This is a genomic window from Enterococcus xiangfangensis, assembly GCF_005405365.1.
Classification (GTDB): Bacteria; Bacillota; Bacilli; order Lactobacillales; family Enterococcaceae; genus Enterococcus_A; species Enterococcus_A xiangfangensis.
Window position 1 is genome coordinate 115,344 of sequence record NZ_BJDX01000001.1, and the last position, 115,343, is coordinate 230,686.

The following is a 115,343-nucleotide window of genomic DNA, read 5'->3' on the forward strand; positions in this document are numbered from 1 at the left end:
GCGGACCAATGATCGACATATCGCCCTTCAAAACATTGATCAACTGCGGCAATTCATCAAAACGGACAGCCCGAATGAATTTTCCGACTGGTGTTACACGCGTATCATTGCTTTTTGCTAAGACTGGACCTGACTTTGATTCCGCCGCAGCGCTCATTGAACGGAATTTATAAATTGGAAATTCTTTTTGATCTTGCGTGATTCGAATCTGTTTGTAGATGATCGGACCTGGTGAGGTCACTTTCACTAGAATCGCTGTGATCAGCATAAATGGTGAGGCGATCACTAATAAGATCAATGAAACGATGATATCAAACAACCGCTTGAACATCGCGTTTTCTGAAGGAATTCTAAAGCCAGAAGATTCAATGACACTTTCATCTTCAAAATTCATGATATTTGGGTTGATTGTTACTAAGTTTTCAAAAGTTGTATTCAAAAACAGTTTCTTTTCTTTTTTAGTAACTAGCTGATAGATTTTTATCTTCTCTTTTTCAGCAATTTCTGACGCTAAATATACAATATCTACATCATCGATAATTTCCAATAAATTATCATAAAAATGATCAAGTACCACAAATTGTACTTTGTGCTTATTGTTCTTTTGTGAATTGAAGTTTTGAATTGCTGGTGCAACATTTTTTTCAAAACCAAGAATCGTTACTCGCTTGTCAGCACCAAATTTCATATACGCTTGGTAAATAATCGTACGATAACCGATTAATAAAATTGTTCCGATTAGAAAAGAAAGCAAAATAACCATTCTAGGAAAAGCAAACCAGCGTCCGGCAAACGTGATAATCATAATCCCCAATGCCATCAAAAATTGTCCAATGACAGTCACAAAGACAATATCACTGACAATTCGATTATAAAAAACATAGGTACTCAATAAAACATTCAACACAACAAAAAACAATGAAATAAATAATGCGGAACTTTCAAATGTCTCAAAGTTTCTTGTTGGAATAGCTCCGCCAAATTTCAGCCAAAAACTAAAGTAGATGGAAAAATTATAAACAATCACGTCCATCAAAATAATAAACACTCGACGCGCGGCACCCCATTCGCCGTTTTTATTCATACAAACACTCCTAATCCACAAAATAATCCATTACACATCTTACCATACCCCCTAAAAAAAATGTAGCGTTCCTAAGAAATGTATTAAAAACTAAAAAAACAAAAGGCAATCAAATCAACTGATTTGATTGCCTTTTGTTCACAAATGAAGCTAGATTTTAGTATCTAAGCTATAAACAAAATTTAAAGAATATAAATACCTCTCCTTATTTATAAAAGAGCAGTTAGATTCTTGATTCTAAATCCTGTTTCCAATTAGATACTCATCAAACCCTCTCCATATTATCCTAATCAATAAAAAAGAGTGGATTTCTCCACTCCAAAAATCTTAGTTTCTAATATCATTTTATTTCCCTAATCGCACTGAAAAATCTCCTCCAACCCTAGTCAAATTGGGATTATAATAGGGATCGTTTTCAATGTATTCTGCCCATGTTTCTTCCATGTGCTTAGTCTCTTTTTCGAATCGGGCTTGTTTTTCGGGTGTATTTTCGTAGCCACGTGATTGAGATTCAAAGTGGTATAATTCTACACCATGCAGCCAGACATTATTGTGTCCTTTTTTATACTCCTTCAAACATAAATCGACATCGTTAAAAGCGACAGTCAATTCTTCATTGAAGCCGCCGACTTCTGCAAAGTCTTTGGCACGAATCATTAGGCAAGCAGCAGTTACTGCTAAATAATCGACATTTATTTCCAGTTTTCCAAAGTAACCAAAATCCCCTCGTGGGAACGTGTGGTGTCCATGTCCAGCTGCTCCGCCCATTCCTAAGATGACACCTGCATGTTGAATCGTATTGTTAGGATAATATAATTTTGCTCCGACACACCCAATTCGTTCAAACTGAGCAAAAGAAACCATTTTTGTCATCCATTCGGGTGTGATGACTTCGGTGTCATTGTTTAAAAACAATAAATATTTACCTTTAGCGGCTTTTGCAGCTAAGTTATTGATACGCGAGTAGTTAAAGGGAATATCGATTGACTCTACCACGAAACGTTCCCCTAATTGGTTTTGATAATCCTGATAAAGTTTTTTCATTTCTGGTTGATTGCTGCCGTTATCTGCCATAATGATTTCATAATTTGGATACGTTGTTTTTTCAATAATTGAATCCAGACAGCGCTTCACATCATCATAGCCATTACGAGTAGGAATGATCACACTGACCAACTCTTCTGAAAGTACTTGATAATCCACATCATACAAACCATTTCCCGCAGCATGATTGACTGCAGCTTTAATTCCGCGACGTTCAATGGCTGCTTGGACGGCTTTTAGGCCAGCGTCAAATGCATAACTTTTTGTTGATTGATCAGCTGCTGTTGAGCTTGGCAAAATTCGCCAATAATATAAGACTTGCGGAATATGTGCGATCCGTTCTGCTGTAGTTTGTTCAGTAAAACGTAAAACCAAGTCATAATCTTGTGACCCTTCGTATCCTACTCGGAAGCCGCCGATTTTTTCCATGATAGAACGACGATAAACACCTAAGTGAGAAATATAATTCGTTCCTAATAATAAATCTGGCGACCAATCCGGTTTGAAAGCTGGATCAAATCTTTTTCCTACCATATCAATCTTATCTTCATCGCTATAAATCAAATCCAATTCGGAATTTTGATTCAACCTTTTTACTACTTCATACAAAGCAATTGGTGCTAGTTCATCATCATTATCCAGTAAAGCGGTGAATTCGCCGGTAGCAATCTCCAGTGCTGAATTAGTTGCTCTAGAAATATGGCCGTTTTCGGAACGAAAAACAAGCTTGATGCGTGAATCTTTCGCTGCATATTTTTCTAATAACGGTCTGACTGATGCGTCGGTAGAATGATCATCTGCCATACATAATTCCCAGTTTGGATAGAATTGATTTTGAACTGACTCGATGCATTTTGCTAACCATTTTTCCTCAACATTATAAACCGGCATTAAAATTGAAATAACCGGCTGATAATTGAACTCAGCGATTTCTGCTTTGATCGCATCAATGTCCCAATTTTCATTTTCAGCAATCCACTGTTGGTAGCTTTCATCCGATTGTTTCGTTTGTTCCAACTTGATTCGTCGTAATGTACTTTTTAACCCGTTTCGTTTCAGATAGCCTAACCCTTTGCGCGCTTTTCCGTAGATTTTTTGGATCTGCAAAGCTTGTTTAGGTTCCTTCACGATAGTTTCATTTGGGATAAATGATTGACTTTGGCTATTTTCGTCAAAGTTAAATGCAACTTTGATTGCTTCAGTGGGATCTGCCACTTTGATTGTTAAGTGAAAGCCCATTTGCAAAATTGCACTTGTTTTATGCGCAGCAGCAACATCGGAACGCGGATACTGTTCCGTTTTATCACTAACTACATTCTCTGGAAAAATTTCAATTGTCGGAACTTTCTTTGAAGTTAAATCAAGTGCCCAACCTGTGATTTCCAACTGTTTAGTTTCAGGATGATAACTGCATTGGTCAATGCAAACTTGTTCATTTTTTGCCAACAGATTAACCTCCTATGCTGAATTGATTTGGATTGATCAATGGATCATTCAATTCTTGAGAATATTTATTCGCTAAAGCATCATATGCTTCTTTTTTTATGCTGAAATGATTTTCACCAGGATAGCGAACTTCAACATAAGGATCAAAAACCAATTTCTTATTTTCTTTTGCTAAGCGAATCGAAAAGTCGATCCCTTTAATTGCAGGTGGCAACTCCAAATCAAAGCCCCCGAGTGCTGCGAAGTCGTCTTTGCTGATGATCAGCACATCTTCTGTCGTAGTATAAATTTCTCGCGGCAATGTTGGACGGAAATAAGTCCCAATCGTTTTATTGGATAATCCTTGTTGCTCGTATACGACGCGTTCGTTTTCAGAATCAAGAATCACTCCACAATTTAAAATAGCGTCATCTTTACTGATTACTTTACCAGTAACTGCACTGACATTTGGCAGACGAACAAAGTTCAACGCCTCGTTCAACCAATTGTCGGTTGTTGGCGTCAATTCCTCTGATAAGAAGACTAGAAACTCGCCAGTTGCTTCTTTTGCTAATCCATTTTCAGTTGTATCAGCAATTACTTTGATACGTTCATCTTTTACTTTTGTCGTATTCGTTAAAATTTCAAAATTTTGCCAATCAGTCGCTAACAATGTTTTTATTTGTGCTTCACTTGGCTTGCCGCTTAGAACGATTGAAACTTTCGGTACAGTATCATGTTTGAAATCGATCTTATACGCACCGTAGTTTTTAGTCATAGTAACGACACCCTTAAGCTCACGTCGCTCAAGTGCTGCCTGTAACGCATTTTGACCAGCTACATAAGCATACTCTTTACTCTGAGGATCCATCGCTACTGAAGTTTCAATCGTACGCCAATGATACAAAATATTAGAAATATGATGAATTTCTTTGGCCGCTTCCGTTGCACGTAAAACAAAATCATAGTCTTGACTACCATTAAATTCTGTCCGTAATCCACCAATCGTTTCTACGATGGCCCGTTTCACTACGACAAAATGGGTGATGTAGTTATGGCCTAACAACAGTGTTTCATTCCAGTTCGGCTTGAAGAATGGATCAAATCGTTTCCCGCTCATCGATAATTTATCTTCATCAGTATAGATGAATTCACGATCTTGATTTTCATTCAGTGCATTGACCACCGCCAGTAAAGCAGTATCAGCCAAAATATCATCGTTATCTAAAAAGCCGATATATTCTCCAGTCGCAACTGCGATCGCTGAATTAGTTGCTTCTGAAATATGTCCATTTTTTTCGCGAAGAACGAGCTTCACCCGTTCATCTTCAGCCGCCAATTCTTGGAGCAAAGGCTTGATATGAGCTTTTGGTGATGCATCGTCGGCTAAACAAAGTTCCCAATTCGGATAAATTTGATCTGTCAACGACTTCACACAAGCGCGTAGCCATTTCTCATCAACATTATATACAGGGACAACTAAAGAAATTTTCGGTTTAAATGTCAATTGGTCCATTGATTCAAGCAACTCTGCTCTAGCTGGCTCTTCTACTTTTGTCATCCACTCTTCATAATTAGCACTTTGCTGTTTTGAACGTTGATAATTTTTCAGAGCACCAGAAAAACCGTTGCGTTTGATTGAACCTAGTAAATGACGGATTTTTCTTGTCACAGGGGTATTCACCGTTTTCGCATGTTTTGCCACAACTGGATAGACCTGATCATGATCATCTACAACAAATAATTTGAGATCTTCAAGCACTTGCAGATTCTTTGCCGTTAAAATAAAACCGTATTTCTCGATCGAATCGATTTCGAAAACTTCATTTACATCAGGGCGATAAATTGAATTGACTTGCAAACTGTTCATTGACTCTGCTAATAAATAATCTAGCGGCAAATGATTGGCTTCTGAAAAACCCCAACCTTTAATGATCACTTCATTTTCAGCTTCATTATTTTCAATGGACTCAATCGTTAATTTGATGCCATTGGTTTCACTTGCTTCTACATAAGGAATATCTTTTAATTGGTAATCATAGCGATCCAAGTAATTTAGTTTCACTGCAAGCAACCGATTTTTTGCCTTTTCATTGACCACATCTTGCATAACTTTGACTTCAGAAGGAATGAATTCTTCCTCATTCAAAATATTGACGTTTACTGTGTAGTCTTTTCCTGCGATCAATGCCCCATCAATGATCACATAAGGTTCTTCTGTAATTTTAGGAAATAAAAACAGATCTTCTTGATACCAAGAGGCATTTGTTTCTTCAATCCTCAATAACTTATTATCAACAACAACTGATAATTCAATCGTTGCTGGAACTTTGCCAATAACGATCCGTAATTTTTCAGCATTTATTGGAGCATGATGTGCCGTGGTTTTATTTTCATTTGTTTGATTATTAAAAATATACGGTTCTACCTCAAATTTTCCATCAATTAAATAAGCTAATTGCACTTGTTTATTATAATTTGAATTGATTGGTTCTACCCGTTCAGGTTGTGCTACTGGCTCTTTACGCAATGCATAAAAATATTGATAAACTTCCCCGAATGGGCGGTTTTTGAAATCGTAACGCACCATTTGTGGCAGCTCATCATAGCTTGCTGACAATTCGTTTTGCCCTACTTGTGAATAAGTAAAATCTTCACGTCGGATAGATAGTCCAATTCGATCAAATAATTCTTCAAAGCCATGCTGTGTATAAAAACTGTTATGCGTCTGATCTAACAGACCATATTGTTTCCAATCTAATTTATTGTTGAACAAATCGATCATGACTGAATTATGTGCCAAGTTGGGGAAAGTCAATAATATCTCGCCGTTTGGTGCCAAGAATTTACTTGCTTCTTGCAAGGCTTTTTCAGAATCAGTTAAATGTTCTAACACGTCTGCAAAAATAATAAAATCAAAAGTCTTATCAGCAAAATGATCGTTCCATTTATATTCTTCAATATTTCCTAAAAAGCCGTCCTGGGCAAAGCCCATGACGTGCTCAAATAAGATTGGATCAAACTCAACGATCGATACTTCACATTTTTTTTCGTTGATCAAGTATTGGGTCATTCGACCATTACCCGGACCAAATTCTAAAACGGACGAACCTTCAGTGATTTGACTAATGATTTTTCCTACACTCGTGTGTTCTTCAAGCGACAAATCAAAATCATACTTCATAATTAAATCGTATCCTTCCATTTATGATCCAAAACGACGATGCCTTCGCCGACATATTTTCCAGAAATGAACATAGTCACATATCTTGTTTTATAAACTAGCGGCACCGTTGCATTTTCTTCAAAGAGGGCCACGTCAAAGTAATATTCGCCGCCTAAAAGTGCCATCTTTTCATATTCTAAATAGAAGATGTTTTCCCCTTTTTCCCAAGGAATGGATTCTTCATCCAACAATGTGTTTAGACCACAGACGTAATTATTATCAACCGTTCGAATCGCTACGCCTAAAACTGGTTTCTTGATCGAATCATCTTTTACATTATAAGTCACTTTCACCACGACTTTGCTGTCTTGTTCGACTAATTCCAATGGTTGTAAATCACCATCCAATAATTCTGCCGATTTCACTTCAACAATGTCATAGGCCGAAAATTCTTCAGAAGTCGAACTATCACGATCGACTGTTTTTAAAGATTTTTTCTTCAAGAAGTTTTCGTATGTTTCTGTGATTTCCATTGTTTCGCCTTCTGCTTCAACCACACCATTTTTCAACCAATAAACGCGGTCACAAAAGCGGCGAACCGCGTTCACGTCATGAGAAACGAACAGGATCGTTTTACCAGCGTTTCGCAATTCCGTGAATTTTTCCATACATTTCAATTGGAATTCCAAATCTCCAACCGCTAACGCTTCATCTACGATCAAAATATCCGGATCGACATTGATTGCTACAGCAAAGGCTAATCGAACAAACATCCCGCTTGAATAGGTTTTTACTGGCTGGTATAAATGATCGCCAATATCAGCGAAGTTGATGATATCATCAACCTTTTCTTGCATTTCTTCTCGAGAAAAACCTAATACCATTCCGTTAAGAAAAATATTTTCATAGCCGCTGTATTCTGGGTTAAAGCCAGAACCAAGTTCCAATAGCGCTGCGATATTCCCTTCGATCTTGACTTCGCCTTCAGAAGGCGTCAGCACACCTGTGATGATCTTTAAAATAGTAGATTTACCTGAACCGTTTTCTCCGATAAATCCGATCATCTCACCTTTTTTCACTTGGACGTTTACATCGTTCAAAGCGTAAAAAACTTCATGATACGTTTTTCTCGTTGGACTCAATGCTTCCTTCAAACGATCAGAAGGCTTCTTATACATATCATATTTCTTTGTTAAATGGTTGATTTCGATTACTGTTTCAGTCATTTAGTTTATCTCCTTATAAAACATCAGAAAAATGTGGTTTCAAGCGTTTTAAGACAATACTGCCGACCACTAATAAAATCAAAGTTATGATCCAAAAATAGATCGATAATAGCGGTTTTTCCCAAAACCATTGCTCGCCAAAGAATGCGTCACGGTACCCTTGGACGACATAAAACATTGGATTAAATTTTAAAATAAATTGAATCGTAGGATGTGCCGCAAATTGGTTAATACTCCATAAGACAGGCGTTCCCCACATCAATGCTTGCATGATGACACCGATAAATTGATTGATGTCTGGAAAAAATGGTTGGATTGAAGATGTGATCCAAGTTAACCCTGTCAAAAACATCATCATTGCGAAAAGATAATAGAATAGCTGCAGCAGGTGCAGACTAGGAACCGAGTGATTAAAAATCGCTACGATCAAAGCGATCACAATGAAAAAGATGTGCATGAACAGCCCGGAAAATAATTTAACAGACGGTAAGATCCGGATATTAAACACAACTTTTTTAACTAAGTAACTGTATTCACGAAATACGTTCGTGGCAGATCCTAATACTTCTGAAAAATACATCCATGGCACCAAACCGGTCAACAAGAAAACAATGAATGGATACTTTCCATCAGTCATCGCTGCTTTAAATCCAACTCCGAAAACAAACCAGTAAGTTACGACCATCACTAATGGATTAGCAAAAGCCCAGAAAATACCTAACGCCGAGCCAGCATAACGAGCCTTGAAATCATTCACAGAAAATTGTTTTACTAAGGTACGATTTTGAAAAATTTCTTTAAAAAAACTAAACAAGTCTTTGAGCATTTTTTTTCCTCTCATCTAACACTTTATTTATTATTTCTATAGTTGATTAACGCTACTATTCTACAGAAAGATATATGTAAAAGCAAGGCTATTAAGAAAAGCTTCGTTAAATCAATCAGGAGTCGTCCACTCTTTTTTGATAAAATTTTTTTGTGTTCTAAATATTGTTTATTAAAAACCTTATATTCCCGAATACCGCTTTTTCTTGAGAATTTAGCAATATTCAACCACGTTGAAAAACGCACTTAAAATGACCCTCTACATCATTTTAAGTGCGTTTTATTATCTTATTTAGCCTTAAGGTAAAATCAAATTTTGTTCAAATACGGAACGAAAGACCACTTCAGGAAACCGTGAATAAATATAAAAGTTACAATAGTATCCTACAAAGATCAAACATGCTATCGCAAATAAAAGCTTTACCCACCAACTCGTCTTAGAACCCAACGCATTAGCAAAAAGAATGTAATTCGACAATAGACAGGCTCTAATCAGTCGATCAAAACTTACTGAGATTGATATCAAGGGAATCGCCAGCATCAACAGTGCATTTACTTTTATTATTAACGTTGCATGGTCGTAATAATAGTTGTTGATTTTTTCCAAATGCCGCTTATTAGCAAATGACCGGTCATTAGGATTTTTAAGACTGTGACGAATCATTAACCAGCCAACTAAGGCTAATAAAGACAGTAAAATCAAATAAATCGTGTAGCCTCTGACCTCTGTGGGAGCTGTCATCAGCTTAGTATTATAGTAACGTTCAATTTTGTATTCGATAAACGGCAGCAAACGACCTGCAAGTCGTAGTATGCTGCTGAGATTCACAGCAGTAAATAAAGCAATAAATGTTGTCGCTAGATATAGAATCAGCGGCGGTACTAAGTAAGCAATTACTACTAAGTAGAAAAAAAGTGCAGAATAGTGGAACATCACACCACCCGTAACAAAAATCAAATATTTTACGATACTTAATAAACTGCGATCTTTTGCTAAAACAACTAATCCGGCAGTAATAAATGCCGCCGCTACAAAACTTCTGACTTGCGCAGCATCCATTGTAAAGGGAAAGATTAAATAGAAGATCAGTGTCCAACCTGGATTAAGAGATGCTCGTAAAACGGCGTATAGAATCAACAATAAAGCTGCACCGATGATAATCGCAAAAAACGCTTGGAAAGATAATCCCATTGCTTTTGCCACAAGTTGAAGCTGAGTGTATCCCCACTCTTCTTTTGCGGCAATAGGATCGCTGTAAAATTTCTGATACTGTCCTCTATCCGCAATCAAAGTATTAAAAGTCATAGCTATCCAGAAAAGCGCGACTAATCCGGCGCAGATTATTCTATTTTTTCTAAAAATCGCCGTCAAACTTCCAATACCTAAAAAAAGTAAGTAACTCATGTACACACCCAATTTCTTTCTAAAGTTATAGATAAAAATCAAAAATCATTTTGCTATTATTTAATTAATATATTCGTAATCATTCGGTGCTTGTTGAGGGATCTCTTGATAATCATCTGTCCCACCAATAGGATCCTCTGCGACCTCTGCTTGTGTATCATCCGAAGTAAAGCTCAATCGATAAATCGACCACTTGTCATCATCCGGACCATAGAGTTGCTCAAATTGCGCATAGTTTAATGCATTGTAATCTTCTAGTGGTCGGTTACTGATTACATACTGGACACCCAATTTTTTACAATCGGTAAAATTAATATTGACGGTAAAGTTATCTGGTCGATCTAGATGGAACTTCGTCTTATCGGCAGTAATAAACGCCCGTGTATGAGCATACCGATTATAGATCTTTTCATTCTTGCGTTTAGGATCAATCTTATGCCACAATTTCATGTCTGGATAAAAGCGTACAGAGTTGATCGTTTTTACGCCTAATGCCGGAGGAAAATTATAAAGATCTCCTTCAGACAACCACACAGCATTTGGATCTTCATTTTTAATCTTGATGATCTCTTCAGCTAATACTTTCTTGTCAATCGCTCCTGTACCATGAACGACTGGATTGACAAAAATACCAGATGCTAAGACGACCACACTCATTGCAATCAAAAATGTTTTTTTCAACTTGAATAACAAACTAAAGAGAATCAACGCAAAGACTACTAACGTTGTAATCATTTCAAGTTTATTGAAATATAGCCCCATTACAGAAGTCGTTAAAGAATGTGTTGCCAAAACAATGACTAATCCTAAGAAAACTAATTTTAGCCAACCAGGAATCTTTGCATATTGCCAAATAAAATTGATCATCCACAGTGATAATAAAACCGTGCCAAAACCTAAAGTTACTAATCCTCGTGTACTTGTTACGTACGTCAACATCAATGCTTTCGCAAATCCATGACTATAGCCAAAGAAAGTCCAGCCAAAAATGAAACAACAGAATAAACCTAAGATTATACCGAGATATTTTTCTTCTTTGCCTCGTTTAGAAAAGAAAATGAATGGTGACAAAAGAATTGTTAATGGAAAGAAATTGAAATAAGAAGCGATTTCTCCATTATTTGTCCCATGAAAATCAAAATCATTAAACGGAATCTTCCAATTGGTTAAAAATAGAAAATAGTCAGAAGGTGGACGCCCACCGCCACTAGCTTCGCGTTTCCCTGGATATATCGTGTTAAGCGTTGCGTCAATAGCCTCTTTTGAAGTACTGTAAAAATGAGATAGGACAACCCCGATGATCCCCAGTCCACCAATAATGATCGGCAAATCCCAGATATCTAATACCAGCTCTTTCCGGAAGTGAATCAGTATCCCAAACAGCCAGAAAAGTATCAAGTATACTAAAGGAACTTGATGAGCTGGATATAAAACTAAGACAAAGCCGATTCCATTGATAACGATTAATGCCATCATCGCCAACCTCAATCGGACCTTCTCATGCTGCGCAATGAAATGATAAATTCCTACCATGATTGCTAGTGTAAAAAAGATTAAATCTCCCACATGCTGCATGAACCACCATTGGATTGCTGGCGAAAAAGTGATCCAGAAAGATCCGAGCAATGATAAATATTTATTCCGTTTCGTCAAAATCATGACTAATTCAAAACTTAATAAGAGCATTCCGATAATTTTAAAACCCCAATAAAAAGACAAGCCTCGTTCTTTTCCTAAAAAGAGAAAGCCCCAATTGAATGGTTTCCCAATCAATGTTAAATCTTTCACTGGTGAATTGTAGGCAATGATCATGTTCTGACCTTCTTTACCATACTGCTTATTCACAACTGGATAATCACTTTCAGCTTGTGAAAAATAAAAAGGTGTCTGGACCATCCATTCATCCGAGCGCACTTCTCGATTCTCGCCAAAAATTACATCAGATGTCTTGTCATCGCTACGCTCTGAAACAATTTTATCCCAAGAGCCGATTGAACTTCCATTCAAATTCAGTGCAACGATAATGAACAGAAAAACTATACCAATGATGTAACGAAAACGAATAATCTGATCAATGATCCAAATAAAAGGATTCGTTCTTTCATAGGATTCTTCACTGATTCGCTTTTGTGTTCTTGTCTCCATTGTCTCCCCCTGCGATTAAAAATTTAAATGTGATTTTTCCGTAATTAAAGTTTCCAGTTAAAATTTGTTTACAGCCGCGCAAAAATAATTGTCGCTGATATTGCGAAAGCAGTTGTGTATTATAAAACGAATAATAGCGCCTTTCAGCAGATAAAATGGCTTGATAGCGAGAGAAATTCATTTGCTCCGCATAATTTAAAACTGATAATTGATGATGTAATTTTTGCGATAAAATGCTGATTTGTTTCTTTTTAATGAAAATCTCCCAACTCAACCAATGGTCCAAGTAGTCTAACGGAAAATCTAAGTTATAGCCGCCGATTTCTTGCAGGAAACTTACCCGTAGTGCTGTCGCTGAGTTGATCACCATAATATCTTGCGAATATGTTTGATTGCCTTGAGGCAACGTGCTATGTAATGGTCGCAAAGTATCGCTGCGGACCGGTGAAATCTGTTGTTTCTGATCTTTTATCACAGGAGCAATCGCTGCAGTTGCTTCTGCAGATTCTAAAGAAGTTTTTATTAGTTCTTGTAAATATTCTTTTGTAAGGATCGTATCTTGATCGAGTGTTACCAGCCAGTCAGTTTCATCACTGCATTGGCTCAAAGCGTAATTATAGGCTTGTGCCAAACCGACATTTGACGGGCTATGATGATAATTGAAGCGTCTGTCTAATCCTTCGGGTTCATTAACTTGCTTGCTGTTATCGAAAATCAAGATTTTTTTTATTTCAGGAAAAGTCTCAGAGGCAAGCAGCTTGTTCAAACTGGTGATCGTCGACGATTCTAAATAAGTCATCTGATATAAAACCACTACTAGTTCAAACAAACTTCTTACCTCCAAATCTTTTGATTTATTGTTTTGCTTCTAATTCAAGAAAGCTAGCTAGGGCTTCTTGCCACGTTGGGATCTCAAAACCAAGTACTTTTGCTTTGCTTAAATCCATCACTGAATATTGCGGACGAGTTGCTTTTTGCGGATACTCTGCTGAAGTTACTGGTGCTACTTCCACTGCGGTATCTTTCAAGATTTCTTTTGCAAACTCATACCATGAACAGCTGTTTTCATTTGATAAATGATACACGCCAAATGGTGCTTTTTCTGCAATCACAAATGTCATGAATTCAGCTAAAGTCCGGGTCCAAGTTGGACGGCCGAATTGATCGTTTACGACAGTCAAATGGTCATGGGTCTCAGCTAATTTTTGCATTGTATAAATGAAGTTGTGGCCGTAAATACCAAATACCCAAGAAGTACGGATAATATAATAATCGTCCATGATCTCTTGTACCGCTTTTTCACCTAACAATTTTGTTCGGCCATATTCATTCAATGGATTAGTTGCCGCGTCCACTTTATACATGCCGTCTTTGTTATTGCCGTCAAAAACATAATCTGTACTGATATAAACTAATGTTGAGCCGGCAGCTTTAGCCGCTTCGGCTACATTGCGCGTACCATCAACATTGATTTTTTCATCTAGTTCTTTGCCTTCATCTTCTGCTTTATCGACAGCCGTATACGCTGCGCAATGATAAATGATTTCTGGCTTCATTTCAGTGATGAATTTATAAGTACCTTCTTTATCTGTAATATCCAATTGGTCTGCATCGGTTGAGACATACTCGATATTTTTTTCATCCAACAAATGACGCAGTTCTGTTCCTAATTGTCCATGTCCACCTGTGATTAAGATCATTTACCTCTACTCCTTTTATTAAACTATTTTTCTGTAAAGTTGGTCTGCTATTTTTATCTAAACTTCAAAAAAATCAGCAAAAGAAAAACCGATAAAAAAGGCAGGATCTCCCTGCCTATTTCAATTTGTATTATTGGCCGTTTTTCGCGTAATTACTTTCAACCGCTTCTTTTTCAGCACTCCACCAATCTTCATGCTCTGTATACCAATCAATGGTATCTTTCATTCCCGCACGGAAATTAGTAAATTCTGGCGTCCAACCTAACTCTTCACGTAATTTAGTCGAATCGATCGCATAACGTAGATCATGACCCGCACGGTCTTTCACGTGATCGTAGGCATCTTTTGATTGACCCATTTCTTCTAAAATAATTTCCATTACAGTTTTATTGTCTTCTTCGCCATCAGCACCGATCAAATATGTCTCGCCGATTTTTCCTTTAGTCAAAATCAACCAAACAGCTGAAGAATGATCATTAGTATGGATCCAGTCGCGAACATTTTTTCCGTCACCATATAATTTTGGACGGATTCCTTTTAAAATATTCGTAATTTGGCGCGGAATAAATTTCTCGATATGTTGGTATGGGCCGTAGTTGTTTGAACAATTTGAAATCGTTGCTTGCAAACCAAATGAACGAACCCATGCTTTGACTAACAGATCTGAGCCGGCTTTGCTTGATGAATAGGGGCTTGAAGGGTTATAAGGTGTTTCTGCCGTGAATTTCTCGCCTTCACCTTCGCCATGACCAGGTAGATCTTCTCTTAAGGGAAGATCGCCGTAGACTTCATCAGTAGAAACGTGATGATACCGGACATTGTGTTTGCGACAAGCTTCAATCAATGTATAAGTTCCAATGATATTCGTTTGGATAAACGGAAATGGATCTTTTAATGAATTGTCATTGTGCGATTCTGCAGCATAATGAACCACCGCGTCCGTTTTTTGGACCAAACGATCCACTAAATCAGCGTCAGCGATATCGCCCACAACTAATTCTACTCGATCAGCAGGTAGACCTGCTAGATTTTCTCGATTGCCTGCGTAAGTTAATTTATCCAAGACCGTCACGTGGACTTCTGGATGATTATTTACAACATAATGAACAAAGTTAGAGCCGATAAAACCCGCTCCACCGGTTACGATAATATTTTTCATCAATAATTTACTCCTATTTTGTATTAAGTAATCATTTTTCTAAAATCAAAAAATGAATTTGCTGCTCGCCAGTTGCTAGGCTGATCTAGAATGGGGCTAGCGTTCTAGATTTCACCGTAAACGAAAGGATTTTCTGCTTCAAATTCCTTCAAAGTTGGTTGTTTGGCATCTTTTTCTGATGTGATCGCCTTTTCGATTGCGATCGGCCAATCGATTGCTAACTCTGGATCGGCAAATGAAATACCACCATCCGCTTCTGCATCATAGTAGTTATCGCATTTGTACATGAAATTGACATTTGGCGTCAGTGTTACAAAACCATGTGCAAAACCGCGAGGAACCAATAATTGACGGTGATTGTGTTCTGAAAGAATATAGCCTTCCCATTTCCCATAAGTTGGACTGCCTTTACGGATATCTACGATTACATCAAGCACTGCACCAGTCACTACACGAATCAATTTAGTTTGTGCAGATTTGCCTTTTTGAAAATGCAAGCCTCGTAAAACGCCTGGTTGTGTCGATAATGAATGATTGTCTTGAATAAAGTCAAAATCAATTCCAGCCGCTTTGAAGTCCTCCACTGAATAACTTTCAGTAAAAAATCCGCGATGATCGCCGAAGACAGCTGGTTCGATAATTTTGACGTCGGTTAAATTAGTTTCTGTTACTTTGATTTTTCCCATGATTATTCCTCTTCTGCTAAACGTAATAAGTATTGACCGTATTGGTTTTTCTTCAATGGTTGTGCTAATTCTACTAATTGTTCTTTCGTGATATAACCCATCCGATAAGAAATTTCTTCTAAGCAAGCCACTTTTAAATTTTGACGTTTTTCAATCGTCGAAATAAAGGTCGATGCTTCTAATAACGATTCGTGCGTGCCTGTATCTAACCAAGCAAAACCACGGCTCATTACTTCAACGGATAGTTTATTCCGTTTCAAGTATTCCTTATTGACGTCGGTAATTTCTAATTCTCCGCGTTCTGACGGCTGAATATTTTTTGCGATCTCAACAACATCGTTATCATAGAAATACAACCCAGTCACTGCATAATGTGATTTTGGTTTTTCTGGTTTTTCTTCGATTGAAACAGCTTGCATGCCGCCATCAAATTCTACGACACCAAACCGTTCTGGATCATTTACGTGATAACCGAAAACCGTCGCGCCTTCAGTTTTCTTTGCTGCTCGTTGCAACATACGAGAAAGACCATCGCCATAATAAATATTGTCACCTAAAACTAGGCAGACGCTGTCGTCGCCGATAAATTCTTCGCCGATAATAAATGCTTGTGCCAAGCCATCCGGACTTTCTTGTACCGCATACTCAATATGGATCCCTAATTCACGACCATCGCCTAAAAGATTTTCAAAACGCGGTGTGTCTTGCGGCGTTGAAATGATCAAAATCTCATTGATCCCAGCCAACATCAATGTGGACATTGGATAGTAGATCATCGGTTTATCATAAACCGGCATTAATTGTTTTGATGTTGCTTTAGTTAACGGGTACAAACGCGTACCGCTGCCTCCTGCTAAAATGATTCCTTTCATGCGTACACTTCCTATTCTTAATGGGTTCATTTCTCTTACCGATCCGACTTTCTGCCAGATGAACAATTTTTTTGCATTTGCGGATCAACTTTAAAAACCGTTTGGTAAGAGATTCTTTTTTTCCTCATCGCCAACTGATTGCTGACTTTGACTGATAAAAGCAAAATCATGATTCTTTCAATACATACGATAACATTATACCTGATGTTAGGTGTTAGAAAAATCGTTTTATTACTTTTTTTTAACTTCCTTTATTCTTTCTCTGACTAAGCGCAACGCATTCCAGCGCCATTTGAATTGCTGGATCCGCGAAGCGGTAGTTTTGATTTCTGACGCATTCAATCCATGCCTGCGATAATAAACTAACGGATCGGGAATAAAAACGACGCCATGATAATAATCAGCCAGCAAGCCAATCCACATATCGTGCATTGGAACAGTCGGTGGAATCGGCAAAATAATTGCTTTGAATTCTGAACGAAATGCCATCCCAGCACCGATATAACTGCTTTTAACAAGGTTGTGCCAAAATCCCGCACGGGTGCGGCGCATCGCTTGATAAGACGGCGCTAAAACTTTAAACTCATTGTCCACGATAACCAAATCAGACACAACGACTTGTGTTTGCGGATTTTCAAAATACGGCAGCATTTTTTCTACTTTATCCGGCTGCCAAACATCATCTTGATCACTTAAGAAAATAATCGAGTGCGTACTTTGCTGAATGGCATTGGTAAAATTTGCGATTACGCCTCTTCCCTTATTTTGAAAAAGTTTGATTCGCGGCTCTTTGGCTTTTAATTCTAATAAAAATTCCCACGTTCCATCGGTTGAATGGTCGTCGGAAATAATCAGCTCGTCATATTCTGAAAGTTGTGGGAATATGCTGTTCAATTGTTCTTCAATAAAGTGACGGCCGTTGTATGTTGCCATACAAACGGAAATTCTCGTCTTGGACCGCTTATCCATTCCCTACCTCCATCATCAAAAAAATTGCCAGCCCCACTTATGAAAATATTTTCCCATGGACTGTAAAAAAACAAAAAATAGTTTGCGGCTTTTGACCGCTCCGCGTTCGTACAAGTGCACTACTGAAAATTGCGGACTATACATCACCTGATATCCCGCTTGTTCTACTTTGCGACAGAGATCGTTGTCTTCAAAATACATAAAGTAGCGCTCATCAAAGCCTGCGATCTCATTAAACTTCGCCAAATCAACTACCATAAAACTGCCTGAGATCATTCGGACATAGCTGTCTCGATCATCTGGCAAGTCACGACATTCAAACTTCGCCAAACGTTTATCAAAAAGCTTTTTGACAGACTTAAACGGAACAAAACGCAAAATATAATCAAAAACATTTAAATGATCACGCATCAAGTATTGAGTCGTTCCATCTTCATTTAAAATCATGGGCGCTAATAAAGCACAATTCGATTGTTCAGCGAGGTGCTCAACCATTTTTTCCAGTTGATTTTCTGAAAGAATAATATCTGGATTAAAAATGATTCCATAGCCAGATGTGTTTAACAAATTGACATTATGACCAAAACCGAACCCTTTATTTTCATCATGAAAATTGATCGAGACAAAGGGATATGCAAGATAGCTACTCAATCGTTTGCGATAGCCCGCTTCTGAAGCATTATCAAAAATCTTGATTTGAATCGTCTGGTTTTCACCCAACGTTTCGATCAATGCATCCAGACTCGAAAAAATCTTGTCACTGTTGTGGGTCACGATGCTGACCGTCACATTTCTATTATTGCTATTCATAACGGACGATAACACTCATTTCTTGAAATATTTATGCAGCACTTGCAAACGATAATCTTTGTTGCCAAAGAAACGAAAACTTTTTGTAATAAAACTATATTTCTCGCTGATCAAACCGATCAGTTCCAAAAGGAAAGTCAGCGCAAAAAGCATCGCAACAATTAAAACAATCGTTCCTGCACGACTCGTATAATTTAACAATAACGCAGTAAAAGAAAACAATACGGCAATCGCATAGATCGTTAAAACGGCTCCGCGATGAGTAAAGCCCAGATTCAACAACCGATGATGCAAATGCTGTTTGTCTGCTGCTGAAACCGACATATTTTTAGCTTTCCGCCGCACGATTGCGAAAAATGTATCTGTTACCGGGACACCTAAGATGATCAACGGTGTGATCAAAGAAATAAAGGTCACATTTTTCAACCCTTGTAATGATAATACTGCAATCATGAATCCTAAAAACAATGCACCAGTATCGCCTAAATAGATCTTGGCGGGATGAAAATTATAAGGGAAAAATCCCATGATACTCGCAACCAAACAAAAGATAGCCAACGAGATATAGACTGTTGAGGCATGCAAAAAGAAATACCCGATAACACCAATCGTTGTCAATCCAATGATCGATACTCCTGAAGCAAGTCCATCCAATCCATCGATCAAGTTCAATGCATTGGTGATTCCATAGATCCAAAACAATGTCGCTGGTAAACTCAACCATTCAAGATTGATTCGACCAAGCAAAGGCGCGGTAAAGAAATTAAAACGGATTCCCGCAAAATAATAAATGACCAATGCAGCCAATAAAATGCCAATACTTTTTTGTCTAGGTGTAAGTTCATATTTGTCATCAAGCAAGCCAGTGATCACAATGATCAGACCGCCTAACAAAATTTTGCTGATATAATCAAAAGGAATCACTTCACGGAATAAAACCAATGAAGAAATAGCAAACGTTATAAAAATCGGCAAACCACCCGCACTAGGCATGGGTACTTGATTCATTCGACGTGCATTAGGATTATCTACCAGCCCAGTCTGGACCGAAATTATTTTAAAAATTGGAGTTAATATCAATGCAATCAAGAATGTTAGAAAATACCTGACGATCAGCCCGAAGGATACTAACATGTTGCCACCTGCCCTTTTTTTCTAAAATTATTATATAGGATTCAACATTCTTTACAAGGTTCTCTTAAAAACTTACAACAAAACATGAGATTATTTTTTCTTAATAAAATGATCCTTTAATTTATTGAACCATTTGTTTACTCGATTGGAGCCTTCTTTGACTTCTTGACCTGTCAGGTACTCTTCGATCGTCACATTCAGTATTCCACCTAAAATGATGATAGTCGCCGCAAAATTTAGCCAAAACATCAAAACGATAAAACTTCCAATGATTTGATAGCCGGAAACCCGTTGAGCAAACGTCTGAGCATAGAGACTAAAGACTTGCGCTAAGACGATCCAGCCAATCGTTGCAAAAATCGTTCCCGGCAAGGCAAATTTCGGATGTACTCGTGCATTCGGGATCACGATATACAAACCCCCTAAAATTACTAACAGACCAACTAATGTTACTGGCCAACGTAAAGTTAAAAACGTATCGATAATATCTGGAGAAAAATGCAACAATTTCTGCAAGGCATCTAAAATTACTTGTCCTGCACTAAAAAATAGAGCAACCGCTATGATCGCCATCATAAAAATGCCCACAATCCCGACGGATACAATTCGACTGATGACAAAATTCCCACGCTTTTCAACACCATAAGCTCGATTCAATGCCGTTTGCAACGCATTGATCCCACGACTAGAAGACCACAACGCCGCTAAAACAGAAAGCGACAACATACCGCCTGACGTGTCTTCTAACAATCCGGTGATCGCCGGTTTCAAAAAGCTGAAAACATTCGGCGGGATCGCTTCGCTTAAATAAGGCAAGACGACTTCCGGCGTAATATTAAAGTATGGCAACAAATTCCCCACAATAATCAGCAGCGGAAAAAAAGACAGCAACAAATAATAGGCGACTACCACTGAGCGGTCGCCTATTTCTGTTTCTGTTAGATGTTTTCGGATCGTTTGGATAAAACCCATTAATTTCTGATTGTTTTTAATTTTATCTATTGGTCCCATAAAAACCTCGTCATCCTAATAAGTTCCTTCTTCACCTTGTGAAGTTAAAATTTTGGGTCCTTCTTTTGTAATGGCCAATGTATGCTCGTATTGTGCACACCATCCGCCGTCACGCGTATAAGCTGTCCAACCGTTTGGATCCATTTTCATCTGCCAAGCACCAGTATTGATCATTGGTTCGATCGTAATGACCATGCCTTCTCTTAAACGCAACCCTTTGCCAGCCACACCATAATGCGGAATCGCTGGTTCTTCATGGATCGTAGGCCCAATGCCGTGCCCGACAAAATCTCTAACAACAGAGAAGCCTTCTCCTTCAGCATACGTTTGGATGGCATGACCAATATCGCCGATTCGATTGCCAACTTGAGCTTGTTCGATTCCTAAATACATTGCCTTTTTAGTTACTTCCATTAGGCGTTTGATTTCAGGTTCAACTTCGCCGACTGCATAAGACCAGCAAGAATCAGACATTGCGCCTTTGTATTCAACACACATATCAACTTTGATCAAATCACCATTTTTCAACGGTTTTTTTCTTGGGAAACCGTGACAGATCTCATCGTTGATACTGCAGCAAGTTGCGTATTCATAACCTTCAAACCCGATTTGAGCGGCTGTTCCGCCATGACTTTCAATAAAGTTTCTAACAAATTTTTCAATATCCATACTAGTGATTCCCGGTTTGATGAAATCTCGTAAATGACGATGGACATCAGCCAATAATTCGCCTGATTCATTCATCATTTCAATTTCGCGGGGTGATTTTAAAGTAATCATGTTCTCGTCTCCTAGTTCCTTTTATAATTTCTGCAAGTATTTGTCAACGGTTAAAAAACTAGACAAATATCCTTTTTCATCTTGTTTATTTTAACATAACACTATAAAGCGAACAAATGGTTAACGAGCCGTGATTTCCTTTTGATTTTTATTTTGATATAATGACCATAAATTTAGCTTAAAACTAAGGATGTCTATTCAACTTTTAGCAGTCCGATAAGAAGAAAATTTGGTTGAATTGTCGGCGTGAACGCTTTAATTGAATAATAGACGACATTCGGAATGAACTAATTTTTCCTTGGAAAATTAATTCATTCAAACGAATAAGGAGGAATTTTTTTTGACATTAGCAAAAATTGTTTATGCCAGCATGACTGGAAATACCGAAGAAATCGCCGACATTGTCGCAGAAGCCTTCGAAAATTTAGATCTTGAAGTCGAAATCGACGAATGTACACAAGTCGATGCAGAAGATTTTGAAGCGGCCGATATTTGTGTTGTCGCTACTTATACTTACGGTGAAGGCGACTTGCCTGATGAGATCATGGATTTTTATGATGACTTGCAAGAATTAGATTTAAGCGGAAAAATTTTTGGCGTATGCGGCTCAGGTGATAGCTTCTACGATGAATATTGCAAATCCGTCGATGATTTTGATGCCGCATTTATAAAAACTGGAGCGACTCGCGGAGCTGATAGTGTAAAAGTTGAAATGTCTGCAGAAGAAGAAGATATCGAAAACTTAGAAGCGTTCGCCAAAAAAATCGCAGAAGCAGCTTCATAGTTCAAAGAGAGTCTAACAAAAGCAGACAGAATAAGAAGAAATTTTCTAAAATTGATTCTTAAACTTTTATAGAATTTTGACTTTTTTTGCGGAAGTTGCTAAACAAGGGGTGTGACAAGGCTTTAGTCGCACCTTTTTTGTTATTCTGATATTCATAATCGAAAAATATCTTATGTTTCATTTGAGCACCTTTTCTTTTGAGAAAACCTAAGAAATGCTAAGATAGAACTATTGAAACGGAGGGATAGAGATGGTTTTACCAAATTTTGAAACACTCTTACAAAAATATGCCCATTTGATCGCTAAAGTGGGCGGAAATGTCCAAAAAAATGATACCGTTGTGGTTTATGCCAGCGTTGAGCAAGCAGCTTTAGCACGGTTAGTTACTAAAGAAGCCTATCAATTAGGAGCCGCTGAAGTTATCGTTCAGTGGAACGATGATACGATCCAACGAGAATTTTTAAGCCATGCTTCTGACGAGCGAATCACGACTGTTCCTGCCTACAAAATTGATGAAGCAAATACGTTTGCTAAAAATCGGGTCACTCGCATCAGTATCGTCTCACAAGATCCGGATGCATTAGCAGGCGTCGATACTAAACGCGTGGCTTCTTTCCAAGCGGCGCGCGGAAAAGCCCTGCAAGCAGTCATGGAAGCAACTCAGTCTAATAAATTACGCTGGACGGTTGTAGCCGCAGCTAGTCCTGCTTGGGCTCAAAAAGTTTTTCCAAATACTTCCAGCGAAAAACAAGTGGACCAACTTTGGGATGAAATCTTCAAAACGACGCGAATCTATCACGATGATCCCGTCCAAGCTTGGGCAGAACATGATGCTGCAATGCGAAACCAAGCAGAACGTTTAAACAAAGAACAATTTTCTGCTCTTCATTACACTGCACCTGGCACAGATATCGTGATTGGTCTACCAGATAATCATATTTGGGAAGGTGCTGGAAGCTTCGCTGCAGACGGCAACGAATTTATGGCAAACATGCCGACAGAAGAAGTCTTCACCGCACCAGATCGTAATCGTGTCGATGGCTATATCACTAGCACAAAACCCTTGAGCTATGCGGGAACGACACTGACTGAAATGAAATTTACTTTTAAACATGGGCAAGTAGTAGAATTTTCTGCTAAAAATGGAACAGATGTGCTGGCTTCATTATTGGATATCGACGAAGGTGCCAAACATTTAGGCGAAGTTGCGCTAGTTCCTGATCCTTCACCTATTTCTCAATCAGGAATTACTTTCTTCAACACTTTATTTGATGAAAATGCATCAAATCATTTAGCACTTGGCGCCGCTTACCCCTTCAGTGTTGAAGGCGGAACTGAAATGACAAAAGCCGAACTTGCTACTGCTGGATTAAATAGCAGTCAGACTCACGTCGATTTTATGGTCGGATCTGATCAAATGTCTATCGATGGCATTCGCAAAGACGGATCAAAAGTTCCAATCTTTAGAAATGGTGATTGGGCTTAACAAAAAACCACTTAGGAAAATCTTCTAAGTGGTTTTTGTATTTCTGACAAACGATTTTATTTCTTATTTCAACGATCTAAAACCGTCCATACAAACTTAAGCAATTTAATTTTTTTGACACAAATTTGGCACAAACAAAAAAGAAACCTTTTAAAATACAGGTTTCTAGCATCAAATAAATGTTCCCGACTGGAATCGAACCAGCGACCTATCGCTTAGGAGGCGATCGCTCTATCCTACTGAGCTACGAGAACATGACCTTATCATTGTAGCGATTTTCACTTATTTTAGCAAGATGACTTGATCAAATTTACTCAAGTCATTCGCTAAAACTAAGCGCTAATCGGATAGCGGCTAAAGAAAGGAAAAGACTCATTTGCGTCTTTTCCCTTTCTTATTTTTATTTTTTTTCTTCGGTTCGCTTTGTTTGACCGGTTCTTCTGTTAGCAATTCCCCGCCAAATAGATAGATTGGTGCAAGTGTCAATTCAAGCTTTTTCGCGATTTTTGTTAAGTCGGCTTTTTCTTGCGGCGTCACAAACGTGATCACAACACCGGTATTTCCCATCCGGCCAACTCGACCTGCGCGATGCAGATAGCTTTCTTCGCTTAACGGCACGTCAGCATTGATCACAAAAGGCAATGCCTCAATATCCAAGCCGCGACTTGCCAAGTCTGTCGTCAGTAATCCCAAAACTTGATGTTTTTTGAATTGTTCGATCGCCGCTTTACGTGACATCTTCGCTTGATCTGATGCGAGACTTGCAACTGGTAAATGATGGAAAAGTAATTTTTCTTCTGCACTCCCCATGTCGTTTAGCTGATTGAAAAAGACCATTCCCCAAAATACTGGCAGATTCAGTAAACGGCGTAGTTGGTCAACTTTTTTACGTTCGCTAACTTCCAAATAAAAATGTTGGACATCGCCTTGGCTATCGTCTTCTTTTGAAACATCAACGATCAATAAATCCGTTTCAAATTGATTCAGCTCAGCCAAAACAACATCTGCTGTTGCGGAAAAATATAAGCGTTGCGTATGATTATCAGCCGCCTTCAATATTTTTTGGACCAGCTGCAAACTTTGGCCTTGAACCAACTGATCTACTTCATCAAAAACGATGGTTTTGATGTTGGGTGCTTTGATTTTTTTTGCTGTGATCAATTCAAAGACACGGCCAGGCGTTCCGATCAATACTTCTGGTTTTTTCTTTAATGCTTCTTGTTGACGTTTAACATTTGCGCCGCCAATTAGCGGTTGAGCTTTCATTCCTGAGCCTGCTAACCACTTGCGAGCCACTTCAACGACTTGCATCGCTAATTCTTGAGAAGAAGTTAAAATCAGCAGCTGGCTAGGTTTGCCTAATTCCAGCTGGTTGAACAATGGCAACAAATATGCCAATGTCTTGCCGCTGCCAGTCGGTGCGATTCCGACTAAATTTTTTCTTTCAGTGATTGGCGCAAATACTTCTGCTTGGATCAATGCAGGCTTTTGAAAACCTGCGTCTTCCCAATTTTTTTGTAAAAAGGGAACAAATTCCTGATTATTCATGGTTTCCTCTATTTCTCGTCAGCATCGAAAACGATACCCGCGCTTTTTCTCATATCATAAATCACTTGGTTCACGTTACGGGACAATTCAACCCATTCTTCATAATCAGTACCTAACTTATGATTGGTCGGATTCAAGATGACTTTAGCAAAATTTTCTGCCTCTTCCACCATTGGATTTTCCAATTGATGGACGTTCAATTTTTTGATTTGCTGATGATTGCGGTCGTGGAACTCTGCTTCATCAATCGAATTGATCGCATTCATCACTAACGTTCCATCTGTTAAATAAATCTCAGCTGGTTGGAAGCTGTCACTGATTTTACCCGTTCGAATCGTCACATCAAAATGATCGTAACGTAAGATCCCTGTCCCGCTGCCATCAACTCCAGTTGCAATCTTTTGAGCATAATACACACTTTCCTTTGGTATGCCAAACCAGGCTAATGCTGCATAAACTGGATAAATACCTAAATCAACTAACGCGCCGCCTGAAAAATGAAGCGAAAACACATTTGGTTCTTGACCAGCTAAAACTTGATCGTAGCGGGAAGAATATTTCATGAAGCTAAAATCAGCCCCAAGGATATGATTCTTCAATGGCAGAAAATCTGCGACTGTTTTAAATGCTTGCTCATGGATATTTCGAGCCGCTTCAAAAAAGAAAACTTTTTTCTGATTGGCTAATTCAATGATTTCAGCCATTTCGTTTGGTGTTGAAAATGCTGGCTTTTCAACGATGACATTTTTTCCAGCTAAAATTCCTTGTTTTGCTTGTTCAAAATGTAAACTATTCGGTGAAGCGATATACACGGTATTCAGATGTTCGATATTAAAAAATGTATCAAGATCGGTCGCGTACTCCACATCGCCATATTTTTCACCAAATTTTTGGGCCGTCTCTAAGCGCCGTGAATAAACTGCTGCTAGTTGATATTTCCCTGTCTCATGCGCTGCTTGAACAAATTGATCGGTAATCCAATTTGTTCCGATGATACCTAACTGAATCATGCTTATTCCACCTTTCACTGATTTGGATCAATAAATTTTTGTTTCAAATCAAAGGGCACCGCCGCTTTGATTGAAATTGTTTCCTGGTCTACTTCACAATTATACGCTAAAACTTGGACGCCGTCTGCCACAGCCAACTTTATTGCGTCATAAAGTGCCGGCTGCATTTTGCGATGAATGGTTGCGACGTTGATAATTGGAAATTGAACGACAAACAAAACATAGCAGTGATAGCCCCTCTTTTGCGCTAAACGCAATTCTTCTACATGCTTCAATCCCCTCAATGTCGGTGCATCAGGAAAAGCCCCAATCCTGTGATTTTCCAAGGTCATTCCTTTAACTTCAACGAACCCTTTTTCTTGCTGGTCTGTCTCAAAATAAATATCAAATTTTGAATGTTCAAAGGTATACTCACGTTTCAAATAAGTGACGTTCCCGCTCAATCCAGGTAAGTCGATTGTCCCATTCAAAATACCTTCAGCAGCTAATGGATTAGGTATTTGCGAATCAAGATTGACCCACATCTCGCCTTTTTTTACTGCAACAAGATCGTAAGCCGTTTTTCGTTTTAGGGATGGTTGATAATTGACTGCCACCAACGTATTTGCTAGCAACAATTCTTTACTGCGTCCGGTATTTTTCACATGGGTCACGACTACTTCCCCTGTCTCTACTAAACGACAATGAGCAATGAAACGATTGGTTCTTTCAATAAAAATAGCCAGTTGAATGGCAGAATAGTTCATTTTCTATCAGAATCCTTTTAAAAAGTTAAATAGTCCTTAAGTTGGATGGTAAGATTACAGACTTTATTATATAGTATAACAAAGTAAGTAAAAAAGCCTAATCGTTCATTTTTTTGCTAGTTTGGCAATAAAATTGTTTGGTTCAACTTGTTGGTTTAATTCGCTGAAATTGAGAAAGGAGTTTTTTGATGAGATTGAAATGGCCTGTTTTCCTCAGTGCGACATCGCTTGGTGTAGCCGCGGTGGGTGCAAAATTTGCCCGAAAACGTGAAGCAAAGGACTTGAATAATAATTATGTCGGTTCTTGGACATTTACTCATCCTAAAGACCACAAAACTCATACTATTACGATTTATCCAGATCTTGCGATTGTTTTAGATGGTGCTGCCATCATCTATCAGCTGATCGAGTTGAGCGAACAAAAATTAGCGATTCAAGATCAATACGGTTATCATCTATTGATCCAAACAAAAAATGGCACCCCGGCCACACTTTATGATGAATTAGAAGATGCATCATTTCCAATCCACCTGCTGAAAAATTAGTAAGCGGTGTCTATTTTTCCATTCAAAAGATTGACTCGTGCAAAAGCTGATGACACCATCTTGTCTTGTTCGATATCCAACCTAAAATTCAAGAAATCGCTGAACTCTTTTAATTGAGATCTCAGCGATTTTTTTAACAAATTTTGTATTTATTTTAGCACGTTGCGTTTCTCATTCATTTTTAATATATTTTTTTCATCAAAAAACAATGACAATCCTTTTTGAAATTTTTTCTTACTTCCCATGTTATTACTGAATGGATATTTTTAAAGAAAAAAGCTAATCAAATGGAAAAAAAAAGATTTATTTGGTAAACTTAATCTGATATGCTTCGTTATGAAAGGATGAACATCAATGACGCCAAATCGCGAAGATTACTTAAAATTAATATTAGAATTAGGTGGCGATAAAGAAAAAGTTAGCAATAAAAAGATTGTTGCTGGTTTATCCATTTCCGGAGCTTCTGTCAGCGAGATGATCAATAAGCTGGTAAAAGAAGAACTTGTTGAACACTCTCCTTACCAAGGCGTTCAATTGACGCCGACCGGTTTAGAAAAAGCCAGTACACTCGTTCGCAAGCATCGCTTATGGGAAGTTTTTTTAGTCGATCATCTTGGCTACTCATGGAATGAAGTCCATGATGAAGCAGAAGTATTAGAACATGTGACCTCTTCCCAGCTAGAACAAAAATTAGATAATTACTTAGACCATCCCGCCTTTTGTCCCCATGGTGGAATGATTCCACAACAAGATCAAACGGTCCACGAAAAAGAACGTCAAACGCTGGTAAATTATCCTGAAGGAACGAACATTCGAATTGCTCGTGTCTTAGATGAAAAAGATTTATTGGATTACTTGATGGAGCTTGGCATAAAGATCCATGAGGACTATACGATCACAAATATCGCGGCTTATGAAGGACCCATCACTTTAAAAAATGAGCAAAAAGAAGTTTCAATCAGCTACAAAGCAGCCTCAACGATTTTTGTCGACGCATTGTAAGGCATCCTCTGCTTTAATGCTGATGTAAAAATAAATTTCCAGTTTGGAAAAAATTCTATTCATTAGTTTGGAAAAAAGATTTTTAGTTAGAAAGTAAAGAATGCATTTTTGAAAATAATTATATAAATTAGGAGTGAACTATATGGAACAAGCTGCATTATTCACCATTTTTGGTGGTACTGGCGACTTAGCACAACGCAAACTTTATCCTTCGTTGTTTCGCCTATATAAAAAAGGAAATCTCGCCGATCATTTTGCGGTGATTGGTACCGCTAGACGCCCTTGGAGTGATGAACATTATCGAGAAATCGTTCGCGAGACAATCAAAGATTTAGCTCCAACTGACAAAGAGGCCCAAGAATTTTCTGAGCATTTTTATTATTTGTCACACAACGTCAACGATACAGCTCATTATGATCAACTGAAAGATTTAGCGGATCAATTAGATGAAAAATATGAACTGCAAGGGAATCGGATATACTACTTGGCCATGGCACCGCAATTTTTCGGTACGATCGTCAACCATCTGAAATCACAAGCGATTTTGACGACGACTGGTTACAACCGTTTGGTGATTGAAAAACCATTCGGCTTTGATTACGATTCAGCAAACGAATTGAACAATCAAATTCGAAATGTCTTTCCAGAACAAGATATTTTCCGAATCGATCACTACTTAGGCAAAGAGATGATCCAAAATATCTCGGTCATCCGGTTTGCGAATAATATTTTTGAGTCGCTTTGGAACAATCGCTACATCGAAAATGTTCAAATCACATTTTCAGAAGCATTAGGTGTAGAAGACCGCGGCGGTTATTATGAACACAGCGGTGCGCTAAAAGATATGGTACAAAATCATATCTTGCAAGTGGTTGCTTTGCTAGCCATGGAAGTCCCTACTTCTTTTTCTAACAAATCGATCCGTGAAGAAAAAGTCAAAGTTTTACAAGCTATCCGTCGTTACGATTCTGAAGAGGTTTTGCAAAATTTTGTACGCGGTCAATATGGCAAAGGAATGATCGATGGCAAAGAATACATTGCCTACCCTGACGAACCAAATGTCGCTGAAAATTCTTTGATGGAAACATTTGTCGCCGGAAAATTTTTGATCGATAATTTCCGCTGGTCTGGCGTACCTTTTTATGTTCGGACTGGAAAACGAATGACTGAAAAAGGGACCCGAATCAATGTCGTCTTTAAACAAGTTCCTATCAATGTCTTTAACTTTGAGCAAGAAGAAGCAGAAGGCGAAGAACTGCCGCAAAACATTTTAACGATCTATATTCAACCAACAGAAGGCTTCTCACTGACTTTAAATGGCAAAAAAATCGGCCAAGGTTTCAATACAGAGCCAGTAAAATTAGACTTTCGTCAAAGCGCTGAAGTGACTGAAAACAGTCCTGAAGCGTATGAAAAATTATTGCTAGATGCTTTGCACGGTGACGGCACCAACTTCTCTCATTGGGATGAAGTAGCAAATTCGTGGGAAATCGTCGATCGGATCCGTAATACTTGGGATCAGACCACACCTGGCTTCCCAAATTATGCAGCTGGAACAATGGGACCGCAATGCGCCTTCGATCTTTTGGCTAAAAATGGTCATGAATGGGCTTGGCAGCCAGATCAATGGTATCGCGAACGCGGTAAATTAAAATAAATACGATTAAGAGGATGTGACAGGAATTTTGTCACATCCTCTTTCATAAAAAAAGTCATGCCGAGAATTCTCAGCATGACTTTTTTTATTATTCCAATCCTTCAGCGACAGCTTCTGGATAGTTTTCTTCCACGATTTGCGCACATGACGCACATAGATGTGGTAATTTTTCATCTTCACCGACTGTCGTCCGAACTTGGCGGCAGCGATCACAAACTTCACCCTCAGCTTTTTCAACTAAGATCGCTACATCATCAAATACTAACGCATTTTCTGGTGCAGCTTCTTTTGAAATACTGAACGAATCTGGTGAAACGATCAATAATTGAGCCAAATCTGCATCTAGTGCAGTTAATAAAGCTGCAACTTGTTCATTCGGATAGATCGTTACTTTTGCTTCTAACGATTTTCCAATCACTTTTTCCTTACGAGCTTCTTCCAAAGCTTTCAAGACTTCATCACGGAATTCCATAAAGGCTTTCCAAGTATCTAACAATTCACCTTGATTAGGAAACTCTTCATAGCCAGGTAATTCTGCTAATTGAACATATTCTTCTTCTTCTTTCAAATATGTCCAAATTTCTTCAGTTGTATGTGGAATGATCGGTGTCAATAGTTTCGTCAATGCAACGGCTGCTTGATAGAAAACAGTTTGCATGCAACGACGTTCATAGCTGTCTTCAGCTTGAATATATACAACATCCTTTGCAAAGTCCAAATAGAATGAAGATAGATCCACTGTTAAGAAGTTGACAACTGTTTTGTAGATTTGCGTGAAGTTGTATTTATCATAGCCGTCTTCACGAATCGTTTTGATCACTTCATTCAAGCGTACTAACATGTATTTATCGACTGAACGCAATTCATCGTAAGCTACTGCATGTTTTTCTGGTTCAAAGTCCGTTGTATTTGCTAATAAAAAGCGCATCGTGTTACGGATCTTCCGATAAACTTCAGAAACTTGATTCAAAATATCCATCGATACTCGAACATCTGCTTCGTAATCCACGCTGCTGACCCATAAACGTAAAATATCTGCACCCATTTGTTTGATTACTTTTTCAGGAGCGATCGTGTTGCCTAGCGATTTACTCATCTTGCGGCCTTCGCCATCTAATGTGAACCCTTGAGAAAGAACCGCTTTATACGGAGCAACGCCATTGATTGCTACACTTGTTGTGATACTTGAGTTAAACCACCCGCGATATTGGTCAGAACCTTCTAAATACATATCCGCTGGGAACGTTAGATTTTCTCTCTGACGTAAAACAGCTTCGTGAGAAGAACCTGAATCAAACCAAACATCCATGATATCTGTTTCTTTTGTAAATTCGCCATTTGGTGAACTTGGATGAGTGAAACCAGCTGGTAATAAATCTTTGGCTTCTCGTTCAAACCAAATATTTGAACCATGCTCAGCAAATAATTGAGCAACATGTTCCGTTGTTTCTTTTGTAATGATCGCTGAACCATCTTCACCATAGAAAATCGGCAGCGGCACGCCCCACGCACGTTGACGAGAGATTACCCAGTCGCCGCGGTCACGGATCATATTGTATAAACGAGTTTTCCCCCATGGAATGATCCAATCAACTTTTTCGATTTCGTCCAAGATATCTTGACGGAATTTATCAATTGAGGCAAACCATTGCGGCGTTGCTCGGAAAATAACCGGTTTTTTCGTCCGCCAATCATGCGGATAACTATGGGTGAAGAACGTTAATTTCAACAAAGCGCCCTTTTCTTCCAAAAGTTTTGTGACCATTGGGTTGACTTTGTCATAAAAGACGCCTTCAAACCCTGGTGCTTCATCAGTCATCACACCACGATCATCTACTGGTGAAATGATATCGTTGCGATATTTCTTCCATGCAAAATAGTCGTCTTCCCCATGACCAGGTGATGTATGTACCAAACCAGTACCTGCATCTAATGTTACATGGTCGCCTAAGATAACTAGCGATTCACGATCATAAAATGGGTGTTGGGCAGTCATGTATTCAAGTTCTTTACCCGCAACTTCTTTGATTACTTTTGGCTCGTTCCATTCTAATTCTTCAGCAACTGTGGCTAATAAATCTTTTGCAACGACATATTTTTTGCCAGCGACTTCCACAACGACGTAAGTGTATGCAGGATTGACCGAGATTCCTTGGTTTGCTGGCAATGTCCATGGTGTTGTTGTCCAGATGACAAATGAAGTATCTGTGTCTAAAATTTCTTTTCCGTCTTTTACTTTGAAAGCGACAAAAATCGATGGTGATTTCACATCTTTATATTCGATTTCAGCTTCTGCTAACGAGGACTCACTTGATGGTGACCAGTAGATTGGTTTAAGTCCTTTATAAATATAGCCTTTTTCTGCCATCTTACCAAAAACACGAATTTCAGCTGCTTCATAATCGGGTGTCAAAGTGATATACGGATTGTTCCATTCGCCGGCGACGCCCAATCGTTTGAAATCTTCTCGTTGTTTATCTACTTGTGACAACGCATACTCTTCACACTTTTGACGGTATTCAGACATTGTCATTTCTTTGCGTTTGATGCCTTTATTTGTAAGAACTTGTTCGATTGGCAGGCCGTGTGTATCCCAACCAGGTACGTAAGGCGCACGATAGCCAGACATTGATTTTGAACGAACGATGATATCTTTACTGATTTTATTTAATGAATGTCCGATATGGATATTCCCATTAGCATATGGGGGCCCATCATGTAAAACAAAGGTTGGTTTACCTTCATTTAATTTTTGACGTTTTTCGTAAACATTATTTTCTTCCCAGTCTTTTTCCCATTGACCTTCGCGATTTGGCAAATTGCCGCGCATTGGGAAACCGGTTTTCCCTAATTGAAGTGTTTCTTTTGTCTTCACTATCGATCGTCTCCTCTTGCTGTTTTACTTTTCATTTTAGTAAAAATAATTTTGTTTGGAACAGTGAATGATTTATTCAACAAATTGGCTGCTCCATTTCTAGCCGCAGTTTGCTGCTGCACTTATGATCTCACTTACCATTACACAGTTAGTGAAAAAATAAGGCAAAAAAAACAAGCGCATCCGCAAAGGGACGAGCTTGTCGTGGTACCACCCAAAATTTGAAACCTAAGTTTCCTCTAATCATCGTTAACGCAATGACGCGTCGACTGCTACTAGTGTTCACAATCGAATAATCTAGAGGATCTTTCTAATTAGAGGGTCTGCCGAACTTTCACTGTCATCGGCTCGCTCAAAGAATCTAATTAGCTTTTCTGTTCTAGAATCTAATCTTCGTCTGATTTGATCAATTCAGGAATGTCAATCGTCAATCCCATATCTTCTTGCGGTTCAGCATCAACAATTGGTTCATTTGAGTCTACTGCAACCTCTGCCCCATTGTCAAGTTCATTAGCTAAAACTTCTCGTAAAACTTCATGACCATTGCCAACATATGCTGACATTGGTTTTAAAATTTCTTCCCAATCTCCGCTGCGAGCTTGATCTAATTGCGTTTCTAACAACAACAATAATTGTTGATGGAACGTCCGAGTTTTTTTCTTCAAATCATTCGTTTCAGCTGCTAATTGACGCGCTTTAGCAGTTGCATCGGTTAAGATTTCTTTCGCTTTGTCTTCAGCCGTTGTCGTCAATAAGTTAGCTTTTTGAACAGCGTTAGAGATCAATTCATCTGCACGGTTTTGTGCAGAGCTGACAATGACTTCAGATTCTTTGCTTGCTGAAGATTTCACTTTGTCAGCAGTATCTTGAGCTACTACGATTGACTGGTTCAAGGCCTCTTTCAGTTCATTGAAGTATTCCAATTTTTCTTCTGAGTGTTTTAAGGCTTTTTCTAATTCACGATTTTTTGCGATACTATCTTCATAGTCGCGAACGATCATATCTAAAAAATCATCGACTTCATCTTGATTATAACCACGCATTTTGGTGGAGAAATTTTTATTTTGAATATCTAATGGAGTTAATGCCATTTCTGTTCACCTCATAAATTTATTTTCGTAAAACGCCTAAACGCAAACGGATTTTTTCTTTCTTTGTTTTTCCTTCTAATCCTTGGATCTGGATTCGTCCATACCCGCGAACTGAAACGACATCTAATAAATCAAGCAAGTAATCTGGCCGTTCATTCACAGACCAGTTTATTTTCACCTTGCCGGCTTCGACCAATTGTTTCGAGCGTTGACGTGAGATATTATATACAGTTGAAATAATCGAATCTAGTCGCAACGAACTTGCTGTAGCGGTCTCTTCTATCCAGCTATCTTTTGGAACGATAATATCTGTATACGGACGTTCTTCCAAATGAACTGTCACACGGCCGATTTTAGTTACTTGACTTTCAATGTAACTAGCCGATTCTTTAGCTAAAAAGATTTGCCAACGATTGCCGTCAGAAATAATATCGCCAAAATAATCGCGCTTGATTCCTGCACTCATCAATGTCCCTAAAATTTTTCCATGTGAAAGTTCTGTAAATTTTTGCGGATAATTGATCTCAATCATCACCAGTTCAAAATCATCGATTTGCGGTTCGTAATAATCAGGATAAATCATACAGCGACAACGTTCTGCTTGTTCATAGCCGCCGTAGAAAGAAAATTTTAAATCGCTATTTTCGCGAATCAAAGTTTCTAGAATATAAGCTTGCCGCGGATCTAAAAAATTCGTCAAATAAGGAGCGTACTGGCTTTCAACTTGTTCTAACCAATCGCCAACACTGTCAACAAATGGATGCTCTTCTGGTCTAAAGTGTTGATAGACATTTGCATTCATACTGCCACCTCCTTAAAAAATAAGATTAATCAGAATTTTTTGTAAGACCTCCATCACAATATTTAATGCTAAGATTGCGACCATGATTGAAAAATCAATGCCGGCAAATTGTAACGGCAAACGTCGAAACAAATTAAGAAACGGTTCACAGATTCGGCCTAAAAGCTGCCCAAATCTGGATTGATAGGCTCCAGGGAACCATGACATCAACGCATAAACGACTAAAAGAATTGTATAGAGATAAACTAGTCGGTTCAATACATTGAAAAGTGTAATAAGTAAATTCAAATAAGGGTCTCCTTTACATTTCTAATCCATAAATATCGTCATCGACCATTGAGCTCAATGCCGAATTCGTAATTTCAACATTTGTTGGTGTACATAAAAACATTTCATTTCCAACGCGTTTGATGTCGCCATCGATCATGAAAACGACCCCAGTTAGAAAATCTACTACACGGCGGGCTTTCATTTCGTCAAGCGATTGGAAATTGATCAAGACGACTTCACCTTGGCCAACGCGTTTTGCAATCGTCATCGCTTCATTGTAAGCTCTCGGCTCAACTACTGAAATACGCTCTTTGCGTTTTTCTTCCATTTTTGGTGCAAACCGTTGTGTCCGACTGCTACTGTTTGGCATAGAAACGACTTTTTCATTTTTCTTTGGTACTGGTGTGCTTTCAGCTTTTTTCGCCACTGCTTCTGCACGTCGTTTTGGCTGAGGTTCAGCAACTGGCTGAACAGTTTCTTTAATTCTTTCTTTTGGACGTTCTTGTTTTTGATAGGTAGAACGTTCCTTTATTATACGTTCCTTTTTAGGTGCGCTTTTTTGTGGGCGGCTAACCTGCTTCTTTGGGGCAGGTGCTGGTTCATACATCATATCATCATCTGCTAAACCAAAAAAATCAGTGATCTTTGCTAGACTAATTCCCATTAACTTTACCTAACCTTTCTTAAATAGTGCCGTTCCAATACGAACAAACGTAGCACCTTCTTCAATTGCCGTTTTGAAGTCTTGGCTCATTCCCATACTCAATTCTGTGCAGGGAGCGTATTGCAAGTTTTGTTCTTTCACACTTTCTTGAAGCTGCTTCAAGGTAGAGAAGATCTTTCGAACATCTTCCTGACTCGCTTCATAAGGAGCCATCGTCATCAAACCGATCACTTTGATCTTATCCAAGTCTTCTAATTCTTTGATAAAAGAGTGAAGCTCTTTCGGCTTGATTCCTTGTTTTGATTCTTCGCCTGAAACATTCACTTCAACAAAACAATTTATTGGATGTGCTGCACGTTTTTGAATTTCTTGTGCTAAACGTAAACTGTCTAATGCGTGAAAATAATCAATTTCATTTATAATCAATTTTACCTTGCGGCGCTGTAAATTGCCAATCAGATGCCATTTAATTTGCTGATGATGTGAAAGATCCTGCTTTTTTTCTAGTAATTTATCTACTCGGTTTTCTGCTAGATCAGTCACGCCTAATTCAACGAGTTCATTTGCTGTTATAGAGTCGACACTCTTGGTCACTGCAACCATAGTAATATCCTGTGGGTTACGTGAAACAAGAGCACACGACTCCTGAATCTCTTGCTCGATTCTATGCAAGTTTCCAGCGATCATGTGCTCTCCCCCTTTTATTTTCTACGGCGAAAGAATGGTGGTGTATCTAGTTCTTCGTCTTTTTCAGATTTTACTTCTTCGCGATTGAACGTTTCAAATTCTTTCTTCTCGATATTCTCAAATTGTGTTTCTTCAACTTTTGGGCGGATATTTTCTTCTTTACGAATGTCCCATTCACCAAAAGCAGATTGGCCTTCATTGTTTCTTGCAGGCTCAATATCTAAATTTTGTTTTTGCGGAACTGATTGGATTTGGCTAGCACGTTGTGTGTTACGAGTAGCCTTACGCTCCTTTTTTGTTGGATCGATTCCTGTCGCAATTACTGTGACGCGAATTTCATCGCCCAATTCTTCACTGATTGATGTTCCTAAAATGATGTTTACATCGCCAGTTGCTGCATTGGCAACAATGTCAGATGCGTCTTGTGCTTCAAACAAAGTCATATCCAATCCACCAGTGATATTCAACAGCACTTGTTCAGCACCATCAATTGATGTTTCTAGCAATGGAGAAGAAATGGCCTTTTTCGTTGCTTCAACGACACGTTCTTCACCGCTAGCAACACCGATTCCCATCAAGGCAGTTCCTTGATTAGCCATCACAGTCTTCACATCAGCAAAGTCTAAGTTTACGTAACCTGGTGCCGTGATCAAATCAGAGATTCCTTGAACCCCTTGGCGTAAAACATTATCTGCTTCACGGAATGCTTCAAGCATTGGCGTTTTCTTGTCAACAACTTCAAGTAAACGGTTATTTGAAATGATCAATAATGTATCAACGTTTTCTTTCAGTAATGAAATTCCTTCCGCTGCGAAACGTCCGCGTTTTGGTCCTTCAAAGCTAAATGGTCGCGTAACAACACCAACAGTCAACGCACCAAGATCTTTTGCAATTTTCGCAACGATCGGTGCCGCACCTGTTCCTGTTCCGCCACCCATACCAGCAGTGATAAAGACCATATCTGCGCCTTCTAATGCGTCACGGATTGCTTGTTCACTTTCTTCTGCTGATTTTTGACCAACTTCAGGTTGTGATCCAGCGCCTAAGCCGCGAGTGTATTTAGGTCCTAATTGAATGACTGTTTCTGCTTTTGAATTTTTAAGAGCTTGTACATCAGTGTTTGATGCGATGAATTCAACGCCTTTGACGTTTTCCTCGATCATACGGTTGATTGCGTTGCCGCCACCACCGCCAACACCGATAACTTTAATAACCGCACCTTCGTTAATATTGTTATCTATAGAGAATTCCATATTTTTTATTCCTCCTACTTCATATCTAATGTAATTACTTTCTCAGGGGAAAAAGCAAGTCTTCATTTCTATCCGTAAATCATGCCACTAAACTGCTTCGTTAAGAAGAAACTTTATGATACTTAGTCAAAAATATTTGAGAAAAAGTCTTTGATCTTTCCGCTTACTTTTTCTTCATTTTTTGGTTTGATTTCTTCTTCGTAATCATTTGATGCTTCATAATCGTCATATACTGGTGCGGTTGAAACAGCACTTGTAGATAAGGATACTTTTTCACCCGTTACAGCTGATTTTGCTAAGTGATAAACATCACTCAATTCGGCCGAATAATTAACAATACTGATGACATTTGTAAAGACTGGATTTCTCAAGCCCATTTGATTCGGTACATGCAGCTTCACCGTTGTACCAAAAATATCTTCAGCTAAATCAACAACTCCTGGTAAACTTGCTGCGCCGCCAGTTAAAACAACACCGCCTGGCAAATCAAGCGCTTCGATTTCATCCAGAGATTCTTTGGCTTTACGGAAAATTTGTTCTAAGCGAGCTTCGATGATTTCAGCTAAATAGCGTTCATCAACTTTGACCGGTTCTGTTTTACCGATAACATCGACTGGAAAATCTTCATCCGAAGATGTTCGACTTGGATAAGCATCTCCATAATTGATCTTCAATGCTTCTGCATTATTGAATGATGTGTTCAAGACGATGGAGATATCTTTTGTCACGAACTCTCCGCCTTCTTGATCGACATGAGTAAATTTCAATTGCTTGTCGTGCATGACAGCAGTCGTAGTTTGACCGCCACCCATATCAATCACGATCGTACCAAAATCTTTTTCACCATCCGATAAAATAGATTCAGTCAAAGCTTGTGAAGTAATTACTGTTTCTGCAACAGACAACCCAGCTTTTTCTACACATTTTGTAATATTATGAATGATCGTCTTAGGTCCGGTAAAGACGAGTCCAAACATTTCAAGTCGAACACCGATCATTCCCCGTGGATCTTTGATGCCTTCAAAGCCATCAACAGTAAATTCTTGAGGCAATAACGCAACGATTTGTCTTTCAGGAGGAACTGAACGAACCATTGCTGCTGAAGCGACATTACGAACATCATCGTCCATAATCTCCTTCGACTCATTGTTAACAGCGATCATTCCCTGACATGTTTCAACTTCTAATAAGTTGGCAGGTAGTCCTACGCTGACACTTTTGATCTGAATCCCAGCTTTTTCCTCGGCCTGTTTTACTGCTCGTTGAATCGCCTGTACAGTTTTATCGATGTCTACGATAATCCCACGGTTGATTCCTTCTGATTTTGCGTTTCCAACACCAATGATATTCATTTGGCTATCGATGTACTCGGCAACAACAACTTTTATCGATGTTGTCCCGATATCAAGGCCTACATACATTCCTGCTTTTGCCATGAATGGGATTCCCTCCTATTTTTAAATAAATGCTTTGTTCAGTTTCCATATTTTCACTTACTGTTAAGCATGAAATATAATTTTTTGCAAGTAATTCACTGCCTTCAATTTTAACACATTTTGCCTAGAATGAAAAAGAAGATTCAATACTTTCTTGTAATAAATTTAATCATTTCCAACAGATGTTTCTGATTGTTCTGTTGAGGCTTGTACTGAATTTTCAGCAGTTGAATCTTCAGCATATGGATAGCTGTAAATTCCTGCTTCCATATCAACGACACCTTTGATCTGTTTATCATCCATTTCTTTAGCAATCTGCGGATAATATTTCATTTTCTTGCCAAAATCATCGATACTTACTAGAACCTTATTTCCATCATTCATGAAAATTTCCAATAATTCTTTATTTTCCTTCGTTGGGGCATACTTGATCTGAGAGATTCCTTGTTTGACTTCTTCAGACAATTTTCCATACCCTCGGAGCACTTTTAGAATTCGTTTGGGCCCAGTAAAGCTTTCTAAAATAGGGAGATCCCCTTCGCTTTTTTCAACCTCAACTGGAATGATCTTACCATTTGAAATAATAGGAGAATACTTTCCATTACTTTCTAAATAAGCAATTTCAGGATACTCTTTGATTTCGATTTTAAAATGATTGAGTCCATCGACATGGACTTCCGCATTTTCAATTTGCAGTTCTTGCTTTTTCAATGCGTTCACATTATCTTTGCGTTTAAAATACTGTCCCCAAAGATTATCACCTACAGTAAAATTGAGTTCTTTTTCGATTGTCTCTGTCGAAATCCGTTCATTTCCCTCGATACTTACTCCACTCAGCTTAGCCAACGGTGAGATGTAGTACAACAACAATAGTGCCGGGATAGCAAATAATCCGATCAAAACCGAAGCTCTGCGTACTAAGCGCCGATTCCGTTCATGTTTGATATTAGGCAATCGCTCTAAAAACGACCCATTTTTTGGTCCTTTTGAAACTTCCTCAACTTCTTCTGTATCCTCGTCTAAAGAATCAGAAACATTTTCATCCAGTTCTTCAATAGTTTCATCGGCAGGTTCACTAGTGTTTGATGTTTCAGCCGATTGCTCAGGATTTTTCGGCGGCAATTCCGATTCGTTATTTTCAAGTGCTTTTTGTTTCAAGTATTCTAGATTAGCTAGTTGCCAAGGGGTTAAATTTTCCTGTTTCGGTTTTTCTTTTTGCTCTTTATCTTCTTCTGGAAACTCTTCACGACTAATGACCCTCACCTCCAAAAATTATTTGACGATCTCATTGACCAATGACCATAACCGCTCAGCGGCATCTGGGATACCTTCTTGTCGCGATGCTCTAGCCATCGTCTCTCTTTTTTCAGTGTTGTTCATGATTCCATCAACGGCTTCAACTAAGTTTTCACCAGTCAGATCCGCATCTGTGATCATTTGGACAGCACCGGCATTGACTAGACTTTGAGCGTTTTTTGTCTGATGGTCATTCGTTACATAAGGACTTGGAATCAAAATTGCAGGCAGTCCTAGCGCCGTAAATTCGGCAATAGACGTTGCACCCGCTCGTCCAATCAATAAATCTACGTTTGCCATAACATCCGTCATATTGTTGATGTACGGTTGCAACGAAAGATTGCGGCTGATTTTTTCTACGTTAAATTTCTCGGACAGTTCATGATAATAACGGTCACCTGAAGCATATAATACTTGGTATTCTTTTTGTGAAAATTTAGGTAGTGCTTGAATGACTGCTTGATTTATTTTAAGCGCACCTTGACTACCGCCAAAAATCAAGACCGTTGGAACATCTGCTGATAAACCGTATTGCTCTAAAACTTCTGATTTTCCGCTAGTCACAACTTCTTGTGCTCGCGGATTTCCGACTAGAACTGTTTTATGTTGCGGAAAATATTGTGCAGCATCAGGGAAACAGATCCCGATTTTGTCCGCAAAACGACTTAAGAACTTGTTTGTAATCCCCGGAACACTATTTTGTTCATGGACGATCGTCGGAATTTTCATACGAGTTGCTGCATAGACGACAGAGCCTGACACGTAGCCGCCTGTGCCGATTACGACGTCTGGTTTGAACTCGCGTAAGATTTCTTTTGAACGTTTGATACTTTCAAGAAACAGTTGAACAGTCTTGACATTATCAAGTGAAAGTTTCCGCTTGAATCCTTGAATCTTGATTGTTTTAAATGCGATGCCTGTCTCAGGCACGATCTTATTTTCTAATCCACGATGGGTTCCTACATATAAAAATTCAGAATCTGGTTGGATTTTTTGTACATAACGGATAAACGCTAAGGCTGGATAAATATGTCCGCCTGTGCCGCCGCCGGTAACAAGTATTCTCATTTTATTTCCCTACTTTTCTAATCGCTTCACGGCCTGCATAAATTTGTCGCCCCGAATTTCAAAATTTGGATATTGATCCCAACTGGCATTTGCTGGAGACAATAAAATATTGTCGCCGATTTCACTTTGTTCATAGGCCAAAGGAACAGCTGTTTCAACATTTTCTGTCATAATTATTGTTGGAATACCAGCTTTTTTAGCTGTTCCAGCTAATTTATCCTTTGTTTCACCAAATAGAATAATCGCTTTGATTCCTTCAAAAGATGGAATCAATTCATCAAAACCATTGCCGCGGTCTAACCCACCAGCTAATAAAATCAGCTGTTTATTATCAAAACCGCTTAGGGCCATTTCTGTTGCCAGACTATTGGTTGCTTTTGAGTCATTATAAAATTTACGACCATTGATCGTATCGACATATTGCGTACGATGAGGAACACCATGAAAATTGCTTAATGCCGTACGAATTCCCTCGTTGGAAACACCTTTTAATTTTGCCACTACAATGGCTGCCAATGCATTTTCAACATTATGAGCACCAGGGACCCCTAGTTCTGCAGCAGCCATAATTTTTTCTTCTTTATAATACAGATTTCCATCCATCAAATAAGCACCATTTGCGACTTCTTCCTTGGTTGAAAACGGAATGACCTGAGCATTGGTTTGTTTGCTCATTTCCCGCAGTTCTTCAGAATTCCAATTTAAAACCAAATAATTATCGGCAGTCATATTTTTTTGAATCGCCCACTTAGCTGCTACATAATTTTCACGATTTTTATGATAATCCAAATGTGCTTCATAAATATTCGTAATCACAGCAATCTGCGGTTTGAATTCGTCAATCCCCATTAATTGGAAACTTGATAGTTCCATAACAATATCATCTTCTGCCACAGCTTTAGCCGCTACTTCGCTGCCAGGAAAACCAATATTGCCTGCCAAATGCGCCTTCCCTTTTTCGCGTTCTTGGTTCAGCAATAACCCGATCATTGTTGTCGTTGTCGTTTTGCCATTGGTACCAGTGATCCCTATGATCGGACATTCTGCGACTTGATACGCCAACTCTACTTCAGTTAAAATCGGGATGTGTAGTTTTTCCGCTTTTGCTACTAACGGATTGTCATAAGGGATTCCAGGATTTTTTACCATCAAAGCAAAGTCTTCATCCAACAATTCAATCGGATGATGCCCTGTGATCACTCGGATTCCTTGTTCCAATAAACCTTGTGCCTCTGGATTTTCTTCAAAAGGTTTTCCGTCGTTGACCGTAACAAGTGCGCCCAAGTCATTTAACAACTTGGCCGCACTAAATCCGCTCTTCGCTAATCCTAATACTAATACTTTTTCATTTTCATATTGTCTAATTTGTTTCATTTCCTAGTCATCTCCTACAGTACGATCAATAAAACAATAATTGACGCTACAAGTCCAATTATCCAGAACACCGTATCTACTTTCCATTCTGACCAACCGGACATCTCAAAATGATGATGTAATGGTGACATTTTGAAAACACGCTTACCAGTCATTTTAAAGGAAGTAACTTGAATAATCACGCTTGCTGTTTCAAAAATGTAAACCAAGCCGACTAATAACAACGTCCACTCTTGATGTAAGATAATCGATATGGCAGCTAACAGTCCGCCTAAAGCAAGCGAGCCGACATCTCCCATAAAGATCTTCGCTGGTTTTTTATTGTAAGGAAAGAACCCGACCAGGCCGCCCATAACAGCTAGACAGACGATCAAAACTTCATACTGTTGTTGATTCCATGCGATGATCCCGTATGTTGCAAACGAAATCGTTCCTAACCCTGAAACTAATCCATCGATGCCATCGGTTAGATTTACTGCATTTGAAAAACCGACCAGCCAAAAAACAACAAACAAGCCATAAATGATGTTCAGCGGCAGATCAATACCGAAGAAGTTCAATGTATTTGGATTGCCTTCTATCCGATAAACCGCATAAAAAACAATTGCCACAACAACCTGCGCAATGAATTTTTGACTTGAAGTCAATCCTTCATTTTGTTTTTTGGTCAATTTTATGAAATCATCTAGAAATCCAATGATTCCATATAACAATAAGACGAACACTAAAATCACTAGTGATGTCGTCATTTTTTGTGTCCAAAGGCTGAACCAAATTGCCGTAATCACCGCAGCAGCTAAAAAGCCTAGTCCGCCCATTGTCGGTGTTCCTGCTTTCGAGTTGTGCCACTTAGGTCCTTCTTCGCGAATTTCTTGTCCTTGCTTTTTCATTCTAAAATAGCCAATTATAAAAGGCATGCCTGCGACAGTAATTGCGAAACTACTGGCAAAGGCGATAAATAGTTGTGCCGGTTGCATGTTTTTTCTCTCCAGTCCTAACCTAACGTAATTTTCAATTTCTTTTTCGATATTTCTGCATAAGGAGCGATACTTTGTTTTGTACAGTACCCGTCTCCTTTGAAAGTAACTTCTATATCTAACAGATTCGTTAATTTTAAAATATCTGATTTTGACCAGCCGCGAATATCTGGCATTTCTTTTTTTCCATCAGTCAATAAGATTAAATGTTCATTTGCCATGACCTTTTCGCCCGGTTTTTCAGATTGTTTGATCACTTTGTCTCCATCTCCAACCACCACTGCTGTCAGTCCGCGTTTATTCGCATCTGCAGCAGCTTTAGAAGTTGAAAGGTTACGGTAATCTTCCACGGTCACCTTCGTATCGCTTTGCTCATCTGAAGAATCAGATTGATCATTTTGAAATTCCATCGCCCGACTTAGTAGCGGATTTGCGATTTCACCCAAAACGCCTTCCTTGCTTTCTTGCGGTTGTTTCATCGTTAAATACAAAATGTATTCAGGGTCTTCAGAAGGAATCATCAAAGCGATCGAGTAGATGTAATTGGTCGTTCCTGTCAGATAAGTACCGCCACTTGCGATCTGAGCCGTCCCTGTTTTAGCAGAAATATTATACCCCGGTACTTTATATTGATCATAAGCGGAACCATAGTTTTCACTTTCAACCGTATCTCGCATGTATTCGCGAACTTTTTGAGCCGTTTCAGCTGTGATTGGCTCTCCTACTACTTCTGGTTCTGCAATGATTTCTTTGCCGGTATTAGGATCTGAAACTTTTTCGATGTAATGAGGCTGCAACATTTTCCCATCATTTGCTACAGCGGTAAAACCGCGCATCATTTGGAAATTCGTTACTCCGATTGCTTGTCCGTAAGCACTCATAGCTTGGTCAACGATATTGCTTGTTGGCAATGTGCCTTTTGACTCGCCAGGCAATCCGGAATACGTACTCTGACCAAAACCGAAACGTTGAACATATTCCGGCCAGCGATCGCCTAATTTTTCTTCTAATTTGACCATTCCGACATTACTAGACCACGAAAGAGCTTGACGCATTGTCAAGATTCCTTTTTTCCCTAGGTCCCAGTCATTGATGGTTGCATCGGCTACTTGGATTTTACCAGACATATAACTTTCATCTTCATTAAAAACTCCTTCATTAACTGCAGCAGCAGTTGTGAAGACTTTCATCGTTGAACCTGGTTCATAACTGTCTTCTATTAAAAAGTTTCGCCAAGCATCGGATTCTCCTAAGCCTTCTTTTGTTTCAGGGTTAAATGTCGGCCGCTGGGACATCGCTAAGATATCACCCGTTTTTGCTTGCATCAACATTGCCGTCATTTCGGCTGGTTTAACTTCTGAATTAACATTATCTAACAGTGTTTCTAAATAACTTTGCAACCCTGAGTCTAACGTAGTATAGATATCTTCCCCATCTACTGCTTTTTTCTCTTCAGCAATACTGCCAGGGATTGGTCGTTGATTTTCATCCTTTTGGTAGACGACTTTGCCGTCCTTACCTTTTAGCACATCATCATAGGCCGCTTCGACACCCATCATTCCAACCAGATCTTCTTGTTTATCTGGTTGTGCGTAACCGATGAAATGAGAGGCAAAATTGCCACTTGGGTACATCCGATCAATGTGTTCCGTAAAGTACAACCCTTTGACCTTAGCTTTCTTCATAGCATCTTCAATATTCTGCTTAGTCTCTTCAGAAATGTTTTTGCCTTTATTCCCAAACTCTACTTGATAATATTTGCTAGTACCATCGCTATTGATCCCGCTTTTCAACGTTTTTAATGCTGATTTTTTTTTGATTCCTAAATACTTATGTAAGATAGAAGCCAATTCATCAAAATTTTTCTCTTGAGCGTAAAGTTTATCTTTTCCTGAGACATAACTTTCTGATAAAATCGCATAGATTGAGTAAGAAGTCGCATCTTCTGCGATTACTTCTCCATTTCGGTCATAGATCGTTCCACGTTTGGCTTTGACTACTTCGCCGCCGTGATACAACTCTTTTGTTTTTACCTCAAGCGAGGTCCCCGCTACATGTCCGCCTGCCACGACATAAATCATGCGAATGGCAAAGAAAAAGAACAATCCAATACTCGTAGCAAACAAAATAACGCCTACTTTTTTGCGATTGTTCATCGGAGTCAAATTCTTTTTTCGGATTTTTCTTCTTAGCCTTTTAAAGCTCATCTACTTCACTTTCCTTAAATTCTCGTCATTAATTGAAAGTCCAGCTTTTTCAGCAACTTCTTTCAAACGATCGGAACGAGACAATTCGCTCTTTTCTTGTTGCAGCTGCGTCGCTGTTTTTTCTTTAGTATCAATGTCGGTTTGAATACTTGTAATTTCATTTTGAGTTTTACTGATTTCATTGCGATAATTAACCATCACGATCGATAACCCGATTAGCATTGCTAAGAAAGCCAATACCGCGAATTTTTCAACTCGTGTGATTTTCTTTAATCGATCGCCTGGAGAAACGAAAACTTTGAAAGAATCTGGTGTTTGGCGAACTTCTTCTTGCTGAGAATCAAATTGGAATGATTGATTATTGTTTAATTCTGCCATAACCCTATCCTTTCTTCACTTTCTCAGCGATTCGTAATTTCGCACTTCTTGCACGGTTATTATTGTTTAATTCCTCTTCTGAAGGAATAATTGGTTTTCGGTTGACTAACTTCATCACCGGTTGAAATTCTTCCGGAACCATTGGCAAGCCAGGCGGCATATCCTTTGGTGTACTGAATTCTTTAAACATCGTTTTTACGATTCGATCTTCTAATGAATGGAAGGTAATCACACTGACTCTGCCTTCAAGAGCTAGCAAATCGATTGCTTGCTCCAAGGAACTTTCGATTGCACCTAATTCATCATTTACAGCAATTCGAACTGCTTGGAAAACACGTTTGGCAGGATGCCCGCCTTTTCGCCGTGCCGGAGCAGGGATTGCTTCTTTAATGACATCCACTAATTCACCAGTTGTTTCGATGGGCTTGTCCATTCGTTTACGTTCAATCAAACGAGCAATTTGTTTAGAAAATTTTTCTTCACCATAGCGAAAGAAAATTTTTACTAGTTCATGATACGAATAATCGTTTATGACTTGATACGCACTCAACGGTGCAGTTTGGTCCATACGCATATCTAACGGTGCGTCTTGATGATAACTGAATCCGCGCTCTGCCTCATCAAGTTGCGGAGAAGAGACGCCTAAGTCGTATAAAATACCGTCGACTGCTGTCACACCTAAACGATTCAATTCGATAGTGAGCTCTCTAAAATTAGCTTTAACAAACGTTACTTGATTCTTGGCGACATAGTCTGCCAAGCGGATTTTTGCATTATCGATTGCTTTTTGATCTTGATCAAAAGCATAAAGATGTCCATCTGTGTCTAGCTGACTCAATAAGTATTCGCTATGACCAGCTCCGCCCAATGTACAATCAACATAGATACCGTTCGGTTTGATTGCTAGACCGTCAACTGTTTCGTGGAGCAAAACGGTTGTATGTTGAAAGTCTGTCATTAATAATCCTCTTCTCTAAAATCCAAAATCGACCATTGTCTCTGCAATGTCATCAAAACTAGCTTCTGTTTCTTTAGTAAAATCATTCCAGCGTGTTTGATCCCAAACTTCAATTCGATTGGCCACACCAATGATTACACATTCTTTTTCAAGTGATGCATGATTGCGCAAAGATACGGGGATATTGATCCGTCCTTGCTTATCAATCTCGCACTCGGTAGCTGCGGAGTAAAAGAAACGAACAAACGCACGCGCATCTTTTTTAGAAAGCGGCATTTCATTCAACTTTGTTTCCAGCTGATTCCATTCATTTAACGGATAACCGAATAGACAGCCGTCCATTCCGCGGGTAACAACAAATTTCTCTCCTAGTTGTTCACGTAGTTTCGATGGAACGATCAATCGACCTTTAGCGTCGATATTATGCTGATATTCGCCCATGAACATCTAGACTGCCCCCTTTTTACCACCATATGAGATTAGTCTACCACAATCCCCCACAATCTACCACACTTTGTAAAAAACAAAAATAACACTTTTCTGACCTTTGCTGACCATGTTGTGAAATTGCGGAAATCTTGAGCTATTCAGAGTCTTTTTAAAGATCTTATCGCTTAAAATAGACTGATAATACTTGCGACGATCAGAGCAAAATAGACCAAAACTGAAAGTAAAAACGTCAAGCGCCAAAACATTTTAAAAAAACGACCATACATAATTTCTCGATAGCGGTAGGTTTGAAAAACGACCACACCGATTCCTAACAATAAAATGGTCAATAAAAAGTACGGTAATATTGAAAACGAGCTGATACTTTTTGAGATTTCATGCATCCCAACAATTAAAAAAGGCACGGTAATATCTGGTGTTTTCAAATTGAAGCGTTGTTTTAATTTGAATATTGTTACGATATAATCAGACGCTAAAAAGACAATAATCGGAAAAATATACCATAACAATAGTACTAGTAAAGATGATCCCAACAAACACAGTCCTTCCTCTTCAAACTACTTTTTTCACTATAATATAGTATCATTACATTCCTGTTGCATTTTATCTAAAATATAAAGGATTTAACAAGTTTTAACAATTGAATTCGTGAGATTGTCACGAAAAGATTTCTTAGTATTTTTTAAAAGTTTTTTTAGTTGTTTGCAGTGTTTTCATAAATGGAGTATGATGAGTTTGAAATTTTTTTGAGGATGGTGACATCATGAATAACAAAAAATCTACAAGTACATTTTCTAAAGTAACGAAAGTTGTTATTTGGACCATGTTGATTTTAACAATCGGTTCATTAGTTTTAGGCAGTCTGTTTAGCGTCATAATGTAAAACACCGTTTCAAAAACTGATCAGATACTACTAGATTTCAGTTTATTGCTGGTTTTCTTCATGAAGTCATGAGTCTACTGCAAGAAGTTTCTTACTACATCTTTCATTGAATAAAAAAATAGCCGAAGCAGCTGCTTCGGCTATTTTTTGGCTAATTGCAATAATTCTTTGGCATGCTCAATCGATAGATCCGTGATTTCCGTTCCTGCTAACATCCGCGCTATTTCTTCTATACGATCTTTTTCAGTCAATTCTTCTACTTTAGTCAGCGTGCGGCCAGCTGTGATTTCTTTACGAATGAATAATTGATGATCGGCCCTAGCTGCGACTTGCGGCAAATGAGTAATACAAAGCGCTTGCGAATTTTGACCAATTTGATAGATCTTATCTGCGATTGCTTGCGCCACTCGTCCACTTACGCCAGTGTCGACTTCATCGAATACAATACTGGTCAAGCCTTGTGTTCTTGAAAAAATCGTCTTCAATGCCAGCATGACTCGAGAGATTTCTCCACCTGAAGCAACTTTGACTAGCGGCTTCAACGGCTCTCCTGGATTGGTCGTGATATAAAATTCTACTTCATCAATTCCCTCTCCACCAAAAGCGACCGGCTTAAATTTCACCTCAAAGCGCGCATTTTCCATATACAGACTTTTTAATTCATCTTGAATCGCTGCTTCTAGTTTTCTAGCCATTTTCTTTCGGGCAGTTTGCAGTTTCTCTGCTAATTTTTGCAGCTTCTCTGCTTTAGCCGATAACTCTATTTCTAATTTTTCAAGCTTATCTCCTGAAAAATCTGAATCCAACAATTCTTGGCTAATTTGCTCATAATAATTTAAAATGATCTCGATTGAATCACCATATTTTCGTTTCAATTGGTGAATCAACTCCAAACGCTCATTAACTAAATCCAAACGCTCTTCGTCCAACTCCAATAGATCCAACTGGCGCCCGATCTCGCTGACAGCATCTTGCAATAAATAATAAGCGCTGTGAACATTATCGGAAATACTCTCATAATCCTGATCTAAAGAAGCAATCGTCTGGAGCTCTTGACTAGCCGAACCGATCGTATCTAATGCGCTTGTTTCTTCATTAGTCATCGCTTGGTAGCTGTAAGAAAGACTGTCGACAATCTTTTGATAGTTTGTCAGTTTTTCACGTTCTTCTACTAATTTTTCTTCCTCACCGCTGACTAGTCCAGCATTGCTGATTTCTTCTTGTTGGAAAGTCAGCATATCGATTCGCTGAGCAAAAGATTGCTCGTTTTGTTTGAATTTTTTCACTTGATTCACTAAAGAGACATAGTCTTTGTAAGCCGCTTGATAATTACTTTTGGTTTTTTGAAAAGCTGTATCACCAAAACTGTCCAGCAGGCGCAAGTGTGATTCCGGGTGCATCAGCTCTTGATGATCGTTCTGTCCTTGAATATCGACTAGAAATTGTCCGATTCGGCGCAAGTTAGCCAACGTTACGATCCGGCCATTGACGCGGGAAACGCTTTTTCCAGAAATATTTAAATCTCTTTGAACGATTAGTCCCGCTTCGTCGACTTCGATCCCAAACTCTTCTAACAACAAACGAAATTCAGGCTGTTCGGGTAAATCAAACAGTCCTTCTACTAAACATTTATCGCTGCCTTGGCGGATATATTCAATTGAAGAACGGGCACCCGCTAACAAGCTGACGGCATCGATAATGATTGATTTTCCGGCACCAGTTTCACCGGTCAACGCAGTCATTCCATCAGTAAAACTTAAATGTAACGAAGAAATGATCGCAAAATTTTTAATTGTCAATTCTTGTAACATTCTTCTTATTCCCCTTTTGATCATACTTGCTAACTATTTTGACTTTTCTCAGTGATTTCTTGGTGGATTCGCTTAGCATCTTCTTCTGTTCGAACGATCAGCAAAATACTATCATCATCATTCAACGTCGTAAATAAATTTGTCATAAATTGCTTTTCTAATAGATTCGCACAAGCCGCCGCATTTCCCGGCAGTGTTTTCACGTTGATAAATTTCTCCATTTGATCAACAGAGACCACTGCTTCTTTTAACAGATCAGTCAGTTTTTCATTTACGTCTTCTTGTTCTTTACGCGGTAGGCTGTAACGATACCCGCCATTTTGTGCCGGTACTTTAATCAATTTCATTTCCTTGATATCTCGTGAAATCGTTGCTTGCGTTACCGCCACGCCCCGTTGCGCAAAGATCGCTACGAAATCTTCTTGCTTTTTCACGTCGTGTTCACTCAAAAGTTGAGTGATGATCCGGTGCCGTTCTTGTTTTCGCATTCCTTCTCCTCCAAATTATTTAGCTAGTTGCTGATGAGCCTCTGATACTACGCCTTCTAAGCTGATTGCTGGATTTATGACACCTGTTTCCGGCACTTTTTTCAAATGAGCGAGAAATTCAATATTCCCTTCACCGCCTGTGATAGGAGAAAAAGTCAATCCTTCCACATCAAATCCATGAGCGATAGCAAAGCTGGTGATTTCTTCTAAGACCATCAAATGTATTTTAGGATCTTTGATGATTCCCTTTTTACCGACAAATTCTTTTCCGGCTTCAAATTGAGGCTTGATCAAGGCGATTACATCCCCGTCATCTGTCAAAATGTCATGCAATGGCGGTAAAATCAATCGCAATGAGATAAACGAAACATCAATCGTGGCAAAATTCGGTTGCCCCCGGTCAAAATCGGCCAATTTAGAGTAGCGAAAATTGGTTCGTTCCATTACGACTACGCGTTCATCTTGGCGTAATTTCCAAGCTAGCTGGTTGTAGCCGACATCTAACGCATAACTCAATGTCGCACCATTTTGCAAAGCAACATCTGTGAAGCCGCCTGTAGAAGAGCCAATGTCTAACAATATTTTTTGATCAATCGCTACATCAAAGAACTTTAATGCTTTTTCTAATTTTAATCCGCCGCGGGAAACATATGCCAAGCTTTGGCCTTTGACTTGTAAAATCGTTTCGAGCGGAATCTTTTCACCTGGTTTATCCAGCCGTTCGTTTTTTTGATCGTAGACTAGTCCCGCCATTACGCCGCGTTTCGCTTTTTCTCTCGTCTCAAAAAGCCCTTGATTAAAAGCTAGTACATCTACACGTTCTTTTTTCATTTCGTCCCCTACTTCATAAATAGATTTATTCTTGCATTGAGTTGACTACTTTTCTAAGGCAAAAAGTGTTAGTAGTTCTGTAAAAATCTGCGGTTGAAATTCTGCGGTCTCTGCTAATTGTTGAATGATCATTTCAGCTTGACTTAATTCATCCGTCAGAGCTTGATGCGCACCTTCTAAACCTAATAATGCTGGATACGTGCTTTTCTCTGATTTTTCATCTTGACCAACTTGTTTGCCCAATTCCTCAGTAGTCCCGACAATATCTAACAGATCATCACGAATTTGAAAAGCCAAACCGATGTGTGCACCAAGTTTTTCAAGCCGTTCTAACACGTACTCTGTCTGATTGGCTAAAATACCGCCTGCTACAAATGCATAGGTCAGCAGCGCGCCTGTTTTTCCGTGGTGAATAGTTTTTAATTCAGTAAGCGAGACATGTCGCTTTTCTGCAGTCATATCTCCTGCTTGCCCAGCTACCATCCCGCCGATCCCAGCGGCTTTTGCTAACAGCTGAATCAATAAAACATTTTCTGTTGCACTCAGCGTCGTTTCACTGATCAATTGAAAAGCACTGGTTAGAAGACCATCTCCAGCTAGAATTGCCAGCGCGTCGCCAAAAACTTTATGGTTCGTCGGCTGACCGCGTCGCAAATCGTCATTATCCATCGCAGGCAGATCATCATGGATCAGCGAATACGTATGGATCATTTCAAGTGCTCCGGCTGTTTGATAAACAGGCAGTGTGATTTCTTTTTGAAACGCTCGAACAGTCGCCAAAACAATTAACGGCCGAATTCGTTTGCCGCCTGCTTCAATTGAATATAGCATGCTTTTTTTTAGTTCATTATGGGTAGTGTAGTTGGTGATGAAATCAATGATCTCTCTTTCAACTTTAGGTAGCTCTTCGGCAGAAAGCTGCTGCAACATTAGGCTTCCTCCTCACCTGCAAAAGGGACTTCCTCATCTTCACTCATCATTTTTGTCAACATTTTTTCTGCTTTGGTCAATGTATCTTGGCATTGTTTACTCAAAACCATTCCTTTTTGAAAAACTTCTAGCGCTTCTTCCAATGGTATATCGCCGCGTTCTAGCTGAGTTACAATTGTTTCTAGTTGTGCGATTGATTCTTCAAAGGTCGTGTTCTCCATTATTTTTCCCCTTTTTCAATTTCTAAAACGGATGCTCTCACGGAGCCATCCACAAAGTGAACCGTCATTTCTGCTTCTTCTAAATCGTTTACTGAACGGATCACATGATCATTTTGAGTCGTATAAGAAAATCCGCGTCCCATCGTCTTTAACGGACTCAATAAATCAAGCGATGTGATTGCTTGCTGCAGACGTCGCTGCTGATTTTCTAAATAACCTTGTATTTGTTCTTGCAATCGTTCATGTAAATATTCTGTCTGTTGTTGTGCTTGCTTTACACGACTGACGGGATTGGCTTGAACTAAACGATTGTTAGTTTGCATTAATTCTCGTTCTCGTTGATTTACTAACACAGTCATGTTTTGCTGAAGTTGTTGTGTTAAACGATCTAACTGGACACTTTGCGCTTCATATAAGCGATTCGGCTGTCTAAAAATATACGATTGCTGCAGCCGCTCAAAGCGCTCTTTTTTTCGCTGCAATTGATGCAGAAAGGCTTGTTCTAAACGCGCTTGTTTTTCTTTAATCCGTAAAATCTCTTCCGATAAAACTGGTACTGCTAATTCTGCCGCAGCAGTCGGTGTCGCAGCCCGTACATCAGCAACTAAGTCCGCAATCGTCGTATCTGTTTCATGCCCCACAGATGAAATAATCGGAATCGGCGAAGCAGCGATCGCTCGCGCGACAATTTCTTCATTGAACGGCCATAAATCTTCAATCGATCCGCCGCCTCGCCCAATAATCATCGTATCAAAGTCCAACATCTCAGCCTTTTTGATATTTTCAACAATATTGGCCGCGGCTTTATCCCCTTGGACAACCGTTGGAAATAAAACTAACTGAGCAATAGGATAGCGTCGTTTTACTGTCGTGATGATATCACGAATGACTGCACCGCTAGGACTGGTCACTACGGCGATTCGTTTAGGATAACGAGGTAATTGTTTTTTCGGTTGTGAAAATAGACCTTCTTTTTCTAGTTTCTCTCGTAACTCTGCCAATGCTTGGTATAACGCTCCTACACCGTCAGGTTCCATATGATCAATATAAATTTGATACATCCCGCTAGCTTCATACAAAGCGATCCGACCTACTACTAAAACTTTCATTCCTTCTTTAGGAGTAAATTTCAATTTTTGGAAAGCACCTTTGAACATGATCGCGTTGATTTTAGAGCGTTCATCTTTCAAACTAAAATATTGATGGTTATTCGGCCGCATGCGAAAGTTAGAGATTTCCCCGGTCAAATAGACCCGCTCTAAATAGGGGTCTACATCGAATTTTCGTTTAATATATTTATTTAACGCACTGACAGTCAAATACTCTTGTGCCATTTGAACACCTCTTTATTATTTATGATCCAATACTTGGCGTTCACAACATTCGACTGTTTGCTGCATCAACATTGTAATGGTCATTGGACCTACACCGCCTGGAACCGGCGTAATGTAGCTGGCGATTGGTTCGACTTCATCGAATTTTACATCGCCAATCAATTTACCGTCTTCATTTCGATTCATCCCAACATCGACTACAACTGCTCCAGGCTTGATGAATTCTTTTGTCACAAAATGCCCTTTGCCGATTGCTACAACTAAAATATCCGCTTTGCTAGCAACCTTTGCTAAGTCTTCTGTTTTTGAATGAGTCAATGTCACTGTCGCATCCGCCTCTAAAAGTAAGATCGCCATCGGCTTGCCGACAATATTGCTTCGGCCGATTACAACCGCTTGTTTACCAGCCAATGGGATATCATATTCTTCAAACATCTTCATAATACCGTATGGTGTACAAGGAATTGTATGCGGCATCCCCGCAAATAATCGTCCCATATTCATCGGATGGAACCCGTCGACATCTTTTAACGGATTGATCGCAAGCAATACTTTTTCTTCATTGATGTGCGCTGGCAATGGCAGCTGTACTAAAATACCGTGGAACTCGTTGGATTCATTGAAATATTCGATTTCTCTGATTAGCTCAGCTTCAGTGATCGACGCTGGATAACGTCTTACTTCAGAATGAATCCCGATCCTTTTTGCAGCACGTTCTTTATTTCTTACATATATTTGACTAGCGGGGTTCTCTCCGACTAGTAACACGACTAAGCCAGGGTGGATATCTTTTGCTGCTAATTTTTCGACTTGTCTCGCCGTTTCTTGTTGAAGCTTCTCTGCTAATTTTTTACCATCAATAAGTTGCGCCATGTTACTTCCCCACTTCTTTCCTCTAGATAGTTTAAATGAAGCTGGGTAAATAGCTTTATTAGCTATTTGCCCCAGCTTCATCGATTTCTTTCATTACATTAGATAAGATTCCATTGACAAACTTCCTCGACTGATCATCACTGAAAGTTTTGGCTAATTCGATTGCTTCATTTAGAACCACTCGATTGGGCACTTGAGTGTTGTACAGCATCTCATAGATCCCGATTCGCAAGATAATCAAATCCATTTTTGCAATTCGTTGAATCGACCAGTTAGAACGCAAATGTTTTTGGATGATCGCATCTAGTTCTGCTTGGTGCTCTACGACTCCGCCGACTAATTCATCCAGATAAACCGGAACAAATTCTTCTTCGTCTTCACTGACAAATGCCTGTTGGTCAATGCTCAACGCATGGTTGATCGCATCTTTTTTAGTTAATTCTTGATTGAAATCCAATGGAAATAATGCCTGCAAGGCTTTTTCTCGGATCTCATGACGTGATAGTTCTTTACTCATTATTTTCCTCTTCATCATTAAATAATTCTTCTAGGGACGGTTGTTCTAATTTTTCCGCAACAACGCCGACTACGTGAATATTCACTTCACTTAATTCGACATCCGTCATAAACAAGACTTGTTGTTTTACACGTTCTTGCATAGCCATCGCCACTTTTGGTACAGAAGTGCCATAGTCAAAATAAGAATAGATATCGACTTTTAAGCCGTCTTCATCATTTTTAAGATAGACACCTTTGCCATGAGCCGCTTTACCAAGCAATTCTGTCACATTGCTAGCTAAAGATCCGCGCATCCCATAAACACCGTCGACTTTTGAAGCCGCAATTCCGATGATCACTTCGATTACTTCTGGTGCAATGATAATCTCGCCAAGTTCAGGGCTTTCGCCTAAAACTAAATTTTTTTCGTCTGCCATCTTACTCTCCCCTTATTCCTCCAAATATCCTTATTTCCTCTATCAGAAAAAATAAGTCTGATGTTTATGCCTTATACTATCTGACTGTGCTATCAAAAACGGCGGTTGATTATTAAGATCTAAATTTCTCTAATGCAGAAATTCAAAAAATCTTATATACCTTCCCGTATGTTGCCCATCTTTGCAGATTTGCTTCTAGTTTATCATTTCTTGATTACTTACGCTACTACTCTATTATCTTTATAAAAGGATGAGTTCTTTTGGCGCTTTAGTCAAGATTCGATTGCCTTGTGCTAAGATCACTAAATCATCTTCGATCCGAACACCGCCAAGTCCTGCTAAATAGATTCCCGGTTCATCCGTAATAACATTTCCAACACTCAAAGGATGATTATTTGAACGGCTGATATTCGGTCCTTCGTGGATCTCCATCCCAATACCATGACCCGTTGAATGTCCAAAAGCCTCGCCATAACCAGCCTCAGTAATAAAATCTCGGGCTACTGCGTCTAGTTGTGCGCCAGTCACTCCTGTTTGTGCTGTTTCAATAACTTTTAATTGGGCAGCCAAAACGATTTGATAAATGTCTTTTAACTGTTGACCCGGATTACCAATCGCAAAAGTCCTTGTAATATCTGAAACATAGCCTTGGTAGACACAACCAAAATCAAGCGTAATTAAATCGCCTTGTTCAATCATTTTCTCACTGGCAACACCATGGGGCAAAGCAGATCGTATCCCGCTAGCCACGATTGTATCAAAAGAAGTACCGCTGGCGCCCAGCGAACGCATAAAGAAATCAAGTTGATTAGCTACTTCGATCTCGGTCATTCCGGGACGAATCATTTTTAAAATATACTCGAACCCTTCATCCGCGATCGCACAGGCTTTCTCAATGATCGCAATTTCTCCAGCATCTTTTTGCTCACGTAATTTTTCGATCATCCCGCTGGCCGGAGCCAATTCTGCATCGATTACTTCTTCAAACACAGAATATTCCGCATAAGTCATCCATGCATCTTCAAATCCCAGAACATGGATACCTTCTTTTTCCACCAATTTAATGATCTCACCGACGATATCTCCTTGCTGTTGGATGATCGTCATTTCTTCAACTTGTTCGTTGGCTTGCTCTGTATAACGAAAATCCGTAATAAAGAACGCTTTGTCTAATGTGATGAACGCCAGACCCGCAGTTCCAGTAAAATTCGTCAAATACCGAAGATTTGCCGAACTTGTGACTAAGTACGCATCAATTACTTCGTTTTTCATCAATGCACGTAATTTCTCGATTCGTTTTATCATTCTTATCACCCATCTTCCATTATAACAAAGAGTTTTAAAAAGCAGAACGAACAAGTCCAGAAAAACAAAAAGGTTCTTAAAACAAAAAAACAGGAACCGTAATCTTGGCTCCTGATGTCAGTTTTTATCGCCGACTGGTGAATAAAGAAACGACCGCTACCACGATCACAGCTCCTAAGATCGACGGTACTAACGCCATCCCAGCTAATTGCGGCCCCCAGTGACCAAAAATCGCTTGACCAACATAGGACCCAACCAATCCAGCAATGATATTAAATAAACAACCCATCTGTTTGCCGCGGCCAGAAAGCCCGCCGCCGATTGCTCCAATCACGGCACCGACTATTAAGGTCCAAATCATCCGTATCCCTCCTACTCCAGATTACTATTTTTAGCTCAACACACACCTAATTATTGTTGTCCACACGTATCTCATTTAAAGAAAAAAATCTTTAATTTTTAAACTAGCAGAGTCTTTTTTAATCCCCATCATTAAATACTCACAGCGCTTGTCAAGTACCTAACAAACGCTTTTTTAAAAAGTTTCTCAGTTGTGAAACTCAGCTAAAGTTTGATATAAAAGCTTTTTCCCGTTTGTAAGCGGCTAAACTGGTCAATAAAAAACCTTTTTTACCGTATCCTGTGAATAACTTTTTATTGAACCAACTCTGATCTCAGTTTTATTGTATTTTTTCTCCAGTCAATGTTTCCTAATTGATAGGGAAAATCATCACTTACTGTAAAACTTCCAAATTCTGGAATATTTGTTTTATTCATTCGAGCATTGCCTTTAGCTAAATAACCTGTTCCTAGCTTTAACATGTCTTTTAAACGAAGATTGCTACCGGCATATTCTTTGACTGTTCCATAATTATTAGTAATGGAAGATAGCCGTGGACGAACCGTTTTGCGTTTCATCAGCCGAATGATATCTTCTTGTCGTTCAAATACATCGATTCGACCATCGGGATCAATCTGATAACTGATATACGCATCGATTTCAGCCAATGTCAGGCGCTGTTCCCCTTTTGCAAAGGACTGCCCAGTTTTTACAGCAAGAAAATCTTTATAAACCGTCACCGGCATTTTACCGTCGTCTTCTAGTCCCGCTTCTTTTACTCCGCGTAAAAAATCTGCTTTTTTTAAAATTAAATATTTCTTTACTTCAAGCGAAAAAGCCGCTGAAAAATAAACTAAGAATTTTTCGATTGGCACTTGCATATAAAGTTCACCCAATGATAGTTTTTTGATCTTTATTTCTGGCGAGATCCGCAACAACCCATTAACCCCATCAGCCAAGTCATAAACAAAAAAACTAGAATATTCCTGATCTTCAAATACAAACAAAACTTTCATACCAATCTTCCTCTCTAAAATAAGTTTATAGAAAAATGAAAGAAAAAACATCCGCCGGAAGACTGAACTAAAAAATAGCGACTATTTTTGATTATTGAATTCTATTCATCTCTCTGATTTCCATAAAAAATGAACTATCTCTAGAAATTATTATTCGGCTATCAAAAAAAGTTTATTATTTTGAAAAATAGAAATGACTTGGTACTAAATAGATAGATTAAAAACAAATTCAGAAATAGCATCCAAATTCCAAACTAGCTACTAGAATCATACTATTTATAACCGCCCAACAGCTACCTAATCAACAAGCTTCTAACACTTAAAAGAGATTGGAGATATTGGAGAAATTTATTAGGCGTGCGACTGAGGAGGAATTTCGTTTATTCTCATGACTGGGATTTCAGCTATCATGCAGCTGTAACAAATCAATAGTTTCCAAGTGCGATCCACGTTTATTACTAGATTAATCATTACGATAGTTTCTGCAACTTCCGTTCTTTATAATATAGAAACTTGGTCGTTAGTCAAACAATCCCTTATCCACTTTCTAATCATGTTGGTAACGGTCTTTCCATGTCTTGTATTTAGCAATTGATTCCCAAACAATACAACACAAGATTTACTTAAAATATTAGAAATTTTTCTAGTCTCAGGAATAATCTTATGGAGCATTTTGTACCTGTTATTCAAAAAAATCTTAAAAGACTAAAAAATCATCTGTTCGAGAAAAACACGAACAGACGATCTTACCTTTTGTATTTTTCACATAAGGAAAAAGTATAAAAATAAGAAAGTTTTTTTGTTTTTCTATTCCTGAATACTTTCTCCGTTACTCGTAATAACCTTTTGATACCAATCAAAAGAATCCTTTTTAAACCGTTGTAAATTCCCGTTTCCATCATTATCTAAGTCCACATAAATAAAACCGTAGCGTTTACTCATTTCTCCAGTACTTGCGCTGACTAAGTCAATCGGTCCCCAAGTTAAGTAACCTAGGCATTCAACATAATCTTCCTCCACCGCTTGTTTTACTGCATTGATGTTTTTTTGTAAATAATTTATCCGATAATCATCATGCACTTTCCCGCTTTCAACTTTATCGGTAGCACCTAAACCATTTTCAGTAATAATAATCGGTAACTCGTATTTCCGGTACAAGTAATTCATTACATAGCGGATACCTGTAGGGTCAATGCCCCATCCCCATTTTGATTGTTCTAAATATGGGTTTTGAAGTCCTCCAAACAAGGATGATTCACCTTTTACTGGAATGTTTGGTTCTGAAATACTAGACATATAATAATTTAATCCAATAAAATCAATTGATCCATTAGAAAAATCTTCCACATCACTCGGCTGATTGCTCAACTTAACGCCCAAGGCTTGATACTGTTTCATCTTGTAGTTAGGAAATTTGCCATTACACATAGCATCCACTTGATAATAATCTCTATCGTTGTCTAAAAAGCCTTTCAATATATTTTCTGGTTGACAATCATATGAGTAAATCGGATTTAAGCCAAAAACACAACCTATTTTATTTTCAGGATTAATCTCATGTCCTAGCGAAGAGCTTCTTAAATTTACAAAGCCAAGCTTTTAATGGCGGAATCCTTGGCTTCTTGAGTGATCACTGTGTATTGCAATTAAACTGGTAATCTAAAAATGTTCAAATGTTCTATCTTTCCACATTTTTAGAATCAGCGTGATTGAGTTGCCGCACCTATTAAAATAAATTTTGTTCTATACTTTTTTAAGTTTATAATTAAGGAAAATGAGTGAAGTGAAAGGGTGACTGTTTATGAGCAGGTACAATAGCAATGATTATTTTAATGATCAATTTCTGGCTAGCCAAGCCGATCAAGCTAGACAAGCAGAAATGCGTCAGCTCACATCTACGTTAGTGAATCTAAGCGAAAAGCAACAAATTGCTACTTTAGAGCTTGAACTAGCCAAAGCAACCGATCCAGCTGTCAGGGCACGTCTGCAGGCATTGCTAAACAAAAAAATGCGTGAAAGAGAACAACAGCAAAAATCTGCAACTATCATGGCGGTTATCATGTTGTTTTTTGTTGCTGGCGTTGCTGCCTTTGTATTTTTCTGGTATCTCCCTAGTAGAGAAAACAGTAGCAGTCTTGATCCGAATAATGCGGCACCTGCTGTTAGTTCTACATTTTCCAGTGATACAGATGATTTAGTACAATCTAGCGACAATACAACGTACGCTCAAAACAACGAAGCTGCAGCAGATCAAAAATCTAGACAAAATTCCACCGCTACAAGCGGCACAATTACAAAACCACAATTTAGGCAATGGGTCGCTAACGTCTGGAATCAAAAAAGAAGTGGTAGTAATAACGAAGCTGACGTATTAAATAATCCAAAACTCAATCTTGTGGTCTCGAAGGATGATGAAGGATACGCTGTCGCTAGGATCAGTATAGTACAGAGCGATACGATAGATTATTATCGAATTAATTCAGATGGGCAGTTAGAAGAAAGTAATTTTTACATGAATCAAGGTCAGACAACTGGATGGACTGTAGTTTCAACTACGCCTCCGCCAGTAAGTAGCGTAATGCCGCAAGCACAATATGACCATACACAGCAAAATACAGCCGATCCGCAAAAAAGCGCAAATGCGCCTAGTGATCAAGAGATAGCTCAAACTGTAAGAAATCTGCTGGAGAGTAAAGGCTTAAATAGGGAAGTTTTAAATTCTATTTCAGATAGTGAAATTGTTGATAATACTGTTGGTACGGTTACTACTAGCCAAATAGTACAAACTGCAAATAACCTAACAGCAAAATATCCCAATTTGAAAAATTAGGTCTTACTATTTAACATGATACAGTGAGCCTTCGAAATGCAACGAAAGCCCTAGCTGGTTATGCAGCTGGGGCTTCTATTTGTTTATTCCTTTTCCATTACCACGAATGATTGATGAATCTTCACTAATCACTTAAAGATCGAAGCTCATAACGGCGGTGTCTGCGCCTTCTTGTATGATCCCAATGTATCGCAGTTTTTCCCGCTAGCTTCTAAGGAGTTACTATTGAAAGTAAAAGTTAGCTTAGAAGAAATAGAAAACAAAAAAGCAGGAATCAAATCCTGCTTTTTTTGAGCTAATGTTTACTGTATTATTTATTTCCCTTTTCGTTTCTTCCAGCCAGCTAATGCTGCGCCGACAACGGCAATTCCGACAATCATCAGTCCTGACCCTGCGATCATTCCCGTCTGCGGGAAACTTTTCGCTTTTGTGCCGGCAGATGGATAAGATTTGCGAGTAGTTGCTGAGTCGTTTGCTGTACCGATTATTTGTCCATCAGAGGTTTTAAGCAATTCTAAGTTTGCAATTGCCGTTTTTAACTCCTCTAACGCTGTTGCAGTTTGTTCGGCCGTTGCTTGATCATCCGCCAAAATTTTTTTGGCTTGTGCTAAGGCTTCTTCGTAATTCTTCCAACTTTCCTCAGTGTAATCTTCTTTATCACGTTGGTTTTCTTTTTCTTTGTTGACTAAGTCTTCTAATGCTGATTTATTCGTTTCCCATTGGGCAAATAAAGTGATCGATCCGTTTGACTCCGCAACCAAATTTTCTACTTCTTGTTTATCAGAATAAGAAGTTCCCGTGCCAGCTGCTTGCGTATTCCAACCAAGGAAGGTATAGCCTGATCGAGTAAATTTATTTTCTGATAAGTTTGTGGCTAGATCATAGGTCATCTGTTGCGGAGCAAGCTCTCCTGAGCCGCCATTTGAGTCAAAATTGATGCTATATTGATTTGCTTCCCATTGAGCGCTAAGCATTAAGTTACCTGTGGTGCCGCTTTGGATTTCTTGAACGATTTCTCCTGGATCTGTACCAGCTCTTTGTGCCGTGTCCTCCGACACTAACCAACCTAAGAAGGTATAACCATTCCGTTCTTGTGTAGGCAATTTGATAACATCCGATTCAACTGTATAGGTGATTGGTTGGAGCGAATCATTATCAAAGGTAATCGTGTACTCAATAATCTCCCATTGAGCCGTTAGCGTACGATCACCGGTCTCTCCGGCCTCAATAGCTTCCACTTTTTTCTCTTCATCGTACCAACCTACGAACGTGAAACCCTTTCTAGTTGGTGTAACAAAATCCGTAATTCCAGTTTCAATCGTGTAGTTTTGATCTGGTACGGTACTACCCCCCGCACTATCAAAAGTTACATTGTATTTGGTCATTTCCCATTGAGCAAATAAGGTGATTGAACCATTTGGCTCAGCAACCAAATTTTTCACTTCCTGCTTATCAGAATAAGACGAACCCGTTCCATCTGCTTGTGTATTCCAACCGAGAAAGGTATATCCTGGTTGGGTAAATTTATTTTCTGGTAGATTTTCAGCTAAATCATAAGTCATTTGTTGAGGAGCAAGTTCCCCCGAACCACCATTTGAATCAAAATTGATACTGTACTGATTCGCTTCCCATTTAGCGATTAATACACGATCTCCAGTTTCCCCGTCCTCAATGGTTTCCACTTTTTTCTCCCCATCGTACCAACCTAAGAATGTGAAACCCTTTCTAGTTGGTGTATCGAAATTCGTAATTCCAGTTTCAATCGTGTAGTTTTGATCTGGAACGGTACTTCCTCCGGCACTATCAAAAGTCACGTTGTATTTGGTCATTTTCCATTGAGCAAATAAGGTGATTGAACCATTTGGCTCAGCAACCAAATTTTTCACTTCCTGCTTATCAGAATAAGAAGAACCCGTTCCATCTGCTTGTGTATTCCAGCCGAGGAAAGTATATCCTGATCGAGTAAATTTATTTTCTGTTAGATTTTTAGCTAAATCATAAGTCATCTGTTGGGGATCAAATTCTCCTGACCCACCATTTGAATCAAAGTTGATACTATACTGGTTCACCTCCCATTGGGCAAATAAGGTAATAGAACCGTTCGACTCTGCGACTAGATTCTTCACTTCTTGTTTATCCGAATAAGAAGAGCCTTTACCATCTGCTTCTGTATTCCAACCGATAAAGCCGTAGCCTTTTTGAGTAAATTTATTTTCTGGTAGATTCTCAGCTAGATCATAGGTCATTTGTTGCGGAGCCAGTTCTCCTGACCCACCATTTGAATCAAAGTTGATGGTGTATTCATTTGCTTTCCACTGAGCAAATAAGGTAATAGAACCGTTTGACTCAGAGACCAAATTTTCTACTTCTTGCTTATCCGAATAAGAATCACCCTTACCATCTGCTTGTGTGTTCCATCCAGTAAAGCTATAGCCTTTGCGAGTAAATTTATTTTCTGTCAGATTCGCGGCTAGATCATAGGTCATTTGTTACGGATCAAGTTCTCCCGAACCACCATTTGAATCAAATTTGATATTGTACTGATTTGCTTCCCATTTGGCAGTCAACGTACGATTGCCGGTTTCCCCAGCCCCAATAGCTTCTACTTTCGTCTTCCCATCGTACCAACCAGAGAACGTGAAACCCTTTCTAGTCGGTGTAGCAAATTCTGTAATTCCAGTTTCAATCGTATAGTTTTGATCTGAGATAGCACTTCCTCCAGCACTATCAAACGTCACGTTGTATTTGGTTATATTCCATTGAGCAAATAAGGTAATTGAACCATTTGGCTCAGCAACTAAATTTTCTACTTCTTGCTTATCCGAATAAGAATCACCCTTGCCATCTGCTTGTGTGTTCCAACCAGTAAAACGATAGCCTTTTCGAGTAAAATTGTTTTCTGTTAGATTCTCGGCTAGATCATACGTCATTTTTTGGGGAGTAAGTTCCCCTGATCCGCCGTTTGAATCGAATTTGATATTATACTGATTCACTTCCCACTGAGCGTACAGATCAATAATTTCTCCATCAATCATAGAAATATTTTTTACTTCTACTTGGTCCGCAAAATCTTCACCGTCTTTACCATCTTGCTCAGTGCTCCATCCTTTGAAGGAGTATCCGGTTCTTTCAAAAGTATTTTTGGACAGCGGCTGCTCCTCATCATAACTCAATGTCTGGCTTACCATTGTACCTGTTCCACCATTTTCATTGAATCGAACAGTATATTGATTCAAGCGCCACTTTGCGATTAAAGTAATAGGAGCTGATATCTCCATTTGTTCAAAATTAAATTTCTGTCCATCCAACATCCAGCTCTCAAGCTGATGATGATCTTTAGTTCCTGTATAATCGGGATCTTGTGCAAAATCTCCTTCCAATATTTTTTGTGCCGGTAATTGATCATCTTCATTATTTGTAACAAAGGAGACTTCATGACTTTTTTGAATCGTGTACACATGGACTCCGCCATCGGACAGACTATTGTGTTCTTCGATCAATTGGGTAGTTGAATCATAAATTTCCACAGCATCATCTTTTACCCAATGATAGTTGGTTTTTCCTTCATTCTCAGAAGAAGACAATTCACGCAGTTGCTGGATACTATCTAGTTGGAAAGGCTCTGATAGCTTTAGTTCTATAAGGTTATTACAGCCAAGAAACATATTCTCGATGTTCTCTATACTCTCTGTGCTCCAATTTGATAAATCCAAGCTAGTAAGGCTGCTACAACCAGCAAACATACTACCCATTAACTGTACATTTCTAATATCCCAATTTGATACATTTAAATTAGTAAGATTACTACAGTCAGCAAACATATAGGCCATAAACTGTACATTTCTAGTATTCCAATTTGATAAATCCAAGCTAGTAAGGCTGCTACAACCAGCAAACATACTACCCATTCTCTGTACATTTCTAGTATCCCAATTTGATACATCTAAATTGGTGAGGTTACTACAGTCAGCAAACATACCAGTTAAGGACAGTACGTTTTTGATATCCCAATTTGATACATCTAAGCTGATAAGACTACTGCAATTAATAAACATAGCATCTGTTCTTTGTAAGTTCTCTGTGTTCCAATTTGATACATCCAAGCTGGTAATATTACTACATCTATAGAACATATAACTCATGTCTCGTACGTTCTGAACATTCCAGTTGGATACGTCTAAGCTTGTAAGGTTATTGCAGTCATTGAACATAAAACTCATGTCTCGTACGTTCTGTGTGTTCCAAATAGACGCATCCAATCTAACAAGAGCACTACAGCCATAAAACATACGCTCCATGTCTGAAATAGCTGTAGTATCCGCATCTGCAAATGCTGCTGTAGTAATAACCTTGTTATCCCTAAATAAATTGTAAAATGTCCCCATCAATTTCACTGGATTCAAACCATCTTTTGATTCTTCAATCTCAAATGTTCTTGTTGTTGTCCGCAACTTATTACCTATCGCAGTTGCTAAATTGATTTGTACAGGCATATCATTGATTTGAGATGGGACGATAATATTCACTCCGTCGCCTGTGTACGCAGAAATGACCATATAGCCATTACTTTCTTCGGCGACCCATTCGGAGACCTCTGATTGGGAATCTTTTTGACTCACCTGAGCTTCTTCTTCGGAATTTTCTACAGTTGATTCAGTTATTTGTTCAACTTCTTTAGCGCTTGGTTCTGTCTCTTCGATTTTAGGTACATCCTGAACAGGTTCTATTTGAGTGAGCGGATCACTTATTTTCAGAGTTGACAACTGTGAGTCTTCGGGAATAACACCACTAGTACTCCCTACCAAAGTTTCACCCGCAAATACTTGAATTGGAACAAGTGCATAATTTCCTAATAACAAAAAGGATACCCCAACCATACTGATCAGCTGCTTATTAAACTTTTTGAAAACAAAACGTTGTCGCTGAGAACCAGTCTTTATCAATCTAGTTTTATCAGTTTTCTTCATTTTCGATGCCTCCAGCCTAAGAATTGTTTTATTAAAAATTTATTATTTGTTAATAAAATTATAACAATAAAAATAATATTAAACAATATATACCGTTAGAAGTAATCGATATGATTCTTTGTAATCTATCGACAGATAGTGAAATAATATAAAACTCCATAATATTATGATGTTTTAGCATAATATTTATACCTATTTATTACGATATACTAGACAGCCAGCTCGAAAAATTCAACTGCACGAAGAGTTTTTGAATTAGTATAAAATTTCCATTGCTGAGTTTTATGATACTGGCATAAGAATCAAGCTCGCCATACCGATGATTATTATTGTCTATTTAGGACGTTTTCAAATAGATATTCACTAATGATTGACGATGTTGAGTTTTTAGTGAGCGATTAGGATGTGTATTTAATAATTGATAATACTAGGTTAAAAAAAGAGCTTTATGTCCGATCCCCAGTTTGTTTCGCAACCCTTCAATACCCAACTACTATCACTGAGCCCCTAAAAAGTCCCGCTGCAAATTAGTAGTAAAATATGTTACAATTAATTCGAGGAAGGTGAGTAATATGTTGAATATCAAACCTGTTTCTGACTTGAGAAATTACAACAAACTTCTTGAACAAGTCACAACAGATGATCCTGTTTTTCTAACAAAAAATGGTCACGGAAAATATGTTGTTGTTAACATTGAAGATTACGATCGTTTGATGACCAGCTTGGAAATCGTTGAAAAATTGAAAAAGGCAGAAAGTAACGGCACCGTTTCCCTTGATGAAGCAAAGAAAAGGTTCGGTTTATGAGGTATAACGTTACATTAACTAAGGAATTACTTATTGATTTGGATAAATTGGCAAACTATCTTACTAAACAGTTTTCAGAAGATACCTCTAACGAAGTTCTGGCGAGGTTATTTGCGACTTTTGATTCATTGCAAGAATTTCCTCAAAAAGGAAAAGCTGCTACAGAGTTGATGTTTACTTTCAGTGGCTATATGTATTTGCCGCTTGAAAAAAACGTTCTATTTTATAAGATTAATGAGAAAAGAAAAGAAGTACAGTTATTACGAATGTTTTCTGTAAACGAGGACTTCATGAAGAAATTTGATTCGTTTATTAATTAAGCTTAGAAACGTCTATTCTGATGAACTTAGCCCCAAAAGAACCCCTAGAGAGTCTAATCTCTCTAGGGGTTCAAACTATATAATTCCTATTCTCCAATTATATTATAGATCCAGGCTTCGAACGGCCGTGTCCTTGTCTTCTTGGGTGATTCCAATGTAGCGCAAGGTTTCACGCTGGCTACTATGGTTTAACAGGTCTTGAATGAGCGTTAAATCTGTTCCATTTTTATAGAGGAAATACCCAAACGTCTTCCGCATAGAGTGCGTACCAATATTTTTCAGATGGGCACGTTCAGCAACGCCAGAGATCACACGCCAAAGGGTCACACGATCCAATGGTTGATTCTCCCCATTACGGGAAGGAAAAAGATACAGATCAAACTCTCCTGCAGCAAGGGCTTCAGAGAAATTTTTTTGTACATAGTCTAAAATTAATTTCCGTAACTTTTTTGAGATATAAACGGAATTACTTTTTCTGGTCTTCTGTTCCTTCATTTCTAATCGATCTTTGGCAATTATTCGATTGCGAGAAATTTCTACCACGTCTCTCAGCTTCAGAGTTCGTAAATCGGAGATCCGATAAGCGGTGTTAATTCCAATTGTAAACAATAAAACATTTCGTTCCCCATTTTTCCCTGCAGCTAAAAAAAGTTTCATGTCCTCGATCTTTTTTTTGTCTCGAATCGGCTCGACAAATTTCATTTTTGGTCCCCCTAACTAACGCAACATAAACAGAGTATATCATAGTTTAAGTTGCGTTAAAAATAGACGAACAAAAAAGCGGCAACAAAAAAACAGATTTTCCCTTAGAGCCGCAAGGGATCACGCCATTTTCACCAACGCAACACAACAAGGTTGTGTTGCGTGATAAAATTTTATAAAGGAGTGATATCAATGCTTACAGCAAAATCTAGATTACAAGGGAGTTCTGTTGTAATAACCTTGCCTTCCGATAACGGAAAGAAACCAACAGAAAATCAAGAATACATTGTAGTATATTCTGATAACGGAACAATTACGTTAGTTCCTAAAATCGAAGATCCATTTAGTGGTGGTGAAGAAGCTGAGTATTACGAAAAGGACGAGTGGGACGATTTAGTTCCTGAAGGGAGAGAAATCTGGTAATGACAGAAGAAAGGAATTATATTCCAAAAAAAGGTGATATTGTCTGGATTAATTTTGATCCCTCAGCAGGAAAGGAAATTCAAAAAAGACGCCCGGGATTAGTCGTTTCAAGATATGAATTTAACCGAAAGACCATGTTTGCGGTGATTTGTCCCATTACTTCCACTATCAAGCAGCTACCTACTCGCTATACCTTACCTGATGAAGCAGAAACGACAGGACAAGTACTTATTTCTCAGTTAAAATCACTTGATTTCAAAGAACGAAAGCTAAAAAAACCGAAGGCCTACCACTTGCAGATATGGCCAAAATTGATCAAATACAATTGTGTTCGTGGCGTTGATTGGATTGAGTAATACATACTCAAATAAACAAAAAGACCGTCTTTTAAGTAGAGTAATAAAACTTGATGACGTAACTTTAAAACAGTTGCGAAATTGGCGACAGGAACAAATGAAGATTATGCTTTTGCATGGTTACAATAGTAAGTCTCCACAACAATTCTTATTCACCACAAAAGAGAATAAGCTCTATTATCCGCAAGCCGTAAATGATTGGCTTAACTGGATTTATAAGAAAACTCCAATGGATGTAAAAATTACTCCACACGGTTTTCGGCATACACACTGTAGTCTGTTGTTTGAAAGTGGCGCTTCAATAAAAGAGGTACAAGAAAGATTAGGCCATAAAGATATCAAAACAACCATGAACATTTATGCTCACGTTACCCCTAAATCAATCAAGGAAACTGGCGATAGATTTGCTAAATTTATGGGTGAATGATCAGCAACGTAGCCAAAACAAAAAAACATCAAATAAAAAAGCTCGAAACGCTGTAATACCAACGTTTCGAGCACTCGTTTTATTATTAACCAACTGACCCTTCCATTTAAGAATTGGCTTTGTTGGAATTTGTAAATACTATTAAATCAATATAATTTATAGAAAAAGCTACTACTAAATAAGTGTACATTCCTTTCTATTTTTACAAACAGATAGACTTTAGTTAGCTTTTTCTAGCTGGGGGCATTATCTTCTAATCCGCTAAATATTTTTCTATTTCATTTTTTCTAATTTTAATTTTTTTCTTATAAAATTTTCCAAACGAATCAACCGCACGAAATTCAATCAAAATTTGTTTTTCTTTGTCCTTATCTATCTTAGGCATTATTTGCGTCTTAGTATAGTTATCAAATAAATATTTACTATACATCCAAGTATCAGCTTCAAATGGAGATATTATCATTGGTAATTTTGAGAATCTCCCCAAATCTTCATCTGTAAGCAATATGCCACCACTTATAAATTTCTTTTTTATCCATCTTCTCTTATATACATTAACCTTTATTGTCGATATTGTAATTGGAAATTTACTGTAATTAAATATCTCACAAGAAATAACAGAAATAGGATCAATAAAATTTCTTGTGGGGTGCATAACTGAAACCTGCCTTTTTATGCCATTAACTTCTAATTTGCCTTTTCTTCTTTCATCTCGAACTGCTAACCATAGCGATACCCAAACAGCACCGATTGTTCCTATAGCACTCAACCAATTCACTAATTGCTCATTTTGCCATATGTTTTTTATCACCCAATCCATTTAATTCACCTCAATTTATTATACAAAAAAACACGCCCATAAAGGACGTATAAAAAGCATTTAACATGGAAGAGCCATTCACTTTGCAGTCAGTTTTTTTATATTCCCAGTCCATAGAAAATAATTATTAGGGTCAAAATAGTAATAGTTGGAATATAAAACCATTTTTGAGTTGTCCCCTTAAGCACTTCACTGTAGTCATACTTGCTTACTTTTCTTTCTATTTTTAAGTCGTAATCTTTTTTTATACCGGTTCTTACTTCTTCATAAAGGTCTCGGTATCTCCGTTCCATAATCAAATAAAAAGTATCCAAAAAATAAAAGCTTATTAGTGGGAGAGCTATAATCAAGATAAAATAGATTCTAAACTCTGTAGAACGTTCGGAGAAAATAAGCAAAGCTGATATTAAGGTTATACACCAACCCTTTACGGACGTTGATTTTCCCGATAGCCTATTTATAATACCTTGAATCATCTCTAAATGTTTCGCTTTATCGTAATCATTGCTCATAAATTTTCTCCAGAATTGGTATATAGTATAACGCGTCTAGAGTCTCTGGCCCTTTGACACCATTTTCATTACTTTGTTGCCACCTCAACAAATCTAGCCAGCCAATTTTTTTTAATTTTGACAGATCAGTTTTATATCTAATATTGAATTCAGTGCGTTTCTCTATACTTTGCTCTGACTCAAGAAGAATTTTTCTCACTTCTTCAAGTGAATACCTGGGGTTTCTTTTCTCAACGATATTAAAGGTTGATATTTCATTGTACAGCCAAGGAGAATAGGTTTGATCACTATCTTCCGGATCCAACTTGTCATCAATAATTGAATTTTTCGTATTTAAAAAAAACAAGCATTCTGACCTATCAATCATATTATTCAGAGCTGTAGAAAGCATCATATGAACATGGCTGGTTGTCATGTTTCGTTTTTCATAACTATATGTTTCGCCATTCTCATTCAAACAATAATGATTATCTAGTTCCTTTAATAATTCATCGCTATATCCCCAAACTGTTGAATCAATGAAACAATTTAGTCCAAAATTCTGGAATAACCAAGCGGCCAATTTGATTGCTAACTTCTCATCCTTATGAGAGTGTGAGATAAAAATATCTGCATGAATAGACGGAAACCATTCATTACTTAATTTTGAACCATCTAAATCTTCATTACTTTTTTGAATAGAAGCACTAAGCAACCCTTTATCTATAAGACTATCCGATTTCCTTTTCATTTCCTCTTTATTGACTTTTAAACTATCCGTTATTTTCGACAAACTCATACTTTCTATTTTACCCAACAAACTAATATCGGCATTTGATAAAGACAAATTATATCCTCTAAACACTTCAACAACTCCAGTTATTTTCTTTTAGTATATCAAAAAATCTAACATATAAGATAGCTAGATGGAATACTTTTATTTCAGATCACTCCTTTTTTTCATCTGGATTGACCATCTCAATTTCTAAAAACAAAAAGTAGCAGTCATATAAAATCAGTTTATTCTAGCAAAAAAAGTGTAGCGGACTGACCTTTCATTTTTCTCACTATTCATTTTGCTGATAAATCATCAATTCCAAAACACCGTTTTTTTGATACACATTTGGAAAGTCTTACGGCAACAATTCAAAGCTACCTGAAAATTCAAATAAATCAGGAGAGTACAAATAGTTCTCATTGCTTTCATCAACTATGGATACCCATTTCAAAATACTATCATATCCAACAGCTTTATAAGTTTTACCATAATCAAAAGCTAAGCAAGTGGGACCTATATATTTAGCTTCAATATAATTAATCACCATTCAACCACCTTATTGATTTTACTCAACCATAACCCCATTTTTATATCGTTTCAAGAAATTTTTACTAACTTGATTCTTCCACTTTTCTACTGATTTCTTGCTGTATTTCATCGTTGCTGCAATCTGCTGCATGGTCATAGGCTCTTTGCAAAGGTATGCGTAAAACAACGTTGTGCGTTCTTTTGCGCATAGCAATTGCCATGCCTGAATGATCGCTTGTCTCTCTGATTCAAACTGTTCAAGTGTTTGTAAAGCCGTGTCAGGTATTGCAATGCTTGCATTACAGATCGTTAGCTTCTCCAACTCAATCATTGAAAGAAACTTCCCAGTCAGACGTGCCAACTGCCGATAGTTTTTCAAAATTTCTTTTGCAATCATTACTTGTTGTGAAGTCATAATCACAATCCTATTATTCAATTTGGTTAGTGGATAAATTGTGCCTTGGTTGAAGAAAGAAGGCAGTCGACTTTTCGACCACCCTCCCAACCGCTATTCAACAACTACATTCGTTGCAATTTTACCTTTGCTGTTTTCACCGATCGTATAAACAACCGACTGGCCTTCTGCTAAATTCCGGTAGCCGTCACCGACAATATCGCTATAATGAACGAAAATATCTTGTTTATTCTCATCTGTGATAAATCCATAACCTTTTTCACTGTTAAACCACTTTACTGTTCCATTTTGCATAGTATTTACCTACCTTTTCTATTTTTTTGTTGCATATTTGAATGTTGTTTTTCAAGCAATTTCTCTCTATTTCGTTGATAGTATTCTTTCTTTTGTGCTAGGATCTCTTGACGTTTCTTCTTATAACGTTCTTGATCATAAATTTTTTTGCAGATTTTACATTGAGTATCGAAACCATCTTTATGGCCCGAATGTCTTGTAAAATTTTGATTGCTCAGCTCTTTATCAATACCGCATTTAGAACACTTTTTAAGGATTGTAGTGTTTTGTTCCATTGATTAATCAGCTACTTTCTTCCTACGGGATCGCATATAGTCCTTCATGTAATCTGGGTTCTCTTTTTCCCATTGATTGCGACGTTTTTATGTGCTGCACGTTTGCATCCATCACTACAATATCTTGCATTTTTACGCTGAGTTCCAAAAGTAGAGCCACAAATCACGCATTTTTTTAAGCTCATAAGCCACCTTCTTTCTTGTTAAACGATAGGACACGAGAAAAAATGTACACTGACTGCGTGAAGGTCGGCTGCCAGCCGGGAGGGGTGGGTATCCCCCCTTCTATTTACTCGCTGATTGCTTTTAAATTTGTTTTTGATAAGTTATACCTCAATTAATTAAAGCTTATTAAACATGCATTAAATGATTAATTGAAGTTCTTTTTATTCAAATATTTTTATTAGTTTTTTTCTTATGAAGATGAATAGAAGCCAGTGGCTGTAGCTGGTGCTAGTCCAACAAATCAAGTCGCTAGACTTCTTGGATGATCCTCGTTTGATCTCGTGAATCATTTTGTTCTGATTGATTGACTCAAACCTTTGCGAATACACTGCATAATCGCAAGTGGCTAATAACCGCTCTAAGCCTTGCTACCAAGCTATCTATGGTCGTTTTATCAGAATCATTAATTGGTTAACTATAGTAAGCGATTTGAGAAGTGTGTAAAGTAATAGCCACACCACAATCGAGATCAATGTTGTAACGAGTATCTAGGTTATATTGCCATTGAGCTTTATTCCGTATCGTTCCTGGTAGTCCTAAATACTTACCTGCAACCCTACTACATACTCTGTCACCAGAACGAAATGCCTCCATTAGTCATTCATTCCTTTTAAATTCTTAAGCATCCCTCTTAGAGCAGTTTCCCGTTTCAAAGATTCCTCAGATTTAACGCCTGTCTCTCGTTCGAACCTATCTTCAATTTCTTTGGCTGCTTTTTGCTTTTCGGCTTCAATTTCAGCGTCCCGAATCTTTTTATCATCCTCATAAGAAGAAGCTATCGCCTTATGAAAAAGAGCGGTTGATTCTTCTATCTGTTTTTTATTGCGGTCGGTGATTGCCTGCATGCTATCGGCAAATGCTTGTTTTTGCTTTTGATGGTCCTCCGCAACTCGTTCTTCCATGCCTTTAATATCGATATAATTTTTATCTGTCATTGATTCGTCTCTCCTTTTTAAACTGTCTGATTAGAAGAATACACAATTTTTTCTTTGTGGTTCTTCTTCAATTCCAGCAAGATCTGCTAAGAACGTTCCTGAAACTTTATTTCTAAAGAAATGAGATACACTTTTTTCGTTCTGATATTCCTTTGCCCGAGTGATTACTGTACCGTTTGCTGCAACTAAGGCATCAGCATCTTTATAAACATCATATTGAAGAATATGAAGTAAATCATTTGCCTGTTTGTTAGTGGACACTGATTCATCAGAAATTTCTTTAATTTGATTCACCAATTCTGCAGCTCTTCTATTTTGTTCATCTTGGATTTCCTTAGCTTCACCCATGATTTCATGTAAAAGATTTCTATATTCTTTTTGATCGATAATCGGATTTTTTTCCAATTTTTCTTTTTGTTTCAGATAGAGTTCCTTAGTGTGTTTAGCAGTCCATAGAGCTTCTTTAGCTTTGGAATATTTTTTAGCATCAACTTCTGCTTCAGCTTCAGCAATATCTTTTTCTGCTTTTTCAATAGTAGTAGTCGCTTTTTGTATATTCTCTTTGCATCCCTTCAATTCAGCAGTATTTTCACTTGCCAATTCTTTGATATAACTTTCTAATTCTTCTAATGTTTTCATGTTCATTCTCCTGTCTATTTTGATTTATTTAGAAATAAATTACTCCAGATTTAAGCACTGGCTCACTTCTTATTTTTGGTTTGTCCATTTTAGTTCTGCCTTCTTTTCCTAAAAACTCGATCAATTATCTATATAAAAAGGACACAAGGGATCCACCAAAACATCTGGCTTATCTCTCGTGTCCTCTGGTTTTCCAGTCAGACTATCTGATTTTTTGTGAAGTCGTTGTTTCCGTTCGGATCACTTTACCATCCTGTACGATCACCTTTACTGTTCCATGTTGTGGCAGCTCCACAGTGACCGCCTTATTATTCGTATCAATATATAATTTATCCATTATGTTTTCTCCCTCCGTTAGCTGTTGACTGTCTATAAAAGACCATATTCAAAAATATGTTGGTAGGGCAACAGCTCCGTATTAAGCCTATAGGTTTATTTATGCGATTGCATCCACTGCATCCATCCGCCAAGATAGAAGTGGATGTGTGTAATATAGTCCAATCAATGGTTTCTATTGTTGATTGGTGTACCAAATAGAAATGATAGTGGTGGCATTTAGTTCTTCACTGTCACCATCGGCTGAACTACTTTGTTTGATATGGTGGATCTTAATGTCTGGATGATCATCTAGAAAGTCTTGAACCTTATTCTCTAGCGTTTTTCCTCCTCTTTCTCGAGAAGCTCGAGTTAAATAATTTGTACCTTCAAAAATTTTTATGTTCATTTTTTACTCCTTAATCGCACTATTTACTGTTTTATAAAACTCGCTTTCTGTAAAAACATCTCGGTCTTTATTTGTTCCAATTAATACTTTCAATGGCTCAATGTCCACGTTACACGCCTTTGCATAACTTGCTGCTAGATATAAATCATTGTTTCTATCCAAGCTAGTTCCATCAACAATTCTTTGATAGGCTTGTTTTCCTAAGCCGCCTCTTCCTTTTGTTAGTTTCCCAGAAAAATGGGAAAAATCATGATCCGGAAAAATTCTTTTAACGCTATGTTGTTCCATGATTTGCTGGCGAAAATTCCCTTTGCTTCCAAAAATACGATTTTCAAAACTACCTTCATACTTTTTTGGAGGTAATTCATTTCTCGTATATCTACCTTTTGCAGTCGTGCTTCCTGCAAGTACAAAATAATTATTATCATTTGCTTTGATGTCTACACCAGGAAGATAAGCAATCTTTTGGCTATACTCTACTTCTTTACTTTTTTGGAAAATGATATGAATGCCACCGCTTGGCGTTGTCTGTGTCATGGTCTGATTCATATTCGCTGTCAATTCATCAAAAAATGGGATAGGTTTCAAGCTTTCATAGCCATCTACGCCATCTGCATGATTCCGATCGATATCGATACACCACAGACCTCTGGTTAACGCTCCTAAACACTGACTACTTTCATAAAGTTGCTGGTAGGTTTCTAGGAAGACACTAGTTACTGGTATATCTTTAAAGCTCACTCGCGGCGTTTTATATTCATTCAATGGGATACACTGCACACCCTTCGATAGTAGGAGTTGTGCATATTCGTAGCCATTCATATTAGCACCTCTTCGTTATTTAAATAGGTAGTAACCTTCGTAACCCTTAGTGCTATACCCTTTTACTACTCACTTTTTTTATGCTATTTCTCAACAGTCTCTAAAAGCCTTGATATAGCACCTTTTTTTCTCTTTATAGTATTTATACTTTTCTCAATTCGCTAAAATGAGGGTTACCAAGGTTACTTATTGATATACCAGCATTTATAAGAGTTATAGGAAAGGTTACCTAAGAGTTACTTTAAAAATGAGAGTTACTTATTTTTTGAGTTAAGGGTTACTTAACCCTTAGTAACCTTATTAAATCATGGAGTAACCTTTAACTTTCTTGTTATTCAATATACTCTGAATCCTTGAGTAGCTTAACAACTTGAAAAAATAGTTCTCTATCTTCAATAACATGTACTTTGAAAACTTGGCCTTCAATTTTCTTTGGTCGATTCAACTTTACTCCTATTTTTTTTACATCATCTTTTGCCTTTTGATAGCGAAAACTTCCATAATCATCTATCACTGCTTGCGCCAGTGTCGGATCACTAGCTAAAATGAATCCATCTCGATGAATGACTACCACCAAAATTCGTTGTGTTTCGGTCAATTCGTCTGCATTGCGATAGTTTTTCAAGGCTACACTGCCAAACTTAAATTTACCACCTTGCTTTTTTAAATAGTCCAAGCTATAAATCAAAAACGATAAATTTGCAGCTAGGGACTGTTCTCCTTTTGGTTGAATGAAATTCCAATATGGTCTAAAGATGGCATGGCGCTCCCCATCTGTTTCACCTTTCGGTCGATCTTTGAAGGCAATTTTTACCGTCCGTGATTTATTGGCTGTTATACTGCTAATATCAACTGACTCATTGGTATCTAAAGCAAGGACACTTTGAATTTTAAATCGCACTGCATCTTTACCAATTTCGCGTCCCGTTTTTGTCTCTCCGGTGGCTATCATCCGCAAAATTCGCATTTCTTTTGCAGTGATCCCATCTGTTTCATTGGCGTGTGCAACATCAGCTCCATAGAATTTCAACCACTCATTACTTGCCTCAAATCCGCCAGCCATCAATTTATCAAAATCAACTTTGTTTACTTTAAAAACACCTTCAAAGGTAGTCATCAATAGCCCTTTACCTGTTCGGCCGAAGTCTTTCAAAATAAAGAAGTGTTCTGGGGGTTCCAGTTTTAATTTTCTCAACAAAACATAAGCGTGTAACAGACTAACATTATTTAGACTATTGTCATCATCAGCGATCAGATTTAAGAAATTATCTGCCATTTCAAAATTTAGTTCATTGTATGCTACATCATAAGATGCAAAGAACAACTCGTTTGCTGCTGGCTTTCGTTGTTCCATAATTAAGCTTTTGCAATCATATATCCAATCACTACCAGCAAACGAAAAAGGTTGTACATTGTAATCGTGCGTTTCTATCTTAATATGCTGACCGTATATTGCCTCTAAAACAGATAAAAAATCAGGAATTTGTTGCTTCTTCTCAATGGGATAATCATAGGAAAAAAGCGTTTCGTCAATCAGCTTAAACGCATTTTTTTGAACAGCCACAAAGCGTTTTAGTTCTTTAGAATAGATCACTTTTCCAGCAGTAATGTCAGCCAAGAATCGAGCATAATTAGTAAATTTTCCGTATTCAAAAATAGTTTTTTTATTTCCGTCTTTATCAGGCGCTTCTTTAAAAATCCCGTATACAAGGCCCGTTTTCTTTGGCGCAATCGTGTAGCTAAGTGTTAAATTGTTGAATTTAGCGCCCTCGTCCTTTTCATAGATTTTATAAAAAGCATCCCCTTTATTATCTAAGACTTGTTGGTCATTGGTAATATCGGCAAAATGGACCCGTTTAACAATTTCTTTAATCTGTGATAAATGAGGTGTATTCACACGATCCAAGTTCAATCTTATTTTTTGAAACTCCCTAAATAATTCTGTTGCATCTTTTTCACCGACAACATTTGAGGTACTAGTCAAATTTCATCACATCCCTTAATACTCAAAATACTTATTTTAATCATTCAGATTCATCCAAATAATGAATAATATTTTTGCTGTGAGTGTCTCCCAGCAATCTTATTGAAGCAATTAGGCCATTTAAAGCCGAAAGATCGTCTCTGGTTATATTGCCCGATGAAGTAAAACGATCGTTTACAAAAGCTTCTAGTCCTAACATACTATTAGCAAGGTCTCCCGCTTCAACAATTAAATCATTACTATCCATTATTGGTCTCTCCCTTTAACTCGTCGTTCATATTCAAATTCATCATAATTTGTAAATAGCACCAATCCGATACCGACAAATAAGCACAGTTTTAATAAATTCGGTAACATAGTAGCTAGTCCACCGAATAAAACGGCTGCTAAAATAAGATTAATTTTTCTATCCATGGCATTTTCCTCCGATTTCGTTTATAATCGAAGACAGAAGATGGCTGTTTAAAGCCTTTTGTTTGCCTTTATCCTGTCCGCCAAGACATTGTGGGATAAGGCTTTTTTTCTGTCTCCGATTCATAAGTTAGTCCTCCAGTTTCGATCCTAATAAATCAGCTAATAATTCAACCTGTGAGTAAAACAAATCCTGCATCGAATCACGATCAAACTCCTCATCAAAACGTGCCATGCTCAATTCATATAACTCTTGCACAACGCTTTTTACAGTCGGTTCTTTAGGCATCAAATTTTGATACTCCATTTGCTCATACAGACCGTTAAATGTATTTACCAGTGCTTCGCCTTCCAAACTGGCTAACTCCTTAGCTGTTTTGTCTGTGACAACTTTCGATAATGATTTCTCCATTGCTGCATTTTGTCCTTCATTCATGTTGATTTCCTCCTATGCAATTTCTGACCAGTTTTGATGGTTATAAATTTTTTCGCTGACCGAAAACTGTAGACCATATTTTTCTTTCATTGTCATAAGCTGTACGGTTTCATCTAAGACAGCTTCACGATCAGCCAACATTTCTGGGGTCATAGCTTCCTTATTCACCATTTTTGAATGGCCATATAAATTAGATACAGCCTTATTAGCAATAGTGTTCGCCTTGATAAAGTCTTTTGGTTTTGGGTCCTTGATTGAACGATTCAACTTTGCCATAGCTTCTTTCTGATGTTCCTTATCAAGCATTCTGAACACTTGGAAACCTTCAATACCTACTGATTGGCGTAATTGCTTGATTACATTAAAAACCCATTTCTGAAACTGTTCGGCTGAATCAAGTTTTGATCCAAAAATTAATCTATAAATATCTGGTTCTTGAATAATCACATAACTAGTAGCAGAAACCCCGTCGTTATAGGTGCCCCGTTTCAGGGCGTGTCTGTTAACAGCATTTCTAGGCTTCTTGTATCCCAACGCCTTTGCTACATCACTCCCTACTGCCCACCACTCATTATTTAACTCAATAAATCTAATTTCATGATCGTTCCAAATTTCCGTCTTCATGTAGTTACCCCTTTCTAAATAGACGATTCGTATTTAATCCAATCTCCATTGCCCCCAGCAATAATTTAAATTTCAAATTGTTCCATCCACTCATCACACTTTTTTCGATTCACTCGTTTGGTTTGTGCAATCACACTGACCGGAAAATCAAGCTCACGAATAAATCTATTTAAATTAGAACGTGATACTTGTAAATATTTGCAAGTAGTTGCTAAATCCATCCAGTCGGGAAAAGATTGCTTCTCTACTTGTTGTTGCATCTGTTCCGCCCAAACTTTTGAAGCAACTTCTGATAGCTGTTGTTCTACTGTTGGGCTTAAATCAACTTCTAATCTCATAACAACCCTCCTATCATTTTTCAACTTTTGATACTTTTTGTTTAAAAAAAATATCGTCAATTGTTATATCCGGAAAAATAGGTAAAAGCATTTTTTTGAACTTTAATTTCTCGTTATCTGAAAAGGGTGTTCTTCCAATTTCTTTCAAGCGATAAGCTTGTAATGATATTCCAAAAATCTTTGCCATTTCTGTTTGAGACTTATCTAGCATTTTGCGATATCCAGCTATCATATTCATCTGTTATCTCCTTTCAACTTTTGATACTTTTATTTTAGCACGGATTTCAAATATTGCAAGTGGAACTTGCTACTTTTGATACATACATGTATAAATTCATGATATAATCCCTTTAGAGAGGAGTAAAATTATGAATGATATTAATAAACTAGCGTTAGGAAAACGAATCAAAAATATCCGCGTTGCTAGAAAAGACACGCTCGAAACGTTTGCTAAAGCAATTCAGGCAGAGACTAGCCACGCCATTAAGACCACTAAGAGTAATGCTTCTAAGTGGGAAAAAGGGTTGAATATTCCTAATGATATTACGCTCAAAGCAATTGCTGACTTAGGTAATACCTCCGTTGAATATCTACTGTATGGTTCTCTTGATGAATATGCACATACTTTATTGGATAATTTTGAAATTGAACTAAATGAAGACAGTTCAATTAGCAACGCCGTTATCCCTTTTATAATAAATGAAGTAAAAAGTGCTTTGTTCCCTAAATATTTTGATAAAAGCTACTCTGACATGGTTAGCCTTGAGAATTTTTTTGATGAAAAGAAAAAAGATGCTTTAGAGCACTGGTCTAATCCACAACAAATTGAAACTAACATATTAAATTTATTAAGTAGGTCCATAACCGAAGATATTGGGGATGCAATGCCCTATCTTTATTCTGATCGGTACAAAGATGATTATTCAAAAATCAACAGTGCTCAGGGAGTAACTTCCCTATCAGATTTAAAACGAAAGTATTTAAGTACGCTTGATAATTATCAAAGAAGTAGTATTGATATTTTGAGATACAACGATGAAAAAATGATAAATCAAGCTATTGATGATCTCCAAACGTTGATTGATAAATCACCCACTATTAACTTGTAATCAACCTCCATTGCCCCCAGCACGGGAGGGATTAGAAAATGCCAAAATATGAACAATACAAAGATAAAAACAATAAACGTAAATGGATGTTTAGCGGTTATGTTGCTACTGATCCGATCACTGGTAAAAAAGTAGTTACCAAACGCAAGGGCTTTGATACAAAGAAAGAGGCCGTTGCTACATTCGATCAGTTAAAAGCACGAGTTCTTAAAGGATCGAAAAAGCGTCGGTCTATCACTTTCAATGAACTATATAACGATTGGCTTGAGCAACATAGAAAAGGTGTTAAGCCTTCTACAGTTGCTACAAATCGGCGTTTCATTGAAAATCATGTGTTACCCAAGTTTGGAAAATTGAAGCTTGATCAAATCACAGTGTCTTATTGCCAAAAGTGTGTAAACGAATGGCATGGTAAATTCAGGCAGTACAACTATATGAGACGTGCTGCAGCTCAAGTTATGAGCTATGGTGTGTCAATGGAGCTTATGGATAGCAATCCTATGAAAAAGACTATCCTTCCGCGCAAAAAAGAGGATAATAAAGAGCCAAATTTTTACAACAAAGAGGAATTAAAGAACTTCATGGATTTTGTCAAAACATTGGACAATTATAAATACTATGCTTTCTTTCGATTACTAGCCATCACAGGTATGAGAAAATCAGAAGCTTTGGCATTGTATAAATCAGACTTGAATATTTTCAATAAAACTCTAACAATTGGTAAAACTCTTGCTATTGATGAATTTGGAACAATTCTATTGCAAGAACCAAAAACAAAAAGCTCATACCGTACCATCAGTTTGGATGATGAAACAATACGAGTTTTAAAGCATTGGTTTGCTATTCAAAAAGAAGATTACTTAAAGTTAGGATACAACACGACAAAAGGCAAGCAGCTAATGTTTAGCAATTTATCCAATGATCTATTTTATCCACAAGTTGTCAATGATTGGCTTGATTGGATATACGACAAAGCAGAAAAAAAAGGAATTGAGCTTAAACGGATCAGTCCACATGGATTTCGTCACACAGCATGCTCTCTTATGTTTGAATCTGGCGCAACGATCAATGAAGTTCAAAAAAGGCTAGGTCATAAAGATGTAAAAACGACCATGAACATTTATAGCCATGTCACACCTAAACAGGCAGAAAATACTAGCGATAAATTAGCAAAGTATTTAGCTTTCTGACAAATAGATAGACTTTCAGATAGCTTTTTTCAAAACAGCAAAATAAAAAAGGCTAGGAACGTTGATATAAAAGCGTTCCTAACCTTATTCTTCTTACTACCCCACACTGCCTTCCATCTCATATTGGATCAGACGGTTTAGTTCTACAGCGTATTCCATTGGTAGTTCTTTGGTGAATGGTTCTACAAAGCCCATTACGATCATTTCGGTCGCTTCTTGTTCGGAAATACCGCGACTCATTAAATAATAGAGTTGTTCTTCGGAAATTTTTGAAACTTTGGCTTCATGTTCTAAGGAGACATTGCCGTTTAAGATCTCATTGTATGGAATCGTATCGGAAGTAGATTGATCGTCCATGATGATCGTGTCACACTCGATGTGGCTGAACGATCCAGCACTATCGCGACCAAAGCGAACGGTTCCGCGATAGTCGACTGCACCGCCGTCTTTAGCGATTGATTTTGAAACGATCGTGCTAGAGGTATTCGGCGCATTGTGGATCATCCGAGCACCATTGTCTAATATGATATTTTTACCGGCTACAGCGATTGATAACATTGTACCACGCGCGCCTTTGCCTTCCATGTAGACACTTGGGTATTTCATCGTTACTTTTGATCCTAAGTTTCCGTCGATCCATTCCATTGTTGCATTTTCTTGCGCTTGACCCCGTTTAGTTTCTAAACTATAGACATTGTTAGACCAGTTTTGGATTGTCGTATAACGGCAATAGCCATCTTTTTTAACAAAGACTTCAACGACTGCGGCATGCAGACTGCTTGAAGAGTAAGTTGGTGCGGTACAACCTTCTACGTAATTGATACTTGCCCCTTCATCCACGATGATCATTGTCCGTTCAAATTGTCCAGTGTTTGCCGAATTGATTCGGAAATATGATTGGATCGGAATATCCGTTTTTACACCTTTTGGCACGTAGATAAAGCTTCCGCCAGACCAAGCGGCTGAGTTTAAGGCAGCTAATTTATTGTCTGAAGGAGGAACTAGCGTCCCAAAGTATTCCTTGAATAGTTCAGGATATTCTTTCAGCGCTGTATCCGTATCAGTGAAGACGATTCCTAATTTCGTGAATTCTTCTTTCATATTGTGATAGACCACTTCTGATTCATATTGAGCGGAAGCACCGGCTAAATAAGCTCGTTCTGCTTCAGGAATCCCGATACGTTCAAAGGTTGTTTTAATTTCTTCCGGTACATCTTCCCAGTCACGGGCTGGTTTGTCGCTTGAACGAATGAAATAATTGATTTTATCAAAATCCAATTCGGACAAATCCGGTCCATATTCAGGCATGTCTAATTTTCTGAATGTTTCTAAGGATTTCAAACGAAAATCCAACATCCATTCTGGTTCTTCCTTTGCGCGGGAGATTTCGCGAATGACTTCTTCCGATAGGCCATCGCCAGTCGTAAAGACAGGTTCGACATCATCATGGAAGCCAAATTGATATTCTTCGATTTCAGGTACACTCATGTATTCCCGCTCCTTTTTTCCTCTTGATTTTTTTTAATTTTTCTTTTTAAAAATAAAAACTTGATGTTCCGTTCATACGCCTGGTCTGTACTTTGGTACATTTTTCTGTAAAGATCTCAAGCGTCAAATTTGATACCTATTCCTTATGGTATTGTCCTTCACGGGCTTTGCCTTGTTCATCCGTCAAGGCTTTGCCTAATGCTTTCCAAGCTAGTGTTGAGCATTTGATCCGCGCTGGGAATTTTGCGACACCGCTGAGCATCGCTGCATCTCCCAAGGCTTCTTCATCTTTTTCAGGTATCTCATTGCCTTGAACCATTTGTGCAAAGATTACGGCTAAATGCTCTGCTTCTGAGACTGGTTTACCGATCACAGCTTCTGTCATCATGGATGCACTCGCTGTTGAGATTGAACACCCACTGCCAGAAAACGCGATATCTTCAATCACACCGTCTTTGATGATCAGTTCAAGTTCGATCACATCACCACAAGTCGGATTGTTCAGCTCGATTGTTTGTGTGGAATCATTTAGTTTTCCATGATGATGCGGATGAGCAGAATGATCCAAGATCACTTGCCGATACAAATTATCTAATTTAGATAGCGCCATCTTTGAAAAACTCCTTCGTTGCCTGAATTGCTTCAACCAAACGGTCTGCATCTTCTTTCGTATTATAGAAATAGAAGCTGGCCCGCGCTGTCGCTGGCAGATTCAAATAGTTCATTAACGGTTGTGCACAGTGATGGCCTGCGCGCACCGCAACGCCTTCCATGTCTAAAGCAGTCGCTACATCATGAGGATGAAGGCCTTCTAAATTAAAGGCAATCACACCAGTATGATGTTCCGGATCTTGCGGTCCGTAAATAGTGATGCCTTCGATTTCTTGTAATTTAGGTAAAACATAAGCCACTAATTCTTGCTCGTAGCGATGGATATTTTCCATTCCAAGCTCGTTCAAGTAATCGATCGCTCCGCCTAATGTGATTGCTCCTGCAATGTTTGGCGTGCCGGCTTCAAACTTCCATGGCAACTCTTTCCATGTACTATCGTAAAGATTTACAAAATCGATCATTTCTCCGCCGAATTCCACAGGTTCCATTTGTTCCAACCATTGACGTTTGCCATATAATACACCAATCCCAGTTGGTCCGCACATCTTGTGTCCGCTAAAGGCAAAGAAGTCAGCGTCTAACGCTTGGACATCAACAGTCATATGCGGTGCCGCTTGTGCGCCGTCGACAATCATGACCGCTTGCTGAGCATGAGCAAGTTTTGCCAATTCTTCGATCGGATTAATGACACCTAAAACATTGGAAACGTAAGCTAATGAAACGATCGCAGTTTTTTCGTTGATGATTTCTTGAGCTGCGGTCATATCGATAAAGCCTTCATCCGTCAGTGGCAAGTAACGCAGTGTTGCGCCTTTGCGTTGCGCTAATTGCTGCCACGGAATGATATTGGAATGATGTTCCATGTAAGAAACAACGATCTCATCGCCTTCTTTGATAAACGCATCGCCATAGCTGCGCGCTAACCAGTTCAGTCCTGTAGTTGTTCCCCGTGTGAACAAAACTTCAGCAGTTTCTTTTGCGTTGATAAAAGCACGAACTTTTTCGCGGCTGTTTTCATAATCTTTGGTCGCCCGCTCCGCTAGCGTATGCACGCCGCGATGAACATTGGCATTGTCAGTTTCATAATAATGACGCAACACATCTAAGACTTGCGTCGGTTTTTGTGTAGTCGCCGCATTGTCTAAGTAAACTAGCGGTTCATCATTTACTTCTTGGAAAAGAATTGGAAAATCTTTTCTAATAGTAGAAAAATCCCTCATTATTTACTCAACTTCCCTTCAATCGTATCGATCAATTGTTCTTGAGTAGCTTTAGTTGGAATAGCTGTAATAACAGGTCCTAAGAATCCACGAATAACTAAACGTTCAGCTGCCGATTTTTCCAAGCCGCGACTCATCAAGTAGAACAATTCATCCGGATCCACTCGACCAACACTGGCCGCATGTCCAGCAGTCACTTCGTTTTCATCAATCAAAAGAATTGGATTAGCATCTCCGCGAGACTTTTCAGACAGCATCAATATCCGACTTTCTTGTTGTGCATCGGCACCTTTTGCGCCTTTCAAAATATGACCGATTCCGTTAAACGTCAACGTTGATTTCTCTAAAATGACCCCATGTTGCAAAATATGGCCGATCGTATGAGGTGCTTTGTTCGTCACTCGAGTATCGATTCCTTGGATTTGTTTGCCGGTGCTGATTGCGACAATCTTCACTTCTGAATGAGCCCCTTCGCCGACTAAATCAGAATCAAAGTCTGCGATCACATTGCCATCGTTCATAATCCCGATCGCCCAATCGATCATCGAATCGCGCATCAAGTAACCGCGGCGATTCATATATGTCGCAATATTTGTGCCTAATGAATCCACAGCAGAAAATTTCACATGTGCACCTGGTTTTGCGATCACTTCGACCACAACATTCCCTGATAATTTCTTCGCCGCATCGCCATGTGATTCGAACCGTTCCAAGTAAGAAAACTCACTGTTGGTTTCGGCTACGATCAGCACGTGTTTGAAGAAATGAGCATCGTCATCTCCGTTATGCAAAAATAAACTTTCGATTGGTTCTTCGATCACGACATTTTTTGGTACGTATAAAAAGACCCCATTGTTCATAAATGCTGCATGTAGAGCAGTCATTGAGTTTTCCTCAACTGGGACTGCTTTTTGCATGTAATATTCTTTGACCAATTCAGGATGTTCTTGCAATGCCGTGACTAAATCTGTAAAAATTACACCTTGATCTGCAAGCTTAGCAGGGATTTGTTCAAAAACAGTCGTTTCACCTGTTTGCACGATCAGTGGATTGTCTTTCATTTCATCAAAGCTTGGGATCGTTCCGGCCACTTGTTGGTGTTCTGGTTTTACATTGTAAAGATTCCAGCGCGCAAATTTTACTTTTTCAATTACAGGCAGCGGCAATTCATCGATTTTATTTAATGCATCGACCCGTAAATCCGTCATCCATTGAGGTTCGGCCCATTCAGCTGAGTAAGCTTTAACGGCCTCAAGATATTCTGTCCATTTTTTCATCTATCTTGTCCTCCTAAACTTCTTCTTTGTAATCGATACCTAATTCAGCAGATATTCCTGCGTAACCTTCAGCTTCTAAACGTTTCGCTAATTCTGCGTCACCAGTCATGACAACTTTACCATCCATCATGATATGCACTACATCAGGCACGATATAATTTAATAGTCGTTGGTAATGGGTAATGATCAACGCCCCAAATTCTTTACCCCGCATTTCATTGATTCCTTTAGAAACAACTTTTAATGCATCAATGTCTAAGCCTGAGTCGATTTCATCTAAGATCGCAAAAGTTGGTTCGATCATCAATAATTGTAAAATTTCGTTTCGTTTCTTTTCTCCGCCTGAAAAACCTTCATTTAAATAGCGTTCTGCCATTTCTTCGGGCATATTCAACAATGCCATTTTTTTATCTAATTTTTTTAAGAATTGCATTACAGAGATTTTTTCATTTTCTCCACGGCGCGCATTGATCGCTGCCCGCATGAATTCAGCATTGCTGATTCCTGGGATCTCACTTGGATATTGCATCGCTAGAAATAAACCTAAGCGTGCTCGTTCATCGACTTCCAAGTCTAAAATGTTTTTGCCATCGAAAAGGATCTCGCCTTTAGTGACTTTATAATTTGGGTTGCCCATGACCGCTGCGGATAAAGTAGATTTCCCCGTTCCGTTCGGCCCCATGATAGCGTGGATCTCTCCCGTTTTCATCACAAGGTTTACACCTTTTAAAATCTCTTTATCATCAATGGCAACGTGCAAGTCTTTGATCTCTAAAACTGACATGAAAGTACCTCCAAAATTTTTTTCTCGTTCTCACATATTTTAGACTAAATGAGAATGGAATACAAACTGATTCACTCATTTTATTCTAATAAACTGTTTTTTATTTAGAATTATTATAGATTTGCTTCTCTTGATTTTATTCTATACAAGCAGTTAGACTTCATTTTTCGATCTTTTAAAAATTTGTAAAACTGTTTGCTCTAAAAACGAAAAAATTAGCACTGAAAGAATGAATTCTCTCAGCGCTAAATCGACTTTATTCATTAACAGGTTTTACAGAACCATCCCATTTTTCTAAGATCCAGTCTTGAACGTCTTTTTCATGTAAGACTTTCTCTAACTTTTTAACACTAGCATTATCTTTGTCTTCAGTACGAACTGCTAAGATATTTGCGTATGGTGATTTGTCTTTTTCAAGTAATAGAGAATCTTTGACTGGGTTCAACCCAGCTCCATAAGCAAAGTTAGCATTGATCGCTACTAGATCGCCTTCATCATTTTCGTAAGTTGTTGCAAGCAATGCAGGATCTATTGAATGTTCAAATTTCAAATTCTTTGGATTTTCTGCGATATCATCAAATGTTGCTGTTTCTAAATCGACTCCATCTTTGACTGTTACTAAGTCGGCATCTTGTAAAATTGTGATGATCCGGCCCCAATCAGATTCAGAGTTTGAAGTAATGATTGTTGCACCATCTTTCAAATCTTTGATATCTTTAATTTTTTTAGAATAAAAACCCATTGGCTCGATGTGAACGGATCCAACATCAGAGAATTTGTAGTCATTTTCTTTTACGGCTTTGTTGAAAAATGGTTTGTGTTGGAAATAGTTGACATCGATATCTCCATCCGCTAATGCCTTGTTAGGTAATACATAATCATCAAATTTTTTGATTTCTAGTTTTACGCCTTCTTTTTCAAGCAATGGTTTCACATGTTCCAAGATTTCTGCGTGAGGTGTTGGTGATGCTCCGACGACTAATGTTTTGTCTTCTTTTTTACTGCTGTCAGCTGAATCTGATCCGCTGTTTCCACAAGCTGCTAGACCTACTGTTAATAATGCTACTGCTGCAAATCCCAAAATTTTCTTTTTCATTACTAATTCCCCCTAAATAATTTTAATAGATTTAAATGTTCTAACTATCAGCGCTTATCTGTTTTCTTCGTCAAGAAATCACCGATACCTTGAACGATGAAGACGATGATCAAGATAATGACTGTCGCTACTAAAGTAACCGTATAGTTGCCTCGTTGATACCCTTCTTGCCAAGCTAACGCTCCAAGCCCCCCTGCTCCGATCGCACCAGCCATCGCGGTGAAGCCAATCATTGAAACGGCAGTAACGGTTAACCCAGAGATCAAAGCCGGTAAACTTTCCGGAATCAAGACTTTATAGATTGTTTGAAAATAGCTAGCTCCCATCGAATCCGCTGCTTCTAAAACACCGGAGTCGACTTCTCGAAAAGCAATCTCGACTAATCGTGCATAAAATGGTGCTGCCGATAAAACTAAGGCAGGTATTGCGGCTTTGGCTCCCAACATCGTTCCTACTAATGTTTTAGTAAATGGAATGATCAAGACCATCAAGATCATAAACGGTGTCGAGCGGAAAATATTACTAAAAATCGAAACCAATCCGTATAACACGCTACGGGTGCTGGAATGTTTGCGGCCTAACGAATACAGTAATAAGCCTAGCAACAAGCCTAAAATAAACACGATCACCATTGATATGATTGTCATGAACAACGTATCATTGATGGCTTCTTTTAATGTATCCCAAGAAACTTGTTGGAAATTTAAATATGTCTCTGTAAAACTCTTATCCACGATGCAGCACCTCCACTCCGACTTGTTGACTCTCGATAAAATCAATCGCTAAATCAATTTCTTTCGGCTCTCCGGTCAGCTGAACCGTCAGCGTCCCAAAAGAACTGCTGGATGCTCGTTCAATGTTCCCATAAACAATACTGATATTGATTGGAAATTTTCGAATCGCTTGTGAAACAACTGGCTCATTGGCATTGTTTTCTAAAAAGTGCAATGTTGCTAAAGTTCCGGTTGGGTTCTCTTTGATAAATTCTGCCAATAAGTCTGAAGGATCTGTTTTTGGTTCGAGATCTTGCTGCACGAAAATCTTGGTCACTTCCTGTTGTGGATGGCGGAAGACTTCGCGGACAGAACCTTCTTCGACGATTTTTCCTAATTCCATCACAGCGACCTTGTTACAGATTTTGCGAATCACGTTCATCTCGTGCGTAATCAACACGATCGTTAATCCTAATTTCTGATTGATATCTGCTAATAATTCTAAAACTTCTTCTGTTGTCTGCGGGTCCAGCGCACTGGTCGCTTCATCGCAAAGCAGAATATCTGGATCGTTAGCTAATGCCCGAGCGATGCCGACTCGTTGTTTTTGCCCACCAGATAATTGAGAAGGATATGCATCTCCTCGACCCTGGAGTCCAACTAAATTCAATAACTCTTCTGCTTTTTTATGCCGCTGACTTTTTTCTACACCTGCTAATTCTAGTGGAAGCTGGATATTTTCGATCACCGTTCGCGACCACAATAGATTAAAATGTTGAAAGATCATTCCCACTTTTTTACGAAAAGTTCTTAATGCTGCTCCTTGAAGCTTAGCAACATCTTCACCATTAACTAAAACTTGTCCGCTTGTCGGCGTTTCTAATCCATTTAACAAACGAACCAATGTACTCTTACCAGCTCCTGAATACCCGACGATGCCATAAACATCTTTTTCTTCGATCGCTAGGTTGATTCCATCGACTGCGCGGATCGGTCCAGTTTTACCGGCGAAACTTTTTCCTACTTGATTTAACTCAATCAACGCCATCTTTTCCTTACACCCTTTCTCAATCACTTACAGCTAATTTGCTGTAAAGAAACTATTTTTCAAAAAGTGAAAAATAATCTTGCTGTCATTTCATATTTCATTTTTCTAACCTGTTGAAGCAGGAAAAAATGAACAAAAAAAGCTTTCGTCCTAAGTATGTACAATTGTACACCTAGGACGAAAGCTATGACTTCCGTGTTACCACCTAAAATTCGTTCTGACCTTGCGATCACAACCTCTTCCAGTACTTGCATAATCCGCATACTGAGGTGCTGTAACGGGCACTCCCGTGATAGACTCGGCAATCATTTCCTCATCCATCCTGCTCAAAGACCATTTTCCATCTAACTGCCATAACTCCTTTTCAGCATACCGGAGCTCTCTTTGTACTTTAATCAGATGTACTTTTCTTTTCATCGCTTTCTCATGTATATGAGAGGATTATATCAGGCTGTTTTCATCCTGTCAAACATCAATTGAAACTTTTTACAAGTTTTCAAATTCGTTTACGTCAACTTCACGTAAAGACAAGATCCAAGCATCCAATTCATCTTCAGCATTCAATGCTTTAGGATCAGCTGAGACTTTTTCATTGATTGAAGAAACGACACCGGTCAATGGACTTTTAAATTCTTGGACTGCTTTTTCGGCTTCAAGCTCTATCAGCGGTTCTCCAGCTTTCACTGTTTGACCCACTTTTGGTAATGAGGCAAAGGTCACTTCACCCAGTGCATCTGCCTGCTCTGAAGTCAACCCCATGCAGTAATCTTTATCGTTATGTAAAATCCATAGACCTTCATTTTTTTTCAAGTAACTCATTTGATTAAAACACTCCTTTTTCATATTAAAAAGATCCTTTTTCATAGGAGAATCTATTCCTATTTTCCAGCCTTGTCAATCAAAGTGTCTGCTGTTTTAATAAAACTTTAGTTGATCTATTTAACTTCTTACTGCTAAAAATTTGAGCGGTTTTCTTCGTAAGCCGCTTCTTTAAAACCATTCAATAAAAATTGCTCATTTTTGATTAATAGCGGACGCTTCACCAGCATTCCATCGCTTGCTAACAATTCGCTAGCTTCTCGCACAGATAGATCGGCTAGTTTATCTTTTAATCCTAGTTCGCGATACTTCATCCCGCTTGTGTTAAAAAATTTTCGCAACGGCAAATCGCTAGCTGTCAACCACTGTTCAAACGTATCAGCCGAAGGTGTCGCCTGGATCAAATCAACCGTTTCATAATCGACCCCCGCCTGATCTAACCAAGCTTTTGCTTTACGGCAAGTAGAACATTTAGGATACCAGTAAAATTTAACCACGACGCGTCCTCCTTATAGGCTGTTTATTGGCACTTTGATAGCGCATCGACAAGATCAAACCGATTCCGATCATATTGCCTAAAATCGATGAGCCCCCTTGACTGATAAATGGCAATGGAATCCCAGTCAATGGCAACAAGCCAATATTTGCTCCAATATTTTCAAAAACATGGAACAACATCATCATAACGATCCCCGAAGCGATATACGCATAAAATTCATTATTCATATCAAAACACAGACGAATCATTCGATAAATCAACATGAAATAAAGCAAAATCACAAATGCTCCGCCAATAAAACCAAAATTCTCACCAATCACAGTAAAGATCATATCAGATTCTCGTACTGGTACGTAAACATTGCTGACGTTATACCCTGTCCCAAACATCCCGCCAGAACCAATCGCCATCAATGCATGAGCCAGCTGAAAACTTTTTCCTTGAGGATCGTGGAACGGTTCAAGCCATGAATCGATCCGAGCAAATTGATAATTTTTAAAGCCAATATGAGTCAGTAATTCCCGACCTGTATCTGTCATAACTAAAAATATCAATGATCCCCCTAAAACAACGGCTAAAGCCATCGCAGGAACTATGATCAGCCAAGAGATCCCTGACATCAAAAACATTCCCGCAAAAATAGCAAGAAAGACTAACATCGTCCCAAAATCTTTTTGTGCTAGTACTAGGCCTAAAACCGGCAACGTGACTAACAACATCTTGCCGATCAGTTGTGCATCTGTTTTTAAACTGTGCAGTTTATTCGTTACATTGTGTTTGGTAATGATCAATGCCATCATCAATATATAGGCGATTTTCATCAGCTCAGAAGGCTGAAAAGTCAACGTTCCAAACTTAAACCAGTTTTTTGAACCCGTTAAACCTGCCAAGGTTGGATCATAAAATTTTAATAACGCCAACATGACCGCTATACCGATCACATACAAAAACGGCGTCAAGCGCCATAAAAGCTTCGCGTCTAAATGAATGATAATTACAACTGCTAACGCCCCAACCACATACCAAATAGACTGCATAGCAAGCCCCCGAAAAACATTGGGATTTTTTGGATCTTGGGTCAATGCCACATATAAGGAAAGCAACCCGATCAAACACAATATAAAAACAGGTAAAATAACGCCGTAATCAATCCGGCTATCGTTATTATTCTTTAGTCTATCCATTATTCATCTCTTTTCCACCAGTATACTCGTATCATTATAGACGCTTCTTTGTCCAAAGAAAAGTCACCACCGCTGACTTTGCAAAATCTTTATTCTTCTTGACCATCTCGCCGTAAAAAATAAATCAATCCCCAGATTCCCAGCTGTAAAATACTGAATAGCAAAACAAATTGAACTTTGGCTAAGTTCCAATCAATCACCAATAATTTAAAAACTGCCAATGGATGAATCAACAATTCGATCGAATGAATCCGTTCAAATCGTCCGATGTAAATTGCAACACTGGCTAAAAATGCTAAAAGCACAAAACTTGCGATTTTTTGTCTGACCGACAACTTAATTGCCGAAAACAATTTGAACACTTGCGCCATACCAATAAAAACCATCACTATTGTCGGCAATACTAGCGTCAGATATGCCCACCAGTCACTAGTGATATTCAAAAAATGTCCGCCGGATTGATAGATACCTAGGCTCGCTAAATGAAACAGATCAGTCAGTAAATACGGAACATTTGGGAAAAATAACAGCCACAATGGTATGAACAAAAAAGGCCATTTGTTTTTCCCTCTCAAAAAAAACCGCCCAAAAATAAGCGGCAGCCAAGCCAAAAAGATATTTAGCCCCATAAAAGAAAATGTTTCTTGCGTAAGATACATAAATAAAATATAAATCAGTACACTTATATGAAATCCAGCTACTTTCTTCATTCTTCTCCTTCAAAACTATGTATGAATATAGTGATTAAATTCCTTTATTACTTTCATAAGATACCATATATTACTAGCTTGAACCTGTCAAAAATTTGAAGCATCACCAGTCAATCGCTTAATAAACAAAATAGTCTTGTTAGGAATCGGCGCATTTATTTTTTTATACAATTGATGTGGTACTTCAAAAGTAGTAAAAAATTCTACTACTATGAAAAAGAGCACCTAGTTTAGAGGCTATGTGCTCCGCTTAATTATTTCAATGTCTTTAATTTCTTTAGCAACTAAACTTAATCTCTACCCATTTTTGAAAAAAATTTAAAACAAAAAGCCGTCACAATCGAGGATAACCTTGATGTGACGGCTTTTTTAGTAGTGCCAGCTGCAGGATTTGAACCTGTGACCTACGCGTTACGAGTGCGTTGCTCTACCAACTGAGCTAAGCTGGCAATTGGTACAAGAGAAATTATAAAAAACTTTTTAAGAAAAGTAAAGTAAGATTCTTCTTAAAAAGCGATTACATGAAAAAAAATTGAAAATATGTTAAAATAAAACATGTGATAAAAGGAGGCGTTCGAAATAGATGGCTACATTTGGCAAAATAGAGGCACACGTTGATCCTTCCGAAGCTGGGAAAGAATTCCCCGTAAAGACACACGTTATGTTCACTATTCGGGGCGAGTCCCAAACCGGGTTCGTTACTAAACAATTGAGAAACGCAGCAGTTATTGAAATTGATGAAAAACAAGACAACGGAGACTTGATTAATCAATCCAATGGTGTTGTCGTCATCAACTATAAACAAATGAAAAAAATCTAGTTTTATAAAAAAAGGCGAACCGTTTAAACGGCTCGCTTTTTTTATTTTGTTCCGAATAAACGGTCCCCTGCATCGCCCAAACCAGGAACAATGTAGCCTTGTTCATTCAATCTATCGTCTAATGCAGCTGTGTAAATATCTACATCAGGATGTGCTTCTTGCAGCAATTTTACGCCTTCAGGTGCGGCAACTAAACAAACAAATTTCATATTTGATGCCCCGCGTTTTTTCAATGAGTCGATCGCCATAATTGCGGAACCACCAGTAGCTAACATAGGGTCAACGATGAATAATTGACGGCTGTCGATATCTTCTGGCATTTTGAAGAAATATTCATGCGGTTCAAACGTTTCTTCATCACGGAACATTCCGATGTGTCCAACTTTAGCAGCTGGGATCAATTCTAAAATACCATCTACCATGCCGATACCAGCACGCAAGATTGGTACGATTGCGACTTTTTTCCCTGATAATGTCTTTTGCTTAGACACTGTGATTGGTGTTTCAATCTCAACTTCTTCTAGCGGCATATCACGAGAAACTTCGTACGCCATCAACATTGCGATTTCATTGACTACTTCACGGAAAACTTTCGTTCCACAGTTTTTATCACGAATAATCGTTAATTTATGTTGGATCAATGGATGATCGATTACTTGAAACTTGCCCATATTAAATTGCTCCTTTATTCTGCATTTCTCCTAATTATAAGACAACTGCCGGCAGAAAACTAGTCTAATGTGAATGAATTGGATGAGATTTTGTTAATTCTAAAACTGCTTCGCGGAGCTCTGCTAATTTTTCTTTTTCACCTTTCGAACGCAAGGTTTCAACGATCAATTCAGCTACTTGTTTTGCATCTTCTGCTTTGAATCCGCGGCTGGTGATTGCCGCTGTACCGATTCGGACGCCGCTAGTTTCTTTAAAACTTTTTGATTCAAAAGGAATTGAGTTTTTATTGACTGTTATGTGGACGCTGTCCAATAATTCTTCTGCTTCACGTCCTGTAATGTCAAAACCAGTTACTTCAAGCAAGAGCAAATGATTGTCACTACCGCCAGAAATCACACGTGTTTCTGGTGTTTGATTGAAGACTTTGACCATTGCTTGGATATTTTCTAAAACTTGTTCACTATATGTTTTAAATTCCGGTGCTAAAGCTTCCTTAAAAGCAACTGCTTTAGCTGCAATCACGTGTTCCAACGGGCCGCCTTGCAAACCAGGGAAGACGGCGCTGTTGATTTTTTTCGCTAAGTCTGCGTCATTCGTCAAGATCAGACCGCCGCGAGGTCCGCGCAGTGTTTTATGTGTCGTTGAAGTAACGACATCTGCATAAGGGACTGGATTAGGATGTAAACCAGTTGCAACTAAACCGGCAATATGAGCCATATCTACCATCAATTTTGCATCAACTTCATCCGCAATTTCACGAAAACGGGCAAAATCAATCGTCCGACTATACGCACTCGCGCCTGCTACGATCAATTTAGGTCGATGTTTCCGCGCTAAAATACGAACAACTTCATAGTCGATTGTTTCAGTATGCGGATCTACGCCATAGCTGACAAAGTTATACAACTTGCCACTGACATTCACTGGAGATCCATGCGTCAAATGACCGCCGGCTGATAGATCCATGCCTAAAACTGTATCTCCTGGTTGGATTAGTGAGAAATAAGCCGCTTGATTGGCTTGCGAGCCAGAATGGGCTTGGACATTTGCAAATTTCGCATCAAATAATTCTTTTGCGCGATCGATTGCTAGATTTTCTACGACATCGATGAATTCACAGCCACCATAATAACGACGTCCAGGATATCCTTCCGCATATTTATTTGTTAAGACACTCCCTTGAGCCATTTGTACAGCTTCTGATACGATATTCTCTGAAGCGATCAATTCAATATTCTGTTCTTGACGCTCCGCTTCATTTTCGATTGCTCCCCATAGTTCAGGATCTAGTGTTTTATAATCCATCCCAACGCCACCTTTCATTTTTGTGATTTAAGTATACGAAAGATTTAACAGATAATCGAATTTTTTGTTTACTTTTCTGCAAAATAGTTTTGTGCCGCGGCTTTCTTCAAACGATTCATATAAGCTAATCCTAAGTGATCCTCAGGAAAAACTTCTGCAAAGATCACATCAACTTTATGCCCTTCATCCAAAGCCCGCAATCCGCTGAACAATCCGCGAGTGGCCGCTTCGATCGTATCTTCATCAAATACAAACCGATCCGCTGATTCATATCGTTTCGCAACTTTTGGCGTTGCTAATAAACCAACTTTTTTCTCGTTGCTTTTTGCCCAGTCTAACGCGTTGTTCCAGTCAGCTGGTCGGATCATCAAGACCGGCGTGTCTGGTGAGTAATGTTTGTATTTCATTCCAGGTGATTTTGGTGTCTCGCTTTCTTTGACTAAATGTTTATCCAAAGGAATCTCGATCCCTAATACTTCTTCTAATTTTTCTTTTGTGATCGCGCCTGGCCGCAAAATTGTCGGTACCTCGCCGCTTAAATCTAGAACTGTCGATTCTACACCGATTTGGGTCGCGCCGTCATCTAAGATACCAGCAATTTTCCCTTTTAGATCATGATACACGTGCAGTGCTGTAGTCGGACTAGGTTTTCCTGATGTATTCGCGCTAGGTCCAACCAGTGGCGCTCCCGTTTTTTCAATCAAAGCCAGTGTCATTTCATTATCAGGCATTCGAAAAGCAGCTGTGGATAAACCACCGGTAACAACCGGACTTAAACTGCCTGGTTTGATTGAAAAAATCAATGTTAACGGCCCAGGCCAAAAATTTTTTACGATTTTTTCAGTCAACGGATGATAGCTTTCCACGAATTCTTTAGTCATCGGAAAATCGACTACATGAACGATCAATGGATTGTCGCTAGGACGTCCTTTAACTGTAAAAACTTGCTCAACTGATTGCGGCAAAAGCGCATCAGCTCCTAATCCATAGACAGTTTCGGTTGGAAAAGCTATCAGTTCTCCTTGGCGTAATAATGCTGCTGCTTGATTTATTTGATCTGATTTAAAAATTTTTGTTTCCACAGTTTCTCCACAGCTCCTTTTTTTATTCTTCCTGATTTATAAACATCGGCAAGCGAGTTATCCCCTTGCTGTGGATAATCAACTTGTCAAGTGTGTATAACCATGTTGATAACTTTTTATTTTTTGAAACATTGCTGTATCATTGTTTTTTTATTGCTTTACCTATTAAAAATAATTTTTTCAGCAGACGACAATCATTCGATCATTGCCGGACATATCTTGATGGATCGTCACTTTTTTTTCAGGAAACGCTGTTTGAAAGATTAGTTGGACAGCAGTTCCTTGACGAAAACCGATTTCTAAGAAAATCATCCCTTGCGGATTTAACCATTTCTGTCCTTCAATAGCGATTTTTTGATAGATCGCTAGACCATTGTTTTCAGCAAACAACGCTGTTTTCGGCTCATATGTTCGGACGCTTTCATCCATCAAATCCCATTCGTCTTTACTGATATAAGGCGGATTACTGATGATGATGTCTTGCTTTTCAGTAATGGCTGACAATACATCACTTTGCCTAAAATCGATCGCTGCTTGCAAATTTTTCGCATTTTCTTCAGCTACTTGCAAAGCGCCTTCAGAAATATCCACAGCCGTCACTTGCCAATCGGGACGTGCTAGTTTCAGACTAATCGCGATAGCCCCTGTACCGGTCCCGATATCGACAACTTTCTTGGGTGAGGAAACATTCAGCTCTAAACAAAGTGCAACCAATTCTTCTGTCTCTGGCCGCGGAATCAATGTATCTGCCGTGACTTTGAAACGATGGTCAAAGAAATATTCAAAGCCTAATAAATATTGCGGCGGAATGTTTTCCATCAACTTAGCTAAATCTTTTTCAATTATCGCCTCGTCTGCAGTTGGAATCTCTTCACGCATGTGCAATAGCCATTGCGTTTTATCCCAATTTTTGCGAGCTAAAAAAAGATATTCGATCGCATAACCTTCTTTACCGGCCGCTTCTAAAAAAGAAGAAGCCCCTGACAGGACTTCTACATAAGTTTTAGCCATTTTGCATATCTTCCAATTTTTTGGTTTGATCATACACAATCAAGGCATCGATAATCTCATCTAGCTTGCCTGCTAGGATCTGATCTAATTTTTGAATCGTTAAACCAATTCGGTGATCGGTCACACGATTTTGTGGGAAGTTGTACGTCCGAATCCGTTCAGAACGATCGCCAGTACCAACAGCGGATTTACGGCTGGCATCGTATTCGCTTTGCGCTTCTTGTTGAATCTTATCATAAACTCGAGCACGTAAGATCTTCATCGCTTTTTCGCGATTTTTGATTTGAGAACGTTCATCTTGCATCGCTACTACGATCCCTGTTGGAATGTGAGTCAAACGAACAGCCGAAGCCGTTTTGTTGACGTGCTGTCCACCGGCACCGGATGCATGATAAATATCCGTCCGAATGTCTTTGTCCGCCATATCGATTTCTACTTCTTCTGCTTCAGGCATCACGACGACTGTCGCAGTAGACGTATGGATTCGTCCTTGAGATTCCGTTGAAGGTACCCGCTGAACACGATGCGCACCGCTTTCGTATTTCAATTTAGAATACACATTGTCGCCTGTGATCATCATGATGACTTCTTTGTATCCGCCGATACCAGTTACATTGGCTTCCATGACTTCTGTCTTCCAACCTTGATTTTCTGCGTATTTTTGGTACATATTGAACAAATCACCCGCAAACAGTGCCGCTTCGTCTCCACCAGCAGCTCCGCGAATTTCCATGATAATATTCTTGTCATCATTTGGATCTTTCGGTAATAGCAAAATCTTGATTTCATCTTCTAGAACTTCTTTTTCCTTTTTCAAGTCAGACAATTCTTCTTTAGCCATTTCAGCCATCTCAGCATCTAGATTTTCACCTAATAATTCTTCTGCATCACTGATACCTTCCACCACTTTTTTATAGCGGCGATACGTGTCGACCGTTTCTCTAGTCCCGGCTTCTTCTTTTGAAAGCTGCATAAAACGCTGCGTATCATTGATAACTTCCGGATCACTCAGCAACTCGCCAAGCTCTTCATAACGATCTTCAATTGCTTGCAGTTGATCATACATGGATAAAATTCCTCCTAATTCATTTTAATGTAATTATTTTTTTCAAAAATAAATCTGATTTTCATCACGTATATCATTCCGCTATACACTTAGACCATTAAATCCTGCTAAAAGCGGAACTGACATCCTAATTCATTTTAATGTAATTATTTTTTTTCAAAAATAAATCTGATTTTCATCACGTATATCATTCCGCTATACGCTTAGACCATTAAATCCTGCTAAAAGCGGAACTGACATCCTCATTTATTTTAATGTTTCTAGTTTTCGCAAAAAGTTTTGCTTCTAAAGATTCTACTCAGCTTCGTGAGCTGTTTCTGGATGTAGATAATGCTTGCGGCAAACAGGATAGTAGGCTTCATTGCCACCGATTTGAACTTGAGTTCCTTCATAAACGGGGTGTCCGTCAATGTAATGCAAGTTCATCGTAGCCTTTTTGTGGCAGAACCAGCAAATCGTTTTTAGCTCTTCTAATTTATCTGCATAAAGCAGTAAATATTTTGAGCCCTCAAACATCTCGTTACGAAAATCATTTTTTAACCCGAAAGCCATCACTGGGATATCTAATTCATCCACGACTTGCGCTAACTGTACGACATGTTCTTTTGTTAAAAATTGCGATTCATCGATCAATACACAATAAGGTTTGTACTCGAGATTTTTAATGAATTCAAAGATATTGGTTTCGGAAAAAACAGGGATTGCGGGCCGGCTCAAGCCGATCCGACTAGAAATCGTTCCAATTCCATCACGTGTATCTATTCCGCTAGTCATCAATACTACCGGTTTATTTTGTTCCTCATAATTATGCGCGACCTTCAATATTTCAATTGTTTTGCCGCTATTCATCGCACCGTATTTAAAAAAAAGCTGGGCCATTTCTTGTCACCTTTCCCTTTTGTTCCTATCGTATTATAGCGGAAAAGCCCGATGATTTACAGTAATAATTTTCATTAATGCTTCATCTTAGAAGAATTAATAATTAATTTCAATAAAAGCTCAGGCTACCTTTTTAAGAACATCTGTGCTCAATGCTATAAGTAATTATTTTTATTACTATAGAACTAATGAAAAGCCCGAATCTTAAATCGATTCAGGCTTTATTGTCTCTAAATACTTTTTACGCCATTTCTTATCCACTTGACGTGTGTCTTCTTTAAAGAAGATTTCCTCTGTCGCTGCTTCATTAGCAGTTTTATAATACCATTTTTTCCAGCGTAAAAAATCCAGTTGCGTTTGCAATTCTTGGATTTTCTTCTCCAAGGCAACTTCTTGTTCTACCATAAATGCATAGCGTTGTGGCAAAGTCTTATCCCCTTGGACACACCAATCCATAAACTTTGCAATTTCTTTAATAGGAATTCCTGAGCGCTTCAAGCAATCAATTACCTCAATATACCCAAGATCATCCTCCGTAAATACTCTACGACCGACTTGATTTTTTTTAACAAAGGGCAACAGTCCTGCTTTATCATAGTATCTTAAAGTGTCTTGGGAGATGCCGTACATCTTTGTGATATCACCAATCAAAAATTTTTTCATTTTTTTAAACTTCTTTCTTGACCTGGAGTTAACTCCAGGTAGTAAAGTCAGTGTATCATAATTTTGAAAGAAGGCAATTTATATGAAAAAGTCGTTGGTCGTTATTACAGGAGCTAGTTCTGGATTTGGAGCTGAGATTGCTAAACTTTTTAATCAAGCAGGAAATCCACTACTTTTGTTAGGTCGCCGCATTGAAAAAATCAAAGCTTTGCCATTAAATTTTGAGAATGTCATGATTGAAAAAGTCGATGTTACAGATTTCAAAGCATTCGCAAGCAGCATCAAAAAGGCGGAAACTGCTTACGGCCCCGTCGATTTATTGGTCAATAATGCGGGTGTGATGTTATTAGGAAATGTCTTGAATCAAGATCCAGCCGAATGGCAAACAATGATGAACACAAATGTCCTGGGCGTATTAAATGGCATGCAAATCGTATTACCTAGCATGACGGAACGCAAACATGGAACGGTCATCAATATGTCTTCACTTGCTGGGAAGAAAACCTTCACCAACCATGCTGCTTATGTTGCTTCAAAATTCGGTGTACATGGTTTAAGTGAAACAATCCGCGAAGAAGTTTCTGGTTCAAATGTTCGCGTGTCTTTAGTCGCTCCTGGCGCTGCTGAAACGGAATTATTGACCCACGTAACGGATCAAAATGCTTTAACTGATTATCAAGCATGGAAAGAAAGCATGGGAGGAATTACTCTTGACCCTGTACATGTCGCTGAAACAGTGAAATTTATTTATGACATGCCACAAGAAGTCAACATTCGTGAAATCGACATAGCAGCAACTGTACAAGATAACTAATCAGATAGAACATCCTCTCTCCTACCAAACCGGTGGGAGTTTTTTTCAAAAAACCATGCTATACTGAATTTATTGTTACAAAATTTTGCTGTTCGTATTTTGAACAGATCGTGTAAGGAGCCTTCCATGAATTTTGATCGACGGATTAATTTTTTCAAAAAAAACTGGCAAAAATTAAACAATCGGTTTTCTTCGATTCAAATCATCGTCTTCTATTATTTAGCTATGACGATTCTTTCTTTAATCCTATTTTATTTGCCAATTTTTCGCGAACCAGGTTCGCACGTCCCATTTCTCGATATGGTCTTTATGGCAATCTCCACAATTTCAGTGACAGGCTTGACGACTTTTGACATCAATTCGGTCTTTAATGATGCCGGCGTCCTAGTTCTAGAGGTTTTGTTCCATATTGGCGGTCTAGGGATTATGATGATCACCACTTTCTTTTTTATTGTATCTAAGCGGCGGATCACTTTGAAACAGCGGCAATTGATCATGACAGATATGAATCAGCCGCGCCTCAGTGGGATCGTTAACTTGATTCGGATTACTTTCACGATTTTATTGGCGATTGAAGTCCTTTTCGGGACGATTTTTTCGATTTATTTCTATCTTGCTGGTTATTATCATAAAATTTCAGAAGCAATCTTTTTTGGTTTTTATCAATCTATCTCTGCATTGACCAATTCAGGCTTTGATGTGACAGGGGAATCGATCATTCCTTTTTCCCACGATGTCTTTTTTATTGTTACAATCATGATCTTGATTTTTATTGGTGGGATTGGATTTCCTGTCTTGATGGATTTTCACGGCTGGATCTACCACAAACGCTCCAAATCAAAGTTGCCGTTTCGATTCAGCCTCTTTTCAAAAATCGCCTTGTTGGCATTCTTCATCCTTTTTATCGGAGGTGCGGTCGCGATTTGGTTATTGGAAAAAGATCATAGTTTTGCCAACATGAATCTATTCGATCAATGGCTGAATTCATCCTTTTATTCTATGACAGCACGCAATGCCGGTTTACAGATCCATGATTTGACTATTTTTCAAAATACGACCTTGATCATTTTTTCTTTACTGATGTTCATCGGCTGTTCGCCAAGTTCAGTCGGCGGTGGGATCCGAACTACGACGATTGCGATCATTGGTTTGTATCTGTATTCTTTTTTGAAAAACGAGAACGATATCAACATTTTTGGACGCAAGATTGCTCAAGAAGATGTCCGAAAATCAGTTGTTGTCTTTATGCTTTCTGCTGGGATGTGTTTGTTCAGCATCCTCTTTTTGACAGCGACTGAAGATCATTCCTTGATTGCAATCATTGTTGAAGTCACCTCTGCTTTTGGAACGACTGGACTTTCATTAGGGATCACCGCGGATCTTTCCAATACTGGAAAAATCATGATCGCTATTTTGATGTTCATCGGCCGTATCGGAATGCTTTACACATTGATGCTCTTTGTACCAAAAGAAACACAAGACTTGGGCTATGAATTTCCAGAAGAAAAGATTATTATTGGCTAGGGGAAAAATCTTGTCCCCGGCTTTTTTTATGAATGCGACTGGACTGCACAACTAAGTAGTCGAGAGTTAGAACCTTAAGAAAAAGGAAAGCTGTTTAAATTTTTTTTTTAAATATGATAAGATAAATTAAATTCGTTACAGACATGGAGGATGTGTAATGGGGTTACGGAGTCAACTGGCAATTACTGCCGGCAGAACTGCCCAATGGGTATTAAAAACCTTCTTTAAAGGTGGGTCCAGCTATCCTGGTCAACTGGCTTTAAAGATGGATCCAAAAATTTTAGATACTTTAGTGAAAGATTATAAAGTCGTCGTTGTGACCGGAACAAACGGGAAAACATTGACGACAGCTTTAACTGTTAATATTTTGAAACAAGAATTTGATTACGTTTTGACAAATCCGACCGGTGCCAATATGGTGCAAGGGATCGTCTCAACATTTTTGAATGCAAAAAATCAAAAAGGTGCCAAGAAAATTGCGATTCTAGAGATTGATGAAGCCAGCTTGAGTAAAGTGACAGAATATATCAAACCAGAATTATTCTTGTTCACAAATATTTTCCGCGACCAAATGGATCGCTATGGCGAGATTTATACAACTTATAAATTAATTGTCGACGGCGCAGCAAAATCACCAACGGCACCAATTTTGTGCAATGGCGACTCGCCGATCTTTAATTCTTTAGAAACGATCAATCCGAGAAAATATTACGGTTTTGATCATTTGCCTGATGAAGATCAAGACGCGCATTACAACACGGATGGATTGCTTTGTCCGAAATGTCAGCACATCTTGAAATACAAAATGATCACTTATGCCAACCTTGGCAACTATTATTGTCCAAACTGCGGTTTCCATCGACCAGAATTAGATTACAAATTAACTGAGATGAAAGCAATGGATAACAAATCTTCTGAATTTGTGATTGACGGTCAAGACTATAAGATCGAAGTCGGCGGGATGTACAATGTCTATAATGCATTGGCAGCAACAGCCGTCGCCGAATACTACGGTGTTTCCAAAGAAAAAATCAAACGCGGTCTAGGCTACGATGAAAAAGTCTTTGGTCGACAAGAAGAATTTGAAATCGATGGTAAAAAATGCACATTAGTCTTAGTCAAAAATCCCGTCGGCTTAAATCAAGTCATCGATATGATCGGCCTTGCTCCTTATCCCTTCTCATTGGTCTCCTTGCTGAATGCAAATTATGCAGACGGCATCGATATCAGCTGGATTTGGGACGGCAATCATGAAGCCTTTGCTGAAATGGATGTCCCCGCAGTAATCGCAGGCGGCGATCGACATCAAGATATGGCACTGCGCTTAAAAGTTGCCGGTATTCCTGATGAAAAACTGACCGAAACCGCAAGTTTAACGGATGTTATTGAGAAAATCAAACAATTGCCGACAGAGCACGTGTATATCTTGGCAACTTACACAGCTGTTTTGCAATTACGCAAAGAACTAGCCCAAAAAGGCTACATCAATGGGGGGATGGATCGTGGCTAACTATGAATTGAATTTAGCACATTTGTACGGAAATTTGTTAAACACTTATGGCGATAATGGGAACCTCTTGACTTTGAAATATTATGCTAAACAAATGGGAATCGAGATCCATTCAGAAATCATCAGTATCTATCAAGATTTCCAACCTGATAAATATGATTTTGTCTTTATCGGCGGCGGTCAGGATTATGAACAAGTCATCGTCTCGAAAGATATTCAAACAAAAAAAGAAGCGTTGACCCAATACATCGAAAATAACGGTGTCTTGTTGTCGATTTGCGGCGGCTACCAATTATTGGGGCATTATTATATCGGCGCAAACGGTGAAAAGATCGAAGGCATCGGCGCGTTGGATCACTATACTTTGAGTCAAGACAATCATCGCTTTATCGGCGACATCGAGATTCATAATGAAGAATTTGGCGAGACTTACTACGGCTTTGAAAATCATAATGGCCGAACCTTTTTAGGCGAAGGCGAACGACCACTTGGTACGATTGTCAAAGGCAACGGGAACAATGGTGAAGATCAAGGCGAAGGCGTCATTTATAAAAATGTCTACGGTTCTTACTTTCATGGACCCATCTTAGCTCGCAATAAATCGTTGGCAGTCCGGCTACTGCATACCGCTTTAAAAAATAAATACGGTGAAGATGTCAAATTGCCGGAATTGCCATAAAACAAAAAAATGACCGTCAGCTTTTTGCTGAGGTCATTTTTTTGCATCTAGAAAAGTATCGGACTTAATTTTTCAAGAACGTTTTATTTCTAAACTGAACACTTTTTGGTTTATTTTTTTCCTGGAGTCGAAGCGATAATCTTCATTTCGCCGGCTACTTTCCATTCCGTGATTTGCGCTGGCAAGATACAGCTGGTCCCTGGTTTCACTTCGTAACTTTGACCGTCGACAATCAGCTTGCCATATCCTTCAACGACTGTCACTAACGTGTAATCCCCATCTTTTTTAAGTGAAAGTTCGCCAACGACGTCCCATTCGTAGACATTGAAGAAATCCGTCTTTAAATAAGTAATAACTGAAGAGATCCCTTTTTTATTTTCTGTGACTTCTAATTCTGGACTGATGGCTGGCACGGTCGTTACGTCGATAGATTGTTGGATATGCAGCTCACGAGTATTGCCTTGATCGTCTTTGCGATCATAATCGTACACGCGGTATGTCGTATCTGAACTTTGCTGTGTTTCTAAAATCATGATTCCTTTACCAATCGCATGGATCGTTCCGCTTGGGACATAGAAAAAATCCCCTTTTTTAACTGGAACGCGACGCAATAAATCATCCCATTGTTCTGCTTCGATCATTGCCGCTAGTTCTTCCCGTGTTTTGGCATTGTGACCATAAACAATTTCTGAGCCCGGTTTCGCATTGATGATGTACCAACATTCTGTTTTTCCTAGTTCACCTTCATGTTTCAAACCATAGCTGTCATCTGGATGTACTTGAACGGATAAATCATCTTCTGCATCTAAGATTTTAGTCAATAATGGAAACACATCGCCTTTAGCATTCCCAAATAATTCACGGTGTTCCGCCCAAAGATCACTAACTTTCCAACCTTTGTAAGGGCCATTTTCTACGATACTAACACCATGAGGATGTCCGCTGATCGCCCAATCCTCGCCGATTTTTTCATTAGGAATATCAAAGCCAAAAACTGTATGCAGCTGATCGCCGCCCCAAATTTTTTCTTGAAAAACTGGTTGTAAGAATAATGGTTCCATGATTTTTGCCCCTTTTTTGATTTTAGTGTTTTTTTTTATTTGTTGCCGCTCGCAAAATTTCTTTTTTTGTCGAGTTGGACCGAGCGCTATTTTTGATAGATTTCTGCTCGTTCAGCTAAGTAACAGGCTAGAATTTTATCTCGCTGTGCCACATAATGGCTGCGTCGATCAAGTGGATGAACCCGATTTGACAAAAAAATGAACGCTGATTGTTTTACGACATCCAGCATGAGAAAAGTCCCCGTATATCCTGTATGAAAAAGCAGCAGCGTTTGATCGAATGGACTGGATTTTAAATCCCAGCCAATTGAACGGTTCCCCTTTTTTGATGGTGTCTGATCCTCGAGCAGTTCTCGAATCGTTTCATCCTGTAAATAAATCATATCGTTAACCCGTCCAAGATTCAAATACATTTTCGCAAATTTACTTAGATCTTTCATATTCGTAAATAATCCCGCGTTCCCGGCATGTGCTGCTAGGACTCGAGCTTTGGGATCATGGGTTATGCCTTTTAAAACTGTACCATCAGTCAGCTTTTGAGTCGGCACGATCTGGTCATAAGGCGGTTGCGGTAAGAAAAGGCTGTCTGTCATTCCTAAAGGTTGCAGCACTTCTTCTTTGAAAACTTCGATTAGATCTTTTTGATAATAGTTTTCAATCAAAAACCCTAATAAAATCGTGCCTGCATCGGTATATTGCACGCGAATTCCAATATTTTCACCTGATTGCAAGGTTAAATAGGCCGCCCGCAGCTCCTCGGCGTTTAACTGATCACGATTAGGAATATACGTTTGAATATCTGACGTATGGGTCAATAGATGACGCAGCGTGATTGTTTCATCTTGAAATTCCGGTAACAACTCATGCAAGGTTTGATCCCAGGAAAAACGACCTGCCTCTTTTAATTTCAACATAATTGTCGTTGTGCAAACGACTTTGGTCAAAGAAGCCACATCAAAAAGAAATGCTTCCTGCATTGCTATTGGTACCGGTTCAATTTGTGCGTTGCCTAAAACATGTGTTTCAGTTTTTTGATCTTCAATAAAATGAAAAACGGCACCGGGAAAAACGCCTTCCCTCATTTTTTCTTTTATTAATTGAGCTGTTTTAGGATACATAAGCATCCTCCTTAGAGTATATTTCCTAAAAAAGTATAACACAAATCCGCAACAGACTTTCTTGCCACTAAAAAGAGTATTTCTCTCTATCGATAAATTACAGGCAAAAAAAGACGCGACATCAATATGCCGCGTCCGTCTTATTCTTTATTTCAATACGAACCACCATTCGATCCCGGCAGCATCATAAAGCGTGATCAAAGAGTTCTTTTTATCACAAAAACAATCCAATTTCTCTTTCGTCAAAAGATCGCGTAGTTCCAGCAATTTTTCTTTTGAGACTTTGAATTGCAGAAAATCCAAACCAAGAACTTTATCTGTCGGTAAATCAATTGTACCGCCTGTCGCAGTCGTTAATCCCACGTTGAATTCACCACGGTTTAATCCTAGTTCTTCTTCGCTTTCATCATACACGGTCAACCCTAAGACATCTGAAAGAAACGCTTTTTGTTTCTTCACATTACTGACATTTAAATGGATTTTGTCAAAATAGGCCTCATGGATTTTCTCACGCTTCGTGGATTTTTTTAGTAGTTCGGTAAAATCTAATTTGATTGGTTCAGCTAATGAACGTTCTTTACTGGGCGCATAAAAGATCTCAATCTCATTTCCTTCAGGATCTTCAAAAAGCAAGCCTTTCTCTTCATCTGCTTGTAAAGCAGACTTAACTGGATAGTCTTCTTTTTCTGCGCGATAATAAACGTTTGCCAGTTCCTCAATATTGGGTACAATTAATGAAACTCGCTGCATTTTTTTGACTTCGCCACGGTGTTCATCCGCGCGTGGACTTTCTTCCAACCAAAGTAGTTCACTCGCTGGATCTTTGTATCCTAAAATCGCTAATTCATTTTCTTCTCGCAATAAGTGAAGTCCAATGATATCTCGATAGAAATGAATCATTCCATCACGGTCTCGCACACGAATAGCGATCGTTTTTAACTTAAGTTCTCCTAAATGAAAGTTTCCCATTGTTTTCTTCCCTCCGTCATTACTATTTTAACGATGCCTTCTCATTCACGCAAGCGATATCCTTTCCATAAACCGAAAACGCTCTTTTTTCTCTTGAGTTGGCTAAAAAATCGGCCGCAATTCAAGTTTTGAAAATTTTTAGATTGTTTTCTTTACTTTTCGTCAAATTCCTTTAAACTACCTATGATGAAACTTGTAATCACACGTTAAATAGATTAGAGTGAGAATCAATCTAAAAAAGAAAAGGCTGTTGAAAAAAATGGATTATTCAGTAACAACAAACGAATTTATGCTGCTTGCGGCAAAAGAACCAGTAAATATTTTAGATTTAAGGGATCCTGAGTTTATTGATTCCTTCGATTTATTAACTGGATCGAATGTCACGCGTATTTCATTGACCCAGTTGCCAAATCGTTTGCACCAACTTGATAAAGAGAAAACCTATTACTTATTCACTCAATTTGGCGGACGCTCAAAAACGATGACGCAATTTTTGCGTAGCAAAGGGTTCCAAGTGACCAATGTCATTGGTGGTATGACTGCTTATGAACGTTATCTTGCAAGTTAATGAAACTATTTAAGCAAATAGATTGTCGAAAATTATTATTTTGTGTACGATTTGCTTAGACTAAATCTTGAGGAGTGTTAATTTTGGCCAACGTTCTAGTAGTGAATGCTCACCCATTGTCCGCAAAAGACTCACAAACCGTAACTATTTTAGAAACTTTTATCGAAGCACATCAAGCAAGCCATCCGGAAGATGTTTTTACCATGTTGGACTTGTATCAAATGGATCTGCCTGAGATTGATAGCGATCTACTTTTGGCTTGGCAGGCATTGCAAAAAGGTACAGACTTCACTGAACTAAGTGAAGTACAACAGGAAAAAGTTCGGATTTTCAATGAATTTACCGACCAATTTTTAGCTAGTCAAAAAATCGTGATTGCCAATGCATTGTGGAACTTAAATGTTCCGACAAGGTTAAAGGCTTGGTTTGATACGATCAACGTTGCCGGCAAAACCTTCAAATACACGGCAGAAGGCCCAACTGGATTGATCACTGATAAAAAGGCGCTTCATATCCAATCAAGCGGCGGAACCTATCAAGGGCAAGACTTTTCAGCCCAATATGTTAAAGGAATCTTGAATTTTATCGGGATTACCGAGTTTGATTCTATTTACATCGAAGGTGCAGATTATGATCCAGAGAATGCTCCTGAAATCATGGCTGAGGCAAAAAAGAAAGCGAAAGTATTGGCTGCACAATTTTAACCGACGTTGTCTTTTAAAAAACTGCACATAAAAAACCTGTCGATTATTCGACAGGTTTTTTTTCTTCTTCGTAAAGATTTGAAACGCCTTTATACCATTCAAATATATGAATCGCAATGACTTTCAAAACGGCATAAAAAGGAATTCCTAAAATGATCCCCGTGATCCCGAAGATCTTTCCAGCAGTCAATAAGACGAACATAATTGTGATCGGATGGATCTTCAATTGATTTCCCAAAACTAACGGTGAAACGATCCTTCCTTCGATCGTTTGTTCGATCGTAAAGACAATGATCACCTTGACTAGCATGACCGGACCTGTGACGATCGCAATGAAAATCACCGGTACCATCGCTAAAAATGAACCCAAATATGGAATCAAATTTAAAAATCCCGCCAAGATCCCTAACGTAATCGCATAATTCATCCCGACTAATGAAAAACCAATAATAAACATCACTGCCACTGAAAATGCTACGGTCAGCTGGCCTCGGATATATGAAGCCAGTTGTGAATTTATTTCCGACATCACTCGATGGGTTGGTTTCCGCATTTTCGTTGGTAAGAATTTAAGAATATATGTCGCTAACTGTTTTCCATCTTTCAATAAGAAAAATAAAATGATCGGTGCAGTGATCAAAGCAATCATTACCGTCGCTAAAGTGGAAACGACACTGCCCAGACCTTGTAAAGTCACCCGTGAGATGTTTTGTGCAGTCTCTGTCAGCGATTCTAAAATTTTCTGCAAACTGTTATCGAGATGTTGTTGAAAGGGTTTGAAAGTTGGATCTTTAAAAATCTCATTCGCTTTGTTGCCGATCGTGTCAAAATAACTTGGCAAACTTTTCATCATAGATCCGATCTGTTCACGAATCTGAGGAATGATGACCACAATGCCCCAAATGAGCAATGCCACAACTACTATAAACAGCAAGATGATTGCCAAAGTCCGATTCAGTCCTTTTCTTTCCAGAAAATTGATCACCGGATTCATCAAATAATAAAGGATCCCGGCAATCACAACCGGCAGACCGACAATTGCAAAAAATTGACCGACTGGTTCAAACAGATAAGAAACTTTTGTGAAGACCAGCGTAATCAGCAGCAGCAGCAATACGATGATCAATGCCACGACAACTTGGCTGTTTAAAAACCAGCGCCAAAACCAAGAAGTTTTTTGTGCTATTCTTTTTTTGTCCACTCACTCACGCTCCTACTGAAAAATAATTTTCATCCCGACTTCTATTTTTGGAAGTTTCTTGGGAGTCACATAGATTGCATTGGGAATTGTTCCCACTTCCTCTTGAAAAAAGATAGTCGCATGCCCGATTTCATTTAAGTTTTGATTTGCTAACGGTCCTACACCATGCACTTGATACACTTGATCGCCAAAAATTAATTGTCCGCCTTCTTTTAAAGCAATCAATTCATCCGTCACCTTTTTTTGTACAATCGAAACGTCTAACAAATCTGGTGCAATCGTCTGACCAAAAAGAACTAAAATATTTTCATCGTCGATCGCATTTTTTCCAATTTGAGTAATTTCTGTCACTGTCATCTGTCACACTCTTTTCACATTTATTTTTCAATTATATCACAAAGTTAGCGCTATCCAAGCGGGAATAAACTTGCTAAAATGTAGATACAATGAAGGAGGTCTTTCCATGATCTACAAAATACTTTTAGGTACTTACACACGCAGGATCAGCCAAGGAATTTATCAAATCGAACTGGATACTGCAGCCGAAACATTAAATAATCTTACATTAGTAACGGAAGAAAACAGTCCTACTTACCTTGCTCAAAGCAAAGAAGATTTTCTTTACTCAGTGACTAGCCGTGATGGTCAAGGCGGAATCTCCAGTTACGACTCGCAAAATAAATTCTTGAATGCAGTGACTGAAGACGGAGCATCCCCTTGTTATGTAGCAGTCGATGAAGCACGGCAATTAGTTTACGGAGCAAATTATCATAAAGGAGAACTAGCTACTTACAAGATTCAGCCAGACGGCTCACTTAAAGCTGCCGCAACAGTTTTTCATGATGAACCGACAGGCCCGCATAAAAACCAAGACAAAGCACATACCCATTATACGGATCTTTCACCTGATCAGCGTTTAGTTGTTTGCGACCTTGGAACTGATCGTGTATATACCTATGACGTCACAGAAACTGGCGCTGTTGAAAAAGTTGCAGTCTATTTAGCAGAACCAGGAACTGGTCCTCGCCACCTAGTCTTCCATCCAACTAAAAAAATTGCTTATCTTTTTGGTGAATTAGACAGCAGTGTCAGTGTCTTAACTTATGACGAAACGGATGGTAGTTTTACGCAAAAACAAAAAATTTCAACTTTACCAAAAGACTTTGCTGGTGAAAATGGCGGTGCTGCCATTCGAGTATCAAATGATGGCCGCTATCTTTATGCATCGAATCGCGGACATAATTCGATTGCTGTATTCGCAATTGCTGAAGACGGCTTAACGCTCGAACGGATCCAATCTATTTCTACAGAAGGTGATTTCCCACGTGACTTTGCTTTGAGCCCAGATAATGCGTATGTCGTTGCTGCTAACCAAAACAGTGACAATCTGACCCTTTATCGCCGTGATAGTCAATATGGCTTATTGACCATGATCCAAAAAGATATCTTTGCACCAGAAGCCGTTTGTGTCTATTTCTGTTAAAGCAGATTGAATTCGCAACAATAAATGCTAGCAGAAAGGAGTATTCTTGATGGATAAAGATGCAGTGATCGAACGCTTAAAAAAAGAACTAAACCTGCCTAATTTTAAAGGCCGATTGGAAGAAAAAGATTACACTGAAGAAGACTATCAAAAAATCAAAAAAGATTTAGATGACTATTTCGAAAACTATGTGAGAAATGTCGAAAATTAATTTCAAAAAGGGACTGTGACTTTCGTCACAGTCCCTTTTTCGACTAAATAGTATTTCAGTTTAGTCAGCTAAATAAAAAAGCACCGATCGGCAAATCGGTGCAAAAGGAGTATTGCCTAAATGCAATGAAAATGAAAAAGAAAAGGTTGTTATTGGTTATGAAACAATCATACCTGATTCATTCTCAAACGTACTTAAAATAACGTTATAATACAATTAGAAAACTTTTTTTCTGTTTTATTAAGGATTGTTCATTATTTCAATAACAAGTTCGTGATTTTTTGAATCGTTTTGTAAATAGTATCTGTCGCATCATCTTGTTTTTTTTCAGCAGCATTGAAGACTGCTTCATCCACAGTCGGTAACAAGCTGTCAGTCATTTCTTGGCAGCCGATTACGTATTGAGCATAAGCTTTTTCAAAACTTCGATGATTCCCCATTACCTTTGCCGGAGCTTTAAGTAAACCGATCTTTTCTAAATTCAATTGATAGAATTGCGTTCCTTCTTTAAATAATTCATGGATCTCAGATAATTTTTCTTGATCAAATTCCGTGATTTTCTTATCATCGATTGCTTGGCGGATCTCTTCATAACTCGGATGCAAACGTTCACCCATTTTTTCTGTATTTTGAACGATCTCATTGATTTCTCGTGCATAAAATCCTGTGTTAGGTCGCATTTATCTATTCCTACCTTCTATCTTTTGATACTTTCATTTTACCGATTTTTGTTCGATATGCAAAGTCACGCAGAAAATATTAACCATTGCTTCATGTTTACTTATACAACTTGCTAAAAATGACTGCTTAAAACTCTTCATCTAATCAAAAAAACTTCGCATGATTCCTGATATCAGGATCCATGCGAAGTTTGATTTTTAGCTTAGCTTTCTTTTTGAGTACTGCGTTGGAAGAATTTTACAATCTCAACGATTGGGATGATCGCAAATGATGCTCCGATAACGATTCCCCATTGATATAAATCAAGATGAGCTACGCGGAAGACATCATTCAAACCAGGAACTACGATGATTACCATCATCAATACAAAGGATAGTAAGATCGCCCAGTTGAAACTCTTATTACGGAACGCACCAACTTTGAACAATGATTGATGGACAGACTTCACATTGAAAGCATGGAACAATTGCATTAAACCTAATGTCGCAAATGCCATTGTCAATGCATCTGAATGGATCTCAACATAAGTTGTGTGGACTGGCCATTGAATCGCAGACCAGTAAACAAATAGTACAGTAGCAGCTTCTAAGATCCCTTGGTAAATGATACTTGAGAAGACGCCGCCAGAAAATAGATTTGAGCTACGGCCGCGAGGCTTGTGTTGCATCAAGTCTTTTTCCGCTGGTTCCATTCCTAAAGCGATCGCTGGGAACGTGTCAGTTACTAAGTTGATCCACAACAAATGAATTGGCAATAACGTATCCCAGCCAAGTAATGTTGCGATAAATAGCGTTAATACTTCACCTAAGTTAGCAGCTAGCAAATATTGAACTGCTTTTTGGATATTCGAGAAGACTTTACGTCCTTCTTCAACAGCAACAACGATCGTTGCGAAGTTATCATCGGCAAGCACCATATCAGAAGCCCCTTTAGAAACTTCTGTTCCGGTAATTCCCATACCAATCCCGATATCAGCTTGTTTTAAAGCAGGCGCATCATTGACGCCGTCACCAGTCATAGCAACTACTTTG

At 38.5% G+C, this 115,343-nt stretch carries 119 protein-coding genes, 2 tRNA genes, 3 pseudogenes and 1 other annotated feature (2 of these 125 cut by a window edge); of the genes and pseudogenes, 24 read left to right on the forward strand and 100 right to left on the reverse strand.

Annotated elements, in window-relative coordinates; genetic code table 11:
- From FFM68_RS00590 to map, 17 genes are all read right to left on the reverse strand, one after another.
- Nucleotides 1-1,084 carry the 5' portion of a sugar transferase gene (locus FFM68_RS00590; RefSeq protein ID WP_137617512.1) on the reverse strand. The gene continues 308 nt to the left of window position 1, outside the view, so only the first 1,084 of its 1,392 coding nucleotides appear in the window; it begins with the start codon at nt 1,082-1,084; its stop codon lies beyond the left edge, outside the window.
- A 345-nt stretch (nt 1,085-1,429) separates the two neighbouring features.
- A complete protein-coding gene (locus FFM68_RS00595; protein WP_137617513.1) occupies nt 1,430-3,574 on the reverse strand; it encodes a glycosyltransferase family 2 protein in 2,145 nt (714 codons plus the stop codon).
- A gap of 4 nt (nt 3,575-3,578) precedes the next feature.
- Nucleotides 3,579-6,737: a glycosyltransferase gene (locus tag FFM68_RS00600; protein ID WP_137617514.1), complete on the reverse strand. Its 3,159-nt coding sequence runs from the start codon at nt 6,735-6,737 to the stop codon at nt 3,579-3,581.
- Nucleotides 6,738-6,739: 2 nt separating this feature from the next.
- Nucleotides 6,740-7,945: an ABC transporter ATP-binding protein gene (locus tag FFM68_RS00605; RefSeq protein WP_137617515.1), complete on the reverse strand. Its 1,206-nt coding sequence runs from the start codon at nt 7,943-7,945 to the stop codon at nt 6,740-6,742.
- A gap of 13 nt (nt 7,946-7,958) precedes the next feature.
- A complete protein-coding gene (locus FFM68_RS00610; RefSeq protein WP_137617516.1) occupies nt 7,959-8,771 on the reverse strand; it encodes an ABC transporter permease in 813 nt (270 codons plus the stop codon).
- A gap of 297 nt (nt 8,772-9,068) precedes the next feature.
- A complete protein-coding gene (locus FFM68_RS00615; protein WP_137617517.1) occupies nt 9,069-10,175 on the reverse strand; it encodes an EpsG family protein in 1,107 nt (368 codons plus the stop codon).
- A gap of 60 nt (nt 10,176-10,235) precedes the next feature.
- Nucleotides 10,236-12,320, reverse strand: a complete 2,085-nt coding sequence (locus FFM68_RS00620; RefSeq protein WP_137617518.1) for a DUF7657 domain-containing protein — start codon at nt 12,318-12,320, stop codon at nt 10,236-10,238.
- Nucleotides 12,289-13,149 carry a glycosyltransferase gene (locus tag FFM68_RS00625; protein ID WP_137617519.1) on the reverse strand — a complete coding sequence of 287 codons (861 nt, stop codon included), beginning with the start codon at nt 13,147-13,149 and terminating at the stop codon, nt 12,289-12,291. The genes FFM68_RS00620 and FFM68_RS00625 overlap by 32 nt, the downstream gene beginning before the upstream one ends.
- A gap of 25 nt (nt 13,150-13,174) precedes the next feature.
- Nucleotides 13,175-14,020 carry a dTDP-4-dehydrorhamnose reductase gene (rfbD, locus tag FFM68_RS00630; RefSeq protein ID WP_137617520.1) on the reverse strand — a complete coding sequence of 282 codons (846 nt, stop codon included), beginning with the start codon at nt 14,018-14,020 and terminating at the stop codon, nt 13,175-13,177.
- 130 nt (nt 14,021-14,150) lie between these two features.
- Nucleotides 14,151-15,179: a dTDP-glucose 4,6-dehydratase gene (gene rfbB, locus FFM68_RS00635; protein WP_137617521.1), complete on the reverse strand. Its 1,029-nt coding sequence runs from the start codon at nt 15,177-15,179 to the stop codon at nt 14,151-14,153.
- Nucleotides 15,180-15,283: 104 nt separating this feature from the next.
- Complete coding sequence (gene rfbC, locus FFM68_RS00640; RefSeq protein ID WP_137617522.1) at nt 15,284-15,865, reverse strand: dTDP-4-dehydrorhamnose 3,5-epimerase; 582 nt, start codon at nt 15,863-15,865, stop codon at nt 15,284-15,286.
- Nucleotides 15,866-15,867: 2 nt separating this feature from the next.
- A complete protein-coding gene (rfbA, locus tag FFM68_RS00645) occupies nt 15,868-16,737 on the reverse strand; it encodes a glucose-1-phosphate thymidylyltransferase RfbA (protein ID WP_137617523.1) in 870 nt (289 codons plus the stop codon).
- A 231-nt stretch (nt 16,738-16,968) separates the two neighbouring features.
- A complete protein-coding gene (locus FFM68_RS00650; protein ID WP_137617524.1) occupies nt 16,969-17,706 on the reverse strand; it encodes a glycosyltransferase family 2 protein in 738 nt (245 codons plus the stop codon).
- A 15-nt stretch (nt 17,707-17,721) separates the two neighbouring features.
- A complete protein-coding gene (locus FFM68_RS00655; RefSeq protein WP_137617525.1) occupies nt 17,722-18,516 on the reverse strand; it encodes a glycosyltransferase in 795 nt (264 codons plus the stop codon).
- A 15-nt stretch (nt 18,517-18,531) separates the two neighbouring features.
- On the reverse strand, nt 18,532-19,650 hold the full coding sequence (locus tag FFM68_RS00660; RefSeq protein ID WP_137617526.1) for an MraY family glycosyltransferase: 1,119 nt from the start codon (nt 19,648-19,650) through the stop codon (nt 18,532-18,534).
- 90 nt (nt 19,651-19,740) lie between these two features.
- Nucleotides 19,741-20,661, reverse strand: coding sequence for a YihY/virulence factor BrkB family protein (locus FFM68_RS00665; protein ID WP_137617527.1), 921 nt, complete (start codon nt 20,659-20,661; stop codon nt 19,741-19,743).
- 15 nt (nt 20,662-20,676) lie between these two features.
- Complete coding sequence (gene map / locus FFM68_RS00670; RefSeq protein WP_137617528.1) at nt 20,677-21,441, reverse strand: type I methionyl aminopeptidase; 765 nt, start codon at nt 21,439-21,441, stop codon at nt 20,677-20,679.
- A 340-nt stretch (nt 21,442-21,781) separates the two neighbouring features.
- Between map and FFM68_RS00675 the strand changes: the two genes are divergently transcribed.
- Together FFM68_RS00675 and FFM68_RS00680 are read left to right on the forward strand one after the other, a co-directional pair.
- Nucleotides 21,782-22,225, forward strand: coding sequence for a flavodoxin (locus tag FFM68_RS00675; protein ID WP_137609808.1), 444 nt, complete (start codon nt 21,782-21,784; stop codon nt 22,223-22,225).
- A gap of 250 nt (nt 22,226-22,475) precedes the next feature.
- Entirely contained in the window at nt 22,476-23,711 is a 1,236-nt protein-coding gene (locus FFM68_RS00680; protein ID WP_137617529.1) for an aminopeptidase, read from the forward strand.
- Nucleotides 23,712-23,891: 180 nt separating this feature from the next.
- On the opposite strand, the gene FFM68_RS00685 is transcribed toward FFM68_RS00680, so the two are convergent.
- The 4 genes from FFM68_RS00685 to sfsA all read right to left on the reverse strand — a co-directional run bounded on the left by FFM68_RS00685 (nt 23,892) and on the right by sfsA (nt 27,015).
- Nucleotides 23,892-23,965 (reverse strand) — tRNA-Arg (locus FFM68_RS00685).
- Nucleotides 23,966-24,083: 118 nt separating this feature from the next.
- On the reverse strand, nt 24,084-25,259 hold the full coding sequence (locus FFM68_RS00690) for a DEAD/DEAH box helicase (protein WP_137617530.1): 1,176 nt from the start codon (nt 25,257-25,259) through the stop codon (nt 24,084-24,086).
- Nucleotides 25,260-25,267: 8 nt separating this feature from the next.
- Nucleotides 25,268-26,269: a Gfo/Idh/MocA family protein gene (locus FFM68_RS00695; RefSeq protein ID WP_137617531.1), complete on the reverse strand. Its 1,002-nt coding sequence runs from the start codon at nt 26,267-26,269 to the stop codon at nt 25,268-25,270.
- 14 nt (nt 26,270-26,283) lie between these two features.
- Complete coding sequence (gene sfsA, locus FFM68_RS00700) at nt 26,284-27,015, reverse strand: DNA/RNA nuclease SfsA (RefSeq protein ID WP_137617532.1); 732 nt, start codon at nt 27,013-27,015, stop codon at nt 26,284-26,286.
- A 188-nt stretch (nt 27,016-27,203) separates the two neighbouring features.
- Between sfsA and FFM68_RS00705 the strand changes: the two genes are divergently transcribed.
- The 3 genes from FFM68_RS00705 to zwf all read left to right on the forward strand — a co-directional run bounded on the left by FFM68_RS00705 (nt 27,204) and on the right by zwf (nt 30,219).
- Complete coding sequence (locus FFM68_RS00705; RefSeq protein WP_137617533.1) at nt 27,204-27,560, forward strand: DUF4828 domain-containing protein; 357 nt, start codon at nt 27,204-27,206, stop codon at nt 27,558-27,560.
- A gap of 354 nt (nt 27,561-27,914) precedes the next feature.
- Nucleotides 27,915-28,562 carry a transcriptional regulator EfaR gene (efaR, locus tag FFM68_RS00710; protein WP_137617534.1) on the forward strand — a complete coding sequence of 216 codons (648 nt, stop codon included), beginning with the start codon at nt 27,915-27,917 and terminating at the stop codon, nt 28,560-28,562.
- A 142-nt stretch (nt 28,563-28,704) separates the two neighbouring features.
- On the forward strand, nt 28,705-30,219 hold the full coding sequence (zwf, locus tag FFM68_RS00715) for a glucose-6-phosphate dehydrogenase (protein ID WP_137617535.1): 1,515 nt from the start codon (nt 28,705-28,707) through the stop codon (nt 30,217-30,219).
- Nucleotides 30,220-30,307: 88 nt separating this feature from the next.
- Here the strand turns inward: zwf and ileS are convergent, their stop codons facing one another.
- The 17 genes from ileS to FFM68_RS00800 form a co-directional block, all read right to left on the reverse strand.
- Nucleotides 30,308-33,094, reverse strand: coding sequence for an isoleucine--tRNA ligase (gene ileS, locus FFM68_RS00720; protein ID WP_137617536.1), 2,787 nt, complete (start codon nt 33,092-33,094; stop codon nt 30,308-30,310).
- A 386-nt stretch (nt 33,095-33,480) separates the two neighbouring features.
- Nucleotides 33,481-34,185, reverse strand: coding sequence for a DivIVA domain-containing protein (locus tag FFM68_RS00725; protein ID WP_137617537.1), 705 nt, complete (start codon nt 34,183-34,185; stop codon nt 33,481-33,483).
- 19 nt (nt 34,186-34,204) lie between these two features.
- Complete coding sequence (locus FFM68_RS00730; RefSeq protein ID WP_137617538.1) at nt 34,205-34,987, reverse strand: YlmH family RNA-binding protein; 783 nt, start codon at nt 34,985-34,987, stop codon at nt 34,205-34,207.
- Between the two features lie 12 nt (nt 34,988-34,999).
- Nucleotides 35,000-35,275 (reverse strand): YggT family protein, encoded by a 276-nt coding sequence (locus FFM68_RS00735; protein WP_137617539.1) that lies wholly within the window; start codon nt 35,273-35,275, stop codon nt 35,000-35,002.
- A 13-nt stretch (nt 35,276-35,288) separates the two neighbouring features.
- Nucleotides 35,289-35,921, reverse strand: coding sequence for a cell division protein SepF (locus FFM68_RS00740; protein WP_137617540.1), 633 nt, complete (start codon nt 35,919-35,921; stop codon nt 35,289-35,291).
- Nucleotides 35,922-35,930: 9 nt separating this feature from the next.
- Entirely contained in the window at nt 35,931-36,608 is a 678-nt protein-coding gene (locus FFM68_RS00745; RefSeq protein ID WP_137617541.1) for a YggS family pyridoxal phosphate-dependent enzyme, read from the reverse strand.
- 14 nt (nt 36,609-36,622) lie between these two features.
- On the reverse strand, nt 36,623-37,861 hold the full coding sequence (ftsZ, locus tag FFM68_RS00750; RefSeq protein WP_137617542.1) for a cell division protein FtsZ: 1,239 nt from the start codon (nt 37,859-37,861) through the stop codon (nt 36,623-36,625).
- Nucleotides 37,862-37,983: 122 nt separating this feature from the next.
- Complete coding sequence (ftsA, locus tag FFM68_RS00755) at nt 37,984-39,297, reverse strand: cell division protein FtsA (RefSeq protein WP_137617543.1); 1,314 nt, start codon at nt 39,295-39,297, stop codon at nt 37,984-37,986.
- 165 nt (nt 39,298-39,462) lie between these two features.
- Entirely contained in the window at nt 39,463-40,566 is a 1,104-nt protein-coding gene (locus FFM68_RS00760; RefSeq protein WP_174784486.1) for a cell division protein FtsQ/DivIB, read from the reverse strand.
- Nucleotides 40,567-40,569: 3 nt separating this feature from the next.
- Nucleotides 40,570-41,661, reverse strand: coding sequence for an undecaprenyldiphospho-muramoylpentapeptide beta-N-acetylglucosaminyltransferase (gene murG, locus FFM68_RS00765; protein WP_137617545.1), 1,092 nt, complete (start codon nt 41,659-41,661; stop codon nt 40,570-40,572).
- A gap of 9 nt (nt 41,662-41,670) precedes the next feature.
- Nucleotides 41,671-43,035, reverse strand: a complete 1,365-nt coding sequence (gene murD, locus FFM68_RS00770) for a UDP-N-acetylmuramoyl-L-alanine--D-glutamate ligase (protein WP_137617546.1) — start codon at nt 43,033-43,035, stop codon at nt 41,671-41,673.
- Nucleotides 43,036-43,049: 14 nt separating this feature from the next.
- Nucleotides 43,050-44,012 (reverse strand): phospho-N-acetylmuramoyl-pentapeptide-transferase, encoded by a 963-nt coding sequence (mraY, locus tag FFM68_RS00775; RefSeq protein WP_137617547.1) that lies wholly within the window; start codon nt 44,010-44,012, stop codon nt 43,050-43,052.
- Between the two features lie 17 nt (nt 44,013-44,029).
- Entirely contained in the window at nt 44,030-46,219 is a 2,190-nt protein-coding gene (locus tag FFM68_RS00780) for a penicillin-binding transpeptidase domain-containing protein (protein WP_137617548.1), read from the reverse strand.
- Nucleotides 46,220-46,597, reverse strand: coding sequence for a cell division protein FtsL (gene ftsL / locus FFM68_RS00785; protein ID WP_137617549.1), 378 nt, complete (start codon nt 46,595-46,597; stop codon nt 46,220-46,222).
- 4 nt (nt 46,598-46,601) lie between these two features.
- Nucleotides 46,602-47,555: a 16S rRNA (cytosine(1402)-N(4))-methyltransferase RsmH gene (gene rsmH, locus FFM68_RS00790; RefSeq protein WP_137617550.1), complete on the reverse strand. Its 954-nt coding sequence runs from the start codon at nt 47,553-47,555 to the stop codon at nt 46,602-46,604.
- Nucleotides 47,556-47,570: 15 nt separating this feature from the next.
- Nucleotides 47,571-48,002: a division/cell wall cluster transcriptional repressor MraZ gene (mraZ, locus tag FFM68_RS00795; RefSeq protein ID WP_137617551.1), complete on the reverse strand. Its 432-nt coding sequence runs from the start codon at nt 48,000-48,002 to the stop codon at nt 47,571-47,573.
- 167 nt (nt 48,003-48,169) lie between these two features.
- On the reverse strand, nt 48,170-48,538 hold the full coding sequence (locus FFM68_RS00800) for a DUF3397 domain-containing protein (protein ID WP_167483434.1): 369 nt from the start codon (nt 48,536-48,538) through the stop codon (nt 48,170-48,172).
- Nucleotides 48,539-48,768: 230 nt separating this feature from the next.
- On the opposite strand from FFM68_RS00800, the gene FFM68_RS00805 reads away from it, so the two are divergent.
- Nucleotides 48,769-48,888, forward strand: a complete 120-nt coding sequence (locus FFM68_RS00805) for a DUF4044 domain-containing protein (RefSeq protein WP_137617553.1) — start codon at nt 48,769-48,771, stop codon at nt 48,886-48,888.
- A 140-nt stretch (nt 48,889-49,028) separates the two neighbouring features.
- On the opposite strand, the gene recN is transcribed toward FFM68_RS00805, so the two are convergent.
- The 12 genes from recN to FFM68_RS00865 all read right to left on the reverse strand — a co-directional run bounded on the left by recN (nt 49,029) and on the right by FFM68_RS00865 (nt 58,972).
- On the reverse strand, nt 49,029-50,699 hold the full coding sequence (recN, locus tag FFM68_RS00810; protein WP_137617554.1) for a DNA repair protein RecN: 1,671 nt from the start codon (nt 50,697-50,699) through the stop codon (nt 49,029-49,031).
- A 29-nt stretch (nt 50,700-50,728) separates the two neighbouring features.
- On the reverse strand, nt 50,729-51,187 hold the full coding sequence (locus FFM68_RS00815; RefSeq protein ID WP_137617555.1) for an arginine repressor: 459 nt from the start codon (nt 51,185-51,187) through the stop codon (nt 50,729-50,731).
- A gap of 15 nt (nt 51,188-51,202) precedes the next feature.
- Nucleotides 51,203-52,018, reverse strand: a complete 816-nt coding sequence (locus FFM68_RS00820; protein WP_137617556.1) for a TlyA family RNA methyltransferase — start codon at nt 52,016-52,018, stop codon at nt 51,203-51,205.
- A gap of 45 nt (nt 52,019-52,063) precedes the next feature.
- Complete coding sequence (locus FFM68_RS00825) at nt 52,064-52,948, reverse strand: polyprenyl synthetase family protein (RefSeq protein WP_137617557.1); 885 nt, start codon at nt 52,946-52,948, stop codon at nt 52,064-52,066.
- The gene (locus FFM68_RS00830; RefSeq protein ID WP_137617558.1) at nt 52,948-53,169 is read right to left on the reverse strand and encodes an exodeoxyribonuclease VII small subunit; all 222 of its coding nucleotides are present in this window, start codon (nt 53,167-53,169) and stop codon (nt 52,948-52,950) included. Before FFM68_RS00830 ends, FFM68_RS00825 begins: the two co-directional genes overlap by 1 nt.
- Entirely contained in the window at nt 53,169-54,503 is a 1,335-nt protein-coding gene (xseA, locus tag FFM68_RS00835; RefSeq protein WP_137617559.1) for an exodeoxyribonuclease VII large subunit, read from the reverse strand. Before xseA ends, FFM68_RS00830 begins: the two co-directional genes overlap by 1 nt.
- 15 nt (nt 54,504-54,518) lie before the next feature.
- The gene (locus tag FFM68_RS00840; protein ID WP_137617560.1) at nt 54,519-55,376 is read right to left on the reverse strand and encodes a bifunctional methylenetetrahydrofolate dehydrogenase/methenyltetrahydrofolate cyclohydrolase; all 858 of its coding nucleotides are present in this window, start codon (nt 55,374-55,376) and stop codon (nt 54,519-54,521) included.
- A 58-nt stretch (nt 55,377-55,434) separates the two neighbouring features.
- Nucleotides 55,435-55,893, reverse strand: coding sequence for a transcription antitermination factor NusB (nusB, locus tag FFM68_RS00845; RefSeq protein ID WP_137617561.1), 459 nt, complete (start codon nt 55,891-55,893; stop codon nt 55,435-55,437).
- Nucleotides 55,886-56,311, reverse strand: a complete 426-nt coding sequence (locus FFM68_RS00850) for an Asp23/Gls24 family envelope stress response protein (RefSeq protein ID WP_137609841.1) — start codon at nt 56,309-56,311, stop codon at nt 55,886-55,888. Before FFM68_RS00850 ends, nusB begins: the two co-directional genes overlap by 8 nt.
- A 240-nt stretch (nt 56,312-56,551) precedes the next feature.
- Entirely contained in the window at nt 56,552-57,616 is a 1,065-nt protein-coding gene (locus tag FFM68_RS00855; RefSeq protein ID WP_137617562.1) for a M24 family metallopeptidase, read from the reverse strand.
- 124 nt (nt 57,617-57,740) lie between these two features.
- Nucleotides 57,741-57,977, reverse strand: a complete 237-nt coding sequence (locus FFM68_RS00860) for a GlsB/YeaQ/YmgE family stress response membrane protein (protein WP_137609843.1) — start codon at nt 57,975-57,977, stop codon at nt 57,741-57,743.
- Between the two features lie 293 nt (nt 57,978-58,270).
- Complete coding sequence (locus FFM68_RS00865; RefSeq protein WP_137617563.1) at nt 58,271-58,972, reverse strand: LCP family glycopolymer transferase; 702 nt, start codon at nt 58,970-58,972, stop codon at nt 58,271-58,273.
- Between the two features lie 439 nt (nt 58,973-59,411).
- Between FFM68_RS00865 and FFM68_RS13210 the strand changes: the two genes are divergently transcribed.
- Nucleotides 59,412-59,567: a DUF3021 family protein gene (locus FFM68_RS13210; RefSeq protein ID WP_244925800.1), complete on the forward strand. Its 156-nt coding sequence runs from the start codon at nt 59,412-59,414 to the stop codon at nt 59,565-59,567.
- A gap of 212 nt (nt 59,568-59,779) precedes the next feature.
- Here FFM68_RS13210 and FFM68_RS00875 read toward each other — a convergent pair.
- Nucleotides 59,780-60,538 (reverse strand): annotated as a pseudogene (locus tag FFM68_RS00875) (family 1 glycosylhydrolase); the annotation flags it as partial.
- A 235-nt stretch (nt 60,539-60,773) separates the two neighbouring features.
- On the opposite strand from FFM68_RS00875, the gene FFM68_RS00880 reads away from it, so the two are divergent.
- Entirely contained in the window at nt 60,774-61,802 is a 1,029-nt protein-coding gene (locus tag FFM68_RS00880; RefSeq protein ID WP_137617564.1) for a hypothetical protein, read from the forward strand.
- Between the two features lie 314 nt (nt 61,803-62,116).
- Here the strand turns inward: FFM68_RS00880 and FFM68_RS00885 are convergent, their stop codons facing one another.
- Together FFM68_RS00885 and FFM68_RS00890 are read right to left on the reverse strand one after the other, a co-directional pair.
- Nucleotides 62,117-64,288 (reverse strand): InlB B-repeat-containing protein, encoded by a 2,172-nt coding sequence (locus tag FFM68_RS00885; protein ID WP_137617565.1) that lies wholly within the window; start codon nt 64,286-64,288, stop codon nt 62,117-62,119.
- Between the two features lie 3 nt (nt 64,289-64,291).
- The gene (locus tag FFM68_RS00890) at nt 64,292-66,769 is read right to left on the reverse strand and encodes a BspA family leucine-rich repeat surface protein (RefSeq protein WP_137617566.1); all 2,478 of its coding nucleotides are present in this window, start codon (nt 66,767-66,769) and stop codon (nt 64,292-64,294) included.
- Nucleotides 66,770-67,341: 572 nt separating this feature from the next.
- Between FFM68_RS00890 and FFM68_RS00895 the strand changes: the two genes are divergently transcribed.
- Entirely contained in the window at nt 67,342-67,575 is a 234-nt protein-coding gene (locus FFM68_RS00895) for a type II toxin-antitoxin system prevent-host-death family antitoxin (RefSeq protein WP_137617567.1), read from the forward strand.
- Nucleotides 67,572-67,895, forward strand: coding sequence for a type II toxin-antitoxin system RelE/ParE family toxin (locus FFM68_RS00900; protein WP_137617568.1), 324 nt, complete (start codon nt 67,572-67,574; stop codon nt 67,893-67,895). Before FFM68_RS00895 ends, FFM68_RS00900 begins: the two co-directional genes overlap by 4 nt.
- A gap of 102 nt (nt 67,896-67,997) precedes the next feature.
- Here the strand turns inward: FFM68_RS00900 and FFM68_RS00905 are convergent, their stop codons facing one another.
- A complete protein-coding gene (locus FFM68_RS00905) occupies nt 67,998-68,597 on the reverse strand; it encodes a tyrosine-type recombinase/integrase (RefSeq protein WP_137617569.1) in 600 nt (199 codons plus the stop codon).
- Nucleotides 68,598-68,789: 192 nt separating this feature from the next.
- Here FFM68_RS00905 and mazE point away from each other — a divergent pair, with 192 nt between their 5' ends.
- The 3 genes and pseudogenes from mazE to FFM68_RS00920 form a co-directional block, all read left to right on the forward strand.
- The gene (mazE, locus tag FFM68_RS00910) at nt 68,790-69,020 is read left to right on the forward strand and encodes a type II toxin-antitoxin system PemI/MazE family antitoxin (RefSeq protein ID WP_137617570.1); all 231 of its coding nucleotides are present in this window, start codon (nt 68,790-68,792) and stop codon (nt 69,018-69,020) included.
- Nucleotides 69,020-69,363 (forward strand): annotated as a pseudogene (locus tag FFM68_RS00915) (type II toxin-antitoxin system PemK/MazF family toxin). The gene mazE and the pseudogene FFM68_RS00915 overlap by 1 nt, the downstream one beginning before the upstream one ends.
- 47 nt (nt 69,364-69,410) lie before the next feature.
- Nucleotides 69,411-69,803: pseudogene (locus FFM68_RS00920) on the forward strand (tyrosine-type recombinase/integrase); the annotation flags it as partial.
- 253 nt (nt 69,804-70,056) lie between these two features.
- Here FFM68_RS00920 and FFM68_RS00925 read toward each other — a convergent pair.
- From FFM68_RS00925 to FFM68_RS01015, 19 genes are all read right to left on the reverse strand, one after another.
- Nucleotides 70,057-70,623: a hypothetical protein gene (locus FFM68_RS00925; RefSeq protein ID WP_137617571.1), complete on the reverse strand. Its 567-nt coding sequence runs from the start codon at nt 70,621-70,623 to the stop codon at nt 70,057-70,059.
- Between the two features lie 98 nt (nt 70,624-70,721).
- Entirely contained in the window at nt 70,722-71,135 is a 414-nt protein-coding gene (locus FFM68_RS00930) for a hypothetical protein (protein ID WP_137617572.1), read from the reverse strand.
- Nucleotides 71,125-71,979, reverse strand: coding sequence for a toll/interleukin-1 receptor domain-containing protein (locus FFM68_RS00935; RefSeq protein ID WP_137617573.1), 855 nt, complete (start codon nt 71,977-71,979; stop codon nt 71,125-71,127). Before FFM68_RS00935 ends, FFM68_RS00930 begins: the two co-directional genes overlap by 11 nt.
- 268 nt (nt 71,980-72,247) lie before the next feature.
- The gene (locus FFM68_RS00940) at nt 72,248-72,436 is read right to left on the reverse strand and encodes a hypothetical protein (RefSeq protein ID WP_137617574.1); all 189 of its coding nucleotides are present in this window, start codon (nt 72,434-72,436) and stop codon (nt 72,248-72,250) included.
- Nucleotides 72,437-72,457: 21 nt separating this feature from the next.
- On the reverse strand, nt 72,458-72,835 hold the full coding sequence (locus tag FFM68_RS00945) for a hypothetical protein (RefSeq protein ID WP_167483426.1): 378 nt from the start codon (nt 72,833-72,835) through the stop codon (nt 72,458-72,460).
- 93 nt (nt 72,836-72,928) lie between these two features.
- Nucleotides 72,929-73,129, reverse strand: coding sequence for a cold-shock protein (locus tag FFM68_RS00950; RefSeq protein ID WP_137617576.1), 201 nt, complete (start codon nt 73,127-73,129; stop codon nt 72,929-72,931).
- Nucleotides 73,130-73,134: 5 nt separating this feature from the next.
- Nucleotides 73,135-73,404, reverse strand: a complete 270-nt coding sequence (locus tag FFM68_RS00955) for a hypothetical protein (RefSeq protein ID WP_137617577.1) — start codon at nt 73,402-73,404, stop codon at nt 73,135-73,137.
- Nucleotides 73,405-74,222: 818 nt separating this feature from the next.
- Nucleotides 74,223-74,564 (reverse strand): hypothetical protein, encoded by a 342-nt coding sequence (locus FFM68_RS00960; RefSeq protein WP_137617578.1) that lies wholly within the window; start codon nt 74,562-74,564, stop codon nt 74,223-74,225.
- Nucleotides 74,565-74,594: 30 nt separating this feature from the next.
- Complete coding sequence (locus tag FFM68_RS00965) at nt 74,595-75,203, reverse strand: hypothetical protein (RefSeq protein WP_137617579.1); 609 nt, start codon at nt 75,201-75,203, stop codon at nt 74,595-74,597.
- A gap of 202 nt (nt 75,204-75,405) precedes the next feature.
- Nucleotides 75,406-75,540: a DUF2292 domain-containing protein gene (locus tag FFM68_RS00970; protein WP_137617580.1), complete on the reverse strand. Its 135-nt coding sequence runs from the start codon at nt 75,538-75,540 to the stop codon at nt 75,406-75,408.
- Between the two features lie 174 nt (nt 75,541-75,714).
- Entirely contained in the window at nt 75,715-75,927 is a 213-nt protein-coding gene (locus FFM68_RS00975; protein WP_239585014.1) for a hypothetical protein, read from the reverse strand.
- 3 nt (nt 75,928-75,930) lie between these two features.
- Nucleotides 75,931-76,749 (reverse strand): bifunctional DNA primase/polymerase, encoded by an 819-nt coding sequence (locus FFM68_RS00980; RefSeq protein WP_137617581.1) that lies wholly within the window; start codon nt 76,747-76,749, stop codon nt 75,931-75,933.
- Between the two features lie 331 nt (nt 76,750-77,080).
- Entirely contained in the window at nt 77,081-78,733 is a 1,653-nt protein-coding gene (locus tag FFM68_RS00985) for a phage resistance protein (protein WP_204652626.1), read from the reverse strand.
- Nucleotides 78,734-78,773: 40 nt separating this feature from the next.
- Nucleotides 78,774-78,980: a hypothetical protein gene (locus FFM68_RS00990; protein WP_137617582.1), complete on the reverse strand. Its 207-nt coding sequence runs from the start codon at nt 78,978-78,980 to the stop codon at nt 78,774-78,776.
- Entirely contained in the window at nt 78,980-79,147 is a 168-nt protein-coding gene (locus FFM68_RS13215; protein ID WP_239585015.1) for a hypothetical protein, read from the reverse strand. Before FFM68_RS13215 ends, FFM68_RS00990 begins: the two co-directional genes overlap by 1 nt.
- A 127-nt stretch (nt 79,148-79,274) precedes the next feature.
- Nucleotides 79,275-79,580, reverse strand: a complete 306-nt coding sequence (locus tag FFM68_RS01000) for a hypothetical protein (RefSeq protein ID WP_137617583.1) — start codon at nt 79,578-79,580, stop codon at nt 79,275-79,277.
- A 12-nt stretch (nt 79,581-79,592) separates the two neighbouring features.
- Nucleotides 79,593-80,204 (reverse strand): BRO-N domain-containing protein, encoded by a 612-nt coding sequence (locus FFM68_RS01005; protein ID WP_137617584.1) that lies wholly within the window; start codon nt 80,202-80,204, stop codon nt 79,593-79,595.
- Between the two features lie 65 nt (nt 80,205-80,269).
- Entirely contained in the window at nt 80,270-80,542 is a 273-nt protein-coding gene (locus FFM68_RS01010) for a helix-turn-helix domain-containing protein (RefSeq protein ID WP_137617585.1), read from the reverse strand.
- A gap of 13 nt (nt 80,543-80,555) precedes the next feature.
- On the reverse strand, nt 80,556-80,780 hold the full coding sequence (locus tag FFM68_RS01015) for a helix-turn-helix transcriptional regulator (protein WP_137617586.1): 225 nt from the start codon (nt 80,778-80,780) through the stop codon (nt 80,556-80,558).
- A 130-nt stretch (nt 80,781-80,910) separates the two neighbouring features.
- Here FFM68_RS01015 and FFM68_RS01020 point away from each other — a divergent pair, with 130 nt between their 5' ends.
- Both FFM68_RS01020 and FFM68_RS01025 read left to right on the forward strand, forming a co-directional pair.
- Nucleotides 80,911-81,651 (forward strand): helix-turn-helix domain-containing protein, encoded by a 741-nt coding sequence (locus FFM68_RS01020; protein WP_137617587.1) that lies wholly within the window; start codon nt 80,911-80,913, stop codon nt 81,649-81,651.
- A 38-nt stretch (nt 81,652-81,689) separates the two neighbouring features.
- Nucleotides 81,690-82,841 carry a tyrosine-type recombinase/integrase gene (locus FFM68_RS01025; protein WP_137617588.1) on the forward strand — a complete coding sequence of 384 codons (1,152 nt, stop codon included), beginning with the start codon at nt 81,690-81,692 and terminating at the stop codon, nt 82,839-82,841.
- A 96-nt stretch (nt 82,842-82,937) separates the two neighbouring features.
- On the opposite strand, the gene sufB is transcribed toward FFM68_RS01025, so the two are convergent.
- The 13 genes from sufB to FFM68_RS01090 form a co-directional block, all read right to left on the reverse strand.
- Complete coding sequence (sufB, locus tag FFM68_RS01030; RefSeq protein WP_137617589.1) at nt 82,938-84,329, reverse strand: Fe-S cluster assembly protein SufB; 1,392 nt, start codon at nt 84,327-84,329, stop codon at nt 82,938-82,940.
- 136 nt (nt 84,330-84,465) lie between these two features.
- Entirely contained in the window at nt 84,466-84,939 is a 474-nt protein-coding gene (sufU, locus tag FFM68_RS01035) for a Fe-S cluster assembly sulfur transfer protein SufU (RefSeq protein WP_137617590.1), read from the reverse strand.
- Nucleotides 84,926-86,161, reverse strand: a complete 1,236-nt coding sequence (locus tag FFM68_RS01040; protein WP_137617591.1) for a cysteine desulfurase — start codon at nt 86,159-86,161, stop codon at nt 84,926-84,928. The genes sufU and FFM68_RS01040 overlap by 14 nt, the downstream gene beginning before the upstream one ends.
- Nucleotides 86,161-87,438, reverse strand: coding sequence for a Fe-S cluster assembly protein SufD (gene sufD, locus FFM68_RS01045; protein WP_137617592.1), 1,278 nt, complete (start codon nt 87,436-87,438; stop codon nt 86,161-86,163). The genes FFM68_RS01040 and sufD overlap by 1 nt, the downstream gene beginning before the upstream one ends.
- 13 nt (nt 87,439-87,451) lie before the next feature.
- Complete coding sequence (sufC, locus tag FFM68_RS01050; RefSeq protein WP_137617593.1) at nt 87,452-88,222, reverse strand: Fe-S cluster assembly ATPase SufC; 771 nt, start codon at nt 88,220-88,222, stop codon at nt 87,452-87,454.
- Nucleotides 88,223-88,478: 256 nt separating this feature from the next.
- On the reverse strand, nt 88,479-89,318 hold the full coding sequence (locus FFM68_RS01055; RefSeq protein ID WP_137617594.1) for a MetQ/NlpA family ABC transporter substrate-binding protein: 840 nt from the start codon (nt 89,316-89,318) through the stop codon (nt 88,479-88,481).
- A 47-nt stretch (nt 89,319-89,365) separates the two neighbouring features.
- Complete coding sequence (locus FFM68_RS01060) at nt 89,366-90,052, reverse strand: methionine ABC transporter permease (RefSeq protein ID WP_137617595.1); 687 nt, start codon at nt 90,050-90,052, stop codon at nt 89,366-89,368.
- The gene (locus FFM68_RS01065) at nt 90,045-91,079 is read right to left on the reverse strand and encodes a methionine ABC transporter ATP-binding protein (protein ID WP_137617596.1); all 1,035 of its coding nucleotides are present in this window, start codon (nt 91,077-91,079) and stop codon (nt 90,045-90,047) included. Before FFM68_RS01065 ends, FFM68_RS01060 begins: the two co-directional genes overlap by 8 nt.
- 170 nt (nt 91,080-91,249) lie before the next feature.
- Nucleotides 91,250-91,505 (reverse strand) — a binding site (T-box leader).
- A 60-nt stretch (nt 91,506-91,565) separates the two neighbouring features.
- Complete coding sequence (locus FFM68_RS01070; RefSeq protein WP_137617597.1) at nt 91,566-91,898, reverse strand: glycine cleavage system H family protein; 333 nt, start codon at nt 91,896-91,898, stop codon at nt 91,566-91,568.
- A 134-nt stretch (nt 91,899-92,032) separates the two neighbouring features.
- Nucleotides 92,033-92,395, reverse strand: coding sequence for an arsenate reductase family protein (locus FFM68_RS01075; protein ID WP_137617598.1), 363 nt, complete (start codon nt 92,393-92,395; stop codon nt 92,033-92,035).
- Nucleotides 92,388-93,584: an FtsW/RodA/SpoVE family cell cycle protein gene (locus FFM68_RS01080; protein WP_167483435.1), complete on the reverse strand. Its 1,197-nt coding sequence runs from the start codon at nt 93,582-93,584 to the stop codon at nt 92,388-92,390. Before FFM68_RS01080 ends, FFM68_RS01075 begins: the two co-directional genes overlap by 8 nt.
- An 86-nt stretch (nt 93,585-93,670) precedes the next feature.
- Nucleotides 93,671-94,291, reverse strand: a complete 621-nt coding sequence (locus FFM68_RS01085; RefSeq protein WP_137617600.1) for a DUF1361 domain-containing protein — start codon at nt 94,289-94,291, stop codon at nt 93,671-93,673.
- A gap of 376 nt (nt 94,292-94,667) precedes the next feature.
- Nucleotides 94,668-94,740: transfer RNA gene (locus FFM68_RS01090), tRNA-Thr, on the reverse strand.
- 134 nt (nt 94,741-94,874) lie between these two features.
- On the opposite strand from FFM68_RS01090, the gene FFM68_RS01095 reads away from it, so the two are divergent.
- Nucleotides 94,875-95,111, forward strand: coding sequence for a hypothetical protein (locus tag FFM68_RS01095; RefSeq protein ID WP_137609557.1), 237 nt, complete (start codon nt 94,875-94,877; stop codon nt 95,109-95,111).
- A 41-nt stretch (nt 95,112-95,152) separates the two neighbouring features.
- Here FFM68_RS01095 and upp read toward each other — a convergent pair whose 3' ends face one another.
- The 7 genes from upp to FFM68_RS01130 form a co-directional block, all read right to left on the reverse strand.
- Nucleotides 95,153-95,782 (reverse strand): uracil phosphoribosyltransferase, encoded by a 630-nt coding sequence (upp, locus tag FFM68_RS01100; RefSeq protein WP_137617601.1) that lies wholly within the window; start codon nt 95,780-95,782, stop codon nt 95,153-95,155.
- A gap of 64 nt (nt 95,783-95,846) precedes the next feature.
- Complete coding sequence (gene glyA / locus FFM68_RS01105; RefSeq protein ID WP_137617602.1) at nt 95,847-97,088, reverse strand: serine hydroxymethyltransferase; 1,242 nt, start codon at nt 97,086-97,088, stop codon at nt 95,847-95,849.
- Nucleotides 97,089-97,156: 68 nt separating this feature from the next.
- Nucleotides 97,157-98,170 (reverse strand): L-threonylcarbamoyladenylate synthase, encoded by a 1,014-nt coding sequence (locus FFM68_RS01110; protein ID WP_137617603.1) that lies wholly within the window; start codon nt 98,168-98,170, stop codon nt 97,157-97,159.
- A 180-nt stretch (nt 98,171-98,350) separates the two neighbouring features.
- A complete protein-coding gene (gene prmC, locus FFM68_RS01115; protein WP_137617604.1) occupies nt 98,351-99,181 on the reverse strand; it encodes a peptide chain release factor N(5)-glutamine methyltransferase in 831 nt (276 codons plus the stop codon).
- Nucleotides 99,174-100,247, reverse strand: a complete 1,074-nt coding sequence (gene prfA / locus FFM68_RS01120; RefSeq protein WP_137617605.1) for a peptide chain release factor 1 — start codon at nt 100,245-100,247, stop codon at nt 99,174-99,176. Before prfA ends, prmC begins: the two co-directional genes overlap by 8 nt.
- Nucleotides 100,248-100,541: 294 nt before the next feature.
- Complete coding sequence (locus tag FFM68_RS01125; RefSeq protein ID WP_137617606.1) at nt 100,542-101,126, reverse strand: thymidine kinase; 585 nt, start codon at nt 101,124-101,126, stop codon at nt 100,542-100,544.
- Between the two features lie 204 nt (nt 101,127-101,330).
- The gene (locus FFM68_RS01130; RefSeq protein ID WP_137617607.1) at nt 101,331-101,789 is read right to left on the reverse strand and encodes a MerR family transcriptional regulator; all 459 of its coding nucleotides are present in this window, start codon (nt 101,787-101,789) and stop codon (nt 101,331-101,333) included.
- An 82-nt stretch (nt 101,790-101,871) separates the two neighbouring features.
- Here FFM68_RS01130 and FFM68_RS01135 point away from each other — a divergent pair, with 82 nt between their 5' ends.
- From FFM68_RS01135 to FFM68_RS01150, 4 genes are all read left to right on the forward strand, one after another.
- Entirely contained in the window at nt 101,872-102,603 is a 732-nt protein-coding gene (locus FFM68_RS01135; protein ID WP_137617608.1) for an SDR family oxidoreductase, read from the forward strand.
- A 126-nt stretch (nt 102,604-102,729) separates the two neighbouring features.
- The gene (locus FFM68_RS01140; RefSeq protein ID WP_137617609.1) at nt 102,730-104,127 is read left to right on the forward strand and encodes a TrkH family potassium uptake protein; all 1,398 of its coding nucleotides are present in this window, start codon (nt 102,730-102,732) and stop codon (nt 104,125-104,127) included.
- Between the two features lie 157 nt (nt 104,128-104,284).
- On the forward strand, nt 104,285-105,637 hold the full coding sequence (locus FFM68_RS01145; protein WP_137617610.1) for a Mur ligase family protein: 1,353 nt from the start codon (nt 104,285-104,287) through the stop codon (nt 105,635-105,637).
- Nucleotides 105,630-106,316 carry a type 1 glutamine amidotransferase gene (locus FFM68_RS01150; protein ID WP_137617611.1) on the forward strand — a complete coding sequence of 229 codons (687 nt, stop codon included), beginning with the start codon at nt 105,630-105,632 and terminating at the stop codon, nt 106,314-106,316. The genes FFM68_RS01145 and FFM68_RS01150 overlap by 8 nt, the downstream gene beginning before the upstream one ends.
- Before the next feature lie 110 nt (nt 106,317-106,426).
- Here FFM68_RS01150 and manA read toward each other — a convergent pair whose 3' ends face one another.
- From manA to FFM68_RS01165, 3 genes are all read right to left on the reverse strand, one after another.
- A complete protein-coding gene (manA, locus tag FFM68_RS01155) occupies nt 106,427-107,377 on the reverse strand; it encodes a mannose-6-phosphate isomerase, class I (protein WP_137617612.1) in 951 nt (316 codons plus the stop codon).
- 86 nt (nt 107,378-107,463) lie between these two features.
- Nucleotides 107,464-108,495 (reverse strand): serine hydrolase domain-containing protein, encoded by a 1,032-nt coding sequence (locus FFM68_RS01160; RefSeq protein ID WP_137617613.1) that lies wholly within the window; start codon nt 108,493-108,495, stop codon nt 107,464-107,466.
- Between the two features lie 147 nt (nt 108,496-108,642).
- Nucleotides 108,643-109,464 carry a VOC family protein gene (locus tag FFM68_RS01165; protein ID WP_137617614.1) on the reverse strand — a complete coding sequence of 274 codons (822 nt, stop codon included), beginning with the start codon at nt 109,462-109,464 and terminating at the stop codon, nt 108,643-108,645.
- 259 nt (nt 109,465-109,723) lie between these two features.
- Between FFM68_RS01165 and FFM68_RS01170 the strand changes: the two genes are divergently transcribed.
- Nucleotides 109,724-110,032, forward strand: coding sequence for a rhodanese-like domain-containing protein (locus FFM68_RS01170; RefSeq protein ID WP_137617615.1), 309 nt, complete (start codon nt 109,724-109,726; stop codon nt 110,030-110,032).
- Nucleotides 110,033-110,115: 83 nt separating this feature from the next.
- The gene (locus FFM68_RS01175; RefSeq protein WP_137617616.1) at nt 110,116-110,736 is read left to right on the forward strand and encodes an FMN-dependent NADH-azoreductase; all 621 of its coding nucleotides are present in this window, start codon (nt 110,116-110,118) and stop codon (nt 110,734-110,736) included.
- Between the two features lie 43 nt (nt 110,737-110,779).
- Here FFM68_RS01175 and FFM68_RS01180 read toward each other — a convergent pair whose 3' ends face one another.
- Together FFM68_RS01180 and FFM68_RS01185 are read right to left on the reverse strand one after the other, a co-directional pair.
- Complete coding sequence (locus tag FFM68_RS01180) at nt 110,780-111,937, reverse strand: AI-2E family transporter (RefSeq protein ID WP_137617617.1); 1,158 nt, start codon at nt 111,935-111,937, stop codon at nt 110,780-110,782.
- A 12-nt stretch (nt 111,938-111,949) separates the two neighbouring features.
- Complete coding sequence (locus FFM68_RS01185) at nt 111,950-112,294, reverse strand: PTS glucitol/sorbitol transporter subunit IIA (RefSeq protein WP_137617618.1); 345 nt, start codon at nt 112,292-112,294, stop codon at nt 111,950-111,952.
- 106 nt (nt 112,295-112,400) lie between these two features.
- On the opposite strand from FFM68_RS01185, the gene FFM68_RS01190 reads away from it, so the two are divergent.
- The gene (locus tag FFM68_RS01190) at nt 112,401-113,420 is read left to right on the forward strand and encodes a lactonase family protein (RefSeq protein ID WP_137617619.1); all 1,020 of its coding nucleotides are present in this window, start codon (nt 112,401-112,403) and stop codon (nt 113,418-113,420) included.
- A gap of 49 nt (nt 113,421-113,469) precedes the next feature.
- Nucleotides 113,470-113,631, forward strand: coding sequence for a hypothetical protein (locus FFM68_RS13065; RefSeq protein ID WP_167483427.1), 162 nt, complete (start codon nt 113,470-113,472; stop codon nt 113,629-113,631).
- Nucleotides 113,632-113,885: 254 nt separating this feature from the next.
- Here the strand turns inward: FFM68_RS13065 and FFM68_RS01195 are convergent, their stop codons facing one another.
- Together FFM68_RS01195 and FFM68_RS01200 are read right to left on the reverse strand one after the other, a co-directional pair.
- Nucleotides 113,886-114,311, reverse strand: a complete 426-nt coding sequence (locus FFM68_RS01195) for a hypothetical protein (RefSeq protein WP_137617620.1) — start codon at nt 114,309-114,311, stop codon at nt 113,886-113,888.
- Between the two features lie 203 nt (nt 114,312-114,514).
- On the reverse strand, nt 114,515-115,343 hold the final stretch of the coding sequence (locus tag FFM68_RS01200) for a cation-translocating P-type ATPase (protein WP_137617621.1). 1,850 nt of this gene lie beyond the right edge of the window; 829 of the gene's 2,679 nt are visible here — the last part of the coding sequence; its start codon lies beyond the right edge, outside the window; the stop codon is at nt 114,515-114,517.

Excerpts from the sequence above, each read along its gene's own strand:
- FFM68_RS00600 (WP_137617514.1), bottom strand. The coding sequence starts at position 6,737 with ATGAAGTATGATTTTGATTTGTCGCTTGAAGAACACACGAGTGTAGGA.
- nusB (WP_137617561.1), bottom strand. The coding sequence starts at position 55,893 with ATGAGTAAAGAACTATCACGTCATGAGATCCGAGAAAAAGCCTTGCAG.
- FFM68_RS00610 (WP_137617516.1), bottom strand. The coding sequence starts at position 8,771 with ATGCTCAAAGACTTGTTTAGTTTTTTTAAAGAAATTTTTCAAAATCGT.
- FFM68_RS01005 (WP_137617584.1), bottom strand. The coding sequence starts at position 80,204 with ATGAAGACGGAAATTTGGAACGATCATGAAATTAGATTTATTGAGTTA.
- sufC (WP_137617593.1), bottom strand. The coding sequence starts at position 88,222 with ATGTCAGTTTTAGAGATCAAAGACTTGCACGTTGCCATTGATGATAAA.
- FFM68_RS01020 (WP_137617587.1), top strand. The coding sequence starts at position 80,911 with ATGAATGATATTAATAAACTAGCGTTAGGAAAACGAATCAAAAATATC.
- ftsZ (WP_137617542.1), bottom strand. The coding sequence starts at position 37,861 with ATGGAATTCTCTATAGATAACAATATTAACGAAGGTGCGGTTATTAAA.
- rfbD (WP_137617520.1), bottom strand. The coding sequence starts at position 14,020 with ATGATCTTAATCACAGGTGGACATGGACAATTAGGAACAGAACTGCGT.
- sfsA (WP_137617532.1), bottom strand. The coding sequence starts at position 27,015 with ATGAACTATTCTGCCATTCAACTGGCTATTTTTATTGAAAGAACCAAT.
- ftsL (WP_137617549.1), bottom strand. The coding sequence starts at position 46,597 with ATGGCAGAATTAAACAATAATCAATCATTCCAATTTGATTCTCAGCAA.
- FFM68_RS01010 (WP_137617585.1), bottom strand. The coding sequence starts at position 80,542 with ATGAGATTAGAAGTTGATTTAAGCCCAACAGTAGAACAACAGCTATCA.
- FFM68_RS00805 (WP_137617553.1), top strand. The coding sequence starts at position 48,769 with ATGAATAACAAAAAATCTACAAGTACATTTTCTAAAGTAACGAAAGTT.
- manA (WP_137617612.1), bottom strand. The coding sequence starts at position 107,377 with ATGGAACCATTATTCTTACAACCAGTTTTTCAAGAAAAAATTTGGGGC.
- FFM68_RS00615 (WP_137617517.1), bottom strand. The coding sequence starts at position 10,175 with ATGAGTTACTTACTTTTTTTAGGTATTGGAAGTTTGACGGCGATTTTT.
- FFM68_RS00860 (WP_137609843.1), bottom strand. The coding sequence starts at position 57,977 with ATGATTTGGACCTTAATAGTCGGTGCCGTGATTGGAGCAATCGGCGGC.
- FFM68_RS01125 (WP_137617606.1), bottom strand. The coding sequence starts at position 101,126 with ATGGCCCAGCTTTTTTTTAAATACGGTGCGATGAATAGCGGCAAAACA.
- FFM68_RS01190 (WP_137617619.1), top strand. The coding sequence starts at position 112,401 with ATGATCTACAAAATACTTTTAGGTACTTACACACGCAGGATCAGCCAA.
- FFM68_RS00605 (WP_137617515.1), bottom strand. The coding sequence starts at position 7,945 with ATGACTGAAACAGTAATCGAAATCAACCATTTAACAAAGAAATATGAT.
- glyA (WP_137617602.1), bottom strand. The coding sequence starts at position 97,088 with ATGGATTATAAAACACTAGATCCTGAACTATGGGGAGCAATCGAAAAT.
- FFM68_RS00975 (WP_239585014.1), bottom strand. The coding sequence starts at position 75,927 with ATGAACATAAAAATTTTTGAAGGTACAAATTATTTAACTCGAGCTTCT.
- FFM68_RS01000 (WP_137617583.1), bottom strand. The coding sequence starts at position 79,580 with ATGAATGAAGGACAAAATGCAGCAATGGAGAAATCATTATCGAAAGTT.
- FFM68_RS00895 (WP_137617567.1), top strand. The coding sequence starts at position 67,342 with ATGTTGAATATCAAACCTGTTTCTGACTTGAGAAATTACAACAAACTT.
- FFM68_RS00780 (WP_137617548.1), bottom strand. The coding sequence starts at position 46,219 with ATGAGCTTTAAAAGGCTAAGAAGAAAAATCCGAAAAAAGAATTTGACT.
- FFM68_RS01055 (WP_137617594.1), bottom strand. The coding sequence starts at position 89,318 with ATGAAAAAGAAAATTTTGGGATTTGCAGCAGTAGCATTATTAACAGTA.
- FFM68_RS01195 (WP_137617620.1), bottom strand. The coding sequence starts at position 114,311 with ATGCGACCTAACACAGGATTTTATGCACGAGAAATCAATGAGATCGTT.
- FFM68_RS00955 (WP_137617577.1), bottom strand. The coding sequence starts at position 73,404 with ATGGAACAAAACACTACAATCCTTAAAAAGTGTTCTAAATGCGGTATT.
- prfA (WP_137617605.1), bottom strand. The coding sequence starts at position 100,247 with ATGTATGATCAACTGCAAGCAATTGAAGATCGTTATGAAGAGCTTGGC.
- FFM68_RS01070 (WP_137617597.1), bottom strand. The coding sequence starts at position 91,898 with ATGAGTTACTTGAAAAAAAATGAAGGTCTATGGATTTTACATAACGAT.
- FFM68_RS00850 (WP_137609841.1), bottom strand. The coding sequence starts at position 56,311 with ATGGCAGACGAAAAAAATTTAGTTTTAGGCGAAAGCCCTGAACTTGGC.
- FFM68_RS13215 (WP_239585015.1), bottom strand. The coding sequence starts at position 79,147 with ATGGATAGAAAAATTAATCTTATTTTAGCAGCCGTTTTATTCGGTGGA.
- FFM68_RS00665 (WP_137617527.1), bottom strand. The coding sequence starts at position 20,661 with ATGGGACCAATAGATAAAATTAAAAACAATCAGAAATTAATGGGTTTT.
- FFM68_RS00855 (WP_137617562.1), bottom strand. The coding sequence starts at position 57,616 with ATGATAAAACGAATCGAGAAATTACGTGCATTGATGAAAAACGAAGTA.
- FFM68_RS01160 (WP_137617613.1), bottom strand. The coding sequence starts at position 108,495 with ATGTATCCTAAAACAGCTCAATTAATAAAAGAAAAAATGAGGGAAGGC.
- FFM68_RS01040 (WP_137617591.1), bottom strand. The coding sequence starts at position 86,161 with ATGAGGGATTTTTCTACTATTAGAAAAGATTTTCCAATTCTTTTCCAA.
- FFM68_RS01145 (WP_137617610.1), top strand. The coding sequence starts at position 104,285 with ATGGGGTTACGGAGTCAACTGGCAATTACTGCCGGCAGAACTGCCCAA.
- FFM68_RS00815 (WP_137617555.1), bottom strand. The coding sequence starts at position 51,187 with ATGCGAAAACAAGAACGGCACCGGATCATCACTCAACTTTTGAGTGAA.
- FFM68_RS00990 (WP_137617582.1), bottom strand. The coding sequence starts at position 78,980 with ATGGATAGTAATGATTTAATTGTTGAAGCGGGAGACCTTGCTAATAGT.
- FFM68_RS00930 (WP_137617572.1), bottom strand. The coding sequence starts at position 71,135 with ATGAGCAATGATTACGATAAAGCGAAACATTTAGAGATGATTCAAGGT.
- FFM68_RS01165 (WP_137617614.1), bottom strand. The coding sequence starts at position 109,464 with ATGGGAAACTTTCATTTAGGAGAACTTAAGTTAAAAACGATCGCTATT.
- recN (WP_137617554.1), bottom strand. The coding sequence starts at position 50,699 with ATGTTACAAGAATTGACAATTAAAAATTTTGCGATCATTTCTTCGTTA.
- ftsA (WP_137617543.1), bottom strand. The coding sequence starts at position 39,297 with ATGGCAAAAGCAGGAATGTATGTAGGCCTTGATATCGGGACAACATCG.
- FFM68_RS01065 (WP_137617596.1), bottom strand. The coding sequence starts at position 91,079 with ATGGCGTTGATTGAGTTAAATCAAGTAGGAAAAAGTTTCGCCGGTAAA.
- upp (WP_137617601.1), bottom strand. The coding sequence starts at position 95,782 with ATGGGCAAGTTTCAAGTAATCGATCATCCATTGATCCAACATAAATTA.
- FFM68_RS01015 (WP_137617586.1), bottom strand. The coding sequence starts at position 80,780 with ATGAATATGATAGCTGGATATCGCAAAATGCTAGATAAGTCTCAAACA.
- FFM68_RS00655 (WP_137617525.1), bottom strand. The coding sequence starts at position 18,516 with ATGAATAGCAATAATAGAAATGTGACGGTCAGCATCGTGACCCACAAC.
- FFM68_RS00885 (WP_137617565.1), bottom strand. The coding sequence starts at position 64,288 with ATGACCTATGATCTAGCCGCGAATCTGACAGAAAATAAATTTACTCGC.
- FFM68_RS00660 (WP_137617526.1), bottom strand. The coding sequence starts at position 19,650 with ATGTTAGTATCCTTCGGGCTGATCGTCAGGTATTTTCTAACATTCTTG.
- FFM68_RS00725 (WP_137617537.1), bottom strand. The coding sequence starts at position 34,185 with ATGGCATTAACTCCATTAGATATTCAAAATAAAAATTTCTCCACCAAA.
- FFM68_RS00680 (WP_137617529.1), top strand. The coding sequence starts at position 22,476 with ATGGTTTTACCAAATTTTGAAACACTCTTACAAAAATATGCCCATTTG.
- FFM68_RS13065 (WP_167483427.1), top strand. The coding sequence starts at position 113,470 with ATGGATAAAGATGCAGTGATCGAACGCTTAAAAAAAGAACTAAACCTG.
- sufB (WP_137617589.1), bottom strand. The coding sequence starts at position 84,329 with ATGAGTGTACCTGAAATCGAAGAATATCAATTTGGCTTCCATGATGAT.
- FFM68_RS00945 (WP_167483426.1), bottom strand. The coding sequence starts at position 72,835 with ATGACTTCACAACAAGTAATGATTGCAAAAGAAATTTTGAAAAACTAT.
- FFM68_RS00690 (WP_137617530.1), bottom strand. The coding sequence starts at position 25,259 with ATGAATAATCAGGAATTTGTTCCCTTTTTACAAAAAAATTGGGAAGAC.
- FFM68_RS00840 (WP_137617560.1), bottom strand. The coding sequence starts at position 55,376 with ATGGCGCAACTTATTGATGGTAAAAAATTAGCAGAGAAGCTTCAACAA.
- prmC (WP_137617604.1), bottom strand. The coding sequence starts at position 99,181 with ATGGCTAAAACTTATGTAGAAGTCCTGTCAGGGGCTTCTTCTTTTTTA.
- sufU (WP_137617590.1), bottom strand. The coding sequence starts at position 84,939 with ATGGCGCTATCTAAATTAGATAATTTGTATCGGCAAGTGATCTTGGAT.
- FFM68_RS01085 (WP_137617600.1), bottom strand. The coding sequence starts at position 94,291 with ATGAAGAAAGTAGCTGGATTTCATATAAGTGTACTGATTTATATTTTA.
- FFM68_RS00865 (WP_137617563.1), bottom strand. The coding sequence starts at position 58,972 with ATGAAAGTTTTGTTTGTATTTGAAGATCAGGAATATTCTAGTTTTTTT.
- FFM68_RS00900 (WP_137617568.1), top strand. The coding sequence starts at position 67,572 with ATGAGGTATAACGTTACATTAACTAAGGAATTACTTATTGATTTGGAT.
- mraZ (WP_137617551.1), bottom strand. The coding sequence starts at position 48,002 with ATGTTCATGGGCGAATATCAGCATAATATCGACGCTAAAGGTCGATTG.
- sufD (WP_137617592.1), bottom strand. The coding sequence starts at position 87,438 with ATGAAAAAATGGACAGAATATCTTGAGGCCGTTAAAGCTTACTCAGCT.
- FFM68_RS00650 (WP_137617524.1), bottom strand. The coding sequence starts at position 17,706 with ATGGATAAGCGGTCCAAGACGAGAATTTCCGTTTGTATGGCAACATAC.
- FFM68_RS00695 (WP_137617531.1), bottom strand. The coding sequence starts at position 26,269 with ATGATTCAGTTAGGTATCATCGGAACAAATTGGATTACCGATCAATTT.
- murD (WP_137617546.1), bottom strand. The coding sequence starts at position 43,035 with ATGAAACAAATTAGACAATATGAAAATGAAAAAGTATTAGTATTAGGA.
- FFM68_RS00980 (WP_137617581.1), bottom strand. The coding sequence starts at position 76,749 with ATGAATGGCTACGAATATGCACAACTCCTACTATCGAAGGGTGTGCAG.
- murG (WP_137617545.1), bottom strand. The coding sequence starts at position 41,661 with ATGAGAATACTTGTTACCGGCGGCGGCACAGGCGGACATATTTATCCA.
- rfbC (WP_137617522.1), bottom strand. The coding sequence starts at position 15,865 with ATGGGAAAAATCAAAGTAACAGAAACTAATTTAACCGACGTCAAAATT.
- xseA (WP_137617559.1), bottom strand. The coding sequence starts at position 54,503 with ATGGCACAAGAGTATTTGACTGTCAGTGCGTTAAATAAATATATTAAA.
- FFM68_RS00950 (WP_137617576.1), bottom strand. The coding sequence starts at position 73,129 with ATGCAAAATGGAACAGTAAAGTGGTTTAACAGTGAAAAAGGTTATGGA.
- FFM68_RS01170 (WP_137617615.1), top strand. The coding sequence starts at position 109,724 with ATGGATTATTCAGTAACAACAAACGAATTTATGCTGCTTGCGGCAAAA.
- FFM68_RS00960 (WP_137617578.1), bottom strand. The coding sequence starts at position 74,564 with ATGACAGATAAAAATTATATCGATATTAAAGGCATGGAAGAACGAGTT.
- FFM68_RS00880 (WP_137617564.1), top strand. The coding sequence starts at position 60,774 with ATGAGCAGGTACAATAGCAATGATTATTTTAATGATCAATTTCTGGCT.
- FFM68_RS01025 (WP_137617588.1), top strand. The coding sequence starts at position 81,690 with ATGCCAAAATATGAACAATACAAAGATAAAAACAATAAACGTAAATGG.
- rfbA (WP_137617523.1), bottom strand. The coding sequence starts at position 16,737 with ATGAAAGGAATCATTTTAGCAGGAGGCAGCGGTACGCGTTTGTACCCG.
- FFM68_RS00965 (WP_137617579.1), bottom strand. The coding sequence starts at position 75,203 with ATGAAAACATTAGAAGAATTAGAAAGTTATATCAAAGAATTGGCAAGT.
- FFM68_RS00905 (WP_137617569.1), bottom strand. The coding sequence starts at position 68,597 with ATGAAATTTGTCGAGCCGATTCGAGACAAAAAAAAGATCGAGGACATG.
- FFM68_RS00890 (WP_137617566.1), bottom strand. The coding sequence starts at position 66,769 with ATGAAGAAAACTGATAAAACTAGATTGATAAAGACTGGTTCTCAGCGA.
- FFM68_RS00730 (WP_137617538.1), bottom strand. The coding sequence starts at position 34,987 with ATGAATGCAAATGTCTATCAACACTTTAGACCAGAAGAGCATCCATTT.
- mazE (WP_137617570.1), top strand. The coding sequence starts at position 68,790 with ATGCTTACAGCAAAATCTAGATTACAAGGGAGTTCTGTTGTAATAACC.
- FFM68_RS01185 (WP_137617618.1), bottom strand. The coding sequence starts at position 112,294 with ATGACAGTGACAGAAATTACTCAAATTGGAAAAAATGCGATCGACGAT.
- map (WP_137617528.1), bottom strand. The coding sequence starts at position 21,441 with ATGATTACTTTAAAATCACCCCGCGAAATTGAAATGATGAATGAATCA.
- FFM68_RS00620 (WP_137617518.1), bottom strand. The coding sequence starts at position 12,320 with ATGGAGACAAGAACACAAAAGCGAATCAGTGAAGAATCCTATGAAAGA.
- FFM68_RS01140 (WP_137617609.1), top strand. The coding sequence starts at position 102,730 with ATGAATTTTGATCGACGGATTAATTTTTTCAAAAAAAACTGGCAAAAA.
- FFM68_RS01095 (WP_137609557.1), top strand. The coding sequence starts at position 94,875 with ATGGCTACATTTGGCAAAATAGAGGCACACGTTGATCCTTCCGAAGCT.
- FFM68_RS00705 (WP_137617533.1), top strand. The coding sequence starts at position 27,204 with ATGAGATTGAAATGGCCTGTTTTCCTCAGTGCGACATCGCTTGGTGTA.
- FFM68_RS01130 (WP_137617607.1), bottom strand. The coding sequence starts at position 101,789 with ATGAAAAAATTTTTGATTGGTGATATCACAAAGATGTACGGCATCTCC.
- FFM68_RS00745 (WP_137617541.1), bottom strand. The coding sequence starts at position 36,608 with ATGATCGCTGGAAACTTGCATAGAATCGAGCAAGAGATTCAGGAGTCG.
- rfbB (WP_137617521.1), bottom strand. The coding sequence starts at position 15,179 with ATGAAAAATATTATCGTAACCGGTGGAGCGGGTTTTATCGGCTCTAAC.
- efaR (WP_137617534.1), top strand. The coding sequence starts at position 27,915 with ATGACGCCAAATCGCGAAGATTACTTAAAATTAATATTAGAATTAGGT.
- rsmH (WP_137617550.1), bottom strand. The coding sequence starts at position 47,555 with ATGACAGACTTTCAACATACAACCGTTTTGCTCCACGAAACAGTTGAC.
- zwf (WP_137617535.1), top strand. The coding sequence starts at position 28,705 with ATGGAACAAGCTGCATTATTCACCATTTTTGGTGGTACTGGCGACTTA.
- FFM68_RS01135 (WP_137617608.1), top strand. The coding sequence starts at position 101,872 with ATGAAAAAGTCGTTGGTCGTTATTACAGGAGCTAGTTCTGGATTTGGA.
- FFM68_RS00970 (WP_137617580.1), bottom strand. The coding sequence starts at position 75,540 with ATGGATAAATTATATATTGATACGAATAATAAGGCGGTCACTGTGGAG.
- FFM68_RS00820 (WP_137617556.1), bottom strand. The coding sequence starts at position 52,018 with ATGAAAAAAGAACGTGTAGATGTACTAGCTTTTAATCAAGGGCTTTTT.
- FFM68_RS00830 (WP_137617558.1), bottom strand. The coding sequence starts at position 53,169 with ATGGAGAACACGACCTTTGAAGAATCAATCGCACAACTAGAAACAATT.
- mraY (WP_137617547.1), bottom strand. The coding sequence starts at position 44,012 with ATGCAACCGGCACAACTATTTATCGCCTTTGCCAGTAGTTTCGCAATT.
- FFM68_RS00740 (WP_137617540.1), bottom strand. The coding sequence starts at position 35,921 with ATGGGAATTAGTCTAGCAAAGATCACTGATTTTTTTGGTTTAGCAGAT.
- FFM68_RS00925 (WP_137617571.1), bottom strand. The coding sequence starts at position 70,623 with ATGGATTGGGTGATAAAAAACATATGGCAAAATGAGCAATTAGTGAAT.
- FFM68_RS00825 (WP_137617557.1), bottom strand. The coding sequence starts at position 52,948 with ATGTTGCAGCAGCTTTCTGCCGAAGAGCTACCTAAAGTTGAAAGAGAG.